Genomic DNA, 102,212 nt, shown 5'->3' with positions numbered 1-102,212 from the left:
TAACGACTTGGTTGTCTCCAGAACTCACAAACCAATCAGATCACTCCGATCAATCCATGAGCCGCAGATCCCGCGCCGCCCACGCTTCTCTTTCTTGTCTCTACTACCAACAATGTCAAAGAGCACGCCGCATCTGCGGCGTTCGAGAGAAGCGAAAGATTTCGAGCCCTCAAGGTGAAGGCCGAACCCGTCGACAAAACTCAAATGATAGCGACGTTGGAGGCGCGAAAACCATCCGGTTGGAGATTCCTCTCCGGAACCGGAGGCTGTCCGCTCCGTCTGGAGCGGCTCGGCGCCACCGCCGTCGTCGATGAACGCCATATAGGAGATGGTTCGGCCGCCTGTCAACGACCATTTCGCAAAAACTTCAAAAAAGTCGCGACAGGCCGGCGCAGCGCCGTCCTGCGGCCTCGAAGCCTCCGCCGTTGGGGGTCGAGAGGCCCCGCTCCGTCGCGGACTTCGCCAGATCTGCGTCTGTCGTTTCGGCGGCTGCGAACCTGGTGGCGCCGTCAGACCGCTGAGCGTGAAGCGGGCCACCGATCGCTTCACGCTTGCAGGAGATCGAGGGCCGCTCGGGCTAGCCAATTCGGTCACGAATGGGGCTGTCATGGGCGAGCCGGCTTCAGCCGCCAGGGCTGGCTGGAGCCTGCCAACCGCAGGTCGAGCTTCGGAGATTCCGTCTCCCGATGGTCGCGTGCCGCGGGAGGAGGAACCGGCGGGCGGCTCGCAGCACGGCTTCATGTGCGGAGCGAGCGCTCCCCCATCCGTCTGCGTCGCACCTCAGGCGAAGGAAACGGATCTGCCTTTCGAAGCGGGTGCACCTCTTGAGGCGAATTGACGGTTTTTTCCGTTCGCGCGCGCATGCGAGGACTTGCGAGGACTGGTGCCGGGCCGCTGGGCCGCCATGCCGGTCCTCACGGTCGGAGCCCCCTCCCCCAAGGACGAAGCATCGCCGACGCGGTGCCCTTCCAGCAGGGTCGCCGTCGCCTCACGCTTGAGCCGGCGCAAGCACTGGGCTATTCGGATGAGGCTCATGGCCTGAAAAAGCCGGCGTGTCCGTTGGGAGCGGCCGGGATTTCGCCACCTTGTTGGACCAGGGCGACGGAATGGCCGGTCGAAGCTCCGAGACCGTCCTTCTGGGGAGAAGAATGAATCGAACGCGGCTAGATGGTCTCAGCCTTCGTCCGGATCTCGGTGACGAGCCCGCGCTCGTCGCCGATCGCCGACGCCGGCCGGACAAGCGCCAAGTGTCGGCGCGCTGGTTGGCGGGCACCCTTCTCACTGGCGTGACTTCGACGACGCTGATGGGCATCGCCCTGTCGGCAGCGCTCGACGGGCATCAAGGCGCAGCGCGGCCAGCGGTCGCGACCGCGGCCGCGACGATCGATGGCGAGGAACTCGCCAAGGGCGAGCGCGTCGTCGCGACCGCCCTTCCAGTCGCCCGCTCCCGTCAGATCATGGAACTGTCGACGCTGACCCGGAAGGGCGACCGGGAGGTGTTGCGCACGCTTCCCTTCGGCTACGTCAACATGCTGCTCGCCGCCCGCTATCCCGCAACCACCGACTATCCGAGCTTCGACCCCTTGAAGGTCTATGCCACCGACGAGGGCGGCGAGACCGCAACGGAGGAAGACGAGCCGGCGAAGATCTATGGAGCCCGGGTCGAATCGGAGGTGAGGCTCAAGGTATCGAGCTTCGACTTCGATCCGGTCGCCTATCAACGAAACGTCGAGCTCGACGCGGCGGCGGCGGAGAACCTCGTGCGCTCCGTCGCCCCGCGCCTCGGCAGTCAGCCGGTGCAGGTCGCCTCGCTCGGCACCGTCGATCCGTTCCGCTTCGGCCTCAGCCCCGATCCGGCCGGCGAATACGAGCCGGGCTCGGCTTTCCGGGTCGTGGCACAGAACGTTTCCTACGCGGTAGCGGACACGAGCGACGACCGGCCGCGCTTTCATGAAGAGATCGTGCCGTTTCGCCAGACGTCGCCGATCACCGACATGCTGAGCCGCGCCGGCCACGACGACGGTGCGGCGAAGGCGGCGGTCGAGGCGCTGGCCGAGGAACTGGGAAAGGATACGCTCGAGCCGGGCGATGCGCTGCGGATCGGCGTCGAAACCCCGCCGCGGACGAACGCCGACGAAGCGCCGCCGAAAGGCGAGGTCGTTCGCCTGTCGGCCTATCGGGCGGGGAACCACCTCGCAACCGTCGCGGCCACGCGGGATGGTCCCTTCGAGCCATCGCAATCGCCGGAAATGTCCGATTCGGTCACTGAAGCGATCGACGAGAACGAGAGCGAAGCGCCGATCCGCGGCGACATGCCGACGATCTACGACGGCCTCTTCCAGGCGGCTCTGTCCTACGGGCTCGACGTGCGCATGTGCCAGCAGCTGACGAACATGCTGGCGACCGACGTCGACCTGCAGTCGCGGCTGTCGCCGAGCGACCGGCTGGTGGTCTTCTATTCGATGACCAAGGACGGCGACGACGAGGATCCCGGCGAACTTCTTTACGTGGAAGTCCATGTGGGCGATTTCGCCAAGCGCTACTATCGCTTCCGGCCGACAAAATCCGGCGTTGCCGGCTATTTCGACGAGGACGGCCAGAGCGCCGGCCACTTCCTGCTTCGCAAGCCGGTTCCGAACGCCCGATTCACCTCCGGATTTTCCGCCGGCCGCAAGCATCCGGTGCTCGGCTACAATCGTCCTCACTGGGGGGTGGACTGGGCGGCACCGCGCGGATCGGCGATCCTCGCCGCTGCCGACGGCATCGTCACGAAGGTCGGCTGGGAGAGCGGTTACGGCCGCCACACCGAACTTCGCCACGCCAACGGCTACGAAACGACCTATTCCCACCAGAGTGGCTTTGCCAAGAAGCTCAAGGTCGGCCAGCGCGTGCGCCAGGGCCAGGTGATCGGCTATGTCGGCTCGACCGGCCTTTCCACCGGCAATCACCTGCATTTCGAAGTGCACGTCAACGGCAAGCCCGTCGACGCGATGCGCATCAAGATCCCGCCGGGCCAGACCCTCGAGGGCGAGGACCTGGTCACCTTCAAGCGTGAACGCAATCGGATCGATGCGCTGCTCGAAGAACATGTGGATGCACCGCTGCTGGCGGCGCAGTAGGGCGGCGGCGGAGCAACAGCCTGTTTCGACAGAACGGTTGGCTTGATCCGGCCTGGCCGAGTCGGAAGCCCGAGATTTCGTCGCCAGAAGACTCGATTGCCGACGAAGCAGATCGGGGCTCATTTGCAGTAGGTCGCGCCGTTGCGTCTCGCCGCCATGTCGAAATGGAAATGGGTGGCATGATCGGCATCGGTGCCGGGGCCCAACACCGTCTTGAATGGTCCACAGGCGGCGCTGCGCACGGCGTCGAGAAACTCCTTCTCGCGCTGGTCCTTCTTTCCCGCCAAAGACGACTGAGGTTCGGATTTCGGATCGCTTGCCGCCTCGGCGTTGCCGGGGCCTGGCGTTTCTTCGGCGCTCCCGGTCGGTTCGTCGCCGGCCGTGCGGCCGTCGCCACCTGCCGCCGAAGGCTCGTCTGGCGCAGCGCCGCCGGCCTCGCCTGGTGACGCGGGCGCATGCGCGACGGGCTCGCTTTCAATCGCCCGCACGGGAACGGTGCTGCCGTCCGAAAGGGCGAAGGCGCCGACGTCGATGGCACTGCCCCGGGCATGTTCGGAAATCTTGTCCTCGGAGGCGCGTGGGCGGCAGACATAGGTCGAGATTTCGTTCAGGGCGGACAACTTTCGCTTCGATCCGAACGCCTCGCGAGCCGCTGGCGCCACCGCGTTCGTCACCCAGTCGTCCAGCGCCAGCGCAGTTCGGCAGAGGAGCTGCGTTTCGCCTGCAACCTTCGTTCCGTCCGATAGGCTACGGATGGTAACTGGCCTCAGCACGCCGCAGGCGCCTTCGCTGATGCTCGGATCCACCGTGAATGCGACGCCGCGTTCCCTCAGCGAGGCTTCGCAGGCCTTGGCGTTCTTGATTGCCGCAGCAGCAGCGACGGTCGCAGCGGGGGTGATCTTCTCCATCGCGTCGCGAAGTGCGTCGGGTGTCGTGACGCGTTGCCTCGCAGGCGGAGCGACGTCGTCTGGTCTGCCGTCGGTTTCGGCTGCGCGATCAGGTCTGGTCTCGGGGACCGGACCGGCGGCAGGAAGGGCAACTTCCCCGGCTGGCTGCATCGTTCCGGCGTCTCGATCAGCTGTCGCTGTTGTCGAGGGCGAAGTTCCCATCGTTTCCGACGGTTCGGATGCCTCCGCCGTCTCGTCGTTACCGATGTTGCCGGCGTCGTCCCTCGATTCGGCTCCGTTCGGATCATCGCTTTGAGGCTTCTTCCCCGCCGAGGCTTGTGTCGGCTCGCCGTTCGGCCCTCTACCGACTGCCGTCACCCCGCCAGCGTCCTCCGCCCCCTTCTCTTCGGCGTCGATGGCCTCGGCGCGTGGTATCGGCACCGGCGGGTGCTCGGGCAGGACGACCTTGCGGTCCTTCCCGCCGGCCCGGCCGAGCCGCAAGCGGCGCCGGGTCTGGCGCGACTGCGCATGCGCTTGTCCAGGACCGGGAAGGACCTGATCGAGCAGCGCGGCTACCGCGGCCCCGCTGCTTGCCGCCGGCGGGGCCACTCCACCCGTCAGGGCTATGGCGGCGACGCAGAGAATCGCGACGCGCCTCACTCGGTGAACTCCACCTGGGTTTCTTTCGGCTGAACGAGCTTGCCCAGAGCTTCAGCGTCCCAATTCGTGAGCCGGACGCAGCCATGGCTTGCGCTCTTATCGATCAGCGCCGGATCGACGGTTCCATGGATGCCGTAGGTCGGCTTGCACAAATCGATCCAGATCAAACCCACCGGACCGTTCGGACCTGGAGGGATCGTCAGCTCCTTGGTGTTGTCGCCCTGGGTGAAGTTCTCGCCGGGTTCGTCGCTGTAGGTCGGTTCCGAGGCGACGCCCACGACCGTGACCTTTCCGGAAGGCGACGGGTTGTCTTCGGAACCGATCGTCGCCGGCGCCGAGAGAACGATGTCGCCGGCCCCATCATAGGCCGTTAACGTACCGACAGCCTTGTCGACCACGATCCGAGCGACCTTGGTAGTCGCCGGGTCGCCAATCTCTGCGACCAGGATCTTGTCACCGGCAGTTTCGAAGTCGGTCTGCGGGTTCAGCGCCTTGAGGAGTTCCTGGTCCATGTGAAATTTCTCGGCCAGCATCTCCGCCGGGCTGTGGAAGCCCAGCCAATCCATCTCGGCAAGTTCCGCGTAGTCGTCCGGGATCTGTTCCACGTACCGGCGGGACAAGTCATCCTCGGCGATTTCATAGGTCGTCATCGCCCTGCCCTGATCCACCACCAGGGCCTTCCACATTTCCTCGTCTGGCTCTCCATCGACCTCGAGGTTCCGCATTGCTTCGTAGGAGCGGATCGCCTTCTTGGTGTTTTCACCCTGGAACCCGTCGATGACGCCCGGTGAAGTGTTCGCCCGGTCGAGCAGGATTTGGAGACGTATCAGGAAGGGGTCCGGTCCTTCCTGATCGTCAGCAGACTGGAGACCGGCTTCATCGGGAATGTCAGTCGAGTTGTCCGATGTGGCGACCACCTTGTCCGGCTCCCCCGGCACCTGAACCATTTGCGGCTCTTCGGTGTCTGCCTGGGAGTTGCCCTCCCCCTGCGCTTCCGTCTTCGACGCTGGCTCGACATCCGGGATAGAGGGGGCGGATTTCGCGGTCTCCGCGATTTCCGCCTTTTCGGTTTGCCGAGCCAGCCAGCCTTGATAGGTCGCTGTGTCGATTGCCGAGAGGGACGAACTGGACGCGGCAAGAGCCGGGAAAAGTGCCGGCGACGTCAGTAGACCCGCCGCCGCAGCCAGTATCGAGCTTTTCATCGAACGCCTCGCTTCGATAGAACCAAAGCCTACGAAACGACCGCGGGCCGCACTTGGCTCCCCAAGATCGAGGGAACAGGTTTCAGAACTTGCCAGCGCGGCACGCTCGCGCGCGAAAAACGCGCCGATGGCAGGCCGTCATCGCCAATCCTACTCGACGAACTCCACCGTGACGCCCGGCTTCACCATCTTGGCGAGTTCCGTGGCGTCCCAATTGGTCAGCCGGACGCAGCCATGGCTGTTGGTCTTGCCGATCTGCGAAGGCTCCGGCGTCCCGTGGATGCCGTAGGTCGGCTTCGACAGGGCGATCCAGATCGAGCCGACCGGGCCGTTGGGGCCGGGCGGGATGGTCAGAACCTTGTCGTTCGCGCCCTGCTTGAAATTGATCTTCGGGTTGTAGGTGTAGTTCGGATTGAAGGCGATGCGGTTGACCTGCACCGTGCCGGAGGGAGACGGCGTGTCGGTCGAGCCGATCGTCGCCGGGTAGGCGGCGATGAGCGTTCCGTCGGCGCCATAGGCCCGCACCTGCTCGCGGCCCTTGTCGGCGATGATCCGGGTCACTTCGCCGCTGACGTTGGCGCTGACATTGGCGACCTTGATGCGGGTTCCCGCACGGTCGAAGTCGGCGCCGGGATTGATCGCCTTCAGATAGTTCTCGTCCATGTGGAAGCGTTCGGCGAGCCGCTCGGAGACGCGCTCGTAGCTCATCTCCGGCAGCTTGGCCTTTTCGCCGTAGTCGGACGGTATCGACGCGACATAAGGGCCGGCGGCGTCCTCGTTGGTGATCTCGTACTCGATGATCGCCGGCCCGCCTGTGGCGTCGAGTTCCTCGGCAAGCGCCTGCGGATTGCCGGTCTCGAGCGTCCTGCCGAATTTCTCGCGGTAGGCTGCCGCCGCCTTGTTGACGTTCGAGCCCATCCGTCCGTCGATGACGCCCGGCGACATGCCGGCTCGGTCGAGCAGTATCTGCAGGGCCGCGACCTGCGCCTTGTCGTTCTTGCCACCCGGGGACGCGACGGCCGGGGCGGGATTGGTCTCGGTGATCGGCTGGCCTTCGCCTGTCGGCAGGGGCTGGGAACCGAGCGAATCGGGCAAAGGCCCATCGGCACCGGGGACCACGCCATCCGGACCGGGCTGCGGCAGGCCTGCCTCGCGAACGGTGTCGCCATCGGTGACACCCGGGCTTGCAGGCGCCGGCAGCGGCGATGCCTCGACGGGGCCTTGATCGTAATAGTCCCTGTCGCCGTAATCGCGGTCGTTCTGGTCGAAGCCCTGGTCGTCATAGGGATCGATCGTCTGCGGACGGCCGAAGCCGTCATCGCGCGGCGCATAGCCACCGCGGGGCGGAACGTCGACCCGCCCCTCCAGCGTCACACCCGGCGGCGGCGGCGCATCGATGATCGCACCCCGCCGTTCGTTGAAACGATCGCGCCGGCGCTGAAACCCACCTCGCCTCGGCTCCTCGACGCCGACCACCCGACCGCGTCGATCGAGAAAGACGCGCTGGCCGTATTGATCGACATAGACCTCGACGGCCTCGTCCGGCACGGCGGAGTCATAGCCCTGCGCCAGGCGCACGGTCGCTTCGTCGTCGAAGGGGCCGGCGCTCGCCGGGCCGGACGCCAGTCCCGCCACGATGAGACCGGAAAGACTTGCTCGTCGCAGTTTCGTCATCAGTTCGATCGTCCTTTGCCGTCGCAGCTTCCGCCGCATCGGCTTCGCGCCACATCGCTTGCGGACGGACCGCCGCAGGGCGACTCGCCAGTCCGAACGAAAAAAGCATCCATGCCAGATCTGAGGCTTGCCACATGAACCGGACATGAAGATGGCCGACGATCACGCTCTGCTCGCATGGTTCGACAGGCAGTGTGCCGCCCGATGGTCCGGAGAGCGCGTGCGGCATTCGGCTCATTTCGGGCCTTCGAAAGGACCGGTGGCCGGCGTCCAACTCTGGTTCGCCCGAACTCGGCACTTCGCCGGCAGCCGAGTGGAAACCGCAGACCCATTTTCGAACCGCCCCGTTTCGTGCTTAGGGACGCCCGAAAACGCGAACGGAGTGTGAGAGATGACGAACGACCTTCCCGACCGGCTGAGCATCGATCCCGACAGCCCCCATTACGACGAGGCAGCGCTCGCCGACGGCGTCGGCGTCCGGTTCAAGGGCGAGGAGAAGACCAATGTCGAGGAGTATTGCGTCAGCGAAGGCTGGATCCGCGTCCAGGCCGGCAAGGCCCTCGACCGCAAGGGCAAGCCGCTGACCATCAAGCTCAAGGGGCCGGTCGAGGTTTATCGGAAGGCCCCCGAAGACGACGAAGAGGCGTGAGCCGCGTCTGCGGCGCCTCCCCGGCGCCGCAGTTCGAACTGCCTTCCGATTTCCCCTCGCCTGGCCGGCCTGCCTCGAAAACGCACGGGGGCGGCGTCAGGCCCTATCGTGGACCGCCATCAGCGACTTCGTCAGGCCGGCCACGCGCTCGTCACGCAGTTCCGCCTCGGGGAACAGACGCCGCATCAGCTTGCGATCGAGCAGGCGAATCTCGGCGACGTTGCGCCAAGCCTCTTCGCGACTTTCCGCGCGCGGAAAGAAGCCGAGATTGCGCCGCTGCATGAGCGCAGCGCGCAGCGAAAGCGGCAGCCACTGGAAGCCGAGCACGCGGAAATGCGGCTCCAGAGGAAACCAGAAGTTCGGCGTCTGGATGAAATAGCGATCCGAAAGCCGCCGGACGTTGTCGGCAAAGGCCTGCATCCTGTCGACCTCGCCGACATGCTCGATCACCGAATTGGAATGAACGAGGTCGAACCGCTTCCCGCCGAACAGGCCGGCGTCGCAGGCATCGCCCGAAACCGCGCTCAGCGCCGCGCTCTTCGGCTCCGGGATCGGCTCGTTGTTCACCAGCGTGATGCCGATCCGGCCGCGATGCTCGGCCAGGAAATCCTCGGCGATCGCCCAGTAGGCTTCGGTGCCGCCGAGATCGAGGACCTCGATCCTGTCTTTTTCCGAAAGTGCCGTTTCCAGAAGCTGTCGGACGTGGCGGAAGCGTTTGGCGCGAAACCTGCGCTCGATGCTGCGCGGATTGCTCATCGGGTCCGGCTTGACCCAAGAGCCCGCTTCTGCGCTCGCGATGGTCATGACAATTTTTACTCCACTTATTAACCCCTCGTTTACGCACAATTACAGCAAACGTTGCATCTTCCAAGTGGTAATTACGAAATTCGCCGGGACACAGATCCGAACGCAGCCGTGAATGCTGATTATTCGCGGATATTCCGGCACAAAAGCACGTAGGGTTCGCATATTTTATTATGTAATACTTTGCGACACCGCCATTCCAGGTTGGCACATTTACATTTATAATAAAATTGGGATGATTTCGCTGCAACGCGTGGGAACATCGCCCCCGGGACCGATCAAGTGCTTCGACGTCTTGCGTCAATGCGCGCGGAACTGCCCGCAACCGAGAGAAACCCGACGAAAGTCGACCACGTCTCGGTCTGCGGGCTGGTCGCGACATCCACCCAGGGCAGGAACGGCGACCGGCAAACGATGCCGGACGGCCCATACGCGACGGCGACGTCGCGCTGCCCCAGATCGGCACAGCCAAGAGAATGAGAGGCGTGCCGATCCGTCCTCGCCCGCACAGATGCGCGAGGTCACACGCTCCGAAGACACGGCAGGAGAGGCCACGCCGTCGCGCGACGAATCGCAGAAGCGGCGGCCTCGTTCGAGCGGCGGCGCACCCTCACGACGCTAGCGCCTGTCATTGCCCCGCCCCTCCCCCGAACGGGCGGTCACGAGCCGCGCCCACAGTGGCCGAGACGCCTTTCGGCGCCAGCCGTGGAAACCGCCCTTCGCCGTGGATGCGGATCGCGCGGTGGATGCGGCTTTCCGATGGGCGAAACGCTCGCCTCAGCGAGGCGCGCGCTTTGCAAGGATCCGCTGCAGTGTCCGCCGATGCATCGACAGACGGCGCGCGGTCTCAGAAACGTTCCTGTCGCAGAGCTCGTAGACCCGCTGGATGTGCTCCCACCGAACGCGATCGGCCGACATCGGATTTTCCGGCACTTCGACGGTAAAGCCGGCAGAACGCAGCAGTGCCGCCGTGACGTCGTCGGCATCGGCCGGCTTGGCGAGATAATCGATCGCACCGAGCTTCACGGCCGTGACGGCGGTGGCGATGTTTCCGTAGCCGGTCAGAATGATCGCCCTGGCATCGGGCCGCTTGCGCTGCAAGGCTGCCACGACCTCCAGCCCATTGCCGTCGCCGAGTCGCATGTCGACCACCGCATGGGCGGGAGCGCTATCTTCGAGAGCACTCAAGCCCTGGGCAATGCTATCGGCGGTCCGCACGAGGAATCCGCGCTGGTCCAGCGCGCGGCTCATGCGACACAGGAAAGGCTTGTCGTCATCCACCAATAGGAGCGTCGGATCACTGACGGGCAACGGCAGTTCAAAAGACAGAGCAGATTGGTCCAGCATTCTTCGCCCCGGTTTCCTCTTTCCATACGCTGCCGGAACCGCTCCGGCACGAGTGACGCGATCCATTGCTGACCGTTCGCCAGCTGGAATGGCTTTGCCGCCATCGAATCGGCACCGGCTCTGCCGGATGCGGCCAATCGACGCCTCAGCTACGGTGCGACTAATTGCGCGGATGCAGCAAGCGTGAACTAAAATTTTTCTTGATCTGCACATTTGCAGATCAGATCGACGGCAAAATCGGCAGTGTTGCGGTCTTGGACGCTGAGCAAACTGGCGTTTGAGAACGCAATGAGAATGAGGGTTTTGATCGCCGGGGCCTACCCCCGCCCATGGGCATGGGTGCTTCGTCAGCGCATAAAAATGCCTATGTTGCAGGCAGTCTGGCCTTCCGAATGCGCCAAGGTTAGGCCCTCTCGCGCGCCTTCATCCGCCACCGCCCGACCGCGTGGCTGCAGCAATTCGCCATGGCCCCTGCTTCGCCTGCCCAGCAACGCATTTTTTCAGGCGCCGACGACGATGTCAGCCCTAACCCGGCCATTCCTGCGACATGTCATCGCAGGACCGGCAGCTAAAATTCCTTGCCGATGCCACGATTGCGCGAATCAAGCCCCCTGATGGCCGTCCGAATCCCCCGCATAAGCGGACCGCGACCAAACGATGGAGGCGATCGCACCCTTCTTCGGGCGGTTCCCGATCTTCACGGCGGCGCCCGAGCGCTGCAGCAAGGTCACGGCGATGAAGAGACCGAGACCGAGGCCGCCGCCGCTTCGCTGGTCACGCGTTTCGCGGCGCGCCATGTAGGGGTCGCCGACACGATCGAGAACCGCGACCGGGAAGCCCGGGCCGTCATCCAGAACCTCGATCCAGACTGACGTCTCGTCCCAGCCAGCCTGGATCACCACCGCCGAGTCGGCAAAATCGACCGCGTTTTCCACGATGTTGCCGACGCCGGAAATGACCGCGGCGTTGCGTGCGGCCACTGGTTCGGCCCCGGAGGATTCTGTCACCTGGACGTCCAGTTGGACCCCGAAATTACGATGGGGTTCTGCGACTTCGTCGATCAGAGCCAGCAGCGAGAGCTTGGCGAGATGGCTTTCGCTGGAGGAGGAGAGCGAAGACAGCCGGCGCAAGATCAGGCGGCAGCGTTCCGACTGCTCGACCAACAAGCTGATGTCGTCCGAAATCGGTTGCCCCTTCGGCACCGAGCGCTGCATTTCCTTTGCGACGAGAGCGATCGTCGAAAGCGGCGTGCCGAGTTCGTGCGCGGCGGCGGCGGCCAGTCCGTCCAGGGCGGAAAGATGCTGCTCACGCTGCAGCACCAGCTCGGTCGCCGTAAGCGCATCCGCGAGAGTTCGGGATTCGGCGGCAACGCGATAGATGTAGACGGCCGCGAACACCAAGGTCGTGACGATCGCGAACCACAAACCGCCGACGTAGCTGGAGGGCAGTACCAGCCCACTCGGTTCGGGCCACGGTAGCGGCATGTGCAAAGTCGCCAGGACCGTGGTCGCCGCGACCGCGAAGCCGGTGATCGTGGCAACGGTTACCGGTGGCTGGGTAGCGGAAGCGATCACCGCGGGAACGATGAGAAAGACCGTGAAGGGGTTCTGTATCCCGCCGGTCAGCATCAGCAGCCCTGCCGGCTGCACGATGTCGAACGTCAGCACGGCGAGCGCGGCTTTCGAGGAGAGGCGGTAGCTGCCCGAATATCGGCTCGCGAGATAGAGGTTGAGTCCGACCGAAAGGCCGATCAGAGCGAAGCAGGGACCGATCGGATAGGGCCACCAGAGAATCCAGGCGACAAAGACGCAGGCGGTGGCCTGTCCAGCGACCGAAAGCCAGCGAAGACGGATGAGCGTCGCAAGCCTCAGTCGCTGGCTTTCCCGCATGAAGGTGACGAAATCGAACCGCTTGTTCGAATGTCCGACACGTCTGAGCTGATCCATGTCTTGCCGCTTCGCTGAACGCGTTCTGCCACTTACGTCTCAGCGACTATAATGCCGTCGTCTTCGATGCGCTCCCGCCGATTGTCGCGGAGACGTCCCCTCGTCCGATCGGGGCAAATTCCGTAGCCGGGCAAACAAGCTGCCGGCGGATGACAGGAACACCGGGCCGCTCCAGCCTCTTTTAGACATGAAACGTTTCGGAGGAGCGTGGCGATGCACCGCCTGGCCAGTTCGGACGGCCAGCCACCTCGGCCGAAAAACCCATTCGCAAGGAGACGGTAATGGCGCTCGCCAATCTCAAGGATATCTACATCGACCAGCTGCAGGACATCTACAGCGCCGACACCCAGGCCGCGAAGGTCACCGCGGAACTGGCCGAGGCTGCTCACGATGCCAAGCTGAAGGACGCCCTCACTGCTGGCGTCGAGGGGATCAACGAAGGTCGCTCGACCCTGGCCGGGATCATCAAGACCCATGGCGCTGATCCCGCCGAGGAATTCTGCAAGGGCATGGAAGGCCTGGTCAAGGAAGCGCGGTCGCACGGCCTCGAAGAGGACATCTCCGATCCCGATGCACGTGACGCCATGATCATCACCCAGTATCAGCGCATGGCTCATTACGGCATCGCCGGTTACGGCTGCCTCGTCGCCTTCGCCAAGCGGCTCGGCCTGAAGGACGATGCCACGAAGCTGCAAAAGTGTCTCGACGCGACGGCCCATGGCGACCGCACCATGACCGAACTCGCCGAAGGCGGGATCAACAAGGCCGCGGCCTGACCTGCATCGCCTCTAAAGTCTGAGTCAACATTTCAACGGCGCGGCTTTGCCCGCGCCGTTGCCTTTGCGGCGGCCGGATCCTCCGGCCATTCGTGTTTGGGGTAGCGGCCCCTCAGATCGGCGCGGACATCCGCCCAGGATCCCTGCCAGAAGCCCGGCAGATCCTTCGTGATCTGAATCGGCCGGTGAGCGGGCGAAAGCAGCTCCAGCGTCAGCGGCAGCCGCCCGTCGGCGATCGCCGGATGGTCCGAGAGCCCGAACAATTCCTGCACTCGGATCGCCAGCACCGGCTGGTCCTCGTCGTAGCGGATCGGCACGCGCGATCCGGAGGGCGCGTCGTAATGGCCGGGTGCGAGTTCTTCGAGCCGCCCCTGAAACTGCGGCGGGACGAGGCCCTTCAGCGCCGCGATCAGCTTGTCACCGGTCAGATCGTCGAGGCTCGACGCACCGGGCGCATAGGGCAACAGCCATTCGGAGGCAATCTCGGCGAGCGCTTCCTCCCCGAGATCAGGCCACGGCGGCCCGTAGGCCCTTGCGAGAAATCGCAGGCGTGCCAGGAGCCGGTCGCCGTCCTTGCCGAAGTTCAGCCTGGAAAGACCGGTGCGGCGGATCCCCTCGGCGAGGGCCGCAGCGGTCCGTTCGTCGCGCGGCAGCGGCATCGGCACCCGCTCGACCACCGCCTTGCCGAACTTCGTCATCCGCCATGCCCGAACGGCCCGCGCCTCGGCGACGAAGGCGACGACCTCTTCTGCGTCGCCCCGCGCCGACAGGATCCGATCGAGGGCCGCCTTGCCGAGCGTTGCAGCCGACACGATCCGACCGGCGGCGGCAGATCCCTGAATTTCCGCGACGACCAGAACCCGAGCGTTCGAAAGCGCCGCTGCAGCCTCGATCTGTCCGCCACGGCCATTGGCGAGGGTGAACTGGCCGGGCTGCCCCTGACGGAAAGCGACACGGTCCGGAAAGCCGAGGGCGAGGATCGCGCCGACATCGCCGCCGGTCGGCCACTCCGCCGAACCGGCCTCGTGCGCCCGCGCCGCCGAACGGCTGATCGCGGCAATCCTCCGTGCCAGCACCAGCGCGGCCTTCGAGCGCGGATCGCGCCCCGTCCTCAACCGCCGGAGGCGATCCTCCAGATCGACGTCGGTGCCGCCGAGGCCGCGCTCGGTCAAAAGGACGGCAAGGTCTGCGGCGGTCGCCGTGTCCTCCGGGTCGGCGGCAGCGACCATGTGCGCCAGCCGGGGCGGCAGCGGCAGCTTGCGCATCGCCTCGCCCGCCGGCGTCAGCCGGCCCGCCGCGTCGAGGGCGCCGAGTTCCGCCAGGAGCTTTTGCGCCTCGCCGACCGCAACCGGCCTCGGCCTGTCGAGCAGCGCCAATTGGCCGAGGTCTCCAACGCCCCAAGCAGCGCTGTCGAGGATGAGGCCGGAAAGGTCGGTGGCGAGGATCTCCGGCTCGTCGAAGGCCTCCAGCGCGGCAGTCTGTTCGGCCCGCCAGAGGCGGATCGCCACGCCCGGCTCGGTTCGGCCCGCACGGCCCGCCCGCTGATCGGCCGAGGCGCGCGAGACGCGGACGGTCTCGAGCCGCGTCAGGCCGGTCTCCGGCTCGAAGACCGGTCGGCGCTTCATCCCGGAATCGACGACGACCCGCACGCCCTCGATGGTGAGGGAGGTCTCGGCGATGTCGGTGGCGAGCACGACCTTGCGGATGCCGCGCGGTGCCGGCCGCACCGCGCGGTCCTGCTCGGCGGCGTCGAGCGCACCGTAGAGCGGCGCCAGCATGACGCTTTCGGGTAGGATCGGCTCCAGCCGTTCGGCCACCCGGCGGATCTCCTTCTGGCCCGGCAGGAAGACGAGAATGCTGCCCGTCTCCTCGCCCAAGGCGGCGCGCACGGCGCTCGCCGCGGCATCCTCGACCGTGACCGTGCCCGGCCGCTCGCGGTGGACGATCGTCACCGGAAAGGCCCGCCCCCGGCTTTCGACCACCGGCGCGTCGCCGAGCAGCGCCGCCACCCGCGCCCCATCGAGGGTTGCCGACATGACCAGGAGCTTCAGGTCGTCGCGCAGGGCGGCGGCGACGTCGATGGCCAGCGCCAGGCCGAAATCGGCGTCGAGCGAGCGCTCGTGGAACTCGTCGAAGATCACCGTGTCGACGCCGGCAAGCTCCGGATCGTCGAGGATCATCCGGGTAAAGACGCCCTCGGTCACCACCTCGATGCGGGTCTTCTTCGAGATCCTGGTGTCGAGCCGCATGCGCCAGCCGACCGTCTCTCCGACCTCTTCGCCGAGCAGCGCCGCCATGCGCCGGGCGGCGGCCCGCGCGGCAAGCCGGCGCGGCTCGATGAGAACGATCCTGGCGGCGGCGCCCGACTTCAGGAGATGGATCGGAACGACGGTGGTCTTGCCGGCGCCGGGTGGGGCGACAAGGATGGCGCTTCCACGCGCGGCCAGGGCTTCGCTCAGGCCGCCGAGAACCTCGACGACCGGCAGGGCCCGCGCCTCTTCCGGCAGGTGGTCGAGAAGCTGCGCGTTCAACGGGGGCGCTCCTCGTCCCTCGCCCCCTGCCCCGCCCGGTCGTCCTCGCCGATGTCCACCACATCGCTGCCGGCGGCTTCGGCATCCGCCGGATCGTGGGTGACGAGGATCGCTGGCATCCGGCGTTCGCGGATGCGCGAGAAGACAAGGTCCCGGATGGTCGCCCGCAGCGCCTGGTCGAGCCGCGAGAACGGCTCGTCGAGAAGCAGCGCCTCGGGCTCGGCGAGCAGCGTGCGGGCGAGCGCCACCCGCGCCGCCTGCCCCCCCGACAGCGTCGCCGGATCGCGGGAGAAGGTTCCGTCGAGGTCGACTTCTGCGAGCATCACTTCCACCGCCTGCCGCCGTCCGGTCCTGCCGCGAATGCCGGGGGCGAGCGCAAACAGCAGGTTTTCACCGACCGACATGTGGGGAAACAGCAGCGCGTCCTGGAAGAGCAGGCCGAGCCGGCGGCGCTGCGGCGCAAGGCGCGTCAGATCGCGGCCGTTGAGGAAGACGCGGCCTCGCGCGTTGAAAGCCGGATCGAGAAAGCCGGCGACGAAGGCGAACAGGCTCGACTTGCCGGAGCCGGACGGCCCCATCACGGTCAGTGTCTCGCCCGGCGCGACGGCTCGGTCGATGGCAAGAAGCCGATGCTGGCCGAGGGCGATCTCGACGCCGGAGAGGACGAGCCCGGTACCTGCAGGCTGGGCGATTTCGTCATGGTGCTGGCGGACAGCCGAGTGGCTCGCCTCGCCCGTCGCGGGTTGATGAACGTTCATGCGGGCTTCATCGCCCGCCTGCTTCGCCAGAGCAAGCGCGGCAGGGTTCCCGACAGCGTGAAGGCGAGGAACGGCAGCAAGGTCTGGAGCAGCGCATAGGCGCCGATGACACGGCGATTGCCGCCGGAGGCGAGCGCCACCGCCTCCGTGGTGATCGTCGGCAGCCGCCCGGCGCCGATCAGAAGCGTCGGCAGATACTGGCCGACCGACGTGGCGAAACCGATGGCAAGCGCCGTCAGGACGGCGTGGGTGAGCATCGGCAGGCGGACGCGGAACAACCCCGCGACTGCGCCGTGGCCGAGGCTGGCTGCGACCTGTTCGTAGCGCGGATCGACGGCGAACCAGGGATCGGCCAGCGCCAGCGCGACATAGGGCGCCACGAAGACCAGATGGGCGGCGATGAGCAAGGGGATCGACGGGCCAAGATCGAGCGACAGCAACGTTACTTGCAGTCCGAAAAGAAAGGCGATCTGCGGGACGATCAACGGCAGGTAGATCAGCCCCGCCACGGCAGGCGACAGGCGCACCGCCCGGCCCGCCGCTGCAGGAAACTGCCGGCGGCGCGCCTCCAACAGCATGACGACGAGGACGAGCGCCAGGCTTGCCGAGAGGATCGCGACGAGAAAGGTCGTCGTCAGCGGTCCAGCGGCATTCGGCAGGACGCGGCTCCAGGTCGACAGGTCGGCGCTCGGCGGAAGGACATCGGGGAAAGCCCAGAAGCCGGCGATCGACCAGACGAACAGCCAGGAAAGGCCGAAGAACACGGAAGCACCCGCAAGTGCGACGGGGATTGATGCGGCGAGGCGCGTCGCCCCTTCCTCAGCGAACCGGCGCCCGCCCCCCGTCACCCTGCGCCGCAGCGCCGCGGTCAGCTGCTCCCCCGCGATCCACAGGAGAAGCACGGCACCGGTCACCGCGAGTTGCAGGAGCGCGCCGGCCGAGGCCATGAACCGCAGCGACAGGTCGGGATCGTTCATCCAGGCGACGAGGCGGACGGCGAGCGGCGCCGGCAACGACGGCCCGAGGATCAGCGCGACGTCGACAACGCCGGAGGCATAGGCCGCGACCGCCAGCACCGGCAGGCGGATCTGGCGATAGACCCCCGGCCAGACGGTCAGGAGAAAGCCTGCCATACGCCCGTAACCGAGGGAGGCCGAAAGCCGCATGCGTCGCACGGGATCGGCCTGCGGCAGGGCGGCGAAGGCGACGAGAAGCAGAAACGGCATCTCCTTGGCGATCAGCCCCGCCATCATCGCAAGGCCCAGCGGATCGCCGACGATCAGAAGGTCGGGCGGCCGATCGAATCCCAGCGGCTCGGCCAACAGCCGGAAAACGAGGCCCGACGGCGCAATCAGGAAGGCGAGGCCGAAGGCCGCCGCGGCGTGCGGCACGGCCAGCAGCGGCGCCAGCAGCCGCCGGGCGAGACGGTCCCCGGCGGTGCCGTGGAACGCGGCGAGAAAGAGAGCGACGCCGAGCGTCGAGATCGCCGTCGTGACGAGACCACTCGCCAACGACAGCAGAGCCGACGTGCCGAGGCCTGGCGTGGCGAGCAACTGGCGGAACGGGGCGAGCGAGAATGCCTCGCCACCGAGCGCCGGCAGATAGCCGAAGGCCGGAAGGACGACGCCGACCAGCCCGACGCCGACCGGCAGGGCAAGGAGAGCCGGGACCGCAAGGGCGATGGCGGCGCCGGGAGCTTTGCTGAGACGACCGTTTCCGTTACCCGCCAACGAGGTGTTGCCCGCATTGAACCGCGTCTTCGCCGAAACGACTCGTCAACTGCAGTGCCACCGGCAGCAGACGGTCTGCGACCCGCTCAGTTCCCATACCGCCGCTTCCACTCCTCTTCGATCCGGGTCATCCAGCTCGAATGCGGCTCGGCGAGCACCGGACCGAGCTGCGACGGCGGCAGGGTGGCGATGCCGCGGTCGATCGCGGCGAAGGCGTCGCGGTCGTCCTCGGGCAGCTTGTCCATGGCGAGCACCGTCGGGTCGCCCCAGTAGCGCGGATCCTCCTTGCGCAGCTGTGCTTCGGACGAGATCAGGAAGTCGGCGACGACCTTCGCCGCCGCCTTGGCCGAGGAATTGAACGGGATCGCGACGAAATGGGTGTTGCCGAGGGTGCCTCCCGGGAATGTGAATGATCGAACCGTGTCGGGCAGTTCGCCTGCTGCGATGGCAGACGAGGCCTCGGCCGGATTGAAGGCGAAGATGATTTCGACTTCGCCGTCGGCCAGCATCTGCTTCATCGCCGGATAGTTCTGCGGATGGTCGCGGCCTGAGCGCCAGAGCACCGGCTGGATCGCGTCGAGCCAGTCCCAGAGCGGTTTCGTCACCGCCTCGAAATTCGCCTCGTCCACCGGCTTCTGAAAAACCGCCGGGTCCGGGGTCGTCTCGATCAAAACCTGCTTGAGGAAGCTCGAGCCGATGAAGTCCGGGGGCGCCGGATAGGAGAACCGGCCGGGATGGGCCTTCGCCCATTCGAGCAGTTCGCCTGCCGATTTCGGCATGGCCTCGACTGGGCCGGAGCGGGCGGTATCGGAGAAGAAGACGAGCTTGGCTCCGCCCCAGGGCGATTCCTGACCCTTGGTCGGGACCGTGAAGTCGACCGTCACGCTGGGGTTGGACGTGTCGACGTATTGCCAGTTGGGAAGCTCGGTCGCGAAGCCCTCGGCGAGCAGGCCCTGTTCCTGCATCGCGACGAAGTTCTCCCCATTGATCCAGACGAGGTCGATGGAGCCGCCGGTATCCTTGCCGGCGGCCTTTTCGGCAACGACGGTGGCGACGGCAGCCGCGGTATCGTCCAGCTTGACGTGGTTGAGCGTGACGCCGAAGCGCTGTTTCACCTCGCCGCCGACCCAGGCGATGTAGTCGTTGATGTTCTGCGAGCCGCCCCAGGCATTGAAATAGACGGTCTCTCCCTTCGCCTCGTCGAGGACGGACTGCCAGGCGGCATCCGGTGCGACTTGCGCCCATGCGCCGCCTGCGAAGACGAGGCTTGCCGCCATGGCCATGGCAGCGACCCGATTTTGAACCATATTCACTCCACGGCAAGGTTCGGTGGCGCGTTGGCCGCCGCGATTGCGGATAATCTCAGCTTCGCTCGCAGACACAATTTGTTTCTGCTCTCACGCCACTTAAGCAGGCGGCGCGGCCTGATGCCAACGGCCCCGGCTTCGGCTATGGAATTCGAAGGCAACCACACGACTCGACCGGCATGCCCTGACAGCCGGCTCAGGAGACGCGGCAGATGACCGACGAACGCAAGACACTGGTGCTGACCGGGGCCTCCCGAGGCATCGGCCATGCCACCGTCAAACGCTTTTCGCGCGAGGGGTGGCGGGTGATCACCTGTTCGCGGCAGGATTTCGCCGAGAACTGCCCTTGGCCGGCCGGGCCCGAGGACCACATCCGGGTCGATCTCTCGGACCAGGAGGACGTCGGCTACGCAACGTCGGAAATCCGCCGGCGGCTCGAGGCGAACGGCTCCAAGCTGCACGCCCTCGTCAACAATGCGGCGATCTCGCCGAAGGCCCAGGGCGGCGCGCGGCTCGATTCGATCCAGACGCCGATGCACATGTGGCGCGACGTCTTCCAGGTGAACTTCTTCGCCCCGATCATGCTGGCGCGCGGGCTGTTCAAGGAATTGTCCAACGCGAAGGGCTCGATCGTCAACGTCACCTCGATCGCCGGTGGGCGCGTCCATCCCTTCGCCGGCACGGCCTATGCGACGTCGAAGGCGGCGCTGAACTCGCTGACGCGTGAGATGGCGCACGACTTCGGGCCGGCCGGCATTCGCGTCAACGCCATCGCGCCGGGCGAGATCGAGACGGCGATCCTGTCGCCGGGCACCGAGAACATGATCGAGGACATCCCGCTGCGCCGGCTCGGCCAGACGTCGGAAGTCGCCGACGTCATCTACTTCCTGTGCTCCAGCCAGTCGAGCTACGTCAACGGCTCGGAGCTGCACATCAATGGCGGGCAACACGTCTGAGTCGCGCCGTCGCGGTCTCGGCGACGAGGAATAATCCCCTACCCGCCCCGCACCTCCTCCAGTGTACCGTCGAGATCGGCGCGCAGCAGCGCGGTCAGAAGCCGCGGGAAATCCTTTTTCGATACGAGGCCGGCGAGCGTCTCGGCATCATTGCCGAGGCCGAGGGTTTCGGCCGCCTGCAGGGCGCGCTTGTCGGCAAACGGATAAAGTTCGCCCCAGGCGACTTGCACCTCGCGGAAGAAGATGTCGGCGCCGGTGTCACCAATTCCCTTGAATGCCTTCAGGAGCCGCCGCTCCTCTGCGGGATCGCGTCCCGCCGCCTCGCGCAGCTTGCGCAGGTCGCCGCCATAGGCGTCGCGGCAATGGTCGGCGACGTCCTGGAGAAAGCGCGAGGTCTTCTCGTCGAAGCGGGCGTAGCCGTTGCGATTGAGGATCACCACCCGTTCCTTCCACGTCGCCTCGGCCATGTGATCAGCAGTGGTCAGGCCGGCATCCTTCAGTGCCTTGGCGGCGCGGAGCGCCTGGTCGGCCGAGATCCGCGCCGAAAAGAGGTTCGCTGCGACGAGCCAGAGGAACAGCGGCATCGGCGTATTCTTCGACAGGTCGAGGCCCATCTCTTCTGCGAAGGTCTTCTGCGTTCGCTGCAGCAGCCTCTCGACGGTCGCGGCCTTTGCAGACGTCTCCGCCATGGTCACACCCGCGATGCCGGGGGATTGTTGCGCGCGTCGAGGGCGGAAAACAGGAGGCCGAAGCCCGAGGTGATGAAGGAGATTCCGAGGAAGACGCCGATCGCCCAGATCGCGGTCCCCGGCAGGCCGAGGATCAGGAAGACCGCCAGCACGATGTCGATGATGCCGGAAACCACCACGAGCCAGAAGCGAGTCGTCGACAGCCGCACGGCGCGGGCGATCGAAAAATTGAAAAGACCCGATAGAAAGAAGAACACGGCGAGCAGCCATGTCAGGGTCACCGTGCCGGCCAGCGGATCGTAGATGATGATACCGCCGAGAACGACGCTGAGGATGGCGAGCAGAAGGCTCGACCAGAAGCCAGGGGCCGCGCGCGCGCGGAACGCCGCCACGCAGCCGATGACACCGCCGAGGATGAGGAGCCAGCCGAAGAACAGCGTCGTCGCCAGCGTCGCGGCGAAGGGCACGAGCAAGGCGAGGATGCCGACGACGATCATCAGCGCGCCCTGGAAAGTGTAGTATTTCCAATGATCGTGAAGATAGCGCTGCGCGGCTTTGACGGCCTCGCGCTGGCTGACTTCGCCGGCGGCCGGATTGCCCGCGCCCAAGCCGCCTTTGGGAGGGCCGTTCGGCCCGATTTCGGTCGCCATCGTGTCGTCCTCCTGGATATGCCGAACGTCATTGCGCGACGTCTGGCGAATGGTGGCACGGAACGAAGGTTCCATTATGAACGACTGGTCAAGCCCTCATCCGTGGCGTGTGAGACTGCGCGCCGTATCGAGCAAACGTTCGCAGAGAGATTCGAGGCTAGTGCGGGCGACGTCGTCGGTCAGCCGGCCGTTTTCGTCGAAGCCGTCCGCCGCCCGCGGCACGATGCACTGCTGCGTCATGACCTCGGCGCCGAGCGCACGCAAGACGATGCGGATGGCTTCCAGACCCCGCATCCCGCCGAAACTCCCCGGCGAGGCCGAGGCGAGGCCCACGACCAACCCCTTGAACGGCTGGACCGGGCGCTCGTCGACCTTGCGCACCCGGCTCGCCCAGTCGATCGCATTCTTCAGCAGCGGCGGAACCGAGGCGTTGTATTCCGGCGAGACGATGAGGAGCCCGTCCTGGGCGGCGATCCGCTGGGCGAGGAGCTGGGCGTTCTGCGGCACCCCCGATTCGGTTTCGACGTCGCCGTCATAGATCGGCAGCGGATAGTCGGCGAGGTCGACGCGGCTGATCACCGCATCGGTCATGGCGAGCAGACGCATCGCCTCGGATGCGAGTTTGCGGTTGTAGGAGCCGAGCCGCACCGAGCCGGGGAGGATGAGGATACTGGAGTTCAAGCCGCCGTGGCCCCGCCTTGCGCCGCCCGGTCCTGGCTGTAGATCCAGACCCGTGCAGGTGGGATGTTCGACCAGACCCGGCGCGAAGAAGAGACGGAGAACACGCCGGGTACCGGCCGGACCGGCGGGGTGACCATGTACGACAACTGGGTCAGGTTGCCGCCCGGCAGGAGCCGCTCGAAATAGCGCGAAAACAGCGCCTGCCGCTTGGCTTGGGGCATGTTGACGATTGGGATCGCGAAGAGGATCGCTGCATATTTCGGGCTTTCGCCGACCGGCCCCAGCGTCTTGTCCAGATCGAGGCCGTCGCCGTGAATGACGTTGACCTTCGGAAACCGCTGCTGAAGCTTCCTGGCAAAGTCGCGTTCGTACTCGATCGACGTGATCCGCTCCGGCGCGACGCCCTGTTCGAGTAGCGTCCGCGTCACCACGCCGAGGCCGGGTCCGAGTTCGAGAACCGGGCCGTCGAGCCCGGTCGTGGCGTGCTTCACCATCATCCGGCAGTAGCCCCGACTCGACGGCGCCACGGCCCCCATCTTCAAGGGGCTGCGGACCCATGTCGCCAGGAACGGCAACCAGTCCCCCTGGGTGGGCTCGCTCTTCGATCGGCTCATCGCGTCATTCCCTCACAAACTCCGGCTCATCGATCCGCCACACACACCGACCTTCGGCATCATGTCGATCGATAGACGAGGACGCGGGCGGGCGGCAGGTTCCGCTTCACCCAAGGGCTGATTTCGAGCTTCGCGCCAATCCGCTCCGGCTTGACCGGCTGCGTGAAGGCATAGGAAAACTGGATGAACGGCGCGGCAGGTTTCATTCGCTCGAGCGAGCGGGAAACGACTTCCTCGCGCTTGTCGTCCGGCCGGGTGAACAGCGGCAGGCTGGAGACCACCGCCTCGAGCGGATCGACGCCGATCCACTCCGGCAGCGAGGCGCCGATGGCATAGGCGTCGCCCTGGATGACTTCGGCGGCGGGAAAGCGCGCCCTCAGCAATTTGCAGAACTCGCGGGAGTATTCGACGAGCACCAGGGACCGCTCGGGTACGCCGCGGGCGATGAGCATCTGCGTGACGACGCCGGTGCCGGGTCCGAGCTCCAGAACCTTGGCATTCGGCGAGAAGGTCGCGGGATCGGGAACATAGGAGGCCATCGCCCGGCCCAGTGCCCGCGACGAAGGGGAGACCGCCCCCATGATCAGCGGCCGCTGCAGCCAACCGCGAAAAAATCGCGCCTCGTCACTCACCTTGATGCGCGGGCGGGCCTGTGTCTGCGCTCGCCGCTGCGGTACTTCCAGCACGCGTCTTCCTCCGTCACTTCGAATGCGCATCGAACGAAGCCATTCGTCCGACCGCGGACGTCGGAACCGCTTTTCGCACGGCCGCCGTCACTGGGATAGGATGTCGAAAATGGAGCGCTTCAGGTATCGCTCAACCCTTCGAAGAATTCCTTCATCCGGGCGAAGAAGCCGCTCGACTGCGGCGAGTTCTCGGTCGAGGAGATACGCTCGAACTCCTCGAGGAGTTCACGTTGGCGCCGCGACAGGTTCTGCGGGGTCTCGATCGCCACCTGGATGAAGAGATCGCCGGTCTGCGGCGACTTCAAGACGGGCATGCCCTTGGCGCGCAGGCGGAACTGCGTGCCGCTCTGGGTGCCGTCGGGGATCTTCACCCGGCTGGTATTGCCGTCAAGCGTCTGGACGTCGATGTTGCCGCCGAGCGCGGCGGTCGTCATCGACAGCGGCACCTTGCAGAAGAGATCGGCCCCTTCGCGCTGGAAGAACTCGTGCGGCCGGATCGACAGGAAGATGTAAAGATCGCCGGCCGGCCCGCCGCGAAGCCCGGCCTCTCCTTCGCCAGCAAGCCGGATGCGCGTCCCATCCTCGATCCCGGCCGGAATGTTGACCGACAGGCTGCGCTCTTCGGGCAGTCGTCCGTCGCCGCCGCACTTGCCGCACGGGTCGGTGATGACCTGGCCGCGCCCCTGGCAGGTCGGACAGGTGCGTTCGATCGAGAAGAACCCCTGGGCGGCCCTGACGCGGCCGATGCCGCCGCAGGTCGGACACGACTTCGGCATGGAGCCGGGCCGCGCTCCCGATCCGGTGCATTCGTCGCACTGAACGGTGGTCGGCACGCCGATCTCGGCAGTCTTGCCGGAATAGGCTTCCTCGAGGTCGATCTCCATGTTGTAGCGAAGGTCCGAACCACGCTCGCGACCGCCCGAACTCTGCCGGCCACGGCCACGACCACCCATCATCTCGCCGAAGATGTCGTCGAAGATGTCGGCCATCGAGGAGGCGAAGTCGCCTTTGAAGCCGGCGGCTCCTGCCCCGCCATTCTGGAACGCAGCGTGGCCGAAGCGATCGTAGGCCGCCCGCTTCTGCGGATCCTTCAGAACCTCGTAAGCTTCGCCGAGCTCCTTGAACTTGATTTCCGACTCGGTATCACCCGGATTGCGATCCGGGTGATATTTCATCGCGAGCTTGCGAAATGCACTTTTCAGGCCCTTGTCGTCGACATCGCGGGCCACGCCGAGCATCTCGTAGTAATCGGCCTTCATCACGCTTCCATTGGTTCGTGCCCGAACTCGGCGAGGCTTCCGACGCGCTGCGGCCGCCCTCGAGCATGTCCGGACATGCAAATCGTTCTGGCGACGCGAATATCCCGCAAACCCGTCTTCCGGTGCAGCAGGCGCGCCACAGCTGCGCCATCGCCGCTGCCGGAGACGAGGATCTTGCGAGAAATCGAACGTTCCGCCCCATCCCTCATTCGGCTGCCGCCCCGAAACCTCCGCAACGATCGATCTGATTTCGCACTGGAAAGGCAGCCGATGACTTTTCGTTCATCTAGGAACGTTCGCTCGCCGATACCATAGGCGGCAGGAGAGGCAAAGTGGCTTGCGTCCTGCGCGAACGATCTGGGGAAGTGGTTGCATACTTCGACGGAAAGCCTGCCTGACGACGGACGCTTCGGCTCAGGCGGAGGCCAGTAACCGCTCGGCCTCGCCCCGCCGCGGCTTGGCGGGCAGCAAGCCCTTGGCGCAGAAGGGCTCGAAGTACCGGTGAGATGCCATCGCAGCGACCACGGACGCGATCATCGGTAGCCACCAGTAGAGGTAGAAGCCGATCAGGCCGGTCCCGGCGAGGCCGTGATACCACACGACCTCCAGAAAGATGAATTCCATCACCGGATGGATGAGATAGATGCCGAAGGCGACGCGGGTGACGGGCATCAAGGGCGCCAGGAACGTCGTCGATTCGGGACGAGCCGTCTCGGCGAGCGCGGTCAGGACGAGCGCTGCGACCATCAGCGGCATCACGACGGAATGATGGCTGCCGGAGAGCATGGCGATCAGGACGAAGCCCGTGGCGAGGCAACCCGGAAGATGGCTTCGGACGTTGATCATCCGTCTCTCGACGACGATGGCGACGGCGGCACCGATCATGAAATCCGCCAAGGCGCGATAGGCACCCATCGAGTCGGCCGTCGTCCAGCCGCCGGGGCCGAACCAGCCTTTCGCGGAGGCGAGTTCGAGCAAGCCAACCCAAAGCGCGATGGAAACGACCAGCGCCTTCAGCCCGCCGACCCGCAGCAGGAGAACGACCAGCGGAAACAAGGCATAGGCGAAGAATTCGGCGCTGATCGACCACGACGGGTAGTTGAGGGCCAGGCCGTCTGTCGTGCCGAAGGCGTGCAGCAACAGAAGATGGGCCGGGAGGGCTTCGAGATTTTGGCGCCACGGATAGTTCGGTGCGCCCTTCGCCCAAGCGTAGAGTGCAACAGCGGCGAAGAACAGCGTGATGGCATAATGGAGCGGCAGAAGCCGTGCGGCGCGGCCGCGCATGAAGCGGAGGTAGCTGGCGAAGTCGCCGATCTTCTCGCGGTAGCGCGTGGTGATGAAGAAGCCCGAGATCATGAAGAACATGTCGAGCAGCGGCAGCAGCCGGTAGAGCACCTGCGTCCCGGCGTCCACGCCGTAGGGCGCCCAGAACAGGAAGTGATAGGCCATGATCAACATCGCCGCCACGAAGCGCCAGCAATCGAAAATCCGGTAGTACAAGGCAGGCCTCCATCTTCTGCCCGAGCCGGCGGCGTCGAAAATCCGAAGTTCGGTCCCAACGTTCGCCTCAAAAGACCGGCGCTGCAACGCAAGTCTTGAAGTCTGGTTAAGAGGGGACTGAAAATACGCGGGTGCGCGGGGAGAATTCCGCCACGCGGCAGGGGCGAACCAGACTGGTATCGGCCGCCCCGCCGACGAGAATGCAGGCCTGAACGGACACGACCCGGCAACGGAGGTGAACCGAGGACGTCGATCAAAGCCGATCGAGCGGACAGGGAACGGCCTTGCGCTCGCACTTGCGACGGTAGACCCGCTCCCAGCGCGACAACCGCCCGCGCTCGGTGAGCCGCGCGACGAGGGTGCGGAAGAAGTCCTTCTTCTTCGGCTTCTTGTCGAGCCGCTTGAATCGCTTCTTCTCGGGCTTCGTCATGAAGCAGCCGATGCACGCGTCTCCCTCGCCCCGGAACTTGCACACGCCGATACAGGGCGAAGGCGCCTTGGCCCACCGTTTTGTCACGAACATCCCCTGGAGCCGATCTAACGAAGAACGCGCGAGAAGCGGTTGCAGCTTTCACAATCTCCGCGCGAGCGAAGAATGCCCCTTTGATCGCCGATCTCGGGCTGCTATTAAGGCTGATGAGAATTGTCAAGTTTTGGAATGGTTCCAGATCACCGCGCCTTCGACGGCGGTCGCCGGAACCAGCGACGGACGAGAACATGAGCGCAGCATTCGCCTATGCCGAGCCGGTCGAAGTCGGCGGCAAGGTTCTTCCCTTCGAGCGACCGGGCAGCAGTGCTCTCTGTCCGACCGTGGCGCAGCGTGTGCCGCAGCTCACCGAAGAGGATCGTGACCGGCTGAACCGGCTCCGGTGGTTCGCGCTGAAGAGCCGTCTGGCGCCGCGGTCCGACGTCGAGCGGGCCTGCCTGGTGTTCTCGGCCCAGGCTTCGCCGAGCGTCGAGCAACTGGCCACCATCTTCTTCCGCGCGCTCGGGGAATATGCGACTCGCGATCTCGCCATCTACCGGCCCGGTGCCCGGCACCCCTCGGAGGACGAGATCTGGCTGCTGCGGGTGATGTCGGCCTGGCGAGACGGCGAACGCAAGGCCGGCTCGGCTTTGATCGCCTGGCGGGTCGTGCCGGCCGGCCGCCGCTGGCTCCGCTTTCTCGCCGAAGCGATGTCGTCGCGGCTCTGATCTGCCGAACGGGAGTGCGAAATGGCCAGAGCCGTCGCGGCGAACTGCCTTTCCCCGCCAGCCAGTCCGCCTCCCACCGCTTTTCCCGTTCGATGGTCGGCTCGTGTTCTCATGGGGCGTTCGATCCGAGCGCCTTGCACCGGTAGCCCCCAAGACGTTCCGCCCGTCGCCTCCGGGCTTTCCTGTCACACTCCCTGCCCTCCCCATGGAAGTCGTCGCCGGTGCCAAGCTCCCCGGGGCACGGTCGTGCGCGGTTCCATCTCGTGTTTCCAAGCCCCCGCCAATCATGGCCGCAAAACGAGCCCGCCGGGGCTTTCATTCTTTTTAGAACTATTCTAGAGAAGGAACCCGAGGGCGCCTTGCGGCGTCTTTCGACCGATTGAGTGAGCAAAGAAGGAGAACGTCATGGCTCTCGTGGCCGCGAAAATGGAACCGACCGCCAAGGAAGAGATCGTCGAGGGCCTGACGCAGGCGCTGGCCGAAACCGCCGTCGAGACCATGAAGGCGCAGAACTTTCATTGGAACGTCACCGGTATGGCCTTTGGCCCGCTGCACGAGCTGTTCCAGAAAATGTACGAAGACCATTTCGAGGGCCAGGACTTCCTCGCCGAGCGCATCAAGGCGATGGATGCCCATGCCGAAGGCCGCTTCAGCGTGTTTCTGTCGCGCAGCACGATCACCGAGCATGACGGCAAGGCCGACGCGAAGACGATGATCGAGATTCTCCTGAAGGATCAGGAAACCCTCTCCTCGACGCTTTCGGCCCTGGCCGCAGTTGCCGACCAGCACGGCGACTATGCCACCAACGACATGGCGACCGCCCGCATCGAGGCCCACGACAAGTTCGCGTGGATGCTCCGGGCCCACCTGCGCAGCAACCCGGCCTGAGCGGCAGGACCGCGCTTCGGCGTTCACCGTCCTCAGGGCGGCGACCAAAGGTTCGAGATTTTCGAGCCCCGTTGGCCCTGCCGGCGGGGCTTTTGCGTGACCGAACGTCGACGACACGCGGCAGCATGAGCTGCGTTCAGCGGCCCAGCGCTCGCCCGGCCGCCGCCAAGCCCCATTCGAGGAGGTGCTCGGCCTCGTCGCGGCTCGCCGCCTCGACGTAGCATCTGAGTTCCGGCGCGTTGCCGGAGGCGCGGTAGTGGACGGTTTCACCGGAGACGAGCGTGATCCGAACTCCGTCGAGGCGATCGACCGCGGCGACCTCGCCCACCCCTGAGAAGAAGTCGCGTCTGAACGGCTCTTCTCCGGCGAGCCGGTCGAGCAGCGCACCACTCTCGGCGGTGGGAACCTCCTTCAGCCGGTGCGCGGCGGAAAAGCCGGCGTCGAGGCGTTCGACGATGCCGGCAAGCGGCGATTTCGTCGCCGCCATCTCGGCGAGGACGGCCAGGATCGGCAGGAGGCTGTCGCGGGTCGCAAGGGCGGACAGCCGCCTTCCATCCCGCTCTACAGTCGAGCCGAGCAGCAGCCCGCCATTGGCCTCGAAGCCGACGATCCCCGCTTCGCCTTGAGTTGCCGCCTCCTCCATCCCCGCAATGACGAAGGGACTGCCAACCTTGGTGCGTCGGACGGTCCGGGCGATGCCGGACCTTTCGATCGCCGAACCAGAGGTAACCGGGGTGACGATGGTCGACAGGCCGAGATGGCGGGCGGTCAAGAGCCCGATGACGTCGCCGCGCAAGACGGTGCCGTCGGCATCGGCGACCAACGGCCTGTCGCCGTCGCCGTCGGTGGAGACGAAGGCGTCGCAACGTCCCTCGCCGGCCCACTGCCTCAGAAGAGCGACGTCCTCCGGCCGGTGCGCCTCGGTGTCCACGGGAATGAAAGTGTCGGCCCGGCCATAGGGGACTGGCTCGGCGCCGAGCTTTTCCAGCACCTCGACGAGGACGTCGCGGGCGACGGAGGAGTGCTGGTAGACGCCGACCGTCAGGCCGGACAGGGCCTTCGGCCCGAAGAAGTCGGCATAGCGCGCGACGAAGGGCGCCGCCACGTCGAGCGCTGCGGCGGGGCGTTGCCACTCGGCCATCGCCTCGAATTCGAGCAGGTCGTTTTCGTGGAGCGCTGCAAAGGCTTCCAGGATGCCAGCCTCGTCCGCCTTGCCGATTTCCCCCGTCGGGAGATAGAATTTCAGCCCGTTGCGATCATCGGGGATGTGGCTGCCGGTCACCATGATGGCGGGGGCCTGGCGCTCCAGGGCCGCCAGTGCCAATGCCGGTGTCGGCACGGCGCCGCAGTCGATGGGCTCGAACTTGGCCGCCTCGGCGGCCGCGAGCACCAGCGAGGCAATCTCAGGGCTACTCGACCTGAGGTCTCGTCCGACCAGCACATGCCGTGAGGCGGTGGCGAGATTGTCGACGTCGAGATAGCGCAGAAAGGCGAGGCTGTAGCCATAGCTCGGCCAGCCGAGAAGATCGGTTACGAGGCCACGCAGACCGCTGGTGCCGAATTTCAGGCTGGTCATGTCAGTCCTTCTCGCTCACCGCCGGCGGCCCCCTGTCGGCGCGTCAGCTGCGCGCATAGACGTCCTCGATGCGCACGATGTCGTCCTCGCCGGTATAGCTGCCGACCTGTACCTCGATCAATTTGAGGTCGATCTTGCCGGGATTGTGCAGGCGGTGGATGCAGCCGATCGGCAGGTAGGCCGCCTCGTTCTCATGATAGAATTTCGTCGACCCGTCGATGGTCACTTCCGCGGTCCCATGAACGACCACCCAGTGCTCGGCCCGGTGATGGTGCCGCTGCAACGAGAGCCGGCCGCCCGGCTTGACGCAGATGTGCTTCACCTGGAACCGGTCGCCGATGTCGATGCGCTGATACCAGCCCCAGGGCCGGTGGATGCGCATGTGCTCGCCGGCCTCCCGGCGACCGGCCTTCTTCAGCTCGGCGACGAGGGTCTTCACCTTCGGCGCAGCCGCCATGGAAGAGACCAGCACGGCGTCGTGGGTGGTGACCACCACGACGTCATCGAGGCCGAGGACCGTGGTCAGCGCCTCTTCGGATCGCACGAAGCTGTTCCGCGTATCGATGGCGACGACGTCGCCTTCGAGCCGGTTGCCGTTTGCGTCCTTGTCCTTGACCGCATGGAGCGAATCCCAGGAGCCGATGTCCGACCAGCCGAATTCCGCGGCGAGCACGCCCCCGAGCCTGGTCTTTTCCATCACCGCATAGTCAATCGAGATCGTCGGGGAGGCGGAGAAGGCGGCCGCATCCAGCCGGATGAAGTCGAGGTCGCGCGTCGCCTTTTCCGCCGCCTCCCGCGCTGCGGCGAGAACGTTCGGCGTGAAGTGCTCGAGTTCCTTCAGCATCACTTCCGCCGAAAAGGCGAAGTTGCCGGAATTCCAGACATATCCCTCGGCGACATATCCTTCGGCGGTCGCACGGTCCGGCTTTTCCACGAAGCGCTCGATCGACCGGGCGCCCTCGCCGAGATCGTCTGCGCCGGGATGGATGTAGCCATAGGCCGTCGAGGCATGGTCCGGCGTGATGCCGAGAGTCATGATCCGGCCGGTCGCGGCGACGGTGGCTGCCTTGCGGACCGCGTCGAGAAAGCCGGCCTCGTCTCGGATGACGTGGTCCGAGGCGAGCAGCAGGCAGACGCCGCCGGTCCCCAGCCGCTCGGCGAGAACCGCACCGACGGCGACGGCCGCCGCGCTGTCGCGGCGCTCGGGCTCGAGCACGATCTCGGCCTCGATCCCGAGACGCGAAAGCTGCTCGGCGGCGATGAAGCGGAAGTCGTTGTTGGTGACGACGATCGGCCGGCCGAAGCCTTCGCCCACCACCCGCCGCAACGTCGCCTGAAAGGCCGAGAGACCGTCGTCGAAAAGCTCGATGAACTGCTTGGGCATGGTATCGCGCGACAATGGCCAAAGCCGCGAGCCGGCGCCGCCGGCCATGATGATCGGGATGATTGTCGGCGATGGAGCCATGAAAGCGTCACCCGTAGTGGTTCGACCGGATCGGCGGAACGCGCCGGGCGAGGAATAACGCGCCGGACGCAAGCTTTCCATAGCATACGCGACACGGAGCCGAGGATGGCCGGCTCGGATCATGGTGAACGCGATCGACGCAGCCCGGCAATAGGCGGACAACCGGAACCGCTTGCCCGATCACGCTGATTTACGTTGCGTAAAGTAGAAGATCGGGGATACCTTTTCCCCGGCATATGCTCCCTCGTCTCGGCCCGTCCGGCTCAGCCCCCGGCAAGAAGCAGTCTCGGCTTTCCATTCCGACGAAGGTGCGATGCCGGCCAGGGAGGAGAAAATGGATCGCCGATGATCGGATCTGGATCGATTTGGCGCGATAGCGGGATGCTCCGCTCGCGCCGTTCCGCACCGTCCTCATTGCCCTGTCCCCGGTCGGTTCCCTGGTCCGCCGCGGATGTGAACGCTCCCCGTTTTTCCACTTGTGAGGCCTGAATCCGATGCCAAAGCACAGCAACGCCTTCCTCGCTGGCACGGCGCTCTGCCTGCTCGTCGGCGCGTCGACCCCGCTCGAGGCGCAGCTGAGCGACGCGATCAATGACGCCATTCTCGGCGGTGCCGCCCCGCAGCCGCAGGTTCAGAACCCGCCGAGCGAGCAGCCCTCCGAGCAGCCGCCCGCGGCGAGCCAGCCTCCGGCCTCCGATCAGCCGCCGGCGGCAAGCGCGCCGGAACCGCAACCCGACCCCGGCGCCCAGGCGAGCCCCGAGCCGATCTCTCCGCCGGCGGCAGACCAGGCGGCACCTGCCGTCGCAGCGCCGGCCTATGCGAGCGATCCCGGACCTGTCGCAGGGCCGGGCGCACCCGTTCTCGCCCGCCTGTCGACCGGTGACGAGCCTTCGCTCGGAAACGGCATCCGCGTCTCCCAGGACGACATTTCCAACGGCACCGTCGGCTTCCGCCAGATCATGGAGATCGGCCGGCACCTGTTCACCCAGTCCTTCACCGCCGTCGAAGGCTATGGCGAGGGGCCGACCGGCCCGCGCGAGAAGAAACGCCACCAGATCGGCGCCAGCGGCGTCGGCCCCATGGCCGCCTTCCTGCAGGTGCCCTGGATGCGCGTCCATGGTCTCGACGCCCAGGCCTGCCTCGAATGCCACAACGTTTCCGGCTTCGAGACGCCGGCGGGCGGCGCGACGCCGGGCCGCACCGTGCGGCCCGACCGGGTTTCCGGCGCGGGCGCTGTCACCTCGGCGGCGATCATCAACCCGCTCCTGGAGGATCCGGCGCCGAAATGGGTGGTCGACGCCTTCTATGAGCGCGGCGTCGCCGATCCCGGCAACATGTATGCCGTCTTCCTGCGTAACCCGCCGCACATCTTCGGCGCCGGTTATACCCAGAAGCTCGCCGAAGAGATGAGCTTCGACCTTCTCGCCCAGCGCCGCGCCGCGATCGACCTGGCGGCGCAGAATCGCGGCCAGTGGTACGAAATCCGACTGAACTCCAAGGGAACGGATTTCGGCCGCTATCAGGTCCGTGTCGATGCCGGTGCGCCGAGGCCGGGTGAAAACCTGCAGCCCTGCGGTGACGAGCCGAGCCTCGTCGAACGCTGCGACCGGATCGAAGGGGTGAGTGAGGACTTCCTCGTCCGGCCGTTCCAGTGGAAGGGCATCGCGTCGAACATGCGGAACTTTGTCCGCGACGCCCTGAACTTTCATTTCGCCATGGTCCCGACGGAACTCATCGCGGCGGGCGCCGATCCCGACCCCGACGGTGACGGCCTCGTCGACGAAGTGTCGATCGGCGAGGTCACGGCGCTGACGACCTTCGCCCTCGGCGCGCGTCCTCCATCGAGTTTCGAGCCCTCCGCAGGCGCCGAAGCGGCGCAGGTGGCCCGTGGCCGCGACATCTTCGAAGGCCGGGCCGGCCTCGATGCCTCGGTGGCCTGCGTCACCTGCCATCAGGCGTCGAAGACCATCCTCAACCCCGTCGTCAGGGTCCACGATCCGCGGCAGGATCGCGAATCGATGCGGGTCGTCGCACGGGAATCCAGCAATCAGGCCCCCGCCCTGACGGTGACCGACAACGGCGTCGGCCTCGGCCAGGCGGCACCGCGCGGCCTGCTCCTGCCGGTCGAGCAGGAGTTTCTCGAGGGCGGCCAGACGCCGGCGAAGGAACGGGCGATCCAGGGCCAGTCGGGGGCGCAGGAATCGGCCGGCCGCCGGCCGCCGAACGGCGCCGCCTTCGCCTTCAACCTCAACATGAACACCCCCTTCGAAGAGCGTGTTTTCCAAGCATTTCAGCCGCGTCTGCCGTCGGACACGACAGGCAGCATCGTCGTGCCGCTGTTCTCGGATTTGAAGCGGCACCGGATGGGCCGCTGCCTCGCCGACGTCATCCACCAGCAGACCGACCGTGCGGGCGTCTTCGTCAAGCGCGACGAATTCGTCACCCGGCCGCTCTGGGGCCTCGCCGATACCGGGCCGTGGCTGCATGACGGCCGCGCGCTCAGCCTGCGGGATGCGATCCTCAAGCACTCCGATCAGGCATGCCCCGACGACGGTTCGGGCTATGTCAGCGAGGCGAATGCGACGGTTTCCGCCTTCCAGGCGCTGCCTGCCCAAGACCAGGATGCGCTGCTCGCCTTCCTGCGCACGATGCGGCTGCCGCGCGATGCGTCCTTCGACAGCGTCGACCAGAATCGCTGAGACGCAGACCCGGCGGGCCCCATCGCCCGCCGCAAACTGCCCCTCCCGCCCTGCATCGACAGCGACGCCCGATCCGGTTTCCGGGTCGGGCGTCGGCATTTTCGGACTCGACCAAGGATTTCGCTCTGGCGCTTCCACTCCGGTCTCGACAGCCAGCGAGCTCGACCTTGAGGAGACACACGATGCGCTCGACACTTTCGACCACAGCCCTTCTGACCGCCGCCCTCTCGATGAGCACGGCCCTCGTTCCCCAGACCGCCGGCGCCGACGGCTACTACGGCCCGAGCGCCAGTGCCGGAGAGATCAACCGCGTGATCCAAGGTGGGGCCGGTTATGGCCGCGGCCATGTCGGCTCTGCCGCTCGCTTCCACGGCGGCTACGGCGGCCATGGCCAGTATTCCGGCTACGTCTCGCGGGACTACGGCCACGGCAGCTACCATGTCGGCAACCGCTACGGTCACGACGATTACGGCCATAGCAGCGGCGGCTACGGCTATGGCCGTGACGTTTCCGACCTCGACGACTATTCCGTTCATTCGAGCCGGGCCGGCCAGCTGGTCTATCGCTATCAGACGATTTCGCCCTTCGCCCCGGAGATCGACTATGCCGAGCCGGCCGAGCCGACCCACGACATGCAGGCCGAGCTGGCGGGTCCCGAGCCGCGCAGCGACGTCGGCCGCCCGATCCTCTTCGCCTCGGGCAGCCACGAGCTCTCCGAAACCGCCGCGGCGGATCTTAATCGCATCGGCAACATTCTTCTCGCTTACGCCGAGACCGACGTTCGCATCCTGCTCGCCGCCTATACCGACGCCACGGGTACCCGCGGGCAGAACGAAGCGATCTCGCTGAAGCGCATGGCAGCAGTGAAGGTCTATCTGGCCGACAAGTTCGACATTCCCCTGGACCGCTTCGTCGAGGCTCCCTTCGGCGAGACGCCGGCGCCGGGCATCGAAGATCCGCTGGCAGGCGAGAACCGGCAGGTGGTCGTCGCTCTGCTCGGCCTCGATCTCGACGCCCCGTCGCCCGTCGCCGATGCCGGCAGACCGGTGCCCGCCCAGGTGTCGAGCTACCGTTCGGCCGATCGCCCCGAGCCAACCTGCAGCGTTCCCGCCTATCCCCATGCCGGCTACAAGGTCGAAGGCCGTCTCGCCGCGGTGGGCTTCCAGGATCTCGACGACTTCGGCGGCGGCCGCGTCGTCCAGGTCTGCAAGGTCGGTCACTGAAACCGACAAACGGGGCGAGCCGGAAATCCGACCGCCCCTTTTTGCCGCGACAGTGCCTGATCCACGGGCCGTCCACCCGCCAGTGACGCAGGGCGGCCCACAAGCCTCAGGATGAAGACCACCCTGGAACACGAGGGAATGCGACGTTCCGTTCCAGGATCTCCGAGTTCGTAAGTCTGCCTCCCCCAGATCCACTTTCCCGACGGGTTCCAACTGCTCGACTTCGTGGTAGAACTCCGATGGGGCATTGAGGACGTAACGACAATGCGCGGGGTCAAAAACCTGGGAGTTCTCCTACGTCATGTCGGAGTTCTGGCGTCGATCTTCTTCGCGGCTCCCGCGCCACACGCCAATGGCGAAGAGAGATTGCGCCCCGGCGCGCCCGTCATCGACACCGTACGCACCCAGGTGACAGCCGCCATCGCCGGCATCCTGACTTCGAACTGCATCGCCCCCGACGCTCCGCGCCCATACGACCTCACCTATCTCGGCCTTCCCGCCGGCGACCCGCACGTGTCTGAGAGCCTCAGGTCGCGCATCAACGGCGCGCTGCAGGATGCCATCCGCGGATCGGGCCTGGCGATCAACGTCAACGCCGCCGAGAACGCCCGCGCACTGCTGCCGATCCTGAGCTTCGGCGCCGAAAGCGGTCAGCTCGAGCAGATGGTCAACCGGCTCTACGCCTCGACCTTCGCCGTCGCCGTGCAGGTGACCCGGCCGAATGTCGACGTCTCCCGGCTCACCATCGCGATCTTCGCCCGCTCCGAAGGTGGCTCCTACAGCTGCAATCGGACCGTCGGCATCAATCTGCACATGCCGTCCTTCACGGTGATCGGCGACTTCAGGAGTTCGAGCGCCGATCTCGTCGAACTTGCCGGTGCCTATCAGGCCGTGCTGGCGGCCGTCGCGCCGAAGCTTTCCACCGCCACCAGCCTGACCTTCCAGCCGGACGTGCACGTCGACGGCAACTGCGGCCTGTCGGAGCGCGCTGCCGACACCTTCACCACGGCCTATTTCCAGATGCAGCAGGGCGAACTCGCCGCCTGGCTCGACGGCAAGTCGCTGCCGTCGCTGGTGATCGGCGGCGGCGGCAAGAGCGACGGCATCGTCATGGATGTCGACTATCGCCTGCCCGACAAGGACGGCCGCATCGTCGACCTGACGATCACCATCCGCACCGGCAACACCGTTCTGGCCCGCCGGCAGGTACTCGCCGTCGCCGACCCGGGCATGCTCGACGGCTGCCGGCCGGAGACCGTCGTCGAGGCCACCGCCGCAGCGGCGCCGCCTGCCGCCACGAGCTCGGCACCCGCCGCCCCGCCGACCGATGCGCAAGCTGCACCGGAGGCAGGCCCAGCCGCAGCCGTTCCCGGCCCGACCGAGAAGTCCGTCGCCGAAAATGGCGGTGCACCGGCCGTGGCCGACGAAAACGCCGGCGCCGACGACGGCCGCCCGCCGCAGCGCCACCTCTTCATCATCGCCAATCACGACTATCGCTATGCCGAGGACGTGCGCTTCGCCGCCAACGACGCGAGCGCGGTCGAAAAGCTCTTCGTCGAGCAGTTCGGCCTCGCCCCGGCCAACATCACCCGTTACGAAGACCTGACGACGGGCGAACTGCGCTATCTCTTCGGCGATGCCGACAAGCCGGGGACGATCGGCAATCAGATCTCCTCCCCCGACGCCGAGGTCTATGTCTATTTCGTCGGCCACGGGTCGCGCTCTTTCATGGGCGGCGGCAACGACAGGACCCCTTATCTCCTCGGCATCGACAGCCGGCCGGACCGCCTCGACCTCACCGGCTACGATCTCAACACCCTGATCGGCCAGCTCGCCGCCATGCGCGAGAAGGCCTTCCCGCGGGGCCGCGTCGTCGTCATGCTGGAGAGCTGCTTTTCCGGTCGATCCGACGCCGGCGACCTCGTCACCGGCGTCAGCGCGCCGACCTCCGGCGAGGCGCCCGTGCTGAAGGCCGAAAAGGGCGTGACGCTGATCGCCGCCGCCCATTCGGATCAGGTCGCCGTGTGGGATCCGGAGTATCGCCACGGCATCTTCACCGATGCGTTGGTCTCGGCACTCTATGGCGAGGCGGACGAGACGCGTTTCGGCGGCAATGCCGACGGCCGCGTCACCGTCGCCGAACTCGAGGGCTTCCTCGACACCCGGATGTCGCGGCGGATCAAACAGCTGCGCCCGGAATTCCGCCAGACGCCGGAGATCGACGGCGCGGCGGCATCGAGCGTTCTCTTCACCCTGCCGGAAGACGGAGTCGGCCGCGAGGAAGCGACCGAGCGCGAGCACTACGAGCTCCTGACCGCGCGGGAAATCCTGGAATCGAAGGACCTCGGCGGCGTCCAGCCCTATTTGCGCGGCTGCGTCTACTGCCCGCTGAAGGACGAGCTGCGCGACCTCGCCCAGACCGAACGCCGCCGCGAGGCAATCTGCCGGGCCGAGGAGCGCCATGCTGCCGAACTCCTCAAGAAGGGCAGCGCCCTGGAGATCGGCGCCTATCTTCAGAGATGCGAATGCTGCGGCAATCGCGAGCCGCTGGAAAAGCGTGTCGCCGAACTGAAGCAGCCGGACCCGGCGGCGCTGAAAGACGAGGCGCTGTGGGCCGCGGCCGAAAAGGACGCCACGCTCGACGCCTTCTGGTACTACGTGCAGAACTGCGAGGAATGCACCCGCAAGCGCGATGGCGAGAAGAAGGTCGCCGGGATCTGCCAGCGCGCCCATGAGACCGTCGATGCGCAGTTTCCCGCCGATCGGTCCTATGACGGTCTCATCCGCTACCTGGCGAGTTGCAACGATCTTCCCGCCGTCTGCGGCTCCTGCCGGAAGATGGGCGAGGCGATCAAGCTCGTCTCCGAGATCGAGAGCCGGCCGGACTTCGCCACGCGGGGCACGGCGAGCCAGCCGGGAACGAGCGCGCCCGAACGGGCGGTGGCCGCCGAAAGCGAAGATCTCAAGGCCTACAAGACGGCGATGGCCTCCACCGATTCGGCCGACTACGACGAATTCCTCGCCCGCTTTCCAACCAGCGTCTACGGCCCGGAGATCAAGGAACGGCTGACCAGCCTGCTGGCCCAGGAAGCCACCTGGGAGGAAGTCTCGAACGCCCACACCGTCGAGGCCTATCGGCGCTACGTCCTGCAATATCCGAGCGGCAAGCATCTGCGCGAAGCCCGCGACAGGATCGAGATGCTGCAGGACGAGACCGACTGGCAGCGGGTGCTGGTCGAGCGCAGCCGCGACGCGCTGGCGGAATATCTGCGCAAGCGTCCGACGGGTCGCTATGCCGACCATGCCCGCCAGCTCGTCCGGGAGTTCGACGAGAAGGGCTGACGGGCGAAGCAACGTCGGGCCGCCCGGAGCGGCCCGCAGGCGGCTCGGCCCGCCACGACCATCGAGTGATACCACGAAGGGGTATGAGTATGGGGCAGCCCGACACGCTCTTCACCTGGTCCGAAACCGCCCGGTCGGAATTCGACGCGCTCGTCGACGGCACCGACGCCTCCGACCGGTTTCGGCTCGCCCTCGCCCAGATGATCGCCAATGGCTGGGGCGCCAATCGCGACAAGCCGGTCTGGGCGCTGGCAGGCGCGCTGGCATTGTTCGGCGAGACCGGGGCGGGTCTCGCGAGTTCGCTCGACTTCCTCTGGCTGCCGGCGAACAAGGTGTTCTCCCACCTTGCCGGCTGCCGCCATCCGGCGGTTTCCGCCAACGAGAGCGGCTCCTATCATCTGAAGCTTCCCGGCGGCGGCCTGATGCTCGACCGGTTCCGGCTGAAGCTCCTGCAGAAATATCTGGAGTTCCTGATCAGTTGCAACGGCTTTGCCCATTCCGGCGAGGTCGCCGCCCTGCTCGACGCCTGCCTGAAAGGCGGACTCGCCGACAGGTCGACGACCGACACGGCGGTGAAGACGATCGCCAAGATCCTCTACCGCTACCGGGCCGACCACTTCGACGACGGCCACGCCACCTCGGCCTTCTCGATCCTCAGGGCCTATCTCGCCGGGGTCGGCGACGTGATCACCGACGACACGGTGTTCGACTTCTGGTCGGCCGACACCAACGGCCACTTCAAGACTTATCAGGCGAGCTACTTCGCGCTGAAGGACTATGTCGACGCCCTCGCCGATGCCCGCTCGCGGGCGGCGATGCGCCGGGCGGGCGAGATCGACGCGCCGGGCGTTGCAGGCGAGCTCTCCGTCGACTTCGTCGATCCCTTCGACGTCGAGGAAGAGGACGCGGCGACGGGCGACATCGCCGAGGACGTCGAGCAGGTGGCCGCCGACGGAAGCGGCCGTGGCGGCCGCGAGGATGCGGCCATCGCGGCACTGAAGGCGATCGCCGAGAGCGAGGTCAAGCTGATCAAGAAGCGCGAGGAAATGCTCGCCGCACCGATCGCCTCGGCCGGAGCCTTCGGCTGCAGCCTGCCCCTCGCCACCCTGAGGCTTCTCGCCTTCCACCCGATCCAGTCTGCGCTTTCCAATTCACTGAGGACAGGCAAGGCAACGCTTTCGCTGAAGGAGCGCGTCACCTGCGTCGAAGCCCGGCGCTACGGCGATCTCATCGGCGAGGTGGGCGAACTCGAAGCCGCCATGACGGAATGGCTGAAGATCGCCTTCGCCGTCAGGTCCGAGGAAGCGACGGGCAACGCCCGTGCCGATGCCATCCGCGCCGAGGGCGCGCAGCTTCTGAAATCGCGGCGAAGCCAATCCCTGGCAAGGCCGCGCGAAGAACTCGCGACAGCCTTCGCCAGGGTGGAGCGGGCTCTGATCGCGCTTGCCACGACGCTCGGCGCCTTCCGCGCCGCCACCCGCGGCCGGGCGGGACCGAACGGCGATCTCGACGCCGGTTTCGAGGCCGACCGGGCGAAGTTCGCGGCACATCTCAGCCGCCTCTACGCCGATTGAATTCTTCGCCGCCGGCGGCCGACCTGCCGACGCGGCGGCTGCAAAGACGACCGTTCCGCCGGAGACCGAAGGTCCCGCAGAGGACCATGCTGAAAGGGATAATGCAGTGACAATCCGCCTCCCCCCGATCACATCACCGGAGCTTCTCATGGAGGCCGAACGCCGCTTCGTCGATCGCCGCGCCACCCGCGATCTTGCGGGGCATGGCGCCGAAAGAGCCGAGGGCGCCGGCCGTCTCGACGTCGCCGCGTTTCTGGCCGGGCAGGCGAGCGAGACACCCGGGACGCCGATCCCGCTCGGGCTGCTGCGGCTGCGGCGACAGTATCTCCAGGGCCGAAGCCTCGCCTTCTCGACGGTCGCCCGCGCCGCCAGCACCGAAACCGACGTCGCCCGAACCATCGGCGGCTTCCGGCTCGAGCTCGTCGAGGAGAGCGACGCCTGCTTCGTGATCGTTTCTCCCAATGCGGCCGGTGAGTTGCCCCGTCACCTTACCTTGATCCACGAAGAAAAGAGATTGTCACTCGACATTCCCTTAGGTAATTCTATCGGGGGCGTCCTGCAGATCGGGCTCGACCCCGGAGCAGCCGACAACTTCCGAACGATCGAACTCCTGAAGGATCCCAAGACGGAGATCTATCTTTCGTAAGTGAAATGAAATCGCCGCGTTTTCTCTCCGGAACTTGAGTTGTCTGGCGGGAGAGCTGCGAGGAAGGTATCGAGACGAACCGGATGCGAGCGCTTGAAACCCTGCGTCAATTCGCGCACAGTCCGGCTTCCGACCCCGTTTTCGATGCGGCGCGTTTCGCGGCGAACGGCAACGCGCGAAAGTGTATGCGTGTCATCATTCCGACAACGGCCAAGCCGGTCGAGCTCCGGGCCATCAAGCGCCGTCCGCGGGTTCCCGCGAGTTACATGGCGATCGCCGGCGACTTCCGCCCCCTCGCCCTTTCCTCGGACTACCACCGCTTCGTCAACGGCCCGCTGCGCCTCGTCGTGACGGACCTGCCCTCCACCGAACTCAGCCTTTCCGACGGGCTCGACTGCGGTCGATCCTGGGAATTGCCCGTGCTCATCGCCCATCTGGTCGAGGCCGCCGGGCGATTGGACGAACGCGATCCGACGCTCGTCTGGGCGACCGGGATGGTCGATGCGGATCTCAATCCCCAGACCGCCGACTACCACGTCCCGCTGAAGCTCGAACTGTCGCGGCCGCTGTTTTGCGAAGCCGCGGCCAATGGGCTGAAGGCGGTGATGGTCGTTCCGCCGCCGCAACACCGGCAAGAGCGCGGAGAGATCGAGGCCTTCGCCGCCGAATTCGGCGCCGAGCTGACGGTCGCCGCCTCGCTGGCAGATGTGCTGGCGGCATTCGGCATCGAGATGGACGGCGGTTCACCGGATCTCGTCGAAGACGGGACCGCCGACACGCGACATGCACCGGATGGCCGCAGCGCTGCATCAGGCGGTTCCACCGAAGCCGGCCGGAGCATCCGATCGGAGCGCGGCCGCCTGATCCTCGGCCTCGGCGGCGGCACCGCCCTCCTCGCACTCGCCGCCGGCAGCGCGCTTTTCTTCTCTGAGCATTCCACTCCCGCTCTCGATACGGGTCACCAGCCCGAACGGGCCACCATCACTGCGACCGACAATCTCGCGGTGGACGGGCTCTATGCGGAGACCAGAGCGGCATGTCAGGAAAAAATCTACACCGGCGGACAGTTGGCGGTCGAGCCGGCCAGTCGTGTCGCGGGCGGCTTCACGCTGAAAGCGAGCGAGGGGCTCTGCGGCATCAGGCTGCGCAACCTCTCGGACCAGGCGCAGAAGCTTTTCGTCGATGCTCGGCTGACCAGTCTCGCCATCCCGGGCGGGGCCTCTGTCTTGTCCGGCGGGGACCTGTCGTCCGGCGAGGCCACACTTCTCTACTTTGCCCGAACGCCGACCCGGATCGAGGCCGACGCGAGGACGCGCGATTCCAGCGGACAGGAAAGCCAGGTTTCGATCGCGATCAGATAAACGGCCGGCTTCCGGCAACCTGGGAGATGGGAAAATCGGCATGACCGCAGGATACCGCTCCGATAGGCGTTCCGTCCGGTCGCGCCGGCTGCGGACCATCTCCGCCGGTCTCGCCAGCCTCCTCGCGTGCCTCTCGCCGTGCCTCTCGCTCCCGGCGCTTGCGCAGAGCGACGTCAACGCCATTCTCGGCGGCGAAACGCCGGCCGCAGTCGAGGACGCCGGTACGCCCGGCCTTCACTCCTCGCCCTTTCCCAGCACGGCTGGACAGCAGGCGAACGTCCCAGCGCAGGAACAGGCCGCGCCAGCCGCTCCGATCCGTCCCGGCAACGACGAGCGCTGGTTGAACAGCGCGCACCCGGTCGAGAACCTCTCGGTGATCTCGGTGCACCCGCTGCCGGGCGAAAAGTGCCAGGACGTTCTCTTCGATGTCCGCCCGTCGACGAGGGTCCGCCACAGCCCGAACGTCGACGGCACGCTGGACTTCGATCTCGGCGAACTCTGCCTTCTCGGCGTCCGCAACGATTCGGACCGGCGGACGGTCGTGGTGCGCGTCGGCGAAGAGCTGAAGACGGTCGCCATCGTTTCGGACAGCCGGCTGAATTCCGGCATCGCGCTCGGTCCTGGCCGCGAGATCATGACGCCGATCCGGCCGCTCGACGTCAAGGCCCTGACGATCAAGGTCGAGGCGGTGTGGGACGACGAGATCGACGCCGCCTCCCCGACCGTCGAGAGCTTCTCGCTGAGGCTGGTCAACAAAAGCAAACCCGGAAGCTGAGGAAACCTGCAATGGCACGCCCCTTCGACGAACCCTGCCGGTCCGGCAATGCCCGCAAGCGCCGCCTCGCTGCCTTCCTCACCGCCGCGATGCTCGGCACGGTGGTCTTCGCCTCGAACGCGTCGGCGATCGACTTCAAGCTGCCGGTGGAGGATTACGGCAAGGTCGTCCTGCCGCTCCGCCAGTCGCTCGGCGACGCCGCCCGCGACGTCGTCGACCGGCAGAACGTCTTCGAGCCGATCGGCCTGTTGCGCGACGACGATCCGATGCGCCGGCTTTCGCGAGCCATCGGGCGGCTCGATCTGAAGGTCGAGGAGAACGGCAAGGAATTCCTCTCCACCTGCACCGCGACGATCGTCGAAGGCAATCTGGTTCTGACCAACTACCACTGCATTCCAGGCTTTTCCGGCAAGGTGCTCGAGGCCTCGCTGCTGCTCGACTATTACGGCCCCGACAGCCAGACGATCCGCATCCCGGTGGACACGGCCCCGGTCGAGAACGATCCGAAGCTCGACTATTCCCTGTCGCGCCTTGCCGGTCCGCCTCCGGCCGATATCCTGCCGGTGCCGTTTTCGCGCGAACGGTCGCGACCGCTGGAACGCCTCACCATCGTCCACCATCCGGCCGGCCAGCCGAAGATGATGACGCAGTTCCGCTGCTATGCCGCCGACAAGCAGGAGGACGGTCCGCTCCTGCGGCATCGCTGCGACACGCTGCCCGGCTCCTCCGGCGCCCTGATCTTCAATTCGGACCGGCAGGTGGTCGGCATCCACCACTCGGGCGGCCTGAACGAAAACGATCCGTCGAGCTTCAACGAGGGCTCGAACACCGTCGACATCATCGGCGAAAGCGCCTTCCTCCACCTGCCTCCGGCATCGGGCGGCGACGCCTCCGCGCCCGTGGCGGCCGCTGCCCCGGCATCATCGTCGGGCACCTCCACGACATCGGCGGCCGTTGCCCGCCAACCGGCCGCCGCTGACCCGGCCATTACCCCGCAGCCGGCCTTCGGCGCGAGCCAGAACGAGGTGATCGGCGGCACCGGCTCGGCCAAACCATACAATGACATTCTCGGCCAGTGAGGCCGCTGGAAGCGCTCTAGCCCTTCCACTTCGAGAAACGACCGATCAACCGCATCAAAAGGCTGAGGACAATGGCAAGGATGACGGGTTCGACAATCGGAAGCGGCGAGGACCCGGCAAAGCCCGGTGCACCGCGCGCGAGCGCGCTGGCGCGGCTGCTTCTGGCGGCGATGATGGCTTCGGCGGCGCCATCGGCCTTCGGCATCGGATCGGTCGCTCTCGCCCAACAGACAAAGCCGCATCAGATGACGGAGCGGGCCGAGCGCATCATCAAGACCCTGCGCCCCGCCGCCCGCAGCCGCTATGACGACGCCGCCTACGCCAACCGGATCATCCAGATGGAGATCCCGCTTCCCGGCCGGGACGGCATGAAGAAGGTCATTCTGAACTACAACCATTCCGTCGACCTGGCCGTCTACTACGATTTCGACAGCTTCGACATCACCCGGGAAACGGCGGAGGTCCTCGACGATCTCGGCTACGCCCTGGAGGCAAGCGAGCTCGAAGGCAGCCAGTACCTCATCGCCGGCCACACCGACGCCGCCGGCAAGGACGCCTACAACCAGTGGCTTTCGGAAAGCCGGGCGCTTTCGGCCAAACGCTATCTGGTGAAGAATTTCCGCGTCGATCCTGACCGGCTGATCGTCGTCGGCTTCGGCGAGACGCGCCTTGCCGATCGTCGCCGGCCCCGCGACGGCATCAACCGCCGCGTCGAGATCACCCTGATCGAGGACGGCTATTCCGGGCCGACGGCCGAGCGCTTCGAGGCGCCGCGCGCCACCTACCACAAGGGCCCGGCGCCCAGTGCCGAGGATCTCGGCCTCGCCCAATACGGCGCCGCGGCTCCCCCGCCGGCCGTTGCCGACGACTGCGCGGGGACGGAAGGAATTGCCGACCCGCGGCCGGCCGACACCGGCCTCGACGACTTCGGCAATCGCCCGACCCCGGTTCCCTGCAGCGACGTTTCCGGCGAAGGCACGCAGCCATCGCCGGAGCCGATCGCCGCGGAGGCACCAGAGCCCGCGCCGAAGGCCGACACGGCGACGCCGGCGGTCTCTCCCCCGGCCAATCCCGCCGCCGACCAGAACTCGGCGATCGAAAATTGAGGGAGGGGCACGACGAACCACCACCAGACTGAGCCGCCCGGCACCTTGCCGAGCAGCCGATCCCCCCATCCCTCAGAACCAATGACAAGGAACCGGAGAGCCCCGATGAAGATGCTCGCAAGAACGACCGCCGCCGCGATGATCGGCCTTTGCACCTTGGCCGGTGCCGCGCATGCCGCCACCCTCAACGTCCTCGTCATGCAGGAGGACTGGGACACGGAGAGCCTGGCGCGCAACAACCGCATCCAGAATGCGGTGCTGTCGACGATCAACCAGACGCTCAATTCGCCTGCCTATCAGTCGCAGCTGCAGAAGTACGGCATCCAAGGCCTCGACGTCTATGACGAGACCGCGCTGACGCTGAACTTCTACCAGCAGGATCGTCAGCGCCGCACCGACGAGGAACTGATCTCGGTCGTGCGTTCCGTCGACAATCCCCAGATGGACTACGTCGTCCCCTACACGATCTATGCTCGCGCCGTGACGGACCCATACAGCGGCATCGTCAAGCTGCAGATGTCACTGAACTATCGCGCCATCGACGTGCGCAGCGGCCGCTTCGCCGGCGGCGACAATCTCGACCTCGACACCCAGGGCACCGCCTTTGCCGGTTGTGCCGCCGGCCTCAACGGCACGCCGGCCGATCCGCACTGTATCAAGGAGTTCGTCTCCCTGAACGGCGAGAAACTGGCCCGCAACGCCGGCAACAAGCTGGCCATTCAGCTTGCTGCACTCCTCGGCCGCAGCAGCGGCGGCGGCGGCTATTCGTCCGATGGCGGTCACGATGCCGGCACCAACGACGCCATCGACGGCGACGTCGCCGCTCTGCCCCGTCGCGGCGTCGGCGGATCGGGCTGCGACAATCCCCCGACCGTCTTCGCCGTCACCTTCCGCGGCTTCGAGCAGCGCCAGATGAACGCCGTCGAGGAGTACATGTCCTACTGGAAGTGCGCGCTCGATCTCGACGTCTCGAAGTCGGACTTCTCGGAGATCACCTTCTCCTACAAGACCCGCTCCGACCAGCAGCGCGTTCTGCGCAACGTCCGGCTGATGCTCGAGCTCATGGGCGTCGTCGCCGACCCGCAGACCCAAGGCTCGAACGAGATCGTCGTCGAGGCCCTCGGCGTCCGCGAGAACTGAGAAACGCAAGGCGCCCGCCGATCGGCGGGCGCCTCCGAACCCATGAACCGCCTTCCGTCCTTCGTTCCCGCGCCTTGGCCGCACGTTTTCGGAGCTTGAATCAGATGCGTAGGTTCGATCGCAGACCCCTTCGAGACCGGCGCCTTCATGGCCGCGCCCTGAAGAGCGTCGGCATTCTCGCAGCGACCCTGGCGGCCGGCCAAGGCAGCTTCGCAGCGAAGGCCCAAGAGAGTTTCGCCGAGGCCAGCCGGCAGATCGTTCCCGGCGCAGCGCCGGCACTGGCCACGACCCCGCTTCGCCTCGTCGATCCGACCCGCGTCCTCGTCACCCTCAGGAGCGGAGAAAATCGCGAAAGCCTCCGGATCGAGGCGGCACGGCGCCAGCGCGAGTCGGCCGGCGGATCGTTGGATGCGGTCGTCGCGGCGATCGAAGCGGGAACCGGCAGCAGCGGCCGAAGTCTCGTCGTGGCGCTGCCCGGATCGGCCCGCGAACAAAATGGCCGGGCCGCCTTCCCATCCGTTCCGGCCGGCGCCGGCGACTTCGTCACGAACATTGCGCCCGAAGCAGCCGCCATCGTCACGGCGCTTCGCCAGATGCCGCAGGTGGCCTCGGTCGAACCGAACATGATGCGCTTCGCCAATCAGGTCGCCAATCCCGCCGACGGTTTCAATGCGCTTTTGGGCATCGACCGTCCGCCGCCGACCGATGGCATCCGTTCGCCGAGCCCCGACGTCGGGGCGATCGATGCCATCATCGGCTCGGGCCGGGTCGGCGGACCGGCCAACATCGGGACGCCCCCCGCCCTCTCGGACGATCCGCTGTCGCAGCTGCAATGGCAGCTCCTCGACAATGCGCCGCAGGCGGCCGCTGACAGGCTCCCCGGCGGGACGGGCTTTCGCACATACCGGGCGGCGCATCGCCAGACCGACACCGCCGGCCCGATTGTCGCGATCATCGACACCGGCCTCGTCGCCAGTCATCAGGATCTCGCCAGAAACAGGATCCTCCCCGGCTACGACTTCATCTCCCTCGACCTCGTCGCCAATGACGGCGACGGCCGCGACAGCGATCCCGCCGACCCGGGCGATGCGACGACTGCGGGTCTCTGCTTCACCGGATCCCCCGCCACCGCCAGCACCTGGCACGGCTCGCACGTCGCCGGCATCGCCGGGGCGGTCGAAGGCGACAACCGGCTCGGCATCGGCCTTCCCGGCGTTGCCGTGCGCATCGTGCCAGTGCGCGTCCTCGGCCGATGCGGCGGCTTCGATACCGACATCATCGATGCGCTGCGCTGGGCAGCCGGCGTGTCCGTGGCCGGCGTGCCGAGCAATCCGAACCCAGCCAAGGTGATCAACATGTCGCTCGGCGGGCCCGGCGCCTGTCCGGCCGCCTATCAGGCGGCGGTCGACGACGCGCTGGCGGCTGGCGCGGTGGTCGTCGCCGCCGCCGGCAACAGCGCCGAGGATGCCCGCCAGTCGTCGCCGGCAAGCTGCGCCGGCGTCATCACCGTCGCCGCCTCCGACGCCCGCGGCGCGATCTCGCCCTATTCGAATTTCGGGCCGCGGATCGACGTCCTTGCGCCTGGCGGCAACACCCAGCGGGACGACGACCGCAACGGTCAGCCGGACGGCATCCTGTCGATCGTGTCCGGCGGTTACGAGTTCAAGGAAGGTACCTCGATGGCGGCGCCACTGGTCAGCGCCGTGGTCGCGACCCTCGTTGCCGCACGGCCGGCGATGACGGCCGAGGAGGCGCGCCAGGCGCTCGTCGCCACCGCCCTTTCCAGATCTTCCGAGGCGTGCCCGAGGGGCTGCGGCGCCGGACTCGTCCAAGTTTTGCCCCCCGTTGCCAGCGCGGGACGTTCGCTGGCCGGCTCAGCGCGCTGAATCCCGTCGGAGAACGCTCCGATGGCAGTTTATCAACCCGCGTCACAGTAGCGAGGAATTCCATGTCACGCTTGTCTATCGTCGTCGCGACCGTCCTCGGAGCGCTGTTTCTCTCTCACCCGGCGACCGCCCAGTCCTGCGACACCTATCGCGTCGAGGCCCGGCTGTTGAACATGCGGGCCGAGCCGAACGTCTTCGGCACCATCCTCGACGTCCTGCGCTACAACGACCTCGTCTGCATCGCCAAGAACGAGACGGCCGGCGGCCAGGACTGGGGCTACGTCGTCTCCAAGAGCCGGCCCGACGGGAGCGGCACGCAGACGATCGAAGGCTGGACGTCGATCCGCTACCTCGCCAAGGTCGATACACCCGACAACGGCACGGCGCCCACCGCTGCCGTGGAGGATCAGGCAAGCCAGCCTTCGCCGGCCGACGAGGCGCCCGCCGCTGCCGTCGCCAGCGACCAGCAGGTCACGTTGAACTTCATCGATCCAGTCCCCTTCGGCCCCTTCCCGGTGCGCGGGCGCAGCCTTGAGCAACTCGCCAACAGCCTGCCGCTGTTCGCGCCGATCGACGGCCTGCCGGAGGAGCGCTGGAAGCGGCAATGCACGTCCTGCCATCAGTGGAACAAGGACCGGCTCTGCGATCAGGGCAAGTCCTACATGGCAGACCCGGCCAGCATCATCCGCATCCAGCATCCCTATGGCGGCCCCTACAAGAAGGCGCTCGCAACCTGGGCCGGCAGCGGCTGTCAGTGACGACGACGAATGTCCCCGAGCGGACGGCGGTCTTTGCAACGATGTGACGAGAGGAGCACGAAATGGCTCAGAGACACGTGATGACGGCCGCAGGCTTGTTCGCAGCCCTCCTGGCCGGGGCGGGTTCCGCAATGGCCTGCGAGTTCTACGAAGCGATCGATACAAGAACCGAGCTCTTCGACAAGCCTGACAGCGGTGCCGGCCTGGCGGTGGCGATCCTGCCCGAGGCGACCCAGGCCTGCGTCATGGAAGAGACCGCCGATCCGGCCGGCCAGAAGTGGTATCGGCTTGGCTTCTACACGGTCGCCAACGTCAAATACAACGTCGATGGCTGGGTGCGGGCGCAGAGCGGCGCAGCCGCGCCCGCCGGCGGCCCCCAAATCGCGACCGTGACGGGCCCTGCGCCGGATGCGGCGCGGAGCGAGGTGGCAACGCCGGAAAGCGGGCAGAAGGAAGCGTTCTTCTCAAAGGATTGGACCCTCGACAATTCCCGATCGCGGCTGAACTTCGTGACCATCAAGAAGGGCACCGTCGTCGAAACACAGACATTCGGCGAACTCTCCGGCACGATCTCCTCCGATGGCGGCGCCGAGGTGAAGATCAAACTGGAATCGGTATCGACCGGCATCGACATTCGAGACGTGAGGATGCGCTTTCTCCTGTTCGACATCGAGCAGTTCCCCGAGGCGACGATCACCGCCCGAATCGATCCCCAGGCGATCGGCACGGTCTTCGACGAGGCGCGGATGGCCTACGACCTGCCGGTGACGCTGACCATCCGCGGCATCAGCAAGGACATCACAGTTCCGGTCATCATCTCGAAGCTCGGCGACGGCCTCGTCTCGGTCGCCTCGGCATCGCCGGTGACGGTTTCCGCCACGGATTTCGGCATGGACGACGGCCTGAAACAGTTGAGTTCAGCGGTCGGCGACATCTCGATCACGCCGTCTTCCCCGGTGACCTTCGAGCTCGCCTTCGTTCCGACGAGCTGACCTCAGGCCGAGTGCGGTGGAGCGACCGCAGTGGCGGCGGGCCGCTCAGGCAGTCCGGCCTCGATGACAACGCTCGCGAAGTGTGAACTTCCCGCGGCTCACCGCCTCTGCCGGTTGACTTCGACCGCGAGTGTTCGCATTTGCGGGTCCATGCGTGCCGCCGAAGCCGACATTCTCATCATCCCCGGATACAAGGGATCGTCCGAAGACCACTGGCAGAGCCGGTGGGAGCGCAAGCTCTCGACCGCGCGCCGCGTCGATCAGGTGGAATGGTCCAAACCCGTCGTCGAGGATTGGACCCGGTCAGTCGCCAGCGCCGTCAATGCGGCGACGCGACCGGTGGTCCTCATTGCCCATTCGCTTGGTGTCGCAGCGGCGGTCCAGGCGGTGCCGAAATTCGAAAGACCGGTTGCCGGAGCGTTCTTCGTCGCACCGCCTGACGTCGCCGACGAGGCGATCCGGCCGAAGCATCTGCGCACCTTCGGCCCCTATCCGCGCGATCCGCTGCCGTTTCCGAGCCTTGTCGTCGCCAGCCGCAACGACATGTTCTCGTCCTTCGAGGCGGTCGAGGACATCGCCGGCGCCTGGGGCTCCCTGTTCATCGACGCCGGAGAAATCGGCCACATCAATGCCGAAAGCGGCCACGGGCCCTGGCCGGAAGGTCTCCTGACCTTCGGCCGCTTCATGAGCCGGCTGCCGCGCCCGGCGAGTTGACGCGGCATCCGAGGACGCCGCGTTCTGCCGCCTGGGCGAGAACGGCGAATTGTCAGGCGCTGCGGATCTGATTCTCGGCCTCGCCCAGGAATTCAGCCATGTGGCGGTGGATCTGATGGTCGGACTGTTCGACCTTCGCCCCATCAAAGTCGGCGCGGACTTTCTGGAAGATCCCGTCGTCGCCCGGGGTTTGAAAGGCGATGGCCACCACATCCTGAGCATAGCGATTGGCCTCCTCACCGGAGAGACCCAGCTTTTCTGCGGCCCACAGCCCGATCAGCTTGTTGCGACGCGCCTCGATGCGAAACTTGAGTTCCTGATCGTGCACGTAGCGGGCTTCGAAATCCTGTCCGCGATCGTTGAAGGACATGTCGTGTTTCCTCGCTCGTAGGCCCGGCTGGGCGGTGGCCCCTGACATAAGGAAATCTCGCCGCATTTTGAAGCGGAATTCGCCTCGCCCCGCCCTCTCCTCTATCCCCTCCCTCGGGCCTCGGCTGTCATCGACGGCTGAGTTCGGCGCGGATCTGGCGAAGCTCCAGCCGCAACTCCTGTACCTCGCGGGCAAGGTCGCGCATCATCTCGTTGAGGGCCTCGCTCTGCTGGGCGCCCTGATGGCCTATGTCTCGCGCCCGCTCGCCCATCCGCCCATCGAGTTCGCGCATGGTCGACGACAGACCTTCCACCGACCCGGCCAGGTGCTTGACCGAGACGCTGTCGACGAGCGCCGCGTCGAGCCGAGCAGTTTCGACCTTCTCGCCGGTCGCTTCGCCGCTCTTCAGCCCGAGCTTCAGAACCACGGTCGAGACTGCCACACCGACAATGCCGCCGATCCACAGGACCCATTCCGGCAGGGAGTTCGCGTCAACCATCGGTGCGCCCCCCCTTCTCCTCGCCGATCCAGTAGAGGCAGAAGAGCGCCAGCACCATGATGGCAGCGTTGCCGCCCGCATTCGGCACGAGGATGCCCGCCCGTACCGATCCGAACACATAGGCGAGCGTGATCAGCGCATAGACGATCACGCCCGCGAAGCAGCAGGTTGCCCGGACCGTCGAGGTCAGCTGCTGCCTCACGCCGTTCACGACGAGCCCCACCGACCAGACGAGGCCGACGAGAAGCGTCAGCCCGCCCGTGGCGGCCTCGCCGAACACCGCCCGGAAGGCGGCGTAGGCCTTCAGGTCGAAGGTCGCGCCGGGCGCCAGCAGCGTCAGGCCGAAGAGGACGAGGTTGAGGGCGCAGAACCACTCCGCCGCCCGCTGCCGCGCCTTCTTGCGGATGTGGATCAGGATCATCGTGCCTCGTCAGCGGCAGCGCCGGCGTTCCTCGGCGCAAGATATACGATGCCGAAGCCGATCAGCGCGTTGAAGACGCCGAGCCCCAGCCATGCATACCAGGGCATGTCGACGCCCTCCGGCACGGTGGCGAAGACGGTGGTTCCGGTGGCGGCGATGGTCGCGGCGGTGGCACCGATCGCCTTGGCGACGCTTGCGAGACTCATGGTCGTTCTCCTTGCTCGTTGTTGAAAAACTCGGCGCTGGTCCCGCCCGCGGCATTCGCCCCTGGCGTCCTCGGCCCTGGCGAGCCAGTCTCGGGCGCCGACTTGCCCGGCGCGGCGTCAGAGCCTTGCGGCCTGCACATGCATGAAGTCGAAGTTCCGCGCCCGACCGAGGGGGAGCCAACCCTCCGCCTCCCATGCCTTCCAGAATGGCAGCGCATCGTCATGGGACAGCCGGGCCTTCGGTGCGCCCCATTTCAGCTGATTGCGCTCGGGATCGAAATCGATTGCGATACCCCAGCTATGCATCGACCAGGACGAGCCGCCGCGCATCTTCCTGACGTTGAGCGAGCCACCAAACAGGTCGAGCCCCAGCGCCTTGCGTTCGGCCGCCGAATAGGTCGCCGCGATCGTCTGCAGGACACGATCTGCCGAGGGCGCCACCTTCTCGTGCAGGCTGATCGTCTTCACCCGCGTCGTCTTCGACCAGGACAGATAGAAATCGAACGGCACCGCGACCCGGGTCTGGCGGGTACCGACGGCGCCGTAGAAGGCCGAAACGCCGCTCTGCCGCGGCCAGGCGTTGATCGTCAGGCTGGCCAACCCGATCTTCTCGATCTCCACCTCGGCCGGGTCGCGGTCGACCGCCGCGGCGGTTTCCGGATCGACCGCGCTCGACGTTTCCCGCAGCACCCTAACGACCACCTCGTCGGCCATCCCGTCGACCGGCAGCCCTCTCGATGCCTCGAAGGCCCGGATCGCCGCGACCGTGATCGGTCCGACGACGCCGTCGATCGGCCCGCAGGCAAACCCGTGCGCCGTCAGCCGGCTCTGCAGCCAGGCTTCGAATGTCATGGCTCGTCTCCTTGCGAAGAGGCCGGCGCGCAACCGGCACGAAAAAGCCCGGCGCATGGGGTGCGCCGGGCCAGAATGTGTTCAATGGGGCGGACGCGTCCGCGTCCTTGGCCTTCATAGAAGGATCAAATTGGCCGCTGTCAGATGCAGCTCGATCGGCTGGAGGGGAAACGCCTGCGAATGTCTCGTCGGGAAGCGGCTGCCAGCAGATCGGTCAGGCACATTTCGCGAAGTGCCGCCCGCGCCGACGGAGACCCGTCCGACACCGCTTCGAAGAGACGCCGCTGCAAGCCATCGATGGAAAGCATCGAAGACTGGCAGACATCATGTCGGCGAGTTCGATCGCACTGATTGATGTTCTTGTTTTGTACCATAGCTTGCGTTACGCAGCAAGTCGAGATTTAAGCAATCGTCCGATTTGACGCGTTCGACCGGTGGACGCCTCGGCGCTCGCCGCGCAGGCATCGGCGTCGCGTGGCTGCAGCGGTCCCCGTCCATTCGGTATTCTCAAACGCGGAGCACAAGCGGATGCAATCGAGCGAAGCCCCACTCGTCATCTTCGACCTCGACGGCACGCTGGTCGACACGGCCCCGGATCTCGCCGCCGCCCTCAATCATTGCCTAGGCGCCGACGGCCACGAGGCAGACGCCCTTGAGGTCGTGCGCCCCCACGCCGGCCACGGCGCCCGCGCCATGCTGGCGGCGGCCTATCAGCGCCGCGGGAAGGTTTTGACCGAGCCGGATATGCTCGACGCCCTCGATCGCTTTCTCGGCCATTACGAAGCGCACATTGCCGACGCCTCCCGCCCCTATCCACACGTCGTCGCCGCCATGGACGATCTCGCGGCCGCCGGCTTCGCCCTCGCCGTCTGCACCAACAAACGCGAGGGGCTGGCGCGGCTCCTGCTCGACACGCTCGGCCTTTCGCCACGCTTCGCGGCCATCTGCGGCGCCGATACGGTGCCAAACCGCAAGCCGCACCCCGGTCACATCGAGGAAACCATCACGCGTGCCGGCGGATCTTCCGCAAAGGCGGTGATGGTCGGCGATTCTGCGGCCGACATCGATGCGGCCGATGCGGCGGGCGTTCCCTCCGTCCTCGTCGATTTCGGCTATGCTCCCGACGACGAGGCCCGGCGGAAGGCCTCAAGGGAGGTCTCAGACTATCGCGATCTCACTCCGGGTCTGGTTCAAACGCTCCTCGCCGCTCGCCCGGCCAGTTGAAGAGGCGCTGGCGACGAATGCCGACCGGCAGGGGGCTGCGCCTTCTCCATCGACGATGGCATATTGACGCCGGCCGTCCTCACCCCCTATAGGCTGATCCGCGGCGCACTCGTGCGCCCGGCGCAATTTCGACAGTGTGAGGCGGATCGTCCGCCGGAACTGCGCCGTTGAAATACGAGACTAGCCGCGCTTGATACGAGCGCCCGGTGATGCCTCGAGGGCGCGTAGCTCAGCGGGAGAGCACTTCGTTCACACCGAAGGGGTCACAGGTTCGATCCCTGTCGCGCCCACCATCGAGCACTCTGTCTTCCATCAATTCCCCAGCAAAGTCGGCCTGACGATCGGTTCGCTTGCCGGCCTTGCGAACGCAATGGACGTGTCCGACGAGCGTCCTCGTCGCGGCGTCGGAACGCGTCGTGCGTGAGAATCTGCAGCTTTCGCAGCCCTTTGCACGAGCGTGAATGTCCACGCCGGCGGCGGCCGCCAAGCCCTCGCCGGAGATCCCGGCCCACCCCCGGGCGCGGAACCCGGGGACACGGCATCCGCCTTTGTCCACAGCTGTCTTCGGCCGTTCGCGAAAATAATATACCGATCGGTAATTTTTAGCCTTGACCAGCATTCGTTGCCGGACTAGGTAATCCGTACCGATCGGTATATATATCGTTCTCGGCGCATCGAAATCGTGATGCCGGCGATATAGGGACAGGAAGCGCACGATGCGAGCACCTATCACACGGCCACCCTCACAATAATTTCTCGACCCGCGCGGCGAATCCTCCGCCAGATGCCAGGCGAGAGGGGCCCTCCCCGGTGAACAATGAGGATCTGCGCGGCAGTTTCGAACGCTGCGATGGCATGACGCGGAACTGACTTCCGCTGAACCTGAACGCAGCCACACACCAGCCGCCGCGGATCACGCCAGTGCCATCCCCTTGGCAGCCCCCGTGGTGCCGCGGCCTGACATCGGCGGCGGCGCGACGGAACGCGGACCGAATTCGCGCTCAAGCAGTCGCACCCACGCCGCGTCGGGCGCCCATTTCAGGATCCGTGACGGTTCGCGGTCCTCAATCCTTCAGTCGCGAGTTTCCAAAATGAAGCAGTCAAACATTCGGCGCCTCCTCTGGAGCTCCAGCCTCGCTGCCGTGATCGCCGTCGGTGCGACCTCGGCAGCATTGAACGAACCGGAATCGGCAGCTGCGACCGAAGCGCCGGCCGCAGCCCCCCAGGCCCTCGAGGTCCCCGTCGCCGAGGTTACCCCGCGGTCGGTGACGCTCTGGAAGACTTTTTCCGGGCGGCTCGAAGCGGTCGACCGGGTGGAGATCAGGCCGCGCGTCGGCGGGGCGATCCAGTCCTTCCACTTTCGGGAGGGAGCGCTGGTGAAAAAGGGTGATCTCATCGCCACGATCGATCCGGCGCCCTACCGCGCCGCCGTTGCGAGAGCGCGGGCTGACGTCGAAGCGGCCGAAGCGCAGGTTCATCTCGCAGCCCTCGAGGTCGAGCGCGCCAAGTCGCTCGTCACCTCGCGCACCGTCTCGCAGAGTACGCTCGACCAGCGTTCGAGCGCCTACGATCAGGCGGTCGCCAACGCCGATGCGGCCAAGGCGGCGCTCGATACGGCCGAACTCGACCTCGGCTATACCGAAGTCCGCGCGCCGATCGACGGGCGGATCGGTCAGATCGAGGTAACCGAGGGCAACCTCGTGGCGGCGGGCCTTTCGTCGCCGGTCCTGACCACCATGGTTTCGGTCGATCCGATCTATGCCGGTTTCGACGTCAATGCGAGCGACGTCGCCGACATCCTGTCCGCGTTGCCCGATCAGAACGGCCCGCTGCCCGCCTATGGAGACATCCCGGTAGAGGTGCAACGGTTCGACGTCACGGGAGCACAGGCGGCCGTGCGCGGCCATGTCCAGCTCATCGGCAACGAGGTGGATGCCGAAAGCGGCACCTTGCGGATCAGGGCCTCGATCGACAATCCCAAAGGCTCGCTCATCCCCGGCGAATTCGTCCGCATCCGGCTCGGCCAGCCAGAGCCGCGGGACGAGCTTCTGATCAGCGAGCGCGCCGTCGGCACGGATCAGGACCGCAAATACGTGCTCGTCGTCGGCAAGGACCACAAGGTCGAATACCGCACCATCGAACTCGGTGCCTCGGTCGACGGCCTGCGCGTGGTTTCCTCCGGCCTGAAACCCGGCGAGCAGATCGTCATGGACGGGATACAGTCCCTCGTCCCCGGTACGCTCGTCGACCCGGAACCCGTCGCGCTGGCCTCCACCCAGTAAGTCCGCGACGGCAGGAGACGGCCCGGCTCGCCCCCGAAGGCCGGGCCGTCTTCAAACGCCGAGCCTCGACATCACCCATTCCCTGCCCCGCCGCCTGCCTTGCCGGGCGCCGACGCCTTTTGCCGCCGCGCCCTCACCGGCGATCCGGAGAGACCTGCCGTGAACATCTCGAGATTCTTCATCGATCGCCCCGTCTTCGCGGGCGTCCTCTCAGTGCTCATCCTGATCTGCGGCCTGCTCGGCATGCAGGCGCTGCCGATCTCCGAATATCCGGAAGTCGTGCCGCCTTCGATCGTGGTGCGCGCGCAATATCCGGGTGCCAATCCCAAGGTCATCGCAGAGACCGTCGCGACCCCGATCGAGGAGGAGATCAACGGCGTCGAGGGCATGCTCTACATGTCCAGCCAGGCGACCGCAGACGGCGCGCTCACGCTGACCGTGACCTTCGCCCTCGGCACCGACCCCGACAAGGCGCAGCAGCTCGTCCAGAACCGGGTGAGCCAAGCCGAGCCCCGGCTGCCGGAAGAGGTTCGTGCCCTCGGCATCACCACGAAGAAGAGTTCGCCCGATCTGATGATGGTGGTCCACCTCGTTTCGCCGGACGGGCGCTACGACATCAAGTATCTGCGCAACTACGCCGTCATCAACGTGAAGGACCGTCTGGCCCAGATCGCCGGCGTCGGCGACGTCCAGGTGTTCGGCTCGGGCGACTATGCCATGCGCATCTGGCTCGATCCGCAGAAGGTCGCCGAAGTCGGCATGTCGGCGACCGACGTCGTTGCGGCGATCCGCGAGCAGAACGTCCAGGCAGCGGCGGGCCAGATCGGCGCGCCGCCGGCCGGCGGCGACGTCGAACTACAGCTCTCGGTCAATGCGGAAGGCCGGCTGAACACGCCGGAAGCCTTCGGCGACATCATCGTCAAGACCGCCGCCAACGGCGCGGTCGTCCGGCTCCGCGACGTTGCGCGCGTCGAGCTCGGCGTCTCCGGCTATTCCCTGCGATCGCTCCTCAGCGGCAAGCCGGCCGTCGCCCTGCCGATCTTCCAGTCGCCGGGGTCGAACGCCATCGCCGTCTCCGACGCGATCCATCAGACGATGGACGAGTTGCAGGCCAACATGCCGCAAGGCGTCAAATACGAGATCGTCTACGACACGACCCAGTTCGTCCGCGCCTCGATCGAGGCCGTCATCCACACGCTGCTGGAGGCGGTGGTGCTGGTCGTCATCGTCGTCATCGTCTTCCTGCAGACTTGGCGCGCCTCGATCATCCCGCTGATCGCCGTGCCGGTCTCCATCGTCGGCACCTTCGGCGCGCTCTATGCGCTCGGCTTCTCGATCAATGCGCTCAGCCTGTTCGGGCTGGTTCTCGCCATCGGCATCGTCGTCGACGACGCCATCGTCGTGGTCGAAAACGTCGAACGCAACATCGAGGAGGGTCTCGCCCCGCGCGAGGCGACCTACAAGGCGATGCGCGAAGTGTCCGGCCCGATCATCGCGATCGCCCTCGTCCTCGTCGCCGTCTTCGTGCCGCTCGCGTTCATCTCCGGCCTGACCGGGCAGTTCTATCGCCAGTTCGCCGTGACCATCGCGATCTCCACGGTGATCTCGGCGATCAACTCGCTGACGCTTTCCCCGGCGCTCGCGGCGCTGCTCCTGAAGGGCCACGGCGCCAAGAAGGACTTTCTCACCCGGGCGATGGATTTCGTCTTCGGCTGGTTCTTCCGCGGCTTCAACCGCGCCTTCGGCTTCGGGTCGCGCAAGTATGGCAATTCCGTCGGCCGGCTGTTCTCCCGCAAGACGATCGTCATGGGCGTCTATCTCCTCCTCGTCGGGGCGACGGTCTACATGTTCGGCCAGGTGCCGGGCGGCTTCGTGCCCGCCCAGGACAAGGGCTATCTCGTCGGCTTCGCCCAGCTTCCCGACGGCGCCAGCCTCGACCGCACCGAGAAGGTCATCCAGCGGATGGACGAGATCGCCCTGAAGCAGCCGGGCGCCACCGACACCGTCTCCTTCCCCGGCCTGTCGATCAACGGCTTCACCAACTCCTCCAGCGCCGGCGTCGTCTTCGTCACCGAGGCCCCGTTCGAGGAGCGCGAGGGCCTGCCCGGTGGCGCCATCGCCGGAGCCTTGAACCAGCAATATGCCGGCATCCGCGAGGCGACCATCGCCATGTTCCCCCCGCCGCCCGTCCAGGGTCTCGGCACCATCGGCGGCTTCAAGCTGCAGTTGGAAGACCGGGCCGGCCTCGGCTACGAGGCGCTGAGCGATGCGACCAACGCCTTCCTGGCCAAGGCGCGGCAGGCGCCGGAGCTGGCCGGCATGTTCTCCAGCTACCGGATCTCGGTGCCGCAGCTCTTCGCCGATCTCGACCGCACCAAGGCGCATCAGCTCGGCGTCTCGGTGACCGACGTCTTCGACACGCTGCAGATCTATCTGGGATCGCTCTACGTCAACGACTTCAACGCCTTCGGCCGGACCTACTCGGTGCGCGTCCAGGCCGACGCCGGCGACCGCAGCCAGCCGGACGACATCGCCCGCCTGAAGGTGCGCTCAGCCAACGGCGCGATGGTTCCCTTGTCGGCGCTGATGACGGTGAAGCCGTCCGCCGGACCGGAACTGGCGAGCCGCTACAACGGCTTTCTCGCCGCGGACATCAATGGCGGGGCGGCGCCCGGCTATTCGTCGGGCGAAGCCCAGGCGGCGGTGGAGCGCGTCGCCGCCGAGACGCTGCCCAAGGGCATCGGCTTCGAATGGACCGACCTCACCTACCAGCAGATCATCGCCGGCAACTCGGGGCTCATCGTCTTCCCGCTGGCCGTGCTCCTGGTCTTCCTGGTGCTGGCGGCCCAATATGAGAGCCTGACGCTGCCCTTCGCCATCATCATGATCGTGCCGACGGGGATTCTCGCCGCGCTGATCGGCGTCTGGCTCGATCATGGCGACAACAACATCTTCACCCAGATCGGCTTCATCGTTTTGGTCGGCCTGTCGGCTAAGAACGCCATCCTGATCGTCGAATTCGCCCGCGACCTGGAGATCTCCGGCATGGAGACCCGAAAGGCCGCGGTCGAGGCCAGCCGCCTGCGCCTGCGCCCCATCCTGATGACCTCCGTCGCCTTCATCATGGGCGTCGTCCCGCTCGTCCTGTCGACGGGCCCCGGCGCCGAGATGCGCGCGGCCATGGGCGTCGCGGTGTTCTCCGGCATGCTGGGCGTCACGATCTTCGGCATCTTCCTGACGCCGGTCTTCTACGTCCTGGTGCGCAAGCTGGCCGGCAACCGGCCGCTGACGCGGGTCGCCGAGCCTGCTCCGTCCGATGCCCCGATGCTCCATTCCTGAAACGGAACCGTTGCCTCCCCACGGCCCTCGCCTGCTCGACGCAACCCACGGGACGTTTTGTAAATTCAGGGAAATTCCTACATTATGCATAACCATACGAAATAAAAACGAACCACCGGGAGAAACCACATGGCCAGGGGCCGTCCCAGGGAATTCGACGCCGACGAGGCCCTCGACAAGGCGGTCCTGCTGTTCTGGCGACAGGGTTACGAGGGAACTTCGCTGGCCGATCTCATCGCCGCCATGGGGATCACCAAGCCGAGCCTCTACGCCGCGTTCGGAAACAAGGAAGAGTTGTTCAAGAAGGCCGTCGACCGCTACGCCGAACGGCGCATCGCATTCCTCGACAAGATCCTGAGCCAGCCCTCTTCCCGCTGCGCCATCAAGGGCTTCCTGACGATGTTCACCGGCGCCGAAGCGCCGGACGGAACGCCCTGCGGCTGCCTCATGGTGCAGGGCGCGCTGGTCTGCAGTCCGGAGGGCGAATCCGTCAAGGACGACCTCCTGTCGCGGCGCATGTCCAATGCGAAGCGGCTCTGCGAGCGCCTGGAGCAGTGGAAGGCGGCGGGTGATCTGCCGCCCGACACCGATACCGAAAGCCTCGGTCGCTACGTGATCACCGTCGCCAACGGTCTCGTCGTGCAGGCCACCGGCGGCGCCAAGCCCGAACAGCTGAAGGCCGTCGTCGAGCAGTTCATGGAATCCTGGCCTGGCGCGCGGAGCCAAGCCGAAACGGCAACCGAAATCCGCGCCGCCTGAGAATGAATCGGCGTTACGACGCCCGGCCCCAGTTCGTCGTCATCATTTTTCACTATTTCCGGGATGCCTGCGAAGCGCTCGCCGCGGTGGTCGAAATGGCGATGCCGACGGCGGCGAAACCTTCAATCCTGGCGCCGGCTCGCCGTCGTCGCCCCTCGCATGGGCCGCCGCCGCCGGCATGGCCGTTCCCGATCGCGCCGGACGCTTCGACCGTCACCTCCCGTATCCCGCTGCATCCTGGAGCGGCGGCCGCCTGAGGTTTTTTTGGCGCCGCGAAAACCTCCCGCAAAAAGGAATTTCTTGCCCGCATCCTGCGCTGAAGACGATGCGAAAACCTCCGCGACCCCTATCTCGAAGAAGGACAGGTTCAAGGACTTCATGAGGGGATTGATACAGTGACGTTCATCGACCGCCATACGAGCGGCGTCTTCATCATCGCGGCGACGCCCTTTACCGAGGCAGGCGCCGTCGACGAGGCCAGCATCGACAGCCTCACCGACTTCTATCTCGGTTGCGGCGTCACCGGCATGACGATCCTCGGCATCATGGGCGAGGCCAACAAGCTCACGGCCGAAGAGGCACGCGGCGTCGCCAGCCGGATCCTCAGGCGCGTCGACGGGCGCATTCCCGTCGTCGTCGGGGTCTCGAGTCCCGGCCTCGACAATCTGAAGAGCCTGTCGCAATTCGCCATGGATCAGGGCGCCGCCGGCGTGATGGTCGCCCCGACGCCGGGGCCCGCCGTCGAGGACCGGGTGCGCGGGTATTTCCACCAGGTCTGCGACGCGCTGGGACCCGACGTGCCGATCTGCCTGCAGGACTTCCCGCAGACCACCGGGGTGCAGATCTCCACCGCCACGATCCTGACTTTGACACGCGACTGTCCGCAGATCGTCATGCTGAAGCACGAGGACTGCCCCGGCCTCGCGAAGGTCTCCGCCGTCCGCAATGGTTCGGCGACGGCCGATACGCCGCGCATCTCGATCCTCTGCGGCAATGGCGGGCTCTATCTGCCGCAGGAACTTGCCCGCGGCGCCGACGGCGCGATGACCGGCTTCGCCTATCCGGAAATGCTGGTCGAGGTGGTGCGCACCCACCAGGCCGGCGACGCGGACAGGGCCGAGGACATCTTCGACGCCTATCTGCCGATCCTCAGATACGAGCAGCAGCCGGGCTACGGCCTCGCCGTCAGGAAGGCCGTCCTGAAGCATCGCGGCGCCATCGCCTGCTCGCGCACCCGGGCGCCGGGCCCGAAACTGACCGCCACCGACGAGGCCGAGCTGATGCGGCTGATCGCCCGTACCGAGGCCAACGTGAAGGAACTTTCCCATGGATCTTGAGATTGCCGGCAAGCGGGCGCTGGTCCTCGCCTCCTCCCGCGGTCTCGGCCTCGGCATCGCCGAAGCCATCGCCGCCGAGGGCGCCGACGTCCTCCTGTGCGGGCGCAGCGCCGACAAACTCGCGCGCAATGCCGAGGCGATCAATGCGCGCGGTCGCGGCAAAGCTTACAGCGTCGCCGCCGACCTCGCCGATCCAGCCTTCGCCGAGCAGATGATCGAGGCCGCCGGCAACACCCTCGGCGGCATCGACATTCTGGTCAACAACACCGGCGGCCCGCCGCCGGGCGGCGCCACCGACATGTCGGTGGAAGTGCTGCAGACGCAATTCCAGATGATGGTGGCGCGCATCGTCGACCTTTCGACCCGCGCCCTGCCGGCGATGCGATCGGCGGGCTTCGGCCGCATCCTGACGGTCGGCTCCTCGGGCGTCGTGCAGCCGATCCCCAATCTCGCCTATTCGAACACGTTGCGTTCGGCGCTCGTCGGCTGGACAAAGTCCTTGTCGAACGAGGTCGCTGAGGACGGCGTCACGGTCAACATGCTGCTGCCCGGCCGCATCCACACGGACCGGGTGGACGAACTCGACGCTGCCAACGCCAAGCGATCGGAGAAGCCGATCGACGCGATCCGCGAGAGCGCCCGTCAGTCGATCCCGGCGAAGCGCTACGGCACCGTCGAGGAGTTCGCCGCCGTCGCGGCGTTTCTGGTCAGCGCACGGGCCGCCTATGTCACCGGCAGCGTCGTCCGCTGCGACGGCGGGGCGATCAAGTCGGTCTGACATCTCCGCATCAGGGCTGGTGCGCTGCCGCCCCGCAGGGGCCATGCGTCAGCGCGCCGCCCAGAGGAGGCCGCGCCGCAGGATCTCACGCATCTGCGGGACTTCGAATTCGGCGGCGGCATGACCGAGCGCAGAGTAGAACACGCGCGCCGCGCCGTAGCGATGCTTCCAGACCACCGGCATGACGACGCCCTTCGTCCAAGGGGCGTGCTCGCCGGAAAAGGTGGTGGTGGCCAGAACTTCGATGCCGGGATCGACATGCAGGTAGTACTGCTCGGACCGGTAGTGGAAATCGCCGATGCCGGCGACGAGCGGATCGTCGGGCCGGGTGATTTCCACCCTGTAGTCGATGATGTTGCCGGGATGGGCGACCCATTGGCCGCCGACCATGAACTGGTAGGCGGGCTCGTTGCGGAAGGTGTCGCCCATGCCGCCGTGGAAGCCGCCAAGCCCCGTGCCGGCCTCGACCGCGGCGACGAGGTTCGTCAGCGCCTGCCTGTCGACCTGGACCTGGGTCGCCAGCGGCACGATGAGATCGAAGCGCGTCAGGTCGGCGTCCGCAAGAACGTCCGTGCCCTCGTTCGAGACGACGTCGAAGCCCTCGGCCCTCAGCATGTCGGCGACGACGGCGGCGCAGGCTTCCGGCTGGTGTCCTTCCCAGCCGCCCCAGAAGATCAGCGCGGGTTTCGTCATGCGTCAGGCTCCTTGGACGAGATTTCGCCGGTTGCACCGCCCGGAGCGAGCGGCGTCGGCCGGGCGCAGGTGGAACGGATGCCGATAGAAGTTCCCGCCTTCGCCGAGGCGAGGAGGGCCTCCATGACTTCGAGGACGTGGAGCGCCAGCTCGCCGCTCGCCCGGTGCGGCCGGCCTGCCGCGATCGCCGCGGCCATGTCGGCGAGGCCGAGGCCGCGATAGTTGCCGTCGCCATGGGCATGCAGGGTCGGCTGCGGTCGCCATTCGCCGTCGAACAGTTCGACCGTGCCGTCGAAGCGGTTCGGATCGGGGATCAGCAGCGAGCCTTCCTCGCCGTAGAGTTCGAGCGGCGCGTGGCGATGGGCCTTGACGTCGAAGCTGGTGACGATCTGGACGAGCGCGCCGCTCTGAAATTCCATCAAGCCGGCAATGTGGGTGTCGACCTCGACCGCCACGGTCTCTCCCGCCCTCGGCCCGGTAGCGATCGTCCGCCGGTCCCGGCTGCGCGATGCCAATGCCGAGACGCGGGCGACCGGGCCGAGCAGGTTGACCATCGCGGTGATGTAATAGGGCCCCATGTCGAACAGCGGCCCGCCGCCGGGCGCATAGTAGAAGTCAGGGTTCGGATGCCAGCGTTCGTGGCCCGCGACCATCAGCGTCGCCGTGCCGGCGACGGGCCGGCCGATCCGCCCGGCGTCGACGAGCGCGCGGGCCGTCTGGTGCGCCCCGCCGAGAAAGGTGTCCGGCGCGCAGCCGAGCCGAAGCCCCGCCTCGGCCGCCGTCCGGCTCAGCGCCGCCGCCTCCCGCAACGTCGCCGCCAGCGGCTTTTCGCTGTAGACGTGCTTGCCCGCCGCCAGCGCCGCATGGCCGACTTCCGCATGGGCGGCGGGAATGGTCAGGTTGAGGACGATCTCGACGTCCTCGCGGGCAAGGAGCTCCGGGACGGTCAGCGCTGCGACGCCATAGGCTTCGCCGCGCGCCTGCGCCGCTTCCGGCAGGCGATCTGCGACCGCGCGGACCGAGATCTGCGGAAACAGCGCCGCGTTCTTCAGGTAGATGTCGCTGATCACGCCGCAACCGACGATGCCGATGCCGACCGCCTTCATGTTCCCGGCCCCACCCGCTGCCCGTTCTCGCCGAAAAGATGCAGGTTCTCGGATTCCGGGGTGAGGAAGAGCCTCTCCCCGGGCCTCAGCCGCATGTGCCCCGGCAGGCGCACGGTCAGCTCGCCGCGTTTATCCGCGGAGACATAGGCGATGGTGTCGGAGCCGAGATTCTCGACGACGTTCGCCACCGCCGGCCAGTCGCCCGCCTCCGTATCCGCGCGGATGTGCTCCGGCCGGATGCCGACGGTCTCCACCTCGGGGCGGCCCGCGGCCTCGCCCGGAAGAAGGTTCATCTTGGGCGAGCCGATGAAGCCGGCGACGAAGACCGTCTGCGGCCGATCGTAGAGGTCCATGGGCGCCCCGACCTGCTCGATCCGGCCGGCAGTCATCACGACGATCTGGTCCGCCAGCGTCATCGCCTCGACCTGGTCGTGGGTGACGTAGATCATCGTCGCGTCGATCGACTGGTGGAGCTGCGCCAGTTCCACCCGCATCTGGGTGCGCAGCGCCGCGTCGAGATTCGACAGCGGCTCGTCGAACAGGAAGACCTTCGGCTGGCGCACGATCGAGCGGCCGATGGCGACGCGCTGGCGCTGGCCGCCGGACAGCTGTCCGGGCTTGCGATCGAGATAGTCCGTCAGGGCGAGGATGCGCGCCGCCTCGGCCACCCGCCGTTCGCGTTCGTCCGCCGGCGTCTTGGCGAGGCGTAGCCCGAAGTCGATGTTCTCTTTCACCGTCATGTGCGGATAGAGGGCGTAGGACTGGAACACCATGGAGATGCCGCGCTTCGACGGCTCCTCGTCAGTGACGTCCTCGCCGCCGATCTCGATCGTGCCGGCGGTCGGCATTTCGAGCCCGGCGATGATCCGCAGGAGCGTGGACTTTCCGCAGCCGGACGGCCCCACCAGCACCGTGAAGGACCCGTCCGGCACCATCAGATCGAGGTCGGGAATGACCGTGACGCTGCCGAAGGCCTTGGTGACGTTTTTCAGGCGGACTTCAGCCATGCGTCTGTCCTTCCTTCTGCCCTTCCATCACACCGCCTCGTAGGAAAAATACGAAAAATCGGCGGCAAGTCCGGCGCCGGACGTGTCGTGCGCGGCCATGCCGACGAAGGCGCCTGTGAAATTGTTGCCGGGACCGTTGCCCGCCTCGTCGGACAGTGCCGACTGGTCGAGGACGATGCCAAGACCCGACCAGTCTCCGTCGCCAAGCGCATAACGAAAGCGCAGTTCTCCATCATCGACGTCGCAGCCGAGGCGGACGGGACCATCGGCCGGCAGCCGGATCGGCTCGGCCAGCGGGAAGCTCAGGCGCGCATTCGGCCAGTCCGCCGGACAGCTGTAGACGGTGAGAAGCCGCGCACCCGCTTCGTCGGCGGTCACCACCAGATAGTGGAACTTGAAGCGGTTGTACCAGGCGATCAGCCCGGCGAACTGCTGGTAGCCCGTCGGAGAACATTCGATCTCGGTTTCGGCGCGATAGGCGAAGTCCGTCTGGCGGCGGGCGACGAGGGCGTGCTCGAAGGCCGAGCCGGGCGATTCCCGGCCGAAAATCCGCAGGAAGCCCGGCCGTTCGGTGAGCGAGAACAGGCGACGGGGTTCCGGCGTGCGCAGCCACTGGAAGGCAGGCGGCAGTTCGGGGCCGCCGAAGTCCGTCCGGGCGGGCGGCGCTGCGAACGGCTGCTCGGCAAGAGCCGGCGCCGCGACCGTCTCGGCAGGGGAATTGCCGCCATGAGCGAGCCGCGGAAACTCGCCCTTCGGCCAGACGAGCTTCTGGATCGCCGTCTCGCGGCCGAGCGGCGAACGGCGCACGTCGTCGGCATGGATCGCGCGGGGCCCGCCGGTCGCAAGCCTGCGGGTCGCCTCCAGCGGCCGCGAGCAGAGATGCACCATGTAGAACTCGCCGCCCTCAGTCTCGACGATGTCGGCATGGCCGGCCCGCTGCAGGAGCGCCTCGGGGGCATCCTTGGCGGTGAGGACGTGCTTGGCCGGATCGGTCTCGTAGGGCCCTTCGAGCGTCTTCGAGCGGGCCATGGTCACCGCGTGGTCGTAACCGGTGCCGCCTTCGGCGGTCAGCAGATAGTACCAGCCGTCCCGGCGGTAGAGATGCGGACCCTCGGTGAAGAGGTGGTCGGTGCCGCGATAGATGTTACGGACGGGGCCGACGAGCCGCCCCTCCCCAGGCGAATACTCCTGCACGAGGATGCCGCCGAAACGCTGCCCCGCCGGGCCGAAATTGTGGTTCCAGACCATGTTGACGAGCCATTTGCGGCCGTCTTCGTCGTGGAAGAGCGAGGGGTCGAAGCCGGAGGAATTGAGACGGATCGCGTCAGACCACGGGCCGTCGATCGCCGGGGCAGTGACGAGATAGTTATGGGTGTCCTTCCAGGCCCCGTCGCGCCGCTTAACGTCGGTATAGATCAGCCAGAACAGGCCGTCCGCGTAGCTGAGATCCGGCGCCCAGACCCCGCCGGAATCGGGATCGCCCCGCATGTCGAGCTGCTGCGCGCGGGTCAGCGGGCGCGCGACCAGCCGCCAGTTCTTCAGGTCGCGCGAATGGTGGATCTGAACGCCCGGATACCACTCGAAGGTCGAGGTGGCGACGTAATAGTCGTCTCCCACCCGGACGATCGAGGGATCCGGGTTGAAGCCCGGCAGGATCGGGTTCTGGATCGTTGCGGTCATGATCATCCCTTGACGGCGCCGCCGGTGAGGCCGGCGACGATGTATTTCTGGGCCGCGAGGAAGAAGACGATGGCCGGCAAGATCGTCAGCGTGACGAAGGCGAGCGTCCGGTTCCATTCGGTGACGTATTCCCCGCGGAACTGCATCATCCCGAGCGGCCAGGTGAACACCTCCCGCGAATTCAGCACCACCAGCGGCAGGAGGAAGTTGTTCCAGCTCTGGACGAAGACGAAGACCCCGACGGTCGCGAGGATCGGCGTCGAGAGGGGCAGCGTGAAACGCCAGAAGAAGCGGACGTAGCCGCAGCCGTCGATATAGGCTGCCTCGAACAGCTCCTTCGGCAACTGCTCGAAGAAGGTTCGGAACAGGAGGATCGCCAGCGACAGCCCGAAAGCCGTCTGCGGCAGGATCACCGCCCAGTAGGTGTCGAGGAGGCCGATGTCGCGGACCTTGATGAACAAGGGCAGGATCGCCGTCGCGAAGGGAAACATCAGCCCGAGCAGCAGGTAGGAGAACAGCATGCGCGAGCCGAAGAAGCGGATCTGTGCGAAGACGTAGGCGGCCGCCGCGCCGACGAACAGCGTCAGCGCCACCGTTGCGACGGAAACGATCAGCGAATTGCCGAGATAGCGCCAGAAGGCGGGATCCGCCGCGATCGCGGCATAGAATTCGAAGTTCCAGCTTTCCGGCAAGGCGAAGGCGTTGGTGCGGATCTCGGCATTGGTCTTGAAGCCGCCGAGGGCGGTCGCCAGCATCGGCGCGAGCACGAAGCTCGCGACGACGCACAGGAAGGCGACGCGCAGGATGTTGGGCAGGAGACGCTTCGACCTCATGTCTCGGCCCTCTTCATGGCGAAGCGCTGGTAGAAGACCGCGACGAGGACGGCGACGAGGAACAGCACCACGCCGACGGCGCTGCCGAAGCCGATCCGCAGCCGGGTCAGGCCGAAGGTGTAGAGATAGGTGACGATGGTGTGGGTCGAATTCGACGGCCCGCCATTGGTCAGGGGAATGATGACGTCGAAGACCTGCAGCGCCCCGATGATGGCGAAGAATGCGCTGACCACGATGGCCGGCTTGATCATCGGCACCTGGACGTAGCGGACGATCTGCACGCGCCTGGCACCCTCGATCCGCGCCGCCTCAATGAGATCCTCCGAGACGCCCTGCAGCGCCGCGATGTAGATCATCATGTGGAAGCCGAAATACTTCCAGACGATCACCGTCATGACGGCGACGAAGGCCCAGTCACGATTGGCGAGGATGAAGAAGCTGTCGACCCCGAGCGACTGTGCGATCGAGGCGGTCACGCCGTAATTGCCGTCGAAGACGAAGCTCCAGATCAAGCCTGCGGCGACCTCGGCGAGGATGTAGGGCACGAAGAACACCAGCCGGAACAGGGCGTTCGTCGGCGTGCGCCGATAGATCATCAGCGCCAGGAGAAGCGCCAGCGGCATCTGCAGGAACAGGGAGACGGCGACGATCTTGAGGGTATTGCCGGCGGCGGTCTGAAAGGCCGAATGGCCCATCATCTGCTCGAAATTCCGCAGGCCGACATAGTCGGTCGGCTGGCCGTAGCCGTTCCAGTCGAAGAAGGCGTAGTAGCCGGACTCCGTCAGCGGCAGGATCACGAACAGCGTGAAGAGGATCAAGGCGGGGGGCAGGAGCAGGGCGATCGCCGTCAGGCGCCCGCTCCTCATCCCACGCCGCAGCCTCTCGCCGAGCGGCAGGCGTCGTGCGGCCGGGGTGGTCTGCATGACCGTCTCCGCGAAACATCGGGTCGGGAGCGCGCGCCGTCAGCTCCGGCGCGCGCGGCACGGCGAGCGATCAGCGGAAGTCCCAGGCTTCCTGGACTCGCTCGGCAGCCTCTTCGGGCGTGGTCGCGTCCTGGGCGAGATCGGCCGAGATGTCGTTGACCGTCGCCCCGACGGAAGCGCCCAGATACTGGTCGAGGAAGATCTGGTGATAGCTCGAGCCGGCGATGTCCTTGGCGACACGCTGGAAGAACCGGTTCTCCAGCGCCTCGTCGGCGCCCTTGACGATCGGGATGAAGATGCCTTCCTTGGCGATTTCCCGCTGATGGTCCTCGTTGAGGAGGAAGGTCAGGAAGTCGACCGCCTGGTCGGACGCATCGGCCGTCACGGCCCAGCCATTGATGCCGCCGAGGGTCGCTCCCTCCCCGCCCGAAGACACCGGGTCCTGGATGACCGGGAAGCTCATAATCGCCAGCTGCGAATCCGGCAGCCCCTCGCCGCTCTGCGAACGGCCGCGCATCGGCAGATAGTCCCAGTCGCCCATCAGGTGGAACGCGCCCTTGCCGTCCGCGAACATGCCGCTCGCCGTCTCGTAGGTCGTGCCCATGAAGCCCGGCTGGAACGGCTCGAGCTTGGTGAGCTCCTGGAAATCCTTGCCGGCCTCGACGAAGGCCTCCCCGCCGAAGCCGTCACCCTCGCCGGACATCGCAGCCGTCACGGCGTCCGGCCCGCCTTCGCGCAGGGCCAGATAGCTCCAGTAGAAATGCAGCGGCCACTTGTCCTGTCCGCCGGCGACGATCGGCGTCACGCCGGCGTCCTTCAGCGTCTTGACGGCGGCGATGAGGTCGTCCCAGGTCTTGATCTGCGTGTCGTCGACGCCCGCCTTCTCGGTCAGCTGCTTGTTGACCCAGAACACCACCTCCGTCGCATAGAGCGGCAGGCCGTAGAGCTTGCCGTCGACACTGTAGGCGTCGAGCGCGGCCTTGGGAAAGCGATCGAGGACGCCTTCCCCGACCATGCCGGAAATGTCCTTCAGGAATCCGGCCTCGACCTGCTCGACCAGCCCCTGGCCGCCCCAGCTGTAGAAGATGTCGGGGCGGGCGGACGACTGGAGAAGGGTCGGAAGCTTCGTCTTGTAGGCCTCGTTGGCGAGATACTCGAACGTGACGTTCACGTCTGGATGGGCCGCCTCGTATTTCTTGACGACGCGCTCGTAGAAGGCCTGCTCGGCATCGCCCGGCTCGACGCGCATGACCTTGACCTCGGTCTGCGCGAGCGCGGACTGGCTGACGAACGCCCCCGCGAGAAGGGCCGCAGCCCCGACAAAAGCCTTCATGTTCACCTCCCTGTCGGCCGCCTCCCAGCGGCTGGTCGAGGTGCAGAACGCCTCGACGATTTGATGAACGTACCTCAGGCTGCCCCCGCGTGTAAAGCGCAGCATGGATGGGTCACCATCATGGGATGTTGTCGCGCAGGAAGACCTCGATGCGGATGCGCTCCTGCGCCGGCACGAAGGGACGCCCGTCGATCCGCGCCCTCAGGACGCGGATCGCGCTGCGAACCTCATGGCCGATGTCCTGATGGAGCACTGCATCGAACACGCCGGACCGAAGTTCCTGCCGGGCATGCGGCGTCAACTCGTGGACCACGGTCCAGGGGCGCCTCGCCAGACCGGCCCGCGTCAACGCCCGCGACACGCCGCGGGTGCCGGCGCCAAGACTGTAGATGCCGACGATTGAAGGATTCTGCGCAAGCAGATCGGACAGCAGCTCGTCGACGAGATCGGGCTCGTCCAGCCCCTCGATGGAGGGCAGGACCTTCAATTGCCGATACTCGGTTCGAATCACCTGCTCGAAGCCCAGCCGCCGCTCGACGTGGTCGCGCACCAGGCCGGACCCTGCGACGACCGCGAGGTCGCCGGGCCGGTCATGGCAGAAGCGGCCGAGCAGTCCGGCCGCCGTGCGCCCGGCGGTGACGTTGTCGATCCCGACGAAATGCCCGCGCCGGCTGGAGGGAACGTCGCTCACCAGCGTCACCACGGGCAGGCCGCGGGCGACGAGGCCGTCGATCGCCTCTCGGACGATCGGTGCGTCGGTGGCGACGACGGCCAACCCGTCGACGCGCTTCGGATCGATGGCGTGCAACGCCGTGACGAGGCCCGGCGCGTCGAAGGGCGGAACCGTCTGGAGGGAAAGCTGCACACGGTCCTGACGGGCCGGACCGCAGAGCGAGGCCACTTCGTCTTCGATGCCGCGCATGAAGCTGTTCGGTCCCGCGGGGAGGACGAAGTGAATTCGATATTCGCGCCGCTTGGAAAGGTTGGCCGCGGCGACGTCGCGCTCATATCCAACGGCCTTGACCGCGGCCAGCACACGCTCACGGGTGGCGGGGCGAACCCCGTTGCGGCCGTTCAGCACCCTGTCGACGGTGGCGAGACTGACGCGCGCGGCATGCGCGACGTCGTGAATGGTCGGGCGAAGCCCGAGGCCGAACTTGTCCGGATGGTTCATGACGCCAGGTTAGCCGGCTGACGCTTCCTGATCAACGTACCTCAGCATGAAATCGCGTCTCCCGGGTCCCGTCCGCCTTGCGGCGAACCAGATCCCCGTCGAGGGGAATGTGCCGCCGTCACATGGGCGGACGGGACCGTCCCCGTTCGGAGCTGCGGGCAGGCTTTCTACGCCAAGGGCTTGACTGCCGAGCGATGGTTCGGCCGGGCATTGTTCCGCCCGGCCGAACCAACCGCCCGTTTCGCCTCGAAGTCTATTTGGCAGCGGAGATGACCACCTCGATGAGGACATCCTTGCCGAGTTCGGCGACGCCGATGGTGGCCCGCGTCGGCAGGTGCTCGGCCGGGATCCACTCGAGCCACGCCTCGTTCATGCCGTCCTTGGCCGCGAAGTCGGAGATGTAGATCATCGCCGTCAGGAGCTTTTCCTTGGACGAGCCGACCTTGGCGAGAAGATCGTCGAGCTTGGCGCAGATCTCGGCTGTCTGGCCCTTCATGTCCTTGGACTTGTCGTCGGCGACGAGGCCGCCGAAGTAGAGGACGCCGTTGTGCTCGACGACGCGGTGGTTGATCTTGGTCTGGATGTGGCGGGTGATCACGCTTGAAATTCCTTCGTTATGCGTGAGGTTGGATCCGGAAGCCTCAAGGCTCCGGGGTGAAACGGGTGATCGAAAAGGGCGCGATCGGGGCGTTGGTCGCACCGGTCGCGATCAGTTCGCCCATGATCTCGCCGACGCCCGGGCCGAGCTGGAAGCCGTGGGACGAGAAGCCGAAGGCATGATAGGCGCCTTCCTCGGTGGATGATGCCGAGATCACCGGAATTCCGTCCGGCATGCGGCCTTCGATGCCCGCCCAGGAGCGGACGATGCTCGCCTGTCGCATGATCGGGAAGATGGCCATCGCCGTCTCGGCGGTCTGGCGAAGCTCCGAAAAGATCAGCTCGGAGACGTTGGTCTCCGGCAGCGCCCGGCCGCGCCGCCCGCCGCCAATGACGACGGTGCCGTTGGCCATCTGCTTGAAGGAGAGCGGCCGGCTCTGATTGCCGACGACGGCCGTGCAGAAGCGCGGCATGCGGGAGGTCACCAGCATCATCGGCGCCGTCGGCTCGACGCTGACGCCTTCGCCGAGTTGCCGCGCGATCTCTCCGGCCCAGGCGCCGCCGCAATTCAAGAGCTTTCGCCCGGTGAAGACGCCGCGCTCGGTCGTCACCTTGAAGTCGGAACCGACGCGCTCGACCCTTTGCGCCCGGCAGTTCTCCTCGAAGCGCACGCCGAGCGAGCGAGCCTTGCGCTGGAAGGCGAAGGTCGTCTGATAGGGCAGCGCGAAGCCGTCATCGAAGCTCGCCAGTCCCCCGACGCAATGTTCGGATACAGCCGGCAGATGCGTGCGAAGTTCGTTTCGGTCGAGGACGACCTCGTGCTCGAAGCCCATGGCGCGGAGATGCGCGGCGCGATCCTTGAGGTCCTGAAGGTCGGCGTCGGTCTCGGCGACCTTGATCTGCGGCGCCCGCTGGAAGCCGCAGTCGTCGTCGAGCAGTTCCCCGATCCGGTGCCAGATTTCCATCGAGCGCTGGGAGATCGGCACCTCGGCATAGTCACGGCCGAGCCGCCGCACGCCGCCGGCATTCACACCCGAAGCGTGGCGCGCCACCGTGTCCTTCTCGATGACGACGACATCGAGGCCGCGCATGGCCGCCTGGAGAGCTGCCGAGCAGCCGTGAATGCCCCCGCCGATGACGAGGAGATCGGCCGTGCGATTGGTCATGAGACATGCCTTTCAGGCGGTTTGACGCCGGATGCTACTCTGCCGCCTCGCGCGGCTCCTCGGCGCCGAGCCCGGCGAGTTCCGACAGGAGCAGCGGCTTCAGCGGCGGGCGAATGCGGTAGTAGTCGACGGTCGAGGGCGTCTCTCCCTTGGCCGCGGCAATGATCTCGCTCACCGCGAGGCCGCACATCCGCCCCTGGCAGGGGCCCATGCCGGCCCGCAGGAACGACTTCACCTGGTTCGGCCCCGGCGCACCCAGCGCCACCGCTTCGCGGATCTGCCCGGCGGTGATCTCCTCGCAGCGGCAGACCATCGTCGCGTCGGCCGGCGCGAGAACGTCGGCCGCGGGCGCGTAGAGTGCCTCCAGCAGCGGCCGCACGGCGGCATCCTTTGCCAGTTCGGTGCGAAGTTTCGCAGCCTCGCCAGCCCGGTTTCCGACTTTTTCGGCGATCCGCATGGCGACCAGCCGCCCGCGCATCTCCGCCGACTTCGCGCCGCCAATGCCGGCGCCGTCGCCGGCGACGTAGACGCCGGGAATCGAGGTCTCGAAACTCTCGTCGACGACCGGCAGGAATGCGCGCTGGCTGTCGTCGAAGCGATGCTTGCAGTTCATCAGCCGGGTGATCTGCTGGTTCGGGACGACGCCCTGATGCAGCGCCACATGCGCGGTCTCGATCCGCTGCCGCGTGCCGCCGCTGGTGAAGGTCACTGCGGTGACCGCGATCTCGCCTTCGATGGCGATGTCCGCCGCGTCGCTGTGGACCGGCACGCCGGCCTTCTTCACTGCCCGCATCATGGCAAAACCCTTGGCAAGGTAGCGCCAGCCGCGTAGCGCCTTGGCGAAATGCCTCGCGGCTTCCCGGTAGCGACTTCGAGGCACGGTCTCGACGATGGCCTTGGGCGGCGCGCCGGCGGCGATCATCTGGGTCGCGGCCAGCCACAGGAGTGGACCCGAGCCGACGAGGACGAGGTCTTCGAAGACGATGCCCGACGTCTTGAGAAGGATCTGCACCGCGCCGACGGTGGTGACGCCCGGCAGCGTCCAGCCGGGCATCGGCGTCGGCCGCTCGATGGCGCCCGTCGCGACGACGAGGCTTTTCGCCTGGACGCTGTGGGACCTGCCCCCGGCCGAATAATCGATGCGCTTTTCGCTGTCGATGTTCCAGACGACGGCACCGGAACGATACTCGGCCTTCGACGCCCGAAAGGCCTCGGCGATCCGTGCGCCTTCGCCATAGTCCTTGCCGAGCAGCGCCCGGCGCCCCGGATCCGAGACCTCGATGTCGCGATAGATCTGCCCGCCGGGGCGTGGCTGCTCGTCGAGGACGAGGGTCGAAAGTCCGGCCCGGCTGGCCTCCGTCGCGCAGGCCATGCCGGCCGGTCCGGCGCCCACCACCACCACGTCATAGCTGTTCATGCCACCACCTCGTCCGCCGTCTGACGGTTCACGGTCATTCCCGGCTCCGCCACGATCATGCAGGCCTGCCGGTTCGGCACCCCGTCGATCTCGACGAGGCATTCGTAGCAGACCCCCATCATGCAGAATGGTCCGCGCGGCGCGCCGGACACGACCGAATCGCGCGTCGTCGTCTCGCCCGCGGCGATCAAGGCAGCGGCCAGCGTCTCGCCGGCACGCGCAGCAACTTCCCGACCCTCGAAGGTGAAGCGGACCGTCTCGCCGCTCCCGTCAATTCGCTGGGGCATCGAACCTCCTTGCAGAAAACGCCGCAAGCTCCTCGCCGAGCGCGCCTTTCGCGATCATCGGCGCCAAAGCCAGGGCATGTGAGCCGGCGAGCGTCACGCCGGAATGGCAGTTGACCGAGAAGACCCCGGGATGGGTCTCGGATTGCTGGTAGATCGGATATCCGTCGGGGCTCATGATCCGGAGCGCCGCCCAGGACCGGACGATGCGCAGATCCTTCACGAAGGGGAACATCCGGATCGCCCGTGCGGCGAGGGTCGCCATCACGTCCGAGGAGGACGAGACGTCGAAGCCGACGTCCTCGTGACTGTCGCCGATCATGATCGAGCCCTCGCCGGTCTGGCGGACCACATGGGTGGGCATGTTCAGGCGCGGCTTCGTGCGCTCGGTGACGAGGATCTGGCCCTTCAGCGGCGCGATGTTGAGGTCGAGTCCAACCTCCTTGCCCAGTGCCTTGTTGCCGAGGCCGGCAGCAAGGACGACGCGCCCTGCCCGGTACGTTCCCGACGGCGTCTTCACGGCATAACCCTCGCCATCTCGGGCGATCGTCTCGGCTCTGGCGTCGGCGACGATGCGGCCGCCGCGACGCTTGATGCCGTCGTGTAGCGCCCGCAACAGGTAAAGCGGGCTCGCATGACCGTCATGCTCGCAATAGGTGCCGCCGACGACATCCGGCCCGATCTCAGGCATCATCTCCCGCACTTCCTGGCGGTCGACGAGGCGAGCACCGTAATTGGCCGCGCCATGGACGTTGTGGAGCCGGGCGAGCAGCGCCTTGCGGTTCTCCAGCTCCTCTTCGGAGAGGCAGAAATGCAGTCCGCCCGGCTTCTCGTAGGCGGTGGAGACGCCGGTCTCCTCCTTCAGCATCGCATCGAGGCTCGGCCAAAGATCGGCGCTGCGGCGGGTCCAGATAGCATAATCCGGATAGCCGTCACCCTTCGACTGCACCCAGACGAGGCCGAAATTGCCCCTGGAAGCGCGGAAAGCGACGTCACCTTCGTCGAGAACGGTGACGGAAAGGCCTTCCCTGGCCAGACCATAGGCGGTGGCGGCGCCGACGAGGCCGCCGCCGAGAACGAGCGCATCGCTCGACATCAGCGGGTTCCTTCTCCGATGAGCAGACGATCGAGCCCGTAGAGCCGGTCGACGATCAGCATCAGCGCGACCGTGAACAGGATGGCGACCGTCGAGACCGAGGCGACCAGCGGGTCGGTGGTCTGGGTGATGTGGGAAAACAGCTTGACGGGCAACGTCGTCGTCGCCGGATTGACGATGAAAACGGTGACGGTGAGCTCGTCGAAGCTGGTGATGAAGGCGAGCACCCAGCCGCCGACGACGCCGGGGACGATCGCCGGAAGAGTGATCCGCCAAAACACCGTCCAGCCGCCCGCCCCGAGCGACGTCGCCGCCCGGGCGATCGACGGATCGAGACCGGTAACCGAGGCGAGGACGAGCCGCAGGACGAAGGGCACGATGATGACGACATGGCAGAAGACGAGACCCCCGAAGGTGCCGTTCAGCCCCATCATCGACAGGAACCGCAGGAAAGCGATACCCAGCACTACCGTCGGCACCGTCAGTGGCGACAGGAACAGCGCCTGCAGCGCATCGCGGCCGGCAAACCGGCCGCCGCCGATGGCGAGCGCTGCGGGCACGCAGATCACCGTCGCGATGGTGGCCGAGGCGACGCCGAGCTGCAGGCTGACGATCGCCGCGTCGATGAAGTCGGGATTGTCGAGGATTGCCTCAAACCAGCGCAGCGAAATGCCGCTCGGCGGGAATTCCAGAAACCCTTCCGGGGTGAAGGCCACCCCCATGACGACGACCAGCGGCGCCAGCATGAAGACCGCGAAGACGAGGCTGAAGAGCTTGGCGAAGGCACCGTTCCTGATCATTGGAACACCGCCGCGAAGCGCTTCTCGACCAGCCGGTTCCAGGCGACCATGATGGCGAGGACAGAAACGAGGAGAATGACGGCGATGGCGGCGCCGAGCGGCCAGTTCAAGGTGTTCAGGAACTCGTCATACACCGTGGTCGAAACCACTTTCACCCGCCGCCCGCCGAGGATCGCCGGCGTCGCGAAGGCACTGGCCGACAGCGAGAAGACGATCAGCGACCCGGACAGGATGCCCGGCATCGCCTGCGGCAGGACGATCCGCCGAAACACCGTGAAGGGCTTGGCGCCGAGGGATTCAGCCGCCTTCTCAGTCGCGGGATCCTGGCGCTGCAGCGCCGCCCAGACTGCGAGGATCATGAAGGGCACCATGACGTGGACGAGCGCCAAAACGATGCCGCCGGAAGTGTACATCATCTTCAGGGGCCGCTCGATCAGGCCGATATTGCGCAGCGCCTCGTTGATGACGCCGTTGTTGCCGAGGAGAATTGCCCAGCCGAGCGTCCGCACGACGACGGATATGAGCAGCGGGCCGAGTACCACGAGGATCATCAGCGAGCGCCAGAACGGGTGCATGCGCAGGAGGAAATAGGCCTGCGGCGTACCGATCAGCGCGCAGATCACGGTGGTGACGAGCGCGATGAGGAAGGTGCGCCCGAAGATCTCGTAGAAATAGCTGTCGCCGAGCACGTCGGCATAGTTGCTAAACCCGAAGGTCGGCTGGATCCCGCCATAGAAGTCGAAGCTGTTGAAGGACAGGATCGCCGTCATCACCAGCGGCGTCACCAGCATGACCGCGAAGAGCAGGAGCGCCGGCGCGCTCAACAGCCATGGGCGGGCACGATCGCCGGTCATGCCGCCGACCCCGCTTCGAGGATGCGCAGATGCTCGGCCTGCCAAGAGAGGTGGACGGCCTCGCCGAGATCGGGCTCGCGCCGGCCGCTGTTGCGGCGCACGACGAGCAGTTCGCCGAGGCCGGTCTTCACCTTGAACAGCCACTGGTCCCCGAGGAAGACGCGCTCGACGACTGTTCCCGAGACGATCCCCTCGCCTTCCCCGCAAAATTCGATCCGCTCCGGCCGCAGCGAGACCAGCACCGCCCCCGGCCCCTGCGACGAGACCGGGCCGTCGAGGCGGATGTCCCCGCAACGGAGCTGCGCCGCGCCCGGCCCGCCCGCCTCAAGATGGGCGTCGATGGCGTTGCTCTTGCCGAGAAACGACGAGACGAAGCCGTTGGTCGGCCGGTCATAGGCCTCGAAGGGCGTCGCTTCCTGGATCAGCCGGCCGCCCTGCATGACGGCGATGCGATCGCTGAGCGCCATGGCCTCGGACTGGTCGTGGGTGACAAGCAGCGTCGTCACGCCGGCCTCCTGCTGGATGCGCCGCAGTTCCAGCTGCATCTCCTCGCGCAGCTTGGCATCGAGATTGGACAAGGGCTCGTCGAGGAGCAGAAGCTCCGGCTCGATGACGAGGGCGCGCGCCAGCGCGACGCGCTGGCGCTGGCCGCCGGACATCTGGCGCGGATAGCGCGCCGAAAGATGCGACAGATGGACGAGGTCTAGCGTCTCGGCAATCCGCCGCTTGCGCTCGTCCGCCGGGACCTTGCGCATCTCGAGGCCGAAGCCGACGTTCTCTTCCACCGTCATGTGCGGAAACAGCGCATAGGTCTGGAAGACGATGCCGAGGCCGCGGGCCCTTGCCGGCACCTTCGACAGGTCGCGGCCGTTGAGAGCGATCGAGCCGCTGGTCGGGGTCTCGAAGCCGGCGACCATCTGCAGCGTCGTGGTCTTGCCGCAGCCGGAGGGGCCGAGCAGCGAGACGAACTCACCCTTCTCCACCGACAGCGTGAAGCGATCGACCGCGATCGTCTCGCCGAAGCGCTTGGTCAGATCGCGTAGTTCCAGAATAGCCATGTGCGTTCGTTCAATCCGTCGCGCGGGTCGCCGCAGGACAGGGAACGGGCGTTCAGCCCGCTCCCGCCCGATTGATCAGGCAGCCGCCGCTCTCAGCGCTCGACCTCACGCGCCCAGCGCTGGGTCCACTCCTGGCGGTTCGGATTGATCACGTCCCAGTCGACCTTGACCAGCTTGTCGATCTGCTCGGGACCATAGGGCAGCCACTCGGCCAGTTCGTCCGGCAGGACGGTCTTCTTGTTGACCGGCCCAGACCCCATGGCGTCGGCGAGCTTCACCTGGATTTCCGGGTCGAGGAGATACTTGACGAACTCCTGCGAGGCCTCTGGAGCGTCGCTTTCGACCACCGGGCAGGCGGCGAGCATCAGCGCCACGGCGCCTTCCTTCGGATAGGCGAATTTCGCCGGGAAACCTGTGTCGGCCAGGGACTTGGTGCGGCCCGAACCCCAGATCGACAGGGCGATCTCCTTCGACTGGAAGAGCTCCGACATCTTGCCGGAGGACGGCTCGAAGACGAGGACGTTCGGTGCGACGTCGTCGGCCATCGCGGTGAAGCCGGGGTCGATGTCCTTCTCGCCGCCGCCGTTGAGGCGCGCCATCATCACCAGGGTGTGGAGGCCGTAGGTGTTGGAGATCGGCGGAACCGAAAGGATCTGCTCGAACTTCGGATCTTCCAGATCCTTCCAGCTCGACGGCGGCTCCCAGCCTTTCTCCTTGAACCATTCGGTGCTGTAGGTGAAGCCGGTGGCGACGAAGCCCACGCCGATCGAATTCGGGCCGATCTTGGCGAGGTCGTAGATGTCTTCGGAGGCGACGTCGGCGGCAAGCGGCGCACAGAAGCCGAGCGCGTCGGCCTGGTACATTGGACCGTCGTCCAGAATCACGACGTCGAGCTCCTGGTTGCCCTTTTGGGCCTGGAGGCGCGCGAGGTTCTCGGTCGAGTTGCCGGCGACGAACTGGATCGTGACGTCGTGGGTCTTCTCGAACTGCGGAATGATCAGTTCCTTCATCAGCGTCTCGAAGGAGCCGCCATAGCCGCCGACCGTCAGCGTCTTGGTCTGCGCCTGGGCGGCGACGGATGCGATGAGCGAACCCGCCGCAGCGAGCATGAGGATGCGTTTCTTCATGGGGACCCCTGCCGATGCCTGTTTTTGTGCAGGCCCATCGTTTAGGCGTTTCCCATTCCGCGCAAATGAAATTAAAGGATAGACTCATTCCAATGAGTTATAAGGCTGCGAAGTGGCCCCGCCGAACATCCGCCAGTTGAGCGCCTTCAACGCCATCATGAAGGCCGGTTCCGTCACCGAGGCGGCCGAGCGGCTGTTCGTCAGTCAGCCCGCAGTGACCAAGCTTCTCAAAGGCTTCGAGGAGGCCTGCGGCTTCCGCCTGTTCGAGCGGGGACAAGGGCGGCTGAAACCGACCGCCGAGGCGCGGCAGATGTTCGCCGAAACGGAAAAGCTCGAAGCTGGTATGATGCGGATCTCGCGGCTGGCGGAATCGATCCGCAACCTCGAGCGCGGCGAGGTGTCGGCAGTCACCTTCCCCGGCCTCAGCATGCATGTGGCGCCACAGGCCGCGGCCGCCATTCTGGCGCGCAGCCCGCAGGTGCGCCTGCAATTGTTCAGCCGCACTTCGCGCAGCATCGAAGACGCGATGGTCACCGGCAAGGCCGATTTCGGCATCGGCCTCCTGCCCTCGACCTCGGCATCGCTGCAGTCCGAAAAATTCGTCGAGGTCGAGTTGTTCCTCGCTCTGCCCGCAGACCATCGTCTCGTCGGGCACGACAATGTGGACGTCGCGGATCTCGACGGCGAGCGCCTGATCGCCCTTGGCCGGGAGGATCTTTCCTACCCGGTCATCGAGGCGGCCTTCCACCGTGCCGAGGCGAAGATGAACCCCGTCGCCGAAGTGCAGATGGCAGATGCGGCCTGCGAGATGGTGGCGGCCGGGGTCGGCATCTCCGTCGTGCCGTCGCTCGCCTCGGCCGGCGTGCGGGACGGGCGGCTCGTCTTCAAACGATTGCGGCAGCCGATCCAGATGACGTCCTGGCTGATCACCCCGCGGGGAGAGGCGATGTCGATGCTGGCGGCAAGCTTCCTCGAAGAAATCAGGACGCGGGTCCGGGGCGTTCAGGAAGAGCGGGCTCCGGCTTCGCTCGCTTCGGCCATGGTCAGGCCTTGAGCCCAAAGCCCTGCATCAGCCGCCGCGTCACGGCATCGGCGCGACCGGAGGTGAAGACTGCGGCGTCGACGTGCCGCTCGATTGGCGCGTCGAGCGCGATGGGCGGCAGGATCGACAGCGCCCGGCGGGCGATCGCCTCGGCCGGGTCCAGCCAGTCGACAGGCCAGGGCGCCATCTTGCGCATGCGGTTGACGATGAAGGGATAGTGGGTGCAGGCGAGCACGACGATGTCCGTCCGACGGCCGTCCTTTTCGACGAAGCATGGTGCGATCTCGGCCCGCACCGCCTCTTCCTCGACGAGCCCCTGGCGCATGTAGGCCTCCGCCAGCGCGGCCAGCTGAAAGCTACCGACCAGCCGGACCTCGCATTTCGTCGCCCATTGGTCGATCAGGTCGCGGGTATACTGGCGCTTCACCGTGCCCGGCGTCGCCAGCACCGAGACCAGGCCGGATCTCGTGCGCTCGGCCGCCGGCTTGATCGCCGGAACGGTGCCGACGAAGGTCATCTCCGGATAGGCGGCGCGCAATGCGTCGAGCGCCAGCGTCGAGGCGGTGTTGCAGGCGATCACGCAGGCGAGCGGATGGTATTCGGCGATGAGGCCGCCGAACAGCGCGACGAGACGCTCCCTGAGGGCCGCCTCCTCCCAGTTGCCATAAGGAAAAGCCGCATCGTCGGCGACATAGACGAAGCGCCGCTCCGGCATCAGCACCCGTGCCTCGCGCAGCACCGTCAGCCCGCCAATGCCGCTGTCGAAGACCAGCAGCGGCCTGTCCCGATCCCACGAAGGTTGGAGCCCGGCCGGCGCCTCGGCGATCACGAGGCGTCCCCCAGCTTCTTGCGAAGCTGCGCCGCCTCGTAGTCGAAGGCCTTGATGACGCCGCGCAGGGTGTGAACTTCCGGCTCCGACAGGTTGGCCTTGGTCAGCATCGTCCTGAGATTCTGGGTCATCACCTCCCGCTTCGGCTCGGGAAAGAAATAGCCCGCCCGCTCCAGCGATGCCTCGAGATGGTGGAACAGCCGGAAGAGGTCGTCCTTGGTCGCCGGCTCCGGCAGCTTGGCCTCGAAGCGCGGAGAGAGATCGCCGCCCCGCCCCGCCGCCTGATAGGCATAGCTCATCAGGAGCACCGCCTGAGCGATGTTGAGCGAGGCGAATTGCGGATCGACCGGAAAGGTAACGATCTCATCGGCGAGCCCGACCTCCTCATTGGTCAGGCCCCAGCGTTCGCGGCCGAAGAGGATGCCGGTGCCCTGCCCCTCTGCCGAGCGACGCCGCAGATCCACCGCCGCCTCTTCCGGCCCGCGCACCGGCTTGAAGCTGTCGCGCGCCCGCGCCGTCGTCGCCATGACGAAATTGAGATCTGCGGTGGCCTCCTCGACGGTCGCAAACAGTCGCACGGCATCGATCACATGATCCGACCGCGAGGCCGCGGCCCGCGCCTTCTCACTCGGCCAGCCGTCGCGCGGATTCACCAGGCGCAGATCCCCCAGGCCGAAATTCGCCATGGCGCGCGCCACCATGCCGATGTTCTCGCCGAGCTGCGGCTCGACGAGGACGATGGCAGGTCCCGTCCGGCTCTGGCGAAGTGTCTCGTCGTCCAAGGCTGATAAAGCTCCTTCATCGGCGACGGCTGAGCAGTATTGCCGCCGTGCCCCCGCGCTCGATACCGCTTCGCGCCCGGCGAGCCAAGTCGGGCGATCCCAATCCCTCAGGTCGCGAAGCCGTCGATGCCGCGCCACGCGCTCTGCCGCGCCGCATCCGGGCCGGCAAAGCGAGCCACCATCGCCGTCATCGCGGCCTTCTCCGTCTTCATCGGCAAGAGCGGCCGCCGTGCCGCCGTCCGACGAGACGGCCGCAAGCCGCCTCGATCCGCACTTCGCACACGATCGCTCAGTTGAAAATTCCCGCGGTCCCCACCGACTGATGCCGCGTTGCACACTGCAGGCCCCTCTCGCTTTGCGTCTGCCATGTCGGGTGTTATAGGGCCGGGCAACCGATCACCCATCCATCGACGGCGCCGGGCGCTTCCCGGGCCTCACGCATTTTCCAAGGAAGGCTCCCATGGCGAAGATCAAGGTCGCAAACCCGGTCGTGGAACTCGACGGCGACGAGATGACCCGGATCATCTGGCAGTTCATCAAGGACAAGCTGATCCACCCCTATCTCGACATCGACCTTGAATATTACGACCTCGGCATGGAGCATCGCGACGCCACCGACGATCAGGTCACCGTCGATGCGGCCAACGCCATCAAAAAGCACGGCGTCGGCGTCAAATGCGCGACGATCACGCCCGACGAAGCGCGCGTCGAGGAATTCGGCCTGAAGAAGATGTGGCGCTCGCCGAACGGCACGATCCGCAACATCCTCGGCGGCGTCATCTTCCGCGAGCCGATCATCATGAAGAACGTGCCGCGGCTCGTTCCCGGCTGGACCAAGCCGATCATCGTCGGCCGCCATGCCTTCGGCGACCAGTACCGCGCCACCGACTTCAAGTTCCCCGGCAAGGGCAAGCTGACGATGAAGTTCGTCGGCGAGGATGGCGAGACCATCGAGCACGAGGTTTTCGACGCGCCAGCGGCCGGCGTCGCCATGGGCATGTACAATCTCGACGAGTCGATCCGCGACTTTGCCCGGGCATCCTTCAACTACGCCCTGCAGCGCAACGTGCCCTGCTACCTGTCGACCAAGAACACCATCCTCAAGGTCTATGACGGCCGCTTCAAGGACATCTTCCAGGAGATCTTCGACGCCGAGTTCAAGGCCGAGTTCGACGCCAGGAAGCTCACCTACGAGCACCGCCTGATCGACGACATGGTCGCCGCCTCGCTGAAGTGGTCGGGCGGCTATGTCTGGGCCTGCAAGAACTACGACGGCGACGTGCAGTCGGACATCGTCGCGCAGGGCTTCGGCTCGCTCGGCCTGATGACCTCAGTCCTGATGACGCCGGACGGTCAGACCGTCGAGGCCGAGGCCGCCCACGGCACGGTGACCCGGCACTATCGCCAGCACCAGAAGGGCCAGGAAACCTCGACCAACCCGATCGCCTCGATCTTCGCCTGGACGCGCGGCCTCGCCCATCGCGCCAAGCTCGACGGCAACGACGCGCTGGCCGAATTCTCTGCGAAGATGGAGAAGGTCTGCATCGACACCGTCGAAAGCGGCTTCATGACCAAGGATCTGGCGCTTCTGATCGGTCCGGACCAGTCCTGGCTGACCACCAACGGCTTCCTCGACAAAATCGACGAGAATCTGCAGAAGGCGATGGCTTCTTCGTAACGCGAACAGGCAGGAACACCGGCGCGTCCACCCGTTGGATACGTCCACCCTCGCCTTCAGGTGTCATTACGAAGCCCGGCGCGATACGAATCGCGCCGGGCTTCGTCATTGTGCCGGGGGATCGTTGCCATGGCCCACAAGGGCCGGATCGGCTGCATCGTCGTCATTGCCGGCCAGAAGCACTTCCGGGTCGCCCCGCTTCTGATCCGGCCCGCCCGCTTCTGAACCGGCCGGGTCGACGATATTGGAAGGATTGACGAGGACGGGAAACATGCCGTCCTGAAAACGCCGGACGGCAGGCCGAAGGTGCTGATCCAGGCCGTCGATCACCCGCCGCGGGTGCATCTCGACCTCGAGACGGACGACCGGGAAGGCGAGGCGATCCCCTCGCAGACCTCCGCGCCAAGCGGATCGGGCCGGTGAAATCGTGAATCGACATGGAAGCGCCGACCGGCCAGCGTTTCTGCGTGGAACCGCCGCAGCGCGAGGATTTCGAGCCGCACGCCAATCGATTCGAGAGCTGATCAGCCCTTCATCGCCGCTTCGACCGCAGCGACCGCCTCGGCCGCCTTGTCGCCATCCGGACCACCGGCCTGCGCCATGTCGGACCGGCCACCGCCGCCCTTGCCGCCGATCGCCTCGCTGGCAGCCCGCACGAGTGCGACGGCATCGAAGCGAGCGGTGAGATCACCCGTCACGCCGACGACGACCGACGCCTTGCCGTCCACGACGGCGACGAGAGCGACGACGCCCGAACCGATCTGCGCCTTGGTGTCGTCGACGAGGCCCTTCAGGTCCTTCGGCGAGACGCCTTCCAGAACGCGCCCGACGAAGGCGACCCCTGCCACCTCCTTCGGTGCGGCACCCGACGAAGTTCCTGCGCCGTCACCGACGAGAGCGAGCTTCTTCTTCGCCTCGGCGAGTTCGCGCTCCAGCCGGCGTCGCTCCTCGACGACCGCGTCGAGACGATCCGCCACGTCGTTCTGGGACACCTTCAGCGCCGCGGCCATCCGGCGCACGCGCTGGTCCTGCTCGAGGAGATGGGCCCGCGCGGCATCGCCGGTCAAAGCTTCCACCCGGCGCACGCCAGCGGCGACGCCGCCTTCGGCGACGACGTGGACGAGGCCGATGTCGCCGGTCGCGCGCACATGGGTGCCGCCGCAAAGCTCGACGGAATAGGCTTTGCCGGCCTTGTCGCCTTCCTCGGCGACACCCATCGAGACGACCCTGACCTCGTCGCCGTATTTCTCGCCGAACAGCGCCATCGCGCCGGATTCGATCGCCTCGTCCACGGCCATCAGCCGTGTCTCGACGGGAGCATTCTGGAGAATGATCGCGTTGGCGAGACGCTCGACCTCCGCGATCTCCGCCGCCTCGATCGGCTTGGGGTGGGAGAAATCGAAGCGCAGGCGATCGGGCGCCACCATCGAGCCCTTCTGGGCGACATGACTGCCGAGGACTTCGCGCAGCGCCTCATGCAGCAGGTGGGTCGCCGAGTGGTTCGCGCGGATCTGAGTCCGGCGGCGATGATCGACCTCGAGGTCCAGCGCCATGCCGACCTTTACCCGCCCCTTGGTCACGCGGGCTCGGTGGACGAAGAGCCCCTCGGCGAACTTGCGCGTATCGGTGACGGAGATTTCGACGCCCTCGCCCCGCATCACGCCGGTATCGCCGAGCTGGCCGCCGGATTCGCCGTAGAACGGCGTCTGGTTGACGACGATCGAGACTTCGTCGCCCTGGCCGGCCTCTCGAACCTCGGCGCCATCCTTCACCAGCGCGACGACGGCACCCTCGGTGCGCTCGGTGCCATAGCCGAGAAACTCGGTCGCACCGACCCGCTCGCGGATCGGAAACCAGATGTTCTCGGAGGCCGCTTCGCCCGAACCGGCCCAACTCGCCCGCGCCTCGGTCTTCTGACGTTCCATCGCAGTGTTGAAGCTGTCGAGATCGACCTCGATGCCGCGCTGGCGCAAGGCATCCTGGGTCAGATCCAGCGGAAAGCCGTAGGTATCGTAGAGCTTGAAGGCGGTCTCGCCGGACAGCCGCTCGCCGGAGGACATCCCCTCCGTGGCGTCGGCCAGCAGCGACAGGCCGCGATCGAGGGTCTGCAGGAAGCGCTTTTCCTCGAGCTTCAGCGTCTCCGAGATCAGCGCTTCCGCCCGGCCGAGTTCGGGATAGGCCCGGCCCATCTCCGCCACCAGCGTCGGCACCAGCTTGAACAGCACCGGCTCCTCGGCGCCCAGCATCCGGGCATGACGCATGGCGCGGCGCATGATTCGCCTCAGGACGTAGCCGCGGCCCTCGTTCGACGGCAGGACGCCGTCGGCGATGAGAAACGACGTCGCCCGCAGATGGTCGGCGATCACCCGATGGCTCGCCAGCCTGTCACCGACCGCCTCCGACCCGATCGCCCGTTCGACGGCGCCAATGAGCACCTTGAAGAGATCGGTCTCGTAGTTCGAATGGACCCCTTGCAGGATCGCCGCCATGCGTTCCAGGCCCATCCCCGTGTCGATCGACGGACGCGGCAGGTCGACCCGCGTCGCCGCGTAGACCTGATCGAACTGCATGAAGACGAGATTCCAGAATTCCAGGAACCGGTCGCCGTCCTCATCGGGGCTGCCCGGAGGGCCGCCGGCGACGCTCTCGCCCTGGTCGAAAAAGATCTCCGAGCAGGGGCCGCAGGGGCCGGTCTCGCCCATCGTCCAGAAATTGTCCGACGTCGGGATGCGGATGATCCTGTCGTCCGACAGCCCGGCGATCTTCTTCCAAAGCGTCGCCGCCTCTTCGTCCTCGGAAAAGACGGTGACGAGAAGCCGGTCCTTCGGAAGACCGAATTCCTTCGTCGTCAAATTCCAGGCGAGTTCGATCGCCCTGTCCTTGAAATAGTCGCCGAAGGAAAAATTCCCCAGCATCTCGAAGAACGTGTGGTGGCGGGCGGTATAGCCGACATTGTCGAGGTCGTTGTGCTTGCCGCCGGCACGAACCACCTTCTGCGCCGTCGTCGCCCGGCTGTAGGGGCGCTTTTCGAGACCGGTGAAGACGTTCTTGAACTGCACCATCCCGGCATTGGTGAACATCAATGTCGGATCGTTGCGCGGCACCAGCGGCGACGAGGCAACCCGTTCGTGCCCGTTCTTCTCGAAAAATCCGAGAAAAGCCGATCGGATTTCGTTGACGCCACTCATGAGCGAGACCTTCGCGAGACAGGACGGAAAGAACGCACCGGCAGATTTTCACGTTCGCAAGGCCGGCGAGATTGCCGGCCTTTTACAAAGGCCGGCTCCTCCTGTCCATCGGCCCTCCTGCCGCAACAGGGGCGCCGAGGGCGCTCAGTCCTCGACGGCCTCGTCGTCGCGACCGTCGTCGAGAAGCTGCTCGGCGATCAGCCCGGCATTCTGGCGGATCGAGGTCTCGATCTCGTTGGCGATCAGCGGGTTATCACGCAGGAAGCCCTTGGAGTTCTCACGCCCCTGGCCGAGCCGCTGGCTATTGTAGGAAAACCAGGCGCCCGACTTTTCGACGATGCCGGACTTGACGCCGAGATCGATCAATTCGCCGGTCTTGGAGACACCCTCGCCATACATGATGTCGAACTCGACCTGCTTGAAGGGCGGCGCGAGCTTGTTCTTGACGACCTTCACCTTTGTCTGGTTGCCGGTCACCTCGTCGCGGTCCTTGATCGAACCGATCCTGCGGATGTCGAGGCGGACCGAGGCGTAGAACTTCAGGGCGTTGCCGCCAGTGGTCGTTTCGGGCGAGCCGAACATCACGCCGATCTTCATGCGGATCTGGTTGATGAAGATGACCATGCATTTCGAGCGGGAGATCGAGCCGGTCAGCTTGCGCAGCGCCTGGCTCATCAGCCGGGCCTGCATGCCGGGCAGCGAATCGCCCATTTCGCCCTCGATCTCCGCCCGCGGCGTCAGCGCCGCGACGGAATCGACGACCAGGATGTCGATCGCGCCCGAACGCACCAGCGTATCGGTGATCTCCAGCGCCTGTTCGCCGGTGTCCGGCTGCGAAATCAGAAGGTTCTCCAGATCGACGCCCAGCTTGCGCGCATAGACGGGATCGAGCGCGTGTTCGGCGTCGACGAAGGCGCAGATGCCGCCCTTCTTCTGGGCTTCGGCGATGGTGTGCAGAGCGAGCGTCGTCTTGCCCGAACTTTCTGGGCCGAAGATCTCGATCACCCGCCCCTTCGGCAGGCCGCCGATTCCAAGCGCGATGTCGAGACCCAGCGAGCCGGTAGAAACGGTTTCGACTTCAACGATCTTCTCGTTGGCGCCCAGCCGCATGATCGAGCCCTTGCCGAAGGCGCGTTCGATCTGCGACAGAGCGGCATCGAGAGCCTTGTTCTTGTCCAACGAATTATCCTCGACGAGACGGAGAGCATTTTGTGCCATGATGATGGGACCTTATTTCACGCGTCGGTAAGGGGTGCAACATGTGCGGGCTTTCTTCTCATGTACCTTATTTGTTCTCATCCGACAAGCAGGTGATCGCGTTTTGTTCCCGGCGCCGAATCGTTTCGTGGAATCTCGTTCGATGAACAAATGATGAAGACTGCCGCCGTTTCCCCGTCGGAGCATGGCAAGTTCGTGCTGCTCGGTGCCGCGCATGTGGACCGCCGGGCCAAGGCCGACGGTCCATTCCATCCCGCCGCCTCCAATCCCGGGGTGCTGGCCGATTCGCCCGGTGGCTCGATCTTCAATGCGGCCGTCGCGCTGCAGGCGCTTGGGTGTTCGGTGGCTTTTCTGGGCGCGCGGGGTGGCGACGACGACGGCCGGCGCATCGCCGCGGAGATCGAGGCTCGTGGTTTGCGGGATCTCAGCACCACCTTCCTTGATCGCAAGACGCCGACCTATACGGCCGTCATCGACGATCACGGCGAACTCGTCGCTGGCATCGCCGACATGGCGCTTTATGACCTTGTTGGGCCGAAACTCCTCAAGCGACGCAACGTCCGCGACGCCATCGCCGCTGCCGAGGCGCTGATCATCGACGCCAATCTGCCCGCCGAGACCATCGCCGCCGCCGTCGAGGCCGCGGGCGACCGGCCGGTTACGGCCATCGGCGTGTCGCCCGCCAAGGTCCGACGGCTTTTTGCCGTCCTGCCGCAGCTTTCCGGCCTGTTCCTGTCACGCGCCGAGGCAGCGGCCCTCGTCGAGGTGACGGCGGCGACCAATCTAGGCCTCATCGCCGAACTGCTCGCCGAGCTCGGAACACGGCGCGCGGTGATCTCCGACGGGGCGCTCGAGGCGGCAATTCTCGACGCCGGCGAGTTGGTGTTCCAACGGCCGCCGGTCGTCCGCCCGCGGGACGTCACCGGCGCCGGCGACACGCTGGCCGCCGTCGCCTCCGCGGCCCACCTCGGCGGAACGAGCTTTCTCGAAAGCGCTCGGCGCGGGATCGCCGCCGCCTCGCTGCGGGTGAGCGCGCCCATCTTTCCGCCGGAGGATCTCCCCGCCGAGATCGAACGCCTCCACGAGCATCTGACCGACCCGACGACACGGAGGTGAAGCCGCCATGCCCGCAGAGATCCAGCCATTCGCCCTTTCTCCCCGCGTCGAGGCCGCGAAAGCCGCCGGAAGGCCCCTCGTCGCGCTGGAATCGACGATCGTCACCCATGGGATGCCTCACCCGCAGAATCTTCGGACGGCGCTTACCGTCGAGGCGGCGGTGCGGGCCGCCGGCGCCGAGCCTGCGACCATCGCGGTGATCGACGGGGTGCTGCGGGTCGGGCTCGAGGAGAGCGAACTCGCCGCCCTCGCCGAAGCCACCGGCGTCCTGAAGCTTTCGCGCGCCGATCTGGCTTTCGCGACCGCCTTCGGCCGGACCGGCTCGACCACTGTCGCGGCGACGATGATCGCCGCCAGGGCCGCCGGCATCGGCGTCTTCGCCACCGGCGGCATCGGCGGCGTGCATCGCGGCGGGGCGACGAGCCTCGACGTTTCTGCCGACCTCGAAGAACTCGCCCGCACCGATGTGATCGTCGTCTCGGCCGGCGCCAAGGCGATTCTCGATATAGGCTTGACGCTGGAATATCTGGAGACCATGGGCGTCCCGGTCGTCGCCTATGGCAGCGACGAGCTCCCAGCCTTCTGGTCGCGGGAATCCGGCCACGCCGCGCCGCTTCGGCTCGACCGGGCCGAGGAGATCGCAAGGTTCCAGCGAGCGAGGGCGGCCCTCGGCATCGAAGGCGGCATGCTCGTCGCCAATCCGCTTTCGGCCGAGCACGCCATTCCCAGGGCCACCATAGAGGGCTGGATCGACCGGGCGCTCGCCGACGCGAGCGCCGCGGGCGTCATGGGCAAGGCCGTGACGCCGTTCCTGCTCGGCCGCATCGTCGAACTGAGCGAGGGACGCTCGCTCGAAGCCAACATCGCCCTGATCGCGGCGAATGCGAAACTCGCCGCCGAAATCGCCGTGGCGCTCGCGAGAGCGTAAATCGCTCCTGAGCAGGAAACCCGGCCGGAGCCGGGCAGACCGCACCGAGCTGATTCAGCGAGGTCCGTCCGAGCCGGTCGTCAGCCCTGGTTCAACATGGTCTTCACGGCGACGGCGAGTTCGCGCAGCGAGAAGGGTTTGGCGAGGAAGCCGAACTTCTCCCCCTCCGGCATGTTCTTGGCGAAGGCCTCCTCGGCGTAGCCGGAGACGAAGATGAACTTCAGGTCCGGCCGCGTCTTGCGCATCTCCCGGAGCAGCGTCGGCCCGTCCATTTCGGGCATCACCACGTCGGAAACGACGATGTCGACCTTGCCATCCAGTTCCTCCAGCACCTCCAGCGCTTCGACGCCAGACGCGGCCTCCTTGACGTCGTAGCCGCGCATGGTCAGCGCCCGCGAGTTGACGGCCCGCACGTTGTCCTCGTCCTCGACGAGCAGGATCGTCGCCGTGCCGGACAGGTCCATCTTGTCGGTGGACGGGCCGCTCCCGATGTCGGGGCCCGCAGTGCTCGCCTCGGTGGAAACGTAGCGCGGCAGGAAGATCCGGAAGGTCGTGCCTTCGCCGGGCGTCGAATCGACGTAGATGAAGCCGTTCGACTGCTTGATGATGCCATAGACCATCGACAGGCCGAGACCGGTCCCCTTGCCGATCTCCTTGGTGGTGAAGAACGGCTCGAAGATCCGCTCGGCGACCTCCGGCGGCATGCCGCTACCGGTGTCGGCCACTTCCACGAGGACGTAGTCTCCGTCGACGAGTTCGGCATAACCGAACTGGGCCGTCTCCTTGGCGCTCACGTTGCGCGTGGCTATGGTGATCTTGCCGCCGTTCGGCATCGCGTCCCGCGCATTCTGGACGAGGTTGGTGATCACCTGCTCGAACTGCCCGATGTCGGCCATGACCGGCCAGAGGTCGCGGGCGTGCTGGCGTTCCAGTTGCGCGTGGTCGCCGCTGACGCGCTTCAGGAGGAGATGCATGTCGGCGACGACGTCGGTCAGGTTCAGCATCTTCGGCCGCATCGTCTGGCGGCGCGAATAGGCGAGCAGCTGGCGGACCAGCGAGGCGGCCCGGTTGGCGCTCTGCTTGATCAGCAGGAGGTCCTGGAAGGACGGATCGCCGGTGCGGTGGTTGAGGAGCAGGAAATCCACCGACGCGGTGATGATCGTCAGGACGTTGTTGAAGTCGTGGGCGATGCCGCCGGCGAGATTGCCGATCGCCTGCATCTTCTGGCTCTTGGCGATCTGATCCTCGAGGGCCCGCTGCTCGGTGATGTCGACGCCGTAGAGGATCGCGCATTCATCACTGTCCGGACCGACCTTCGGCACCGGGCTGAGATAGAGCCTGACGGTGCGCGGCCTCTCCTCCGCGACCTCCGCATCGACCGGGGCGATGCTGGAGCGGCCGGTCTCGGCCTCGGCGAGCGCCTTGCGGAACCCTTCGTGCCCGGCTTCCCGGATCGCTGACGGGAAGCTCGCCGCGCCTTCCGCCGCCTCTGCACCGAAGAGCCTGCGAAACACCGGGTTGGAGCGGACCACCCGGCCCGACGGATTGAGCGTCGCGATCGCCATCGGCGAGGAGTTGAAGAAGCGGGTGAAACGCGCCTCGGCGAGCTCGACAGGCGTCGCCGCGTCGTTCTCGCCGCTGCGGTCGAGAACCAGGGTGCGGACGATCCCCGGCGCGGCGCTGTCGTCCCCGACCGGGCGGCGCAGCAGCCGGACGGGCAGGGTCCGGCCCGAGGCGGTGATCAGATCGATGTCCTCGATGCCCTCGGCATTGGCGTTCGAGCGCTCCGTGTAGAGCGAGCGGCAGGACGGCGCCAGGAATTCGACGAAGGAGCGCTGATAGGGTTTGACCTCGGCCAGGTCGAGGCCGAGCCATTCCGCGAGGGTCGCATTGATGTAGGCGATGCGGTGTTCTGCATCGGAGGCGAAGAAGCCGGCCGGCGCCTTGTCGAGATAGTCGATGGCGTGCTGGAGGTCCTGGAACGAGGATTCCTCATGCTTGCGGTCGGCAGTGATGTCGAGGATCTGCCAGGCCTGCATCTGGCCGCCGCGGCTGGGCAGCGGGCGCACCGACACCCGGTACCAGCACGGCACGTTCTCGCCCTGCGAAGCCGGGGCGAGACTGTGGGCGAGGCGAAACTCCCGCTGTCCGACACGCCCATCCCGTGCCAGATTGGCGAGATGGTAGATCGCTTCCGTCGCCTCGGCTTCGCGGGCCAGCAGGCGCTCGAGGCTGCGCACCTCGCCCGGCCGCGTGGCGCCGGTCAGATCGCCATAGGCACGGTTGGCATAGACCACCTGGCCGCGCCGGTCGAGAATCAACAGGCCGGTGCGCGCGGTGTCGAGGAAGTCCTTGGCGATGCCGCCGTCGCTCGCGCGGCTGGAAAAACGCACGAGCCCCAGCGCCGAGGCAAAGATCGCGGCGATGCCGATCATCGACAAAAAGCCGAAGATGACGAAGACCGCGACCTCGCCGTAGCTGCGGCCGAACATGGCGAGGCTCGCGCCGGCGAGGATCAATGCCCCGCCGAGCAACAGTAGCCGCCGGACGCCCGATGCGGCCGCCGTTCGGTCGATCAAGGGTTTGTCGATCATCCCCTGAGCCGCTCCGTTCATCGCGATCTGCCCTTTTGCCCGACGATTCGGGCTGGTTGTGAAGGATACCCATAGACCGATCGAGCGTCGACCGGCGTTTTCATCGCATCCATCGACGCTGCCGGGGCGAGGCTAGCATCCGTTCCTTGCGCCGATCCGGTGCTTTGCCCGAAAGACGATGACGAATGGCAACGCGGACGACGAACCGCCTTGGACCGGCAAAAGGCTTGCCCACCTTGCATTTATGCGGCACCGCTGTTTACGGGACCCGCATATGCCGAAAGGCCGGCCTGTTGAGGAGATATCGAAGCCATGCCGCAATGGTTGGTCGATCTGTTCGGGGCAAGTCTCGCCCCGATCGTCTGGGTGGCTCTCGTCGCGGCGATGGTCTGCATCCTGGCGATCGTCGTCATGCTCTTGGCTAGGCGGCTCCTGGCCAACGGCGCCACGCTCGGGCCACGCATGCGGGCACCGAGACTGCAGGTCGTCGACGTCGCCCGCGTCGACGACAAGCGCAAGCTGGTGCTGGTGCGACGGGACGACGTCGAGCATCTGGTTCTGGTCGGCGGCCAGACGGACATCCTCGTCGAGGCGTCCATCACCCGTCTGCCCGCCTCGACCCGGCCGACCCGCTCCGAGGATGCGCGGCTGGACGTTCCGGCCGTCTCACCGGGTGCCCCGACGTCCGGCCGCCGTGAACCCGTGGCGCCGCCCTTGACCGCCTCGCGGCAGGGTCAGGGCCCCGAGACCGCCATGGCCGAGCGGGCGCCGGCGCCCTCGGGCCGCTGGCCGCAGGCCGCCCCCCCCGCCGACCGACCCGCGCCCGCGATCGCAGCCGAGCCACGCCCGGCGCCGGCACCGCGAGAGCCGGCGGAGACGGCGCCGCCCCGGAGCCGCGGCACGGCGGACGAATTCCCCCTCGCCGAACCCAGGCGACCGAATGGCGACGGCCAGGCAGGCTCCGCGCAGACGCGGGCGGCCGAGACGCGCCAGCCGGGCCCTATCCGCCAGCCGGCTCCCGTCCCGTCGGTGGAAATGCCGTTGAAGCCGACGGAGCCGCCCGCTCTCAATCCCTCGACCATGGCATTTTCCCGCGCCACGCCCACGCTGCGGTCTAAGACCGAGAGCGATTCGCTCGAGGCGCCGGGGCGGCCGCAGAACGAGATCGAGCCCGAACTGGCGATTCCCGAACCGGCGACCAGGCCGGTGCCGCCACGCCAGGACGCCGGCAGCGGCGGCGGCGGCACACCGCCCGCCATTGATGCGCCGAAGGTCGATCCTGCCCCTCGTGGCCCGTCGACCGATCTCGGCGCGCATCGCCCGGCGCCGAGCGCGGTTGCGGCCGAACGAAGGCCGACGCAGCGCCCGGCAGCAAGCTCCGGCGAGGAAGGCCGACCGCTCTCCGTCCGCAGCTTTGCCAGCGCCATCCAGTCCCGGCGCTACGGTCGGCCGGAGACGCAGTCGAAACCGCCGGAGGCCGCGACCACGGCGCCGGCATCGTCCCGCGCCGGCGATGGCAAGACGGAAACGGAATCGCGGGAGGCGGCAGGCCGCAGTATCGAGGATTTTCTCTCGGCCGATCTCAGTTTGCAGCTGAGCCAGGACATCGACGCGGCCTTTGCGGAGCCGTCTGCCCCCCCAGCGGCGGCGTCTCCACGGCCGGCTCCGACCGCTCCCGCCCCTCGTCCCGCCGCCGCGCCCGAACGTGCGAGCGAAGCTGCAGCCGGCCCGGCCAGAGCGGACACGGCGCCGGACACCACTGCCAGGCAAGCGCCCGCGGGTGGCGAGGGGACGGATGCCGGCAACGCGCCGGCCGATCCGAAAGCGCCGCGACGCGAAACCGACCCGCGGCCGGCCCCTCCGCCCCGAGCGCCCGCCGCTTCCGATCCGGGTAAGACCGCCGCTGCCACCACTCCGGCGGCTGCGACAGCGTCGCCCGTCGGCGCACCAGCGCCGGCCGTCGCCACGGACGATCGCCCCGAGCCGCAGCCTCGGACGACCGCACCCCAACCGAAAGCGACCGCGAGCTCCGCTTCCGCAACGGCAAACGCTTCGGATTCCGAGGAACGTCCCACGGCCGTGGTGGAACGGCCGCCCTCTCCCGTCGCCGCCCCGGCGAATTCAGCGCGACAGCCGCGACCGCCCCAGGAAATCGATCTCGAGGAAGAGATGAAGCGGCTTCTCGGCGAACTCGACCTCGACGGGCCCAGCGAGCAGCGCAAGGCCTGATCCGGCCGGACCTGCGAGGCTGCCACCACACCGGGCAGCCCTCTTCGGGAGGCCTCGCCGACGCCACTACGACGGCCATATCCGCCGCCAGCAGCGATCCCCGGACCGGTCATGCCGTCGGCTGTGTGCCGGAGGTATTTGCAAGCCGGCTCGAAACGGCTACCAAGCGGCAAACATCGCGTTCGAGGAAACCTGCCCGCATGAAAACCAGAGCCGCCGTCGCCTTCGAGGCCAAGAAGCCACTCGAAATCGTCGAACTCGACCTCGAAGGTCCGAAACAGGGCGAAGTCCTCGTCGAGATCATGGCGACGGGCATCTGCCACACCGATGCCTACACCCTCGACGGCCTGGATTCGGAAGGCCTGTTCCCCTCTGTTCTCGGCCACGAAGGCGCGGGCATCGTGCGCGAGGTCGGCGCGGGCGTGACCTATGTGAAGCCGGGCGACCATGTCATCCCGCTCTACACGCCCGAATGCCGCCAGTGTAAGTCTTGCCTCTCCGGCAAGACGAACCTCTGCACGGCCATCCGCGCCACCCAGGGCAAGGGCCTGATGCCGGATGGCACCTCGCGCCTGTCCTACAAGGGCCAGCCGATCTTCCATTACATGGGCTGCTCGACCTTCTCCAACTTCACCGTCCTGCCGGAGATCGCCGTCGCGAAGATCCGCACCGACGCGCCCTTCAAGACCGCCTGCTATTGCGGCTGCGGCGTCACCACCGGCGTCGGCGCCGTGGTCAACACGGCGAAGGTCGAGCCCGGCGCCAACGTCGTCGTCTTCGGCCTCGGCGGCATCGGCCTCAACGTCATCCAGGGTGCGCGCCTGGTCGGAGCCGACAAGATCATCGGCGTCGATCTCAACAACGACAAGAAGGAGTGGGGCGAGAAATTCGGGATGACGCATTTCGTCAATCCGAAGGAGATCGACGGCGACATCGTCGCCCATCTCGTCGAACTGACCGGCGGCGGCGCCGACTACACCTTCGACTGCACCGGCAACACCATGGTCATGCGGCAGGCGCTGGAAGCCTGCCATCGCGGCTGGGGCGTTTCGGTCGTCATCGGCGTGGCGGAAGCCGGCAAGGAGATCTCGACCCGGCCGTTCCAGCTGGTCACGGGCCGCGTCTGGAAGGGCTCGGCCTTCGGCGGCGCGCGGGGACGCACGGACACGCCCAAGATCGTCGACTGGTACATGGACGGAAAGATCCAGATCGATCCGATGATCACCCACACCCTGACCCTCGAAGAGATCAACAAGGGCTTCGACCTGATGCACGAGGGCAAGTCGATCCGGTCCGTCGTCGTCTACTGAGTGTGACGGTCGCGCAGGAGACCGCAGAGCCGGAGACGAGCGGGCCGGAGATCGCGTTCCGCTGGGACGCGTTCCAGGAACTGTCCGCCGTGGAGGTGCACGATCTCCTGCGCCTGCGCAGTCTCGTCTTCGTGGTCGAGCAGGCCTGCGTCTTCGCCGAGATCGACGGGCGCGACCCCGAAGCGATCCATCTGCGCCAGTTCGTCGGCGAGGATCTCGCCGGATGCCTGCGCATCCTTGGCGACGGGGACGCGATCCGGATCGGCCGCATCGCCACGGCCGCGGCCTACCGGGGCCGTGGCTACGGCCACGAGATGATGGCGGAAGCGCTGCGCTATGCGGCGTGGCGCTTTGCCGGCCGCGACGTCCTGATCTCGGCCCAGGCGCATCTCGAAGCCTTTTACGGCCGACATGGCTTCGTTGTGATCTCCGCGCCTTACGACGAGGACGGCATACCCCATATCGACATGAGGCGAGCCGGATCGCCCGGAGCCTGAACGGTCCGCGCGCCGCGTTCGGCGACATATTTCACGAGGGAGACAGCACCATGGAAACCGTTTCGACCAATGCCGCCCATGGCGGCACCCAGGGCGTCTACAAGCACGCCTCGCGCGAAACCGGAACGGACATGACCTTTTCGGTCTTCGTGCCTCCCCATGCCGATGGCGCAAGGCTGCCCGTCGTGTGGTATCTGTCGGGCCTTACCTGCACCCATGCCAACGTCACGGAGAAGGGCGAATATCGCCGCCTCTGTGCCGAACTCGGCCTGATCTTCGTCGCCCCCGACACCAGCCCCCGCGGCGAGGACGTCGCCGACGATGCCGACAAGGCCTATGATTTCGGGCTCGGTGCCGGCTTCTACGTCGACGCCACGCAGGAGCCCTTCGCGAAGCACTATCGCATGTGGAGCTACGTCACCGACGAGCTTCCGGGGCTGATCGCGCAGAACTTTCCTGCCGACATGGACCGTCAGTCGATCATGGGCCACTCCATGGGCGGCCATGGCGCCCTGACCATCGGGCTGACCTTTCCGGATCGCTACAAGGCCGTGTCGGCCTTCGCGCCGATCGTCGCGCCGAGCCAGGTGCCGTGGGGCCACAAGGCGCTTCCGGGCTATCTCGGCGAAGATCGTGCCGCATGGCGCAAGCACGACGCGGTCGCGCTGATCGAGGACGGCGCCAGGGTCGATGCGCTGCTGGTCGATCAGGGCGAGGCCGACAATTTCCTCGCTGCGCAGCTCAAGCCCGAGCTTCTCGAAGCCGCCTGCGCCAAGGCCGGGGTCGACCTGACGCTGCGCATGCAGCCCGGCTACGACCACAGCTACTATTTCATCTCCACCTTCATGGAAGACCACCTGACCTGGCACGCCAAACGCCTCGGGTGAGCACACGCCAACGCGTCGATCGCCTCAGCGAGATAGCAGACCGGCCGCTCGTTCCGATGGCAAAGGCGCCGAGCCGACGTACAGGCTTCGCGCCTGTCCCGCTTTCCCTTCGCCCTCGCCTGCGTCGCGATGGCGTAGGGCCGGATAAGCATGTGCGCCGGGATCTTCAGTTCAGAGTGCATCCGGTCCGCCACCGCCACGGCCAGCCCGCGCTTGCGGTCTAAAAACTCCGACAGGCGCGGCTTCGAGCCCGACAGAGGCTCCAGCTCCTCGCGTGAGATCCGCCGATCTATCGTGACGGTCTTGACCGCGTCCACGGCATCCTGCGCCTCGATCGGCCGAGCCTTCGCCTCGTACGCCTCGATGAGGGACGACAGAACGTCGAAGCGATCCCCCGGTTCAGGCTCGCCGAGGAAGTGGCGCCCGACCTCAGCCAAAGCCCAGTCCTGGTCGGCTTCGCCGCTGACCGGTCGAATATCCAACAAACGGACTCCGGGTTGATGCGGTCGTACTCTGCTGATCGAGCGGCTTCGCCGAGCGATGTGATGCCGGAACGAGTTGCGCAAGGCACCTCGCTCCGCCGGGGCGGAGGCACTCCCGCCTGCCGGTCCGGCCTGCCGAACGTCCGGCCTTCAGGGCGTCGGCAGCGGCGGCGTTTCGCTCTCGTCGGCGTGACGGACGGTGCGCAGCTCGTACCAGAGGGCGTTGAGTATGCCGAAGGCGGCGGCAAGACCAAGGCCGAGGATCCAGGCGAAATACCACATGAGAGAGCTTCCTTGATCGGGGGGCCGGCCGCCGCCGCGGGACGGACATCGTTCACAGCAGCGGCCGGCTTCGGAACTTGAGAGCGGCGGCTCAGTAGGCCGCAGAACCCGAGGCGTTGACGTCTTCTTCGCGCACCTTGCCCCACAGCACCTTGTAGACCCAGCTCGTATAGGCGAGGACGATGGGCAGGAAGATCGCCGTCGCGATCAGCATGGTGCGCAGCGTCGATTCGCTCGACGAAGCGTCGAACACGGTCAGGGACTGCGCCGGGTTGGTGCTCGACGGCAGGATCATCGGGAACATCGAGACGCCGACGGTGGCGATGATGCCGACGACTCCGAGCGCCGAGGCGAAGAAGGTCGGCCCGTCCCGCCGCGTCGCAAAACCGAGCGCCGCCAGCAGCGGACCGGCGATGCCGAGCAGCGGCGCGACGATCAGCAGCGGATGGGCCGCATAGTTGGCGAGCCACGCCTCGGGCGCGACGACCACCTCCTTGAAGAGCGGGTTGGACGGCCCCGCTGCAGCCTGGGTCCCGACGACGGCGTAGCCGCCGAACAGGCCGAGGGCGACGAGGATCCCGCCGAAGCCGAAGAGCACGGCGGTCGCGACGCCCAGCCTCGCACCGAATATCGCCGCCCGGTCGGCGACCGGCCCTTCGGCCTTGAAGGCGAGCCAGGCCGCGCCGTGCATGGCGATCATCGCTAGGCCCGGGAGGCCGCTGCGGTCGTCCACGGAGCGCTCGGGGCGGCCGGTCCTTTGCCCGCTCCAAGCCGACGGGCCTTCGACGCCTCGAAGACGGACCACGACGGTCCGTCGATTTTCCATCGAGACTGGATGAAAGTCGCGATCGGATCGGCATGGCCCATCGCGAGCCCTCGATACACCGCTCTATCGGCACCACACGCCGGCCCTGCGACGCGGCGCGGTGCGGGACAGGTTCCGGGCGTCTGCCGACGACCTCCAAGCGGAACGGCAACGGCCCCTGTCGATCATCCCCAAAGGAGTCGACAAGGGCCGCAATCGTCGGAATTTGGCAGCATAGAGGGAAAGCGCCGGCAGCGATCCGTTTACGCATCGATCTCCGGCAAGGGCTATGCCCTCAATCTCGACGTCAGTCGACGAGATCCTGCAGCGCATAACGATTGCGCAGAACGACGTGGCGGCTCGAAGGCAGGGCGATGAGTTTGTCGCGCTCGAACTGCGACATCGTCCGGGACACCGTCTCGATGGTCAGGCCGAGATAGTCGGCGATGTCCTGGCGGGTCATGGCGAGATCGACGCATTCGCCGGTGCCGCGGTTGGCCCAGTCGAGCAGGAAGGCGGCGAGCTTCTGGGCGGCGCTGCGTCGACCGAGAAGCAGAGCGTGCGCCTGGCTGCGCTTGAGGCATTTCATCGCGAAACCGAACACCGTCAACGCCGTGTCCCCCTCGCTGCCGTCAAAGGCTTCGAGCCCCGACCAGCGATAGGCGACGACGACGCAATCGGTCACGGCCTCGGCCGCCAAGCGATGTTCGCCGCCCGCCTCGAGGCCGAAAATCTCGCCCTCGGCGTGGAAGCCGTCGATCTGCCGGCGGCCGTCGCTGGTGATCAGGCATGTCCGAACGACACCGCTCATCACCTTGTAAAAGGAGCGGATGGTATCGCCGTTGGCATAGATCGCACGCCCCTCGTCGAAACGAAGGACCTGGCCGGCGAGCGCTGCGCCCGCCGCGAGGCCGCCTCTCTCGTTGGCCGGCTGCGTGGCGGCACTCGGCGCATACCCGAAAGCGGCGGACGTCGCGGAAAGACGCCCTTTCGACGACGTCGGCCGATATTCGGCCTCGCTGTCTCCGATGGCAGTTCGGGCGACGGCGCTGCTTTGCATGGAAGGCTCCCCTCGGGTCTTCGATCGGTCGAGAGGACATTATCCGGCTGTGCTTTCAGCGAAATTCGGTTTCCCCCTGAGGGATTCTACGTAGTCGCTTGCCCACGGCTCGGGAGACGTGCGGAAAGGCATGACTTCCCGGTCCGCCCGCCGCCCCATCATTCCGCACAAACTTGAGCGAGCGGCTTATTCGGCGGCTCGGACGTGGCGCGGCTCGGCGTCTCCGGTGCCTCGCTTCAGGGCAGTCCGATGGCCTCTCGAATGCAGTCGAGGAGAACCGATCCGTCGAGCGGCTTCTGCAGTACCGCATGCGCCCCGACGTCGGCGGCGAGCTGGCGCAGCACCGCGGTCGCATGGCCGGTGATGACGATCGCGGGCGTCGCGAAGCCAAGCGCGCGCACCGTCTTGATGACGGCGATGCCGTCCATCTCCGGCATCTTGAAGTCGAGCACCAGGCATTCGGCGGAGGCAAGCTGAGGATGCTCGACGAGTTCCTCGCCTGTCTTGCACAGACCGACCCCCAGCCCCTCCAGTTCGAGCGAGAATTTGAGCGATTCGCGGACCGCTTCGTCGTCGTCCACGACCAGGACCAGGGTTTTCTTAGCTGTCATCGGACGGGCTCCGGTGGCCGCGACACGGCAAAATGGCGATCTGTCGGCGAGACGATCGACGAAAACTGTCGCGACGTCTTTGACTTTGCGCAAGGTCAGGCCGGAGCGGCCGCCGCTACCCGCAGCGTTGCTCATGCGATCGGAGCGCTGCATCGTGCGGCGAGGACGAAAGGCTCGAGATGCCGATCGGATTCATGGCATAGGCCAAGCCGCTCCGGACGGCGCGGACACTCTCACTCGGACAGATGGAGGACGCAACAGGCCCGCTCGGCCTGCTCGCCGACAGCTGCCGAACAGGACGACGATTTAAGTGCCGACGTCGCCGTGACCGCGGCCGAAATCACCATCGTCCACAGAATGGCGGCGCGGCCTTCCTCGCGAGCGGCTCGCAAAACGGGAGAATTGCGGGGAGTCCCCAGCCTGTCAATCGCCAATACGGCAGTCAGCCACGCCATTGGCGTGGCAACCGCATGCATCGAGTCGGACATTTGCCCGACCTGAGACATAGGTGACACTTCGTACCGGAGACATGGGTAACACTTTTCGCTTTGCGGGAGGTGTTGATGCCGTGGATGGAAAGGTCCGTCATGGACGAACGTCTGCGCTTCGTGGCCCG

General features: G+C 66.5%; 87 protein-coding genes and 1 tRNA gene. 35 read left to right on the top strand and 53 right to left on the bottom strand.

Annotation, left to right across the window (positions count from 1 at the left end):
• Window positions 1-1,148: 1,148 nt before the first annotated feature.
• Window positions 1,149-3,119 (top strand): M23 family metallopeptidase, encoded by a 1,971-nt coding sequence (locus GTK09_RS21550; RefSeq protein WP_163465456.1) that lies wholly within the window; start codon window positions 1,149-1,151, stop codon window positions 3,117-3,119.
• A gap of 119 nt (window positions 3,120-3,238) precedes the next feature.
• Here the strand turns inward: GTK09_RS21550 and GTK09_RS27245 are convergent, their stop codons facing one another.
• The 3 genes from GTK09_RS27245 to GTK09_RS21535 all read right to left on the bottom strand — a co-directional run bounded on the left by GTK09_RS27245 (window position 3,239) and on the right by GTK09_RS21535 (window position 7,542).
• Window positions 3,239-4,027, bottom strand: a complete 789-nt coding sequence (locus GTK09_RS27245; RefSeq protein WP_203561150.1) for an extensin-like domain-containing protein — start codon at window positions 4,025-4,027, stop codon at window positions 3,239-3,241.
• Between the two features lie 635 nt (window positions 4,028-4,662).
• Entirely contained in the window at window positions 4,663-5,868 is a 1,206-nt protein-coding gene (locus GTK09_RS21540; protein ID WP_246218048.1) for a L,D-transpeptidase family protein, read from the bottom strand.
• 150 nt (window positions 5,869-6,018) lie between these two features.
• The gene (locus GTK09_RS21535; RefSeq protein ID WP_163465455.1) at window positions 6,019-7,542 is read right to left on the bottom strand and encodes a L,D-transpeptidase family protein; all 1,524 of its coding nucleotides are present in this window, start codon (window positions 7,540-7,542) and stop codon (window positions 6,019-6,021) included.
• 391 nt (window positions 7,543-7,933) lie between these two features.
• Here GTK09_RS21535 and GTK09_RS21530 point away from each other — a divergent pair, with 391 nt between their 5' ends.
• Window positions 7,934-8,191, top strand: a complete 258-nt coding sequence (locus GTK09_RS21530; protein WP_163465454.1) for a DUF3297 family protein — start codon at window positions 7,934-7,936, stop codon at window positions 8,189-8,191.
• A gap of 96 nt (window positions 8,192-8,287) precedes the next feature.
• On the opposite strand, the gene GTK09_RS21525 is transcribed toward GTK09_RS21530, so the two are convergent.
• The 3 genes from GTK09_RS21525 to GTK09_RS21515 all read right to left on the bottom strand — a co-directional run bounded on the left by GTK09_RS21525 (window position 8,288) and on the right by GTK09_RS21515 (window position 12,231).
• Complete coding sequence (locus GTK09_RS21525) at window positions 8,288-8,995, bottom strand: class I SAM-dependent methyltransferase (protein ID WP_163465453.1); 708 nt, start codon at window positions 8,993-8,995, stop codon at window positions 8,288-8,290.
• A 777-nt stretch (window positions 8,996-9,772) separates the two neighbouring features.
• Window positions 9,773-10,342 (bottom strand): ActR/PrrA/RegA family redox response regulator transcription factor, encoded by a 570-nt coding sequence (locus GTK09_RS21520; RefSeq protein WP_163465452.1) that lies wholly within the window; start codon window positions 10,340-10,342, stop codon window positions 9,773-9,775.
• A gap of 602 nt (window positions 10,343-10,944) precedes the next feature.
• Window positions 10,945-12,231: an ActS/PrrB/RegB family redox-sensitive histidine kinase gene (locus GTK09_RS21515; RefSeq protein WP_163465466.1), complete on the bottom strand. Its 1,287-nt coding sequence runs from the start codon at window positions 12,229-12,231 to the stop codon at window positions 10,945-10,947.
• Window positions 12,232-12,569: 338 nt separating this feature from the next.
• On the opposite strand from GTK09_RS21515, the gene GTK09_RS21510 reads away from it, so the two are divergent.
• On the top strand, window positions 12,570-13,064 hold the full coding sequence (locus tag GTK09_RS21510; protein WP_163465451.1) for a DUF892 family protein: 495 nt from the start codon (window positions 12,570-12,572) through the stop codon (window positions 13,062-13,064).
• A gap of 32 nt (window positions 13,065-13,096) precedes the next feature.
• Here GTK09_RS21510 and hrpB read toward each other — a convergent pair whose 3' ends face one another.
• From hrpB to GTK09_RS21490, 4 genes are all read right to left on the bottom strand, one after another.
• A complete protein-coding gene (gene hrpB / locus GTK09_RS21505) occupies window positions 13,097-15,595 on the bottom strand; it encodes an ATP-dependent helicase HrpB (protein ID WP_246218047.1) in 2,499 nt (832 codons plus the stop codon).
• The gene (locus tag GTK09_RS21500) at window positions 15,592-16,353 is read right to left on the bottom strand and encodes an ATP-binding cassette domain-containing protein (protein ID WP_163465450.1); all 762 of its coding nucleotides are present in this window, start codon (window positions 16,351-16,353) and stop codon (window positions 15,592-15,594) included. Before GTK09_RS21500 ends, hrpB begins: the two co-directional genes overlap by 4 nt.
• Window positions 16,350-18,035, bottom strand: a complete 1,686-nt coding sequence (locus GTK09_RS21495) for an ABC transporter permease (protein ID WP_163465464.1) — start codon at window positions 18,033-18,035, stop codon at window positions 16,350-16,352. Before GTK09_RS21495 ends, GTK09_RS21500 begins: the two co-directional genes overlap by 4 nt.
• Window positions 18,036-18,169: 134 nt before the next feature.
• Entirely contained in the window at window positions 18,170-19,390 is a 1,221-nt protein-coding gene (locus tag GTK09_RS21490; protein WP_203561149.1) for an ABC transporter substrate-binding protein, read from the bottom strand.
• Window positions 19,391-19,602: 212 nt separating this feature from the next.
• Between GTK09_RS21490 and GTK09_RS21485 the strand changes: the two genes are divergently transcribed.
• On the top strand, window positions 19,603-20,346 hold the full coding sequence (locus GTK09_RS21485; protein WP_163465449.1) for an SDR family NAD(P)-dependent oxidoreductase: 744 nt from the start codon (window positions 19,603-19,605) through the stop codon (window positions 20,344-20,346).
• A gap of 38 nt (window positions 20,347-20,384) precedes the next feature.
• Here GTK09_RS21485 and GTK09_RS21480 read toward each other — a convergent pair whose 3' ends face one another.
• The 8 genes from GTK09_RS21480 to GTK09_RS21445 all read right to left on the bottom strand — a co-directional run bounded on the left by GTK09_RS21480 (window position 20,385) and on the right by GTK09_RS21445 (window position 26,948).
• Window positions 20,385-21,035 carry a hypothetical protein gene (locus GTK09_RS21480; RefSeq protein ID WP_163465448.1) on the bottom strand — a complete coding sequence of 217 codons (651 nt, stop codon included), beginning with the start codon at window positions 21,033-21,035 and terminating at the stop codon, window positions 20,385-20,387.
• 2 nt (window positions 21,036-21,037) lie between these two features.
• On the bottom strand, window positions 21,038-21,685 hold the full coding sequence (locus GTK09_RS21475) for an HdeD family acid-resistance protein (RefSeq protein ID WP_163465447.1): 648 nt from the start codon (window positions 21,683-21,685) through the stop codon (window positions 21,038-21,040).
• Window positions 21,686-21,781: 96 nt separating this feature from the next.
• On the bottom strand, window positions 21,782-22,366 hold the full coding sequence (locus tag GTK09_RS21470; RefSeq protein ID WP_163465446.1) for an NADPH-dependent FMN reductase: 585 nt from the start codon (window positions 22,364-22,366) through the stop codon (window positions 21,782-21,784).
• Window positions 22,363-22,980 carry a class I SAM-dependent methyltransferase gene (locus tag GTK09_RS21465; protein WP_163465445.1) on the bottom strand — a complete coding sequence of 206 codons (618 nt, stop codon included), beginning with the start codon at window positions 22,978-22,980 and terminating at the stop codon, window positions 22,363-22,365. Before GTK09_RS21465 ends, GTK09_RS21470 begins: the two co-directional genes overlap by 4 nt.
• 59 nt (window positions 22,981-23,039) lie before the next feature.
• Window positions 23,040-23,666 carry a class I SAM-dependent methyltransferase gene (locus GTK09_RS21460; RefSeq protein WP_312869939.1) on the bottom strand — a complete coding sequence of 209 codons (627 nt, stop codon included), beginning with the start codon at window positions 23,664-23,666 and terminating at the stop codon, window positions 23,040-23,042.
• A gap of 119 nt (window positions 23,667-23,785) precedes the next feature.
• Window positions 23,786-24,928, bottom strand: a complete 1,143-nt coding sequence (gene dnaJ / locus GTK09_RS21455; protein ID WP_163465443.1) for a molecular chaperone DnaJ — start codon at window positions 24,926-24,928, stop codon at window positions 23,786-23,788.
• Window positions 24,929-25,339: 411 nt separating this feature from the next.
• Complete coding sequence (locus GTK09_RS21450) at window positions 25,340-26,425, bottom strand: acyltransferase family protein (protein WP_246218046.1); 1,086 nt, start codon at window positions 26,423-26,425, stop codon at window positions 25,340-25,342.
• Window positions 26,426-26,678: 253 nt separating this feature from the next.
• Entirely contained in the window at window positions 26,679-26,948 is a 270-nt protein-coding gene (locus tag GTK09_RS21445) for a DUF1289 domain-containing protein (protein WP_163465442.1), read from the bottom strand.
• Between the two features lie 194 nt (window positions 26,949-27,142).
• Here GTK09_RS21445 and GTK09_RS21440 point away from each other — a divergent pair, with 194 nt between their 5' ends.
• On the top strand, window positions 27,143-27,619 hold the full coding sequence (locus GTK09_RS21440) for a hypothetical protein (RefSeq protein ID WP_163465441.1): 477 nt from the start codon (window positions 27,143-27,145) through the stop codon (window positions 27,617-27,619).
• Between the two features lie 405 nt (window positions 27,620-28,024).
• A complete protein-coding gene (locus GTK09_RS21435; RefSeq protein ID WP_163465440.1) occupies window positions 28,025-28,507 on the top strand; it encodes a Dps family protein in 483 nt (160 codons plus the stop codon).
• 136 nt (window positions 28,508-28,643) lie between these two features.
• Here the strand turns inward: GTK09_RS21435 and GTK09_RS21430 are convergent, their stop codons facing one another.
• Both GTK09_RS21430 and GTK09_RS21425 read right to left on the bottom strand, forming a co-directional pair.
• Window positions 28,644-30,083 carry a phosphomannomutase gene (locus tag GTK09_RS21430; RefSeq protein ID WP_163465439.1) on the bottom strand — a complete coding sequence of 480 codons (1,440 nt, stop codon included), beginning with the start codon at window positions 30,081-30,083 and terminating at the stop codon, window positions 28,644-28,646.
• A gap of 43 nt (window positions 30,084-30,126) precedes the next feature.
• Window positions 30,127-31,548: a mannose-1-phosphate guanylyltransferase/mannose-6-phosphate isomerase gene (locus tag GTK09_RS21425; protein WP_163465438.1), complete on the bottom strand. Its 1,422-nt coding sequence runs from the start codon at window positions 31,546-31,548 to the stop codon at window positions 30,127-30,129.
• Between the two features lie 494 nt (window positions 31,549-32,042).
• On the opposite strand from GTK09_RS21425, the gene GTK09_RS21420 reads away from it, so the two are divergent.
• The 14 genes from GTK09_RS21420 (at window position 32,043) to GTK09_RS21355 (ending at window position 50,843) form a co-directional block, all read left to right on the top strand.
• The gene (locus GTK09_RS21420) at window positions 32,043-34,247 is read left to right on the top strand and encodes a di-heme oxidoredictase family protein (RefSeq protein WP_163465437.1); all 2,205 of its coding nucleotides are present in this window, start codon (window positions 32,043-32,045) and stop codon (window positions 34,245-34,247) included.
• 182 nt (window positions 34,248-34,429) lie between these two features.
• A complete protein-coding gene (locus GTK09_RS21415; protein WP_163465436.1) occupies window positions 34,430-35,470 on the top strand; it encodes an OmpA family protein in 1,041 nt (346 codons plus the stop codon).
• 264 nt (window positions 35,471-35,734) lie between these two features.
• A complete protein-coding gene (locus GTK09_RS21410) occupies window positions 35,735-38,812 on the top strand; it encodes a caspase family protein (protein ID WP_163465435.1) in 3,078 nt (1,025 codons plus the stop codon).
• Window positions 38,813-38,895: 83 nt separating this feature from the next.
• Complete coding sequence (locus GTK09_RS21405; RefSeq protein WP_163465434.1) at window positions 38,896-40,386, top strand: hypothetical protein; 1,491 nt, start codon at window positions 38,896-38,898, stop codon at window positions 40,384-40,386.
• A 148-nt stretch (window positions 40,387-40,534) separates the two neighbouring features.
• A complete protein-coding gene (locus GTK09_RS21400) occupies window positions 40,535-41,032 on the top strand; it encodes a hypothetical protein (protein ID WP_163465433.1) in 498 nt (165 codons plus the stop codon).
• 185 nt (window positions 41,033-41,217) lie between these two features.
• Window positions 41,218-42,393, top strand: coding sequence for a hypothetical protein (locus GTK09_RS21395; protein WP_163465432.1), 1,176 nt, complete (start codon window positions 41,218-41,220; stop codon window positions 42,391-42,393).
• A 40-nt stretch (window positions 42,394-42,433) separates the two neighbouring features.
• Complete coding sequence (locus GTK09_RS21390; protein WP_163465431.1) at window positions 42,434-43,168, top strand: hypothetical protein; 735 nt, start codon at window positions 42,434-42,436, stop codon at window positions 43,166-43,168.
• Between the two features lie 11 nt (window positions 43,169-43,179).
• Complete coding sequence (locus GTK09_RS21385; RefSeq protein WP_163465430.1) at window positions 43,180-44,247, top strand: trypsin-like serine peptidase; 1,068 nt, start codon at window positions 43,180-43,182, stop codon at window positions 44,245-44,247.
• Window positions 44,248-44,327: 80 nt separating this feature from the next.
• Window positions 44,328-45,353, top strand: a complete 1,026-nt coding sequence (locus GTK09_RS21380) for an OmpA family protein (RefSeq protein WP_163465429.1) — start codon at window positions 44,328-44,330, stop codon at window positions 45,351-45,353.
• Between the two features lie 105 nt (window positions 45,354-45,458).
• A complete protein-coding gene (locus tag GTK09_RS21375; RefSeq protein WP_163465428.1) occupies window positions 45,459-46,493 on the top strand; it encodes a hypothetical protein in 1,035 nt (344 codons plus the stop codon).
• 104 nt (window positions 46,494-46,597) lie between these two features.
• Window positions 46,598-48,379, top strand: a complete 1,782-nt coding sequence (locus GTK09_RS21370; RefSeq protein WP_163465427.1) for a S8 family peptidase — start codon at window positions 46,598-46,600, stop codon at window positions 48,377-48,379.
• Window positions 48,380-48,441: 62 nt separating this feature from the next.
• Window positions 48,442-49,137, top strand: a complete 696-nt coding sequence (locus GTK09_RS21365) for a hypothetical protein (RefSeq protein WP_163465426.1) — start codon at window positions 48,442-48,444, stop codon at window positions 49,135-49,137.
• A gap of 62 nt (window positions 49,138-49,199) precedes the next feature.
• Window positions 49,200-50,129 (top strand): YceI family protein, encoded by a 930-nt coding sequence (locus GTK09_RS21360; protein WP_163465425.1) that lies wholly within the window; start codon window positions 49,200-49,202, stop codon window positions 50,127-50,129.
• 150 nt (window positions 50,130-50,279) lie between these two features.
• Window positions 50,280-50,843, top strand: a complete 564-nt coding sequence (locus tag GTK09_RS21355; RefSeq protein WP_163465424.1) for an RBBP9/YdeN family alpha/beta hydrolase — start codon at window positions 50,280-50,282, stop codon at window positions 50,841-50,843.
• Window positions 50,844-50,895: 52 nt separating this feature from the next.
• On the opposite strand, the gene GTK09_RS21350 is transcribed toward GTK09_RS21355, so the two are convergent.
• From GTK09_RS21350 to GTK09_RS21330, 5 genes are all read right to left on the bottom strand, one after another.
• Window positions 50,896-51,213 (bottom strand): DUF1476 domain-containing protein, encoded by a 318-nt coding sequence (locus GTK09_RS21350; protein ID WP_163465423.1) that lies wholly within the window; start codon window positions 51,211-51,213, stop codon window positions 50,896-50,898.
• A gap of 127 nt (window positions 51,214-51,340) precedes the next feature.
• Window positions 51,341-51,712, bottom strand: a complete 372-nt coding sequence (locus GTK09_RS21345) for a hypothetical protein (protein ID WP_163465422.1) — start codon at window positions 51,710-51,712, stop codon at window positions 51,341-51,343.
• Window positions 51,705-52,133 (bottom strand): hypothetical protein, encoded by a 429-nt coding sequence (locus GTK09_RS21340; protein WP_163465421.1) that lies wholly within the window; start codon window positions 52,131-52,133, stop codon window positions 51,705-51,707. Before GTK09_RS21340 ends, GTK09_RS21345 begins: the two co-directional genes overlap by 8 nt.
• On the bottom strand, window positions 52,130-52,339 hold the full coding sequence (locus GTK09_RS21335; RefSeq protein WP_163465420.1) for a hypothetical protein: 210 nt from the start codon (window positions 52,337-52,339) through the stop codon (window positions 52,130-52,132). The genes GTK09_RS21340 and GTK09_RS21335 overlap by 4 nt, the downstream gene beginning before the upstream one ends.
• A 117-nt stretch (window positions 52,340-52,456) precedes the next feature.
• Window positions 52,457-53,191: a peptidoglycan-binding protein gene (locus GTK09_RS21330; RefSeq protein ID WP_163465419.1), complete on the bottom strand. Its 735-nt coding sequence runs from the start codon at window positions 53,189-53,191 to the stop codon at window positions 52,457-52,459.
• A 528-nt stretch (window positions 53,192-53,719) separates the two neighbouring features.
• Between GTK09_RS21330 and GTK09_RS21325 the strand changes: the two genes are divergently transcribed.
• From GTK09_RS21325 to GTK09_RS21295, 7 genes are all read left to right on the top strand, one after another.
• Window positions 53,720-54,415 (top strand): HAD-IA family hydrolase, encoded by a 696-nt coding sequence (locus GTK09_RS21325; protein ID WP_163465418.1) that lies wholly within the window; start codon window positions 53,720-53,722, stop codon window positions 54,413-54,415.
• 218 nt (window positions 54,416-54,633) lie between these two features.
• A tRNA-Val gene (locus tag GTK09_RS21320) sits at window positions 54,634-54,708 on the top strand.
• Window positions 54,709-55,506: 798 nt separating this feature from the next.
• Window positions 55,507-56,697: an efflux RND transporter periplasmic adaptor subunit gene (locus GTK09_RS21315; RefSeq protein WP_163465417.1), complete on the top strand. Its 1,191-nt coding sequence runs from the start codon at window positions 55,507-55,509 to the stop codon at window positions 56,695-56,697.
• A gap of 159 nt (window positions 56,698-56,856) precedes the next feature.
• Window positions 56,857-60,036, top strand: coding sequence for an efflux RND transporter permease subunit (locus tag GTK09_RS21310; RefSeq protein WP_163465416.1), 3,180 nt, complete (start codon window positions 56,857-56,859; stop codon window positions 60,034-60,036).
• Between the two features lie 129 nt (window positions 60,037-60,165).
• Window positions 60,166-60,795, top strand: a complete 630-nt coding sequence (locus tag GTK09_RS21305; protein ID WP_163465415.1) for a TetR/AcrR family transcriptional regulator — start codon at window positions 60,166-60,168, stop codon at window positions 60,793-60,795.
• Window positions 60,796-61,190: 395 nt separating this feature from the next.
• On the top strand, window positions 61,191-62,132 hold the full coding sequence (locus tag GTK09_RS21300) for a dihydrodipicolinate synthase family protein (RefSeq protein WP_163465414.1): 942 nt from the start codon (window positions 61,191-61,193) through the stop codon (window positions 62,130-62,132).
• The gene (locus tag GTK09_RS21295; protein WP_163465413.1) at window positions 62,122-62,910 is read left to right on the top strand and encodes an SDR family oxidoreductase; all 789 of its coding nucleotides are present in this window, start codon (window positions 62,122-62,124) and stop codon (window positions 62,908-62,910) included. Before GTK09_RS21300 ends, GTK09_RS21295 begins: the two co-directional genes overlap by 11 nt.
• Window positions 62,911-62,958: 48 nt before the next feature.
• Here GTK09_RS21295 and GTK09_RS21290 read toward each other — a convergent pair whose 3' ends face one another.
• The 17 genes from GTK09_RS21290 to GTK09_RS21210 form a co-directional block, all read right to left on the bottom strand.
• Window positions 62,959-63,603, bottom strand: a complete 645-nt coding sequence (locus GTK09_RS21290; protein ID WP_163465412.1) for a ThuA domain-containing protein — start codon at window positions 63,601-63,603, stop codon at window positions 62,959-62,961.
• Window positions 63,600-64,709, bottom strand: a complete 1,110-nt coding sequence (locus GTK09_RS21285; protein ID WP_163465411.1) for a Gfo/Idh/MocA family protein — start codon at window positions 64,707-64,709, stop codon at window positions 63,600-63,602. Before GTK09_RS21285 ends, GTK09_RS21290 begins: the two co-directional genes overlap by 4 nt.
• Window positions 64,706-65,716: an ABC transporter ATP-binding protein gene (locus GTK09_RS21280; RefSeq protein ID WP_163465410.1), complete on the bottom strand. Its 1,011-nt coding sequence runs from the start codon at window positions 65,714-65,716 to the stop codon at window positions 64,706-64,708. The genes GTK09_RS21285 and GTK09_RS21280 overlap by 4 nt, the downstream gene beginning before the upstream one ends.
• A 27-nt stretch (window positions 65,717-65,743) precedes the next feature.
• Entirely contained in the window at window positions 65,744-67,396 is a 1,653-nt protein-coding gene (locus GTK09_RS21275) for a glycoside hydrolase family 43 protein (protein ID WP_163465409.1), read from the bottom strand.
• Between the two features lie 2 nt (window positions 67,397-67,398).
• Entirely contained in the window at window positions 67,399-68,229 is an 831-nt protein-coding gene (locus tag GTK09_RS21270; protein WP_163465408.1) for a carbohydrate ABC transporter permease, read from the bottom strand.
• Complete coding sequence (locus tag GTK09_RS21265; protein ID WP_163465407.1) at window positions 68,226-69,152, bottom strand: carbohydrate ABC transporter permease; 927 nt, start codon at window positions 69,150-69,152, stop codon at window positions 68,226-68,228. The genes GTK09_RS21270 and GTK09_RS21265 overlap by 4 nt, the downstream gene beginning before the upstream one ends.
• Before the next feature lie 70 nt (window positions 69,153-69,222).
• On the bottom strand, window positions 69,223-70,590 hold the full coding sequence (locus tag GTK09_RS21260; RefSeq protein WP_246218044.1) for an ABC transporter substrate-binding protein: 1,368 nt from the start codon (window positions 70,588-70,590) through the stop codon (window positions 69,223-69,225).
• Between the two features lie 13 nt (window positions 70,591-70,603).
• Window positions 70,604-71,659, bottom strand: a complete 1,056-nt coding sequence (locus GTK09_RS21255; RefSeq protein ID WP_163465406.1) for a LacI family DNA-binding transcriptional regulator — start codon at window positions 71,657-71,659, stop codon at window positions 70,604-70,606.
• 253 nt (window positions 71,660-71,912) lie between these two features.
• Window positions 71,913-72,257 (bottom strand): RidA family protein, encoded by a 345-nt coding sequence (locus GTK09_RS21250; RefSeq protein WP_163465405.1) that lies wholly within the window; start codon window positions 72,255-72,257, stop codon window positions 71,913-71,915.
• Window positions 72,258-72,300: 43 nt separating this feature from the next.
• Window positions 72,301-73,422 (bottom strand): NAD(P)/FAD-dependent oxidoreductase, encoded by a 1,122-nt coding sequence (locus GTK09_RS21245; protein WP_163465404.1) that lies wholly within the window; start codon window positions 73,420-73,422, stop codon window positions 72,301-72,303.
• Between the two features lie 34 nt (window positions 73,423-73,456).
• The gene (locus GTK09_RS21240) at window positions 73,457-74,839 is read right to left on the bottom strand and encodes an NAD(P)/FAD-dependent oxidoreductase (protein ID WP_163465403.1); all 1,383 of its coding nucleotides are present in this window, start codon (window positions 74,837-74,839) and stop codon (window positions 73,457-73,459) included.
• Window positions 74,836-75,126: a (2Fe-2S)-binding protein gene (locus GTK09_RS21235; RefSeq protein ID WP_163465402.1), complete on the bottom strand. Its 291-nt coding sequence runs from the start codon at window positions 75,124-75,126 to the stop codon at window positions 74,836-74,838. Before GTK09_RS21235 ends, GTK09_RS21240 begins: the two co-directional genes overlap by 4 nt.
• Window positions 75,110-76,219 (bottom strand): NAD(P)/FAD-dependent oxidoreductase, encoded by a 1,110-nt coding sequence (locus tag GTK09_RS21230; RefSeq protein ID WP_163465401.1) that lies wholly within the window; start codon window positions 76,217-76,219, stop codon window positions 75,110-75,112. Before GTK09_RS21230 ends, GTK09_RS21235 begins: the two co-directional genes overlap by 17 nt.
• Window positions 76,219-77,019: an ABC transporter permease gene (locus tag GTK09_RS21225; protein WP_163465400.1), complete on the bottom strand. Its 801-nt coding sequence runs from the start codon at window positions 77,017-77,019 to the stop codon at window positions 76,219-76,221. The genes GTK09_RS21230 and GTK09_RS21225 overlap by 1 nt, the downstream gene beginning before the upstream one ends.
• Window positions 77,016-77,873 carry an ABC transporter permease gene (locus GTK09_RS21220; RefSeq protein ID WP_163465399.1) on the bottom strand — a complete coding sequence of 286 codons (858 nt, stop codon included), beginning with the start codon at window positions 77,871-77,873 and terminating at the stop codon, window positions 77,016-77,018. The genes GTK09_RS21225 and GTK09_RS21220 overlap by 4 nt, the downstream gene beginning before the upstream one ends.
• Complete coding sequence (locus tag GTK09_RS21215; protein WP_163465398.1) at window positions 77,870-78,931, bottom strand: ABC transporter ATP-binding protein; 1,062 nt, start codon at window positions 78,929-78,931, stop codon at window positions 77,870-77,872. Before GTK09_RS21215 ends, GTK09_RS21220 begins: the two co-directional genes overlap by 4 nt.
• A gap of 92 nt (window positions 78,932-79,023) precedes the next feature.
• Window positions 79,024-80,058, bottom strand: a complete 1,035-nt coding sequence (locus GTK09_RS21210; RefSeq protein ID WP_163465397.1) for an ABC transporter substrate-binding protein — start codon at window positions 80,056-80,058, stop codon at window positions 79,024-79,026.
• A gap of 112 nt (window positions 80,059-80,170) precedes the next feature.
• On the opposite strand from GTK09_RS21210, the gene GTK09_RS21205 reads away from it, so the two are divergent.
• Window positions 80,171-81,112 carry a LysR family transcriptional regulator gene (locus GTK09_RS21205; protein ID WP_163465396.1) on the top strand — a complete coding sequence of 314 codons (942 nt, stop codon included), beginning with the start codon at window positions 80,171-80,173 and terminating at the stop codon, window positions 81,110-81,112.
• Here GTK09_RS21205 and murI read toward each other — a convergent pair.
• Together murI and GTK09_RS21195 are read right to left on the bottom strand one after the other, a co-directional pair.
• Window positions 81,102-81,929, bottom strand: coding sequence for a glutamate racemase (gene murI / locus GTK09_RS21200; RefSeq protein WP_312869938.1), 828 nt, complete (start codon window positions 81,927-81,929; stop codon window positions 81,102-81,104). The two genes, GTK09_RS21205 and murI, sit on opposite strands and share 11 nt — an antisense overlap.
• A complete protein-coding gene (locus GTK09_RS21195) occupies window positions 81,926-82,711 on the bottom strand; it encodes an RNA methyltransferase (RefSeq protein WP_281353468.1) in 786 nt (261 codons plus the stop codon). The genes murI and GTK09_RS21195 overlap by 4 nt, the downstream gene beginning before the upstream one ends.
• A 460-nt stretch (window positions 82,712-83,171) precedes the next feature.
• Here GTK09_RS21195 and GTK09_RS21190 point away from each other — a divergent pair, with 460 nt between their 5' ends.
• Window positions 83,172-84,389, top strand: coding sequence for an NADP-dependent isocitrate dehydrogenase (locus GTK09_RS21190; protein ID WP_163465395.1), 1,218 nt, complete (start codon window positions 83,172-83,174; stop codon window positions 84,387-84,389).
• 105 nt (window positions 84,390-84,494) lie between these two features.
• Here GTK09_RS21190 and GTK09_RS21185 read toward each other — a convergent pair whose 3' ends face one another.
• The 3 genes from GTK09_RS21185 to recA all read right to left on the bottom strand — a co-directional run bounded on the left by GTK09_RS21185 (window position 84,495) and on the right by recA (window position 88,795).
• The gene (locus GTK09_RS21185) at window positions 84,495-84,719 is read right to left on the bottom strand and encodes a hypothetical protein (protein ID WP_163465394.1); all 225 of its coding nucleotides are present in this window, start codon (window positions 84,717-84,719) and stop codon (window positions 84,495-84,497) included.
• A gap of 194 nt (window positions 84,720-84,913) precedes the next feature.
• Window positions 84,914-87,577: an alanine--tRNA ligase gene (alaS, locus tag GTK09_RS21180; RefSeq protein WP_163465393.1), complete on the bottom strand. Its 2,664-nt coding sequence runs from the start codon at window positions 87,575-87,577 to the stop codon at window positions 84,914-84,916.
• 144 nt (window positions 87,578-87,721) lie between these two features.
• Window positions 87,722-88,795, bottom strand: a complete 1,074-nt coding sequence (gene recA / locus GTK09_RS21175; protein ID WP_163465392.1) for a recombinase RecA — start codon at window positions 88,793-88,795, stop codon at window positions 87,722-87,724.
• A 150-nt stretch (window positions 88,796-88,945) separates the two neighbouring features.
• On the opposite strand from recA, the gene GTK09_RS21170 reads away from it, so the two are divergent.
• On the top strand, window positions 88,946-89,911 hold the full coding sequence (locus tag GTK09_RS21170) for a PfkB family carbohydrate kinase (protein WP_163465391.1): 966 nt from the start codon (window positions 88,946-88,948) through the stop codon (window positions 89,909-89,911).
• A gap of 7 nt (window positions 89,912-89,918) precedes the next feature.
• Window positions 89,919-90,839 (top strand): pseudouridine-5'-phosphate glycosidase, encoded by a 921-nt coding sequence (locus tag GTK09_RS21165; protein WP_163465390.1) that lies wholly within the window; start codon window positions 89,919-89,921, stop codon window positions 90,837-90,839.
• Window positions 90,840-90,919: 80 nt separating this feature from the next.
• Here GTK09_RS21165 and cckA read toward each other — a convergent pair whose 3' ends face one another.
• Window positions 90,920-93,454 (bottom strand): cell cycle histidine kinase CckA, encoded by a 2,535-nt coding sequence (cckA, locus tag GTK09_RS21160; RefSeq protein ID WP_376768038.1) that lies wholly within the window; start codon window positions 93,452-93,454, stop codon window positions 90,920-90,922.
• Window positions 93,455-93,745: 291 nt separating this feature from the next.
• Here cckA and GTK09_RS21155 point away from each other — a divergent pair, with 291 nt between their 5' ends.
• The 4 genes from GTK09_RS21155 to fghA all read left to right on the top strand — a co-directional run bounded on the left by GTK09_RS21155 (window position 93,746) and on the right by fghA (window position 98,356).
• A complete protein-coding gene (locus GTK09_RS21155; RefSeq protein ID WP_163465388.1) occupies window positions 93,746-95,662 on the top strand; it encodes a flagellar biosynthetic protein FliO in 1,917 nt (638 codons plus the stop codon).
• A 200-nt stretch (window positions 95,663-95,862) separates the two neighbouring features.
• On the top strand, window positions 95,863-96,972 hold the full coding sequence (locus GTK09_RS21150; RefSeq protein WP_163465387.1) for an S-(hydroxymethyl)glutathione dehydrogenase/class III alcohol dehydrogenase: 1,110 nt from the start codon (window positions 95,863-95,865) through the stop codon (window positions 96,970-96,972).
• A 2-nt stretch (window positions 96,973-96,974) separates the two neighbouring features.
• Window positions 96,975-97,469 carry a GNAT family N-acetyltransferase gene (locus tag GTK09_RS21145; RefSeq protein WP_312869937.1) on the top strand — a complete coding sequence of 165 codons (495 nt, stop codon included), beginning with the start codon at window positions 96,975-96,977 and terminating at the stop codon, window positions 97,467-97,469.
• Window positions 97,470-97,519: 50 nt separating this feature from the next.
• Window positions 97,520-98,356 carry an S-formylglutathione hydrolase gene (fghA, locus tag GTK09_RS21140; protein WP_163465386.1) on the top strand — a complete coding sequence of 279 codons (837 nt, stop codon included), beginning with the start codon at window positions 97,520-97,522 and terminating at the stop codon, window positions 98,354-98,356.
• Here fghA and GTK09_RS21135 read toward each other — a convergent pair.
• From GTK09_RS21135 to GTK09_RS21115, 5 genes are all read right to left on the bottom strand, one after another.
• Window positions 98,296-98,838 (bottom strand): helix-turn-helix domain-containing protein, encoded by a 543-nt coding sequence (locus tag GTK09_RS21135; protein WP_163465385.1) that lies wholly within the window; start codon window positions 98,836-98,838, stop codon window positions 98,296-98,298. The two genes, fghA and GTK09_RS21135, sit on opposite strands and share 61 nt — an antisense overlap.
• Before the next feature lie 150 nt (window positions 98,839-98,988).
• Entirely contained in the window at window positions 98,989-99,120 is a 132-nt protein-coding gene (cydX, locus tag GTK09_RS21130; RefSeq protein ID WP_163465384.1) for a cytochrome bd-I oxidase subunit CydX, read from the bottom strand.
• 91 nt (window positions 99,121-99,211) lie between these two features.
• Window positions 99,212-99,853, bottom strand: coding sequence for a cytochrome d ubiquinol oxidase subunit II (cydB, locus tag GTK09_RS21125; protein WP_312869936.1), 642 nt, complete (start codon window positions 99,851-99,853; stop codon window positions 99,212-99,214).
• Between the two features lie 379 nt (window positions 99,854-100,232).
• A complete protein-coding gene (locus GTK09_RS21120) occupies window positions 100,233-100,985 on the bottom strand; it encodes a helix-turn-helix domain-containing protein (RefSeq protein WP_163465382.1) in 753 nt (250 codons plus the stop codon).
• Window positions 100,986-101,221: 236 nt separating this feature from the next.
• Entirely contained in the window at window positions 101,222-101,731 is a 510-nt protein-coding gene (locus GTK09_RS21115) for a response regulator transcription factor (RefSeq protein WP_246218043.1), read from the bottom strand.
• Window positions 101,732-102,212: the final 481 nt, after the last annotated feature.

The organism is Jiella pacifica (assembly GCF_010500815.1).
Taxonomy (GTDB): domain Bacteria; phylum Pseudomonadota; class Alphaproteobacteria; order Rhizobiales; family Rhizobiaceae; genus Jiella; species Jiella pacifica.
The sequence above is the reverse complement of the archived record's forward strand: the minus strand, read 5'-3'. Positions and strand labels throughout refer to the sequence as shown.

What these genes read in the sequence shown, in the direction of transcription:
- GTK09_RS21385 (WP_163465430.1), top strand. Translation starts at nt 43,180, where the DNA reads ATGGCACGCCCCTTCGACGAACCCTGCCGGTCCGGCAATGCCCGCAAG.
- recA (WP_163465392.1), bottom strand. Translation starts at nt 88,795, where the DNA reads ATGGCACAAAATGCTCTCCGTCTCGTCGAGGATAATTCGTTGGACAAG.
- GTK09_RS21295 (WP_163465413.1), top strand. Translation starts at nt 62,122, where the DNA reads ATGGATCTTGAGATTGCCGGCAAGCGGGCGCTGGTCCTCGCCTCCTCC.
- GTK09_RS21170 (WP_163465391.1), top strand. Translation starts at nt 88,946, where the DNA reads ATGATGAAGACTGCCGCCGTTTCCCCGTCGGAGCATGGCAAGTTCGTG.
- GTK09_RS21120 (WP_163465382.1), bottom strand. Translation starts at nt 100,985, where the DNA reads ATGCAAAGCAGCGCCGTCGCCCGAACTGCCATCGGAGACAGCGAGGCC.
- GTK09_RS21440 (WP_163465441.1), top strand. Translation starts at nt 27,143, where the DNA reads ATGAGCGCAGCATTCGCCTATGCCGAGCCGGTCGAAGTCGGCGGCAAG.
- alaS (WP_163465393.1), bottom strand. Translation starts at nt 87,577, where the DNA reads ATGAGTGGCGTCAACGAAATCCGATCGGCTTTTCTCGGATTTTTCGAG.
- GTK09_RS21405 (WP_163465434.1), top strand. Translation starts at nt 38,896, where the DNA reads ATGAGTATGGGGCAGCCCGACACGCTCTTCACCTGGTCCGAAACCGCC.
- GTK09_RS21285 (WP_163465411.1), bottom strand. Translation starts at nt 64,709, where the DNA reads ATGAAGGCGGTCGGCATCGGCATCGTCGGTTGCGGCGTGATCAGCGAC.
- GTK09_RS21430 (WP_163465439.1), bottom strand. Translation starts at nt 30,083, where the DNA reads ATGACCAGCCTGAAATTCGGCACCAGCGGTCTGCGTGGCCTCGTAACC.
- GTK09_RS21435 (WP_163465440.1), top strand. Translation starts at nt 28,025, where the DNA reads ATGGCTCTCGTGGCCGCGAAAATGGAACCGACCGCCAAGGAAGAGATC.
- GTK09_RS21210 (WP_163465397.1), bottom strand. Translation starts at nt 80,058, where the DNA reads ATGAAGAAACGCATCCTCATGCTCGCTGCGGCGGGTTCGCTCATCGCA.
- GTK09_RS21425 (WP_163465438.1), bottom strand. Translation starts at nt 31,548, where the DNA reads ATGGCTCCATCGCCGACAATCATCCCGATCATCATGGCCGGCGGCGCC.
- GTK09_RS21445 (WP_163465442.1), bottom strand. Translation starts at nt 26,948, where the DNA reads ATGTTCGTGACAAAACGGTGGGCCAAGGCGCCTTCGCCCTGTATCGGC.
- GTK09_RS21485 (WP_163465449.1), top strand. Translation starts at nt 19,603, where the DNA reads ATGACCGACGAACGCAAGACACTGGTGCTGACCGGGGCCTCCCGAGGC.
- GTK09_RS21550 (WP_163465456.1), top strand. Translation starts at nt 1,149, where the DNA reads ATGAATCGAACGCGGCTAGATGGTCTCAGCCTTCGTCCGGATCTCGGT.
- GTK09_RS21265 (WP_163465407.1), bottom strand. Translation starts at nt 69,152, where the DNA reads ATGCAGACCACCCCGGCCGCACGACGCCTGCCGCTCGGCGAGAGGCTG.
- GTK09_RS21230 (WP_163465401.1), bottom strand. Translation starts at nt 76,219, where the DNA reads ATGTCGAGCGATGCGCTCGTTCTCGGCGGCGGCCTCGTCGGCGCCGCC.
- GTK09_RS21325 (WP_163465418.1), top strand. Translation starts at nt 53,720, where the DNA reads ATGCAATCGAGCGAAGCCCCACTCGTCATCTTCGACCTCGACGGCACG.
- GTK09_RS21335 (WP_163465420.1), bottom strand. Translation starts at nt 52,339, where the DNA reads ATGAGTCTCGCAAGCGTCGCCAAGGCGATCGGTGCCACCGCCGCGACC.
- GTK09_RS21340 (WP_163465421.1), bottom strand. Translation starts at nt 52,133, where the DNA reads ATGATCCTGATCCACATCCGCAAGAAGGCGCGGCAGCGGGCGGCGGAG.
- GTK09_RS27245 (WP_203561150.1), bottom strand. Translation starts at nt 4,027, where the DNA reads ATGGAGAAGATCACCCCCGCTGCGACCGTCGCTGCTGCTGCGGCAATC.
- GTK09_RS21190 (WP_163465395.1), top strand. Translation starts at nt 83,172, where the DNA reads ATGGCGAAGATCAAGGTCGCAAACCCGGTCGTGGAACTCGACGGCGAC.
- GTK09_RS21415 (WP_163465436.1), top strand. Translation starts at nt 34,430, where the DNA reads ATGCGCTCGACACTTTCGACCACAGCCCTTCTGACCGCCGCCCTCTCG.
- GTK09_RS21275 (WP_163465409.1), bottom strand. Translation starts at nt 67,396, where the DNA reads ATGACCGCAACGATCCAGAACCCGATCCTGCCGGGCTTCAACCCGGAT.
- GTK09_RS21500 (WP_163465450.1), bottom strand. Translation starts at nt 16,353, where the DNA reads ATGAACGTTCATCAACCCGCGACGGGCGAGGCGAGCCACTCGGCTGTC.
- GTK09_RS21515 (WP_163465466.1), bottom strand. Translation starts at nt 12,231, where the DNA reads ATGCGGGAAAGCCAGCGACTGAGGCTTGCGACGCTCATCCGTCTTCGC.
- GTK09_RS21290 (WP_163465412.1), bottom strand. Translation starts at nt 63,603, where the DNA reads ATGACGAAACCCGCGCTGATCTTCTGGGGCGGCTGGGAAGGACACCAG.
- GTK09_RS21420 (WP_163465437.1), top strand. Translation starts at nt 32,043, where the DNA reads ATGCCAAAGCACAGCAACGCCTTCCTCGCTGGCACGGCGCTCTGCCTG.
- GTK09_RS21115 (WP_246218043.1), bottom strand. Translation starts at nt 101,731, where the DNA reads ATGAGCAACGCTGCGGGTAGCGGCGGCCGCTCCGGCCTGACCTTGCGC.
- GTK09_RS21465 (WP_163465445.1), bottom strand. Translation starts at nt 22,980, where the DNA reads ATGAGCCGATCGAAGAGCGAGCCCACCCAGGGGGACTGGTTGCCGTTC.
- GTK09_RS21235 (WP_163465402.1), bottom strand. Translation starts at nt 75,126, where the DNA reads ATGCCCCAGCGAATTGACGGGAGCGGCGAGACGGTCCGCTTCACCTTC.
- GTK09_RS21270 (WP_163465408.1), bottom strand. Translation starts at nt 68,229, where the DNA reads ATGAGGTCGAAGCGTCTCCTGCCCAACATCCTGCGCGTCGCCTTCCTG.
- GTK09_RS21220 (WP_163465399.1), bottom strand. Translation starts at nt 77,873, where the DNA reads ATGACCGGCGATCGTGCCCGCCCATGGCTGTTGAGCGCGCCGGCGCTC.
- GTK09_RS21330 (WP_163465419.1), bottom strand. Translation starts at nt 53,191, where the DNA reads ATGACATTCGAAGCCTGGCTGCAGAGCCGGCTGACGGCGCACGGGTTT.
- GTK09_RS21400 (WP_163465433.1), top strand. Translation starts at nt 40,535, where the DNA reads ATGGAGGCCGAACGCCGCTTCGTCGATCGCCGCGCCACCCGCGATCTT.
- GTK09_RS21315 (WP_163465417.1), top strand. Translation starts at nt 55,507, where the DNA reads ATGAAGCAGTCAAACATTCGGCGCCTCCTCTGGAGCTCCAGCCTCGCT.
- GTK09_RS21260 (WP_246218044.1), bottom strand. Translation starts at nt 70,590, where the DNA reads ATGCTGCGCTTTACACGCGGGGGCAGCCTGAGGTACGTTCATCAAATC.
- GTK09_RS21280 (WP_163465410.1), bottom strand. Translation starts at nt 65,716, where the DNA reads ATGGCTGAAGTCCGCCTGAAAAACGTCACCAAGGCCTTCGGCAGCGTC.
- GTK09_RS21510 (WP_163465451.1), top strand. Translation starts at nt 12,570, where the DNA reads ATGGCGCTCGCCAATCTCAAGGATATCTACATCGACCAGCTGCAGGAC.
- GTK09_RS21245 (WP_163465404.1), bottom strand. Translation starts at nt 73,422, where the DNA reads ATGACCAATCGCACGGCCGATCTCCTCGTCATCGGCGGGGGCATTCAC.
- GTK09_RS21150 (WP_163465387.1), top strand. Translation starts at nt 95,863, where the DNA reads ATGAAAACCAGAGCCGCCGTCGCCTTCGAGGCCAAGAAGCCACTCGAA.
- GTK09_RS21540 (WP_246218048.1), bottom strand. Translation starts at nt 5,868, where the DNA reads ATGAAAAGCTCGATACTGGCTGCGGCGGCGGGTCTACTGACGTCGCCG.
- GTK09_RS21365 (WP_163465426.1), top strand. Translation starts at nt 48,442, where the DNA reads ATGTCACGCTTGTCTATCGTCGTCGCGACCGTCCTCGGAGCGCTGTTT.
- GTK09_RS21345 (WP_163465422.1), bottom strand. Translation starts at nt 51,712, where the DNA reads ATGGTTGACGCGAACTCCCTGCCGGAATGGGTCCTGTGGATCGGCGGC.
- GTK09_RS21305 (WP_163465415.1), top strand. Translation starts at nt 60,166, where the DNA reads ATGGCCAGGGGCCGTCCCAGGGAATTCGACGCCGACGAGGCCCTCGAC.
- GTK09_RS21215 (WP_163465398.1), bottom strand. Translation starts at nt 78,931, where the DNA reads ATGGCTATTCTGGAACTACGCGATCTGACCAAGCGCTTCGGCGAGACG.
- GTK09_RS21375 (WP_163465428.1), top strand. Translation starts at nt 45,459, where the DNA reads ATGAAGATGCTCGCAAGAACGACCGCCGCCGCGATGATCGGCCTTTGC.
- GTK09_RS21390 (WP_163465431.1), top strand. Translation starts at nt 42,434, where the DNA reads ATGACCGCAGGATACCGCTCCGATAGGCGTTCCGTCCGGTCGCGCCGG.
- GTK09_RS21475 (WP_163465447.1), bottom strand. Translation starts at nt 21,685, where the DNA reads ATGGCGACCGAAATCGGGCCGAACGGCCCTCCCAAAGGCGGCTTGGGC.
- GTK09_RS21370 (WP_163465427.1), top strand. Translation starts at nt 46,598, where the DNA reads ATGCGTAGGTTCGATCGCAGACCCCTTCGAGACCGGCGCCTTCATGGC.
- GTK09_RS21395 (WP_163465432.1), top strand. Translation starts at nt 41,218, where the DNA reads ATGCGTGTCATCATTCCGACAACGGCCAAGCCGGTCGAGCTCCGGGCC.
- GTK09_RS21240 (WP_163465403.1), bottom strand. Translation starts at nt 74,839, where the DNA reads ATGAACAGCTATGACGTGGTGGTGGTGGGCGCCGGACCGGCCGGCATG.
- GTK09_RS21490 (WP_203561149.1), bottom strand. Translation starts at nt 19,390, where the DNA reads ATGGTTCAAAATCGGGTCGCTGCCATGGCCATGGCGGCAAGCCTCGTC.
- GTK09_RS21225 (WP_163465400.1), bottom strand. Translation starts at nt 77,019, where the DNA reads ATGATCAGGAACGGTGCCTTCGCCAAGCTCTTCAGCCTCGTCTTCGCG.
- cckA (WP_376768038.1), bottom strand. Translation starts at nt 93,454, where the DNA reads ATGAACGGAGCGGCTCAGGGGATGATCGACAAACCCTTGATCGACCGA.
- fghA (WP_163465386.1), top strand. Translation starts at nt 97,520, where the DNA reads ATGGAAACCGTTTCGACCAATGCCGCCCATGGCGGCACCCAGGGCGTC.
- GTK09_RS21535 (WP_163465455.1), bottom strand. Translation starts at nt 7,542, where the DNA reads ATGACGAAACTGCGACGAGCAAGTCTTTCCGGTCTCATCGTGGCGGGA.
- GTK09_RS21525 (WP_163465453.1), bottom strand. Translation starts at nt 8,995, where the DNA reads ATGACCATCGCGAGCGCAGAAGCGGGCTCTTGGGTCAAGCCGGACCCG.
- GTK09_RS21165 (WP_163465390.1), top strand. Translation starts at nt 89,919, where the DNA reads ATGCCCGCAGAGATCCAGCCATTCGCCCTTTCTCCCCGCGTCGAGGCC.
- GTK09_RS21380 (WP_163465429.1), top strand. Translation starts at nt 44,328, where the DNA reads ATGACGGGTTCGACAATCGGAAGCGGCGAGGACCCGGCAAAGCCCGGT.
- cydX (WP_163465384.1), bottom strand. Translation starts at nt 99,120, where the DNA reads ATGTGGTATTTCGCCTGGATCCTCGGCCTTGGTCTTGCCGCCGCCTTC.
- GTK09_RS21155 (WP_163465388.1), top strand. Translation starts at nt 93,746, where the DNA reads ATGCCGCAATGGTTGGTCGATCTGTTCGGGGCAAGTCTCGCCCCGATC.
- GTK09_RS21530 (WP_163465454.1), top strand. Translation starts at nt 7,934, where the DNA reads ATGACGAACGACCTTCCCGACCGGCTGAGCATCGATCCCGACAGCCCC.
- GTK09_RS21255 (WP_163465406.1), bottom strand. Translation starts at nt 71,659, where the DNA reads ATGAACCATCCGGACAAGTTCGGCCTCGGGCTTCGCCCGACCATTCAC.
- GTK09_RS21360 (WP_163465425.1), top strand. Translation starts at nt 49,200, where the DNA reads ATGGCTCAGAGACACGTGATGACGGCCGCAGGCTTGTTCGCAGCCCTC.
- GTK09_RS21355 (WP_163465424.1), top strand. Translation starts at nt 50,280, where the DNA reads ATGCGTGCCGCCGAAGCCGACATTCTCATCATCCCCGGATACAAGGGA.
- GTK09_RS21520 (WP_163465452.1), bottom strand. Translation starts at nt 10,342, where the DNA reads ATGCTGGACCAATCTGCTCTGTCTTTTGAACTGCCGTTGCCCGTCAGT.
- GTK09_RS21350 (WP_163465423.1), bottom strand. Translation starts at nt 51,213, where the DNA reads ATGTCCTTCAACGATCGCGGACAGGATTTCGAAGCCCGCTACGTGCAC.
- GTK09_RS21410 (WP_163465435.1), top strand. Translation starts at nt 35,735, where the DNA reads ATGCGCGGGGTCAAAAACCTGGGAGTTCTCCTACGTCATGTCGGAGTT.
- GTK09_RS21480 (WP_163465448.1), bottom strand. Translation starts at nt 21,035, where the DNA reads ATGGCGGAGACGTCTGCAAAGGCCGCGACCGTCGAGAGGCTGCTGCAG.